The 89,430-nt window shown below is 63.6% G+C and carries 86 protein-coding genes; 35 read left to right on the top strand and 51 right to left on the bottom strand.

Features of this window, described 5'->3' with window-relative positions; all coding sequences use genetic code 11:
• The 8 genes from BM315_RS16335 to rplM all read right to left on the bottom strand — a co-directional run.
• The coding region (locus BM315_RS16335; protein ID WP_170862170.1) for a transposase domain-containing protein at positions 1 to 225 on the bottom strand (225 nt) is incomplete at its 3' end.
• 139 nt (positions 226 to 364) lie between these two features.
• The gene (locus BM315_RS16330) at positions 365 to 778 is read right to left on the bottom strand and encodes a ClpXP protease specificity-enhancing factor (RefSeq protein WP_090502876.1); all 414 of its coding nucleotides are present in this window, start codon (positions 776 to 778) and stop codon (positions 365 to 367) included.
• Between the two features lie 16 nt (positions 779 to 794).
• On the bottom strand, positions 795 to 1,412 hold the full coding sequence (locus BM315_RS16325) for a glutathione S-transferase N-terminal domain-containing protein (RefSeq protein ID WP_090502874.1): 618 nt from the start codon (positions 1,410 to 1,412) through the stop codon (positions 795 to 797).
• Between the two features lie 90 nt (positions 1,413 to 1,502).
• Complete coding sequence (locus BM315_RS16320; protein WP_090502872.1) at positions 1,503 to 2,285, bottom strand: cytochrome c1; 783 nt, start codon at positions 2,283 to 2,285, stop codon at positions 1,503 to 1,505.
• On the bottom strand, positions 2,285 to 3,496 hold the full coding sequence (locus BM315_RS16315; protein ID WP_090502870.1) for a cytochrome b: 1,212 nt from the start codon (positions 3,494 to 3,496) through the stop codon (positions 2,285 to 2,287). Before BM315_RS16315 ends, BM315_RS16320 begins: the two co-directional genes overlap by 1 nt.
• A complete protein-coding gene (gene petA / locus BM315_RS16310; RefSeq protein WP_090502868.1) occupies positions 3,496 to 4,089 on the bottom strand; it encodes a ubiquinol-cytochrome c reductase iron-sulfur subunit in 594 nt (197 codons plus the stop codon). The genes BM315_RS16315 and petA overlap by 1 nt, the downstream gene beginning before the upstream one ends.
• Before the next feature lie 253 nt (positions 4,090 to 4,342).
• Positions 4,343 to 4,735 carry a 30S ribosomal protein S9 gene (gene rpsI / locus BM315_RS16305; RefSeq protein WP_090502866.1) on the bottom strand — a complete coding sequence of 131 codons (393 nt, stop codon included), beginning with the start codon at positions 4,733 to 4,735 and terminating at the stop codon, positions 4,343 to 4,345.
• Between the two features lie 14 nt (positions 4,736 to 4,749).
• On the bottom strand, positions 4,750 to 5,178 hold the full coding sequence (rplM, locus tag BM315_RS16300) for a 50S ribosomal protein L13 (protein ID WP_090502864.1): 429 nt from the start codon (positions 5,176 to 5,178) through the stop codon (positions 4,750 to 4,752).
• Positions 5,179 to 5,427: 249 nt separating this feature from the next.
• Between rplM and BM315_RS16295 the strand changes: the two genes are divergently transcribed.
• Positions 5,428 to 6,465: an NADP(H)-dependent aldo-keto reductase gene (locus BM315_RS16295; protein ID WP_090502862.1), complete on the top strand. Its 1,038-nt coding sequence runs from the start codon at positions 5,428 to 5,430 to the stop codon at positions 6,463 to 6,465.
• A 114-nt stretch (positions 6,466 to 6,579) separates the two neighbouring features.
• Here BM315_RS16295 and BM315_RS16290 read toward each other — a convergent pair whose 3' ends face one another.
• Positions 6,580 to 7,719: an acyl-CoA dehydrogenase family protein gene (locus BM315_RS16290; RefSeq protein ID WP_090502860.1), complete on the bottom strand. Its 1,140-nt coding sequence runs from the start codon at positions 7,717 to 7,719 to the stop codon at positions 6,580 to 6,582.
• 238 nt (positions 7,720 to 7,957) lie between these two features.
• On the opposite strand from BM315_RS16290, the gene BM315_RS16285 reads away from it, so the two are divergent.
• A complete protein-coding gene (locus BM315_RS16285) occupies positions 7,958 to 8,863 on the top strand; it encodes a GlxA family transcriptional regulator (RefSeq protein ID WP_170862235.1) in 906 nt (301 codons plus the stop codon).
• Between the two features lie 110 nt (positions 8,864 to 8,973).
• Here BM315_RS16285 and zapE read toward each other — a convergent pair whose 3' ends face one another.
• From zapE to BM315_RS16270, 3 genes are all read right to left on the bottom strand, one after another.
• Positions 8,974 to 10,068 carry a cell division protein ZapE gene (gene zapE / locus BM315_RS16280; RefSeq protein WP_090502856.1) on the bottom strand — a complete coding sequence of 365 codons (1,095 nt, stop codon included), beginning with the start codon at positions 10,066 to 10,068 and terminating at the stop codon, positions 8,974 to 8,976.
• A gap of 172 nt (positions 10,069 to 10,240) precedes the next feature.
• A complete protein-coding gene (locus BM315_RS16275; protein ID WP_090502855.1) occupies positions 10,241 to 11,587 on the bottom strand; it encodes a tryptophan--tRNA ligase in 1,347 nt (448 codons plus the stop codon).
• A gap of 144 nt (positions 11,588 to 11,731) precedes the next feature.
• Positions 11,732 to 12,361, bottom strand: a complete 630-nt coding sequence (locus tag BM315_RS16270) for an alpha/beta hydrolase (RefSeq protein WP_090502853.1) — start codon at positions 12,359 to 12,361, stop codon at positions 11,732 to 11,734.
• A 133-nt stretch (positions 12,362 to 12,494) separates the two neighbouring features.
• On the opposite strand from BM315_RS16270, the gene BM315_RS16265 reads away from it, so the two are divergent.
• Positions 12,495 to 12,935 (top strand): Z-ring associated ZapG family protein, encoded by a 441-nt coding sequence (locus tag BM315_RS16265; RefSeq protein ID WP_090502851.1) that lies wholly within the window; start codon positions 12,495 to 12,497, stop codon positions 12,933 to 12,935.
• 164 nt (positions 12,936 to 13,099) lie between these two features.
• On the opposite strand, the gene cysN is transcribed toward BM315_RS16265, so the two are convergent.
• The 3 genes from cysN to BM315_RS16250 form a co-directional block, all read right to left on the bottom strand.
• Complete coding sequence (gene cysN, locus BM315_RS16260) at positions 13,100 to 15,001, bottom strand: sulfate adenylyltransferase subunit CysN (RefSeq protein ID WP_090502849.1); 1,902 nt, start codon at positions 14,999 to 15,001, stop codon at positions 13,100 to 13,102.
• 1 nt (position 15,002) lies between these two features.
• Positions 15,003 to 15,920, bottom strand: coding sequence for a sulfate adenylyltransferase subunit CysD (gene cysD / locus BM315_RS16255; RefSeq protein ID WP_090502847.1), 918 nt, complete (start codon positions 15,918 to 15,920; stop codon positions 15,003 to 15,005).
• Between the two features lie 143 nt (positions 15,921 to 16,063).
• Complete coding sequence (locus tag BM315_RS16250) at positions 16,064 to 16,822, bottom strand: Nif3-like dinuclear metal center hexameric protein (protein ID WP_090502845.1); 759 nt, start codon at positions 16,820 to 16,822, stop codon at positions 16,064 to 16,066.
• Positions 16,823 to 16,932: 110 nt separating this feature from the next.
• On the opposite strand from BM315_RS16250, the gene algW reads away from it, so the two are divergent.
• The 3 genes from algW to BM315_RS16235 all read left to right on the top strand — a co-directional run bounded on the left by algW (position 16,933) and on the right by BM315_RS16235 (position 20,970).
• The gene (algW, locus tag BM315_RS16245; RefSeq protein ID WP_090502843.1) at positions 16,933 to 18,075 is read left to right on the top strand and encodes a Do family serine endopeptidase AlgW; all 1,143 of its coding nucleotides are present in this window, start codon (positions 16,933 to 16,935) and stop codon (positions 18,073 to 18,075) included.
• A gap of 85 nt (positions 18,076 to 18,160) precedes the next feature.
• Positions 18,161 to 20,239 carry a TonB-dependent siderophore receptor gene (locus BM315_RS16240; protein WP_090502841.1) on the top strand — a complete coding sequence of 693 codons (2,079 nt, stop codon included), beginning with the start codon at positions 18,161 to 18,163 and terminating at the stop codon, positions 20,237 to 20,239.
• Between the two features lie 14 nt (positions 20,240 to 20,253).
• The gene (locus BM315_RS16235) at positions 20,254 to 20,970 is read left to right on the top strand and encodes a DUF4198 domain-containing protein (RefSeq protein ID WP_090502839.1); all 717 of its coding nucleotides are present in this window, start codon (positions 20,254 to 20,256) and stop codon (positions 20,968 to 20,970) included.
• A gap of 83 nt (positions 20,971 to 21,053) precedes the next feature.
• On the opposite strand, the gene hisC is transcribed toward BM315_RS16235, so the two are convergent.
• From hisC to BM315_RS16185, 10 genes are all read right to left on the bottom strand, one after another.
• Complete coding sequence (gene hisC, locus BM315_RS16230; protein ID WP_090502837.1) at positions 21,054 to 22,106, bottom strand: histidinol-phosphate transaminase; 1,053 nt, start codon at positions 22,104 to 22,106, stop codon at positions 21,054 to 21,056.
• Positions 22,107 to 22,181: 75 nt separating this feature from the next.
• Positions 22,182 to 23,492, bottom strand: coding sequence for a histidinol dehydrogenase (hisD, locus tag BM315_RS16225; protein WP_090502835.1), 1,311 nt, complete (start codon positions 23,490 to 23,492; stop codon positions 22,182 to 22,184).
• 125 nt (positions 23,493 to 23,617) lie between these two features.
• Positions 23,618 to 24,253, bottom strand: coding sequence for an ATP phosphoribosyltransferase (gene hisG / locus BM315_RS16220; protein WP_090502833.1), 636 nt, complete (start codon positions 24,251 to 24,253; stop codon positions 23,618 to 23,620).
• Between the two features lie 221 nt (positions 24,254 to 24,474).
• A complete protein-coding gene (gene murA / locus BM315_RS16215) occupies positions 24,475 to 25,740 on the bottom strand; it encodes a UDP-N-acetylglucosamine 1-carboxyvinyltransferase (protein ID WP_090502831.1) in 1,266 nt (421 codons plus the stop codon).
• Between the two features lie 12 nt (positions 25,741 to 25,752).
• On the bottom strand, positions 25,753 to 25,992 hold the full coding sequence (locus tag BM315_RS16210) for a BolA family protein (RefSeq protein WP_090502829.1): 240 nt from the start codon (positions 25,990 to 25,992) through the stop codon (positions 25,753 to 25,755).
• A 122-nt stretch (positions 25,993 to 26,114) separates the two neighbouring features.
• The gene (locus tag BM315_RS16205) at positions 26,115 to 26,423 is read right to left on the bottom strand and encodes an STAS domain-containing protein (RefSeq protein ID WP_090502827.1); all 309 of its coding nucleotides are present in this window, start codon (positions 26,421 to 26,423) and stop codon (positions 26,115 to 26,117) included.
• A complete protein-coding gene (locus BM315_RS16200; RefSeq protein ID WP_090502825.1) occupies positions 26,420 to 27,052 on the bottom strand; it encodes an MlaC/ttg2D family ABC transporter substrate-binding protein in 633 nt (210 codons plus the stop codon). The genes BM315_RS16205 and BM315_RS16200 overlap by 4 nt, the downstream gene beginning before the upstream one ends.
• A 14-nt stretch (positions 27,053 to 27,066) precedes the next feature.
• Positions 27,067 to 27,537 carry an outer membrane lipid asymmetry maintenance protein MlaD gene (gene mlaD, locus BM315_RS16195; RefSeq protein ID WP_090502823.1) on the bottom strand — a complete coding sequence of 157 codons (471 nt, stop codon included), beginning with the start codon at positions 27,535 to 27,537 and terminating at the stop codon, positions 27,067 to 27,069.
• On the bottom strand, positions 27,537 to 28,334 hold the full coding sequence (gene mlaE, locus BM315_RS16190) for a lipid asymmetry maintenance ABC transporter permease subunit MlaE (RefSeq protein WP_090502821.1): 798 nt from the start codon (positions 28,332 to 28,334) through the stop codon (positions 27,537 to 27,539). Before mlaE ends, mlaD begins: the two co-directional genes overlap by 1 nt.
• On the bottom strand, positions 28,334 to 29,143 hold the full coding sequence (locus tag BM315_RS16185; protein ID WP_090502819.1) for an ATP-binding cassette domain-containing protein: 810 nt from the start codon (positions 29,141 to 29,143) through the stop codon (positions 28,334 to 28,336). The genes mlaE and BM315_RS16185 overlap by 1 nt, the downstream gene beginning before the upstream one ends.
• Before the next feature lie 272 nt (positions 29,144 to 29,415).
• Here BM315_RS16185 and BM315_RS16180 point away from each other — a divergent pair, with 272 nt between their 5' ends.
• The 10 genes from BM315_RS16180 to BM315_RS16135 all read left to right on the top strand — a co-directional run bounded on the left by BM315_RS16180 (position 29,416) and on the right by BM315_RS16135 (position 36,542).
• On the top strand, positions 29,416 to 30,390 hold the full coding sequence (locus BM315_RS16180) for a KpsF/GutQ family sugar-phosphate isomerase (protein WP_090502817.1): 975 nt from the start codon (positions 29,416 to 29,418) through the stop codon (positions 30,388 to 30,390).
• Positions 30,390 to 30,929: a KdsC family phosphatase gene (locus BM315_RS16175; RefSeq protein WP_090502816.1), complete on the top strand. Its 540-nt coding sequence runs from the start codon at positions 30,390 to 30,392 to the stop codon at positions 30,927 to 30,929. The genes BM315_RS16180 and BM315_RS16175 overlap by 1 nt, the downstream gene beginning before the upstream one ends.
• A 9-nt stretch (positions 30,930 to 30,938) precedes the next feature.
• The gene (lptC, locus tag BM315_RS16170; RefSeq protein WP_090502814.1) at positions 30,939 to 31,508 is read left to right on the top strand and encodes an LPS export ABC transporter periplasmic protein LptC; all 570 of its coding nucleotides are present in this window, start codon (positions 30,939 to 30,941) and stop codon (positions 31,506 to 31,508) included.
• On the top strand, positions 31,495 to 32,037 hold the full coding sequence (gene lptA, locus BM315_RS16165) for a lipopolysaccharide transport periplasmic protein LptA (RefSeq protein ID WP_090502812.1): 543 nt from the start codon (positions 31,495 to 31,497) through the stop codon (positions 32,035 to 32,037). The genes lptC and lptA overlap by 14 nt, the downstream gene beginning before the upstream one ends.
• 2 nt (positions 32,038 to 32,039) lie before the next feature.
• Positions 32,040 to 32,765, top strand: a complete 726-nt coding sequence (gene lptB / locus BM315_RS16160; protein ID WP_090502810.1) for an LPS export ABC transporter ATP-binding protein — start codon at positions 32,040 to 32,042, stop codon at positions 32,763 to 32,765.
• Between the two features lie 133 nt (positions 32,766 to 32,898).
• Positions 32,899 to 34,407, top strand: coding sequence for an RNA polymerase factor sigma-54 (locus tag BM315_RS16155; RefSeq protein WP_090502808.1), 1,509 nt, complete (start codon positions 32,899 to 32,901; stop codon positions 34,405 to 34,407).
• A gap of 191 nt (positions 34,408 to 34,598) precedes the next feature.
• Complete coding sequence (hpf, locus tag BM315_RS16150; protein WP_090502806.1) at positions 34,599 to 34,907, top strand: ribosome hibernation-promoting factor, HPF/YfiA family; 309 nt, start codon at positions 34,599 to 34,601, stop codon at positions 34,905 to 34,907.
• Between the two features lie 15 nt (positions 34,908 to 34,922).
• On the top strand, positions 34,923 to 35,396 hold the full coding sequence (gene ptsN / locus BM315_RS16145; protein WP_090502804.1) for a PTS IIA-like nitrogen regulatory protein PtsN: 474 nt from the start codon (positions 34,923 to 34,925) through the stop codon (positions 35,394 to 35,396).
• A 2-nt stretch (positions 35,397 to 35,398) separates the two neighbouring features.
• Entirely contained in the window at positions 35,399 to 36,256 is an 858-nt protein-coding gene (rapZ, locus tag BM315_RS16140) for an RNase adapter RapZ (protein ID WP_090502800.1), read from the top strand.
• Positions 36,257 to 36,269: 13 nt separating this feature from the next.
• Positions 36,270 to 36,542, top strand: coding sequence for an HPr family phosphocarrier protein (locus BM315_RS16135; protein ID WP_090502799.1), 273 nt, complete (start codon positions 36,270 to 36,272; stop codon positions 36,540 to 36,542).
• An 84-nt stretch (positions 36,543 to 36,626) separates the two neighbouring features.
• Here BM315_RS16135 and pmbA read toward each other — a convergent pair whose 3' ends face one another.
• Positions 36,627 to 37,973: a metalloprotease PmbA gene (gene pmbA / locus BM315_RS16130; protein ID WP_090502797.1), complete on the bottom strand. Its 1,347-nt coding sequence runs from the start codon at positions 37,971 to 37,973 to the stop codon at positions 36,627 to 36,629.
• Positions 37,974 to 38,091: 118 nt separating this feature from the next.
• Between pmbA and yjgA the strand changes: the two genes are divergently transcribed.
• On the top strand, positions 38,092 to 38,610 hold the full coding sequence (gene yjgA, locus BM315_RS16125) for a ribosome biogenesis factor YjgA (RefSeq protein WP_090502795.1): 519 nt from the start codon (positions 38,092 to 38,094) through the stop codon (positions 38,608 to 38,610).
• A gap of 55 nt (positions 38,611 to 38,665) precedes the next feature.
• On the opposite strand, the gene tldD is transcribed toward yjgA, so the two are convergent.
• From tldD to mreB, 8 genes are all read right to left on the bottom strand, one after another.
• Positions 38,666 to 40,108, bottom strand: a complete 1,443-nt coding sequence (tldD, locus tag BM315_RS16120; protein ID WP_090502793.1) for a metalloprotease TldD — start codon at positions 40,106 to 40,108, stop codon at positions 38,666 to 38,668.
• A 16-nt stretch (positions 40,109 to 40,124) separates the two neighbouring features.
• Positions 40,125 to 40,979 carry a carbon-nitrogen hydrolase family protein gene (locus BM315_RS16115; protein ID WP_090502792.1) on the bottom strand — a complete coding sequence of 285 codons (855 nt, stop codon included), beginning with the start codon at positions 40,977 to 40,979 and terminating at the stop codon, positions 40,125 to 40,127.
• A gap of 92 nt (positions 40,980 to 41,071) precedes the next feature.
• Complete coding sequence (locus BM315_RS16110; RefSeq protein WP_090502789.1) at positions 41,072 to 44,899, bottom strand: YhdP family protein; 3,828 nt, start codon at positions 44,897 to 44,899, stop codon at positions 41,072 to 41,074.
• A gap of 32 nt (positions 44,900 to 44,931) precedes the next feature.
• On the bottom strand, positions 44,932 to 46,389 hold the full coding sequence (rng, locus tag BM315_RS16105) for a ribonuclease G (protein WP_090502788.1): 1,458 nt from the start codon (positions 46,387 to 46,389) through the stop codon (positions 44,932 to 44,934).
• 65 nt (positions 46,390 to 46,454) lie between these two features.
• Positions 46,455 to 47,075, bottom strand: a complete 621-nt coding sequence (locus BM315_RS16100; RefSeq protein WP_090502786.1) for a Maf family protein — start codon at positions 47,073 to 47,075, stop codon at positions 46,455 to 46,457.
• A gap of 41 nt (positions 47,076 to 47,116) precedes the next feature.
• Entirely contained in the window at positions 47,117 to 47,605 is a 489-nt protein-coding gene (gene mreD / locus BM315_RS16095; RefSeq protein WP_090502784.1) for a rod shape-determining protein MreD, read from the bottom strand.
• Positions 47,602 to 48,552 carry a rod shape-determining protein MreC gene (gene mreC, locus BM315_RS16090; protein WP_244527316.1) on the bottom strand — a complete coding sequence of 317 codons (951 nt, stop codon included), beginning with the start codon at positions 48,550 to 48,552 and terminating at the stop codon, positions 47,602 to 47,604. Before mreC ends, mreD begins: the two co-directional genes overlap by 4 nt.
• 125 nt (positions 48,553 to 48,677) lie before the next feature.
• The gene (gene mreB, locus BM315_RS16085; protein WP_079203152.1) at positions 48,678 to 49,715 is read right to left on the bottom strand and encodes a rod shape-determining protein MreB; all 1,038 of its coding nucleotides are present in this window, start codon (positions 49,713 to 49,715) and stop codon (positions 48,678 to 48,680) included.
• 340 nt (positions 49,716 to 50,055) lie between these two features.
• Between mreB and gatC the strand changes: the two genes are divergently transcribed.
• From gatC to BM315_RS16060, 5 genes are all read left to right on the top strand, one after another.
• Positions 50,056 to 50,343, top strand: coding sequence for an Asp-tRNA(Asn)/Glu-tRNA(Gln) amidotransferase subunit GatC (gene gatC / locus BM315_RS16080; protein ID WP_090502780.1), 288 nt, complete (start codon positions 50,056 to 50,058; stop codon positions 50,341 to 50,343).
• Positions 50,340 to 51,794, top strand: coding sequence for an Asp-tRNA(Asn)/Glu-tRNA(Gln) amidotransferase subunit GatA (gene gatA, locus BM315_RS16075; protein WP_170862234.1), 1,455 nt, complete (start codon positions 50,340 to 50,342; stop codon positions 51,792 to 51,794). Before gatC ends, gatA begins: the two co-directional genes overlap by 4 nt.
• 11 nt (positions 51,795 to 51,805) lie before the next feature.
• Complete coding sequence (gatB, locus tag BM315_RS16070) at positions 51,806 to 53,254, top strand: Asp-tRNA(Asn)/Glu-tRNA(Gln) amidotransferase subunit GatB (RefSeq protein WP_090502776.1); 1,449 nt, start codon at positions 51,806 to 51,808, stop codon at positions 53,252 to 53,254.
• 119 nt (positions 53,255 to 53,373) lie between these two features.
• Positions 53,374 to 53,742, top strand: a complete 369-nt coding sequence (locus BM315_RS16065; protein WP_090502774.1) for a septal ring lytic transglycosylase RlpA family protein — start codon at positions 53,374 to 53,376, stop codon at positions 53,740 to 53,742.
• Positions 53,743 to 53,832: 90 nt separating this feature from the next.
• A complete protein-coding gene (locus tag BM315_RS16060; RefSeq protein ID WP_090502771.1) occupies positions 53,833 to 54,927 on the top strand; it encodes a calcium/sodium antiporter in 1,095 nt (364 codons plus the stop codon).
• Between the two features lie 276 nt (positions 54,928 to 55,203).
• Here BM315_RS16060 and BM315_RS16055 read toward each other — a convergent pair whose 3' ends face one another.
• The 3 genes from BM315_RS16055 to BM315_RS16045 all read right to left on the bottom strand — a co-directional run bounded on the left by BM315_RS16055 (position 55,204) and on the right by BM315_RS16045 (position 58,223).
• Entirely contained in the window at positions 55,204 to 56,145 is a 942-nt protein-coding gene (locus BM315_RS16055; RefSeq protein WP_090502769.1) for an AEC family transporter, read from the bottom strand.
• A gap of 250 nt (positions 56,146 to 56,395) precedes the next feature.
• Positions 56,396 to 56,956, bottom strand: coding sequence for a response regulator transcription factor (locus tag BM315_RS16050; protein ID WP_090502767.1), 561 nt, complete (start codon positions 56,954 to 56,956; stop codon positions 56,396 to 56,398).
• A gap of 13 nt (positions 56,957 to 56,969) precedes the next feature.
• Positions 56,970 to 58,223 (bottom strand): ATP-binding protein, encoded by a 1,254-nt coding sequence (locus tag BM315_RS16045; RefSeq protein WP_090502765.1) that lies wholly within the window; start codon positions 58,221 to 58,223, stop codon positions 56,970 to 56,972.
• Between the two features lie 275 nt (positions 58,224 to 58,498).
• Between BM315_RS16045 and BM315_RS16040 the strand changes: the two genes are divergently transcribed.
• The 7 genes from BM315_RS16040 to BM315_RS16010 all read left to right on the top strand — a co-directional run bounded on the left by BM315_RS16040 (position 58,499) and on the right by BM315_RS16010 (position 67,090).
• Entirely contained in the window at positions 58,499 to 59,212 is a 714-nt protein-coding gene (locus BM315_RS16040) for an SIMPL domain-containing protein (protein ID WP_090502763.1), read from the top strand.
• A gap of 224 nt (positions 59,213 to 59,436) precedes the next feature.
• A complete protein-coding gene (locus BM315_RS16035) occupies positions 59,437 to 61,035 on the top strand; it encodes an ABC transporter substrate-binding protein (protein WP_090502761.1) in 1,599 nt (532 codons plus the stop codon).
• A 111-nt stretch (positions 61,036 to 61,146) separates the two neighbouring features.
• Positions 61,147 to 62,757 carry an ABC transporter substrate-binding protein gene (locus tag BM315_RS16030; RefSeq protein WP_090502759.1) on the top strand — a complete coding sequence of 537 codons (1,611 nt, stop codon included), beginning with the start codon at positions 61,147 to 61,149 and terminating at the stop codon, positions 62,755 to 62,757.
• 133 nt (positions 62,758 to 62,890) lie between these two features.
• A complete protein-coding gene (locus BM315_RS16025; protein ID WP_090502757.1) occupies positions 62,891 to 63,901 on the top strand; it encodes an ABC transporter permease subunit in 1,011 nt (336 codons plus the stop codon).
• A gap of 105 nt (positions 63,902 to 64,006) precedes the next feature.
• Positions 64,007 to 64,909, top strand: a complete 903-nt coding sequence (locus BM315_RS16020; protein ID WP_090502755.1) for an ABC transporter permease subunit — start codon at positions 64,007 to 64,009, stop codon at positions 64,907 to 64,909.
• 223 nt (positions 64,910 to 65,132) lie between these two features.
• Positions 65,133 to 66,101 carry an ABC transporter ATP-binding protein gene (locus BM315_RS16015; RefSeq protein WP_090502753.1) on the top strand — a complete coding sequence of 323 codons (969 nt, stop codon included), beginning with the start codon at positions 65,133 to 65,135 and terminating at the stop codon, positions 66,099 to 66,101.
• A complete protein-coding gene (locus BM315_RS16010) occupies positions 66,101 to 67,090 on the top strand; it encodes a peptide ABC transporter ATP-binding protein (RefSeq protein ID WP_090502751.1) in 990 nt (329 codons plus the stop codon). Before BM315_RS16015 ends, BM315_RS16010 begins: the two co-directional genes overlap by 1 nt.
• Before the next feature lie 292 nt (positions 67,091 to 67,382).
• Here BM315_RS16010 and BM315_RS16005 read toward each other — a convergent pair whose 3' ends face one another.
• The 7 genes from BM315_RS16005 to BM315_RS15975 form a co-directional block, all read right to left on the bottom strand.
• Complete coding sequence (locus tag BM315_RS16005; RefSeq protein WP_090502749.1) at positions 67,383 to 68,303, bottom strand: 5-oxoprolinase subunit C family protein; 921 nt, start codon at positions 68,301 to 68,303, stop codon at positions 67,383 to 67,385.
• Complete coding sequence (gene pxpB, locus BM315_RS16000; protein WP_090502884.1) at positions 68,300 to 68,977, bottom strand: 5-oxoprolinase subunit PxpB; 678 nt, start codon at positions 68,975 to 68,977, stop codon at positions 68,300 to 68,302. Before pxpB ends, BM315_RS16005 begins: the two co-directional genes overlap by 4 nt.
• Positions 68,974 to 69,720, bottom strand: coding sequence for a 5-oxoprolinase subunit PxpA (locus BM315_RS15995; RefSeq protein ID WP_090502747.1), 747 nt, complete (start codon positions 69,718 to 69,720; stop codon positions 68,974 to 68,976). Before BM315_RS15995 ends, pxpB begins: the two co-directional genes overlap by 4 nt.
• 212 nt (positions 69,721 to 69,932) lie before the next feature.
• Positions 69,933 to 72,455, bottom strand: a complete 2,523-nt coding sequence (locus BM315_RS15990; RefSeq protein WP_090502745.1) for a PepSY domain-containing protein — start codon at positions 72,453 to 72,455, stop codon at positions 69,933 to 69,935.
• A 155-nt stretch (positions 72,456 to 72,610) separates the two neighbouring features.
• Positions 72,611 to 73,294, bottom strand: coding sequence for a Fe2+-dependent dioxygenase (locus BM315_RS15985; RefSeq protein WP_090502742.1), 684 nt, complete (start codon positions 73,292 to 73,294; stop codon positions 72,611 to 72,613).
• 70 nt (positions 73,295 to 73,364) lie between these two features.
• Positions 73,365 to 75,593 (bottom strand): TonB-dependent receptor, encoded by a 2,229-nt coding sequence (locus BM315_RS15980; protein ID WP_090502882.1) that lies wholly within the window; start codon positions 75,591 to 75,593, stop codon positions 73,365 to 73,367.
• Positions 75,594 to 75,948: 355 nt separating this feature from the next.
• Positions 75,949 to 77,112 carry a type III PLP-dependent enzyme gene (locus BM315_RS15975; protein ID WP_090502740.1) on the bottom strand — a complete coding sequence of 388 codons (1,164 nt, stop codon included), beginning with the start codon at positions 77,110 to 77,112 and terminating at the stop codon, positions 75,949 to 75,951.
• Positions 77,113 to 77,697: 585 nt separating this feature from the next.
• On the opposite strand from BM315_RS15975, the gene BM315_RS15970 reads away from it, so the two are divergent.
• Complete coding sequence (locus tag BM315_RS15970) at positions 77,698 to 79,281, top strand: peptide chain release factor 3 (RefSeq protein WP_090502738.1); 1,584 nt, start codon at positions 77,698 to 77,700, stop codon at positions 79,279 to 79,281.
• A gap of 370 nt (positions 79,282 to 79,651) precedes the next feature.
• On the opposite strand, the gene hepT is transcribed toward BM315_RS15970, so the two are convergent.
• Positions 79,652 to 80,074 carry a type VII toxin-antitoxin system HepT family RNase toxin gene (gene hepT, locus BM315_RS15965; protein ID WP_090502736.1) on the bottom strand — a complete coding sequence of 141 codons (423 nt, stop codon included), beginning with the start codon at positions 80,072 to 80,074 and terminating at the stop codon, positions 79,652 to 79,654.
• Positions 80,064 to 80,459: a type VII toxin-antitoxin system MntA family adenylyltransferase antitoxin gene (mntA, locus tag BM315_RS15960; protein WP_090502734.1), complete on the bottom strand. Its 396-nt coding sequence runs from the start codon at positions 80,457 to 80,459 to the stop codon at positions 80,064 to 80,066. The genes hepT and mntA overlap by 11 nt, the downstream gene beginning before the upstream one ends.
• 291 nt (positions 80,460 to 80,750) lie before the next feature.
• On the opposite strand from mntA, the gene BM315_RS15955 reads away from it, so the two are divergent.
• Positions 80,751 to 80,996 (top strand): type II toxin-antitoxin system Phd/YefM family antitoxin, encoded by a 246-nt coding sequence (locus BM315_RS15955; RefSeq protein ID WP_090502732.1) that lies wholly within the window; start codon positions 80,751 to 80,753, stop codon positions 80,994 to 80,996.
• Positions 80,993 to 81,379, top strand: a complete 387-nt coding sequence (locus BM315_RS15950; RefSeq protein ID WP_090502730.1) for a type II toxin-antitoxin system VapC family toxin — start codon at positions 80,993 to 80,995, stop codon at positions 81,377 to 81,379. Before BM315_RS15955 ends, BM315_RS15950 begins: the two co-directional genes overlap by 4 nt.
• 320 nt (positions 81,380 to 81,699) lie before the next feature.
• Here the strand turns inward: BM315_RS15950 and BM315_RS15940 are convergent, their stop codons facing one another.
• The 5 genes from BM315_RS15940 to BM315_RS25265 form a co-directional block, all read right to left on the bottom strand.
• The gene (locus BM315_RS15940; protein WP_090502728.1) at positions 81,700 to 82,653 is read right to left on the bottom strand and encodes an ABC transporter ATP-binding protein; all 954 of its coding nucleotides are present in this window, start codon (positions 82,651 to 82,653) and stop codon (positions 81,700 to 81,702) included.
• Positions 82,650 to 83,489, bottom strand: coding sequence for a hypothetical protein (locus BM315_RS15935; RefSeq protein ID WP_090502727.1), 840 nt, complete (start codon positions 83,487 to 83,489; stop codon positions 82,650 to 82,652). The genes BM315_RS15940 and BM315_RS15935 overlap by 4 nt, the downstream gene beginning before the upstream one ends.
• Positions 83,490 to 83,491: 2 nt before the next feature.
• Positions 83,492 to 84,301 carry an ABC transporter permease gene (locus BM315_RS15930; RefSeq protein WP_244527315.1) on the bottom strand — a complete coding sequence of 270 codons (810 nt, stop codon included), beginning with the start codon at positions 84,299 to 84,301 and terminating at the stop codon, positions 83,492 to 83,494.
• A 278-nt stretch (positions 84,302 to 84,579) separates the two neighbouring features.
• A complete protein-coding gene (locus BM315_RS24370) occupies positions 84,580 to 85,035 on the bottom strand; it encodes a hypothetical protein (protein ID WP_141123964.1) in 456 nt (151 codons plus the stop codon).
• Positions 85,036 to 85,058: 23 nt separating this feature from the next.
• Complete coding sequence (locus BM315_RS25265) at positions 85,059 to 85,244, bottom strand: prepilin-type N-terminal cleavage/methylation domain-containing protein (RefSeq protein ID WP_090502725.1); 186 nt, start codon at positions 85,242 to 85,244, stop codon at positions 85,059 to 85,061.
• A 236-nt stretch (positions 85,245 to 85,480) separates the two neighbouring features.
• Here BM315_RS25265 and pilB point away from each other — a divergent pair, with 236 nt between their 5' ends.
• From pilB to BM315_RS15910, 3 genes are read left to right on the top strand one after another with little or no spacing between them, the layout of a single operon-like run.
• On the top strand, positions 85,481 to 87,184 hold the full coding sequence (gene pilB, locus BM315_RS15920; protein ID WP_090502723.1) for a type IV-A pilus assembly ATPase PilB: 1,704 nt from the start codon (positions 85,481 to 85,483) through the stop codon (positions 87,182 to 87,184).
• Positions 87,185 to 87,187: 3 nt separating this feature from the next.
• Positions 87,188 to 88,408, top strand: a complete 1,221-nt coding sequence (locus BM315_RS15915) for a type II secretion system F family protein (protein ID WP_090502721.1) — start codon at positions 87,188 to 87,190, stop codon at positions 88,406 to 88,408.
• Between the two features lie 3 nt (positions 88,409 to 88,411).
• Positions 88,412 to 89,284 (top strand): prepilin peptidase, encoded by an 873-nt coding sequence (locus tag BM315_RS15910; protein WP_141123963.1) that lies wholly within the window; start codon positions 88,412 to 88,414, stop codon positions 89,282 to 89,284.
• The last annotated feature ends 146 nt before the right edge of the window (positions 89,285 to 89,430 follow it).

The raw sequence follows: 89,430 nt of genomic DNA, 5'->3' as shown, positions 1-89,430 counted from the left end.
GCGGCTGACCACATCCCACGCCGACATGCGCCGGAAAAACGCCATGGCGATTACGCACCAGAGCATCATTTCCAGCGGCAAACGCCGCTTGCGCAGGGTCGCTACACCTGCCTGCTCGAGTGCCTGCTCGACCAAAGAAGGATCGAGTAAGGCATCCAGTCCCTCGATTGCGCTGGGAGTGGAGGCGATGTTGTGGGTGAGTTCCAGTGCCCGAGCGAGACGCATAAAAAAATCCGATGCCAATACTGGCATCGGATTTTGATTTCTTGCGGCCAAAGGTCAAGCAAGAGGGCTTAACTGATCGGCATTAGGCGTTGGCCCGGTTTTTATTTGAAGCTCATGGATTGCAACCTGAGGCTGGGTATCACTTGACCACCTTCAGACTGGGTCGCCCGCTGGGACGCGGCGGCTCGCCATCTGGCGGCCCCTGATCATCGGGACCATCGCCGTCTTCATCATCCGGCACCGGCGGTTCCAGATCGAAGACCATGCCCTGGCCATTCTCCCGCGCATAAATTGCCAGTATGGCCGCAGTCGGGACATACAGACTGTATGGCGTGCCACCGAAGCGGCCCTCGAAGCTTACCGCATCGTTATCCATGTGCAGATGACGTACCGCACTGGGCGAGACGTTAAGCACGATCTGCCCATCGCTGGCGAAGCCTGGCGGTACTTGCACACCGACGAACTCGGCATTGACCAACAAATGCGGAGTGCAGTCGTTGTCGACTATCCACTCGTAAAGCGCACGAACCAGGTAAGGACGACTGGAGTTCATCAAAGCCTCCTCAGCTTCAGCGCATATCGCGCTCAACGGGGGAAAGACTGACCTGAAAGGCCTCACGAGCGAACTGACGGTCCATGTAATCGAGCAACGGTTTGGCCGGCTTGGCCAACTCGATGCCCAGCACCGGCAAACGCCAGAGCAGCGGCAACAAGCAGCAATCCACCAGGCTCAACTCGTCGCTGAGAAAGTACGGCTTGTCGGCGAACAGCGGCGAAACGCCGGTGAGGCTCTCGCGGAGCTCCTTGCGCGCCTGCACGCGAGCCGGCTCCTTGTTGCGCGAGTCGAGGATCAGATCGACCTGAGCACACCAATCGCGCTGAATACGGTGAATCAGCAGACGGCTGTTGGCCCGCGCCACCGGATAAACCGGCAACAGCGGCGGATGCGGATAGCGCTCATCCAGGTATTCCATCACCACTGTCGACTCGTACAGTGCCAAATCACGATCGACCAGGGTCGGCAAGCTGGCGTAAGGGTTGACCTCCAGCAGTCTTGCCGGGTAACAGCCCTTTTCGATACTGATGATCTCGGCGCTGACACCCTTCTCGGCGAGCACGATGCGTACGCGGTGGGAATAGTGGTCGGCGGGGTCGGAGTAACAGGCCAACCGATTGGTCACGCCCATGGCGGTCCTCCTCGCTTATATAGGTTATTGGAAGCAGAAAAAACTGCGCGCCCAAAGGGGCGCGCAGGACAACATTGAAACGACAATCGATTAATGCACGTCCTTCCAATACTCACGCTTGAGCAGGTAGGCGAAGACGAAGAAGAATGCCAGATAGAGCAGCACGTAGGTGCCGATACGCTGACTCTCCAGCTTCACCGGGTTGGCCGAATAAGCCAGGAAGGTCACCAGGTTCTTGATCTTGGTGTCGAACTCCTCCTCGCTCAGGGCGCCAGTTTTCGGCTCGACGGCCAACTGATCGCAGGCCTCATGAGTGATAGGCGTGCCGGTCAACGGATCGAACTGCTTCTTGTCGCCCTCGACCACCTGGACCTGCTTGCACCCGATCACCTGCTTGCCTTGCAACCCAACCAGCACGTTGGGCATGCCGACGTTCGGGAATACCTTGTTGTTGGCCCCCAGCGGACGGCTCGGGTCATCGTAGAAGGTACGCAGGTAGGTATACAGCCAGTCGGTGCCGCGTACGCGGGCGACCAACGTCAGATCCGGCGGCACAGCACCGAACCATGCCTTGGCATCGTCGGGCTGCATGCCGATCTTCATGTGGTCGCCAATCTTGGCATCGTTGAAGATCAGGTTATCCAGCATCAATTCATGCGGGACACCCAGGTCATCGGCCACCCGCTCATAGCGCTGGAACTTGGCGCTATGACAGCCCATGCAATAGTTGGCGAAGGTACGCGCACCATCCTGCATGGCGGCCTTGTCGGTCAGATCGATCTCGACCTTGTCCAACGGATACTCAAGACCGCCAGCGGCAAACGCCAGGCCCGGCAGAAGCGCGATAATCAGTGCTGCAAAATGCTTTTTCATCAGCCAGTCACCCTTTCCGGAACCGGTTTGGTCTTCTCCATCCTGGTATAGAACGGCATCAGGATGAAGTACGCGAAGTACAGGAAGGTACACACCTGCGACAGCAGAGTGCGGCCCGGGGTCGGCGACAGCACGCCCAGCACGCCCAGAATCACGAAGGACACGCAGAACACCAGCAGCCAGATCTTGCTCAGCCAGCCCTTGTAACGCATCGACTTGACCGGACTACGATCCAGCCACGGCAGCACGAACAGCACGGCAATCGCGCCACCCATGGCGATGACACCCATCAGCTTGTCCGGGATTGCCCGCAAGATCGCGTAGAACGGCGTGAAGTACCACACCGGCGCGATGTGCGCAGGCGTCTTGAACGGGTTGGCGACTTCGAAGTTGGGCTTCTCGAGGAAGTAGCCGCCCATTTCCGGGAAGAAGAACACCACGAAGCAGAAGATGAACAGGAACACCACTACGCCGACGATGTCCTTCACCGTGTAGTAGGGATGGAAGGGAATACCATCGAGCGGTATGCCGTTCGCATCCTTCTTCTTCTTGATCTCGACGCCATCGGGGTTGTTCGAGCCGACTTCATGCAGCGCCAGGATGTGCAGCACCACCAGACCGAGAATCACGATCGGCAGCGCAACCACGTGCAAGGCGAAGAAGCGGTTCAGGGTGATCCCGGAAATCAGGTAGTCACCACGGATCCACTGGGTCAGGTCGGCGCCGATCACCGGGATGGCACCGAACAGCGAGATGATCACCTGGGCGCCCCAGTAGGACATCTGACCCCATGGCAGCAGGTAGCCCATGAAGGCCTCGGCCATCAGCATCAGATAGATCAGCATGCCGAAGATCCACACCAGCTCGCGCGGCTTCTGGTAGGAGCCGTAGAGCAAACCGCGGAACATGTGCAGGTAGACCACGACGAAGAACGCCGAGGCGCCGGTGGAATGCAGGTAGCGCAGGACCCAGCCGTACTCGACGTCGCGCATGATGTACTCGACCGAGGCGAACGCCTCTTCGGCCGAGGGGTTGTAGCTCATGGTCAGCCAGACGCCGGTGACGATCTGATTGACCAGCACCAGCAGTGCCAGGGAGCCGAAAAAGTAGAAGAAGTTGAAGTTCTTCGGTGCGTAATACTTGCTCAGATGGTCTTCCCACATCTTGGTGGCCGGGAAGCGTGCATCCACCCATTCCATGAACTTACTCATCATGCTTGCTCCTGATCCACACCGATGATGATCACATCATCCGACTCGTACGTGTGCGGCGGCACCGGCAGGTTCAGGGGCGCTGGCTGCGCTTTGTAAACGCGCCCGGCCAGGTCATAGCGAGACCCGTGGCACGCGCAGAAATACCCCCCCACCCATTCACCGCCCAGATCCGCCGGCGCCACTTCAGGCCGGAAAGATGGCGAGCAACCGAGGTGAGTGCACAGACCTACCAGCAACAACACCTCCGGCTTGATCGAACGGGTTTTCGTATCGACATAGCTTGGCTGATCGGAGGCCTGGGAGTCGGAGTCGGCCAATTGCGACTCGATCTTTCCCAGGTTGCTGAGAATTTCCTCGGTACGGCGCACGATAAACACTGGCTGCCCCCGCCACTCGGCAACCATTTGCTGGCCAGGCTCGATCTTGCTTACGTTCACCTTCACAGGTGCACCGGCAGCTTTAGCCTTCGCGCTCGGGAACCATGACCCCACGAACGGGACCGCGGCACCCACCGCTCCAGCAGCACCCACCACAGAGGTGGCCGCCACCAAGAAGCGACGTCGGCCTGCATTCACGCCGTCATTGCTCATTCAGTCGTCTCCCATCGGCTTTGTGGCCTGTTGTTCAGGCCTCTACTAAGTAAAAATCGAGTCGCGCAAAAAATCCGCCAAATGGTAAAGAAAAGCCCCTTTTCTGACAAGGCAATTACCTTGCAGGAAACAGCTCAGCCCTTACAGCGCACGGCGCGCAAGGCTGCGACATGATGCCGCAGCACAACCAGCCACCCAAAAAAAACGCCCAGTTCCAAAAGGAAACCGGGCGCTTTTGAACGCAAGAAGCGAATTAACGCTTGGAGTACTGCGGACGCTTACGCGCTTTGCGCAGACCAACCTTCTTACGTTCCACTTCACGCGCGTCGCGAGTCACGAAGCCAGCCTTGCGCAGGGCAGGGCGCAGCGATTCGTCGTAGTCCATCAACGCACGAGTGATACCGTGGCGGATTGCGCCAGCCTGACCACTCACGCCACCACCGAGAACGGTGACGTAGATATCGAACTTCTCGGTCATCTCAACCAGTTCCAGCGGCTGGCGAACTACCATGCGGGCAGTTTCGCGACCGAAGAAACCGTCGAGGGTACGGTTGTTGATGGAGATTTTGCCAGTACCGGCACGCAGGAAAACGCGAGCGGTTGCAGTCTTGCGACGGCCAGTGCCGTAATTTTGAGTCGCCGACATAATGAACTATTCCGTTAAATCTTCAGTTCTTGGGGCTGCTGAGCAGTGTGTGGGTGAGCAGCGCCCGCATACACTTTCAGCTTACGATACATGTCGCGACCCAGCGGGTTCTTCGGCAGCATGCCTTTGACCGCGGTCTCGATCACACGCTCTGGCGCCTTGGCGATCAGCTTATCGAAGCTGATCGACTTGATGCCGCCCGGAAAACCGGAGTGAGAGTAGTACATCTTGTCGGTGGTCTTGGCACCAGTAACACGTACCTGCTCGGCGTTGATCACGACGATGTAGTCGCCGGTGTCTACGTGCGGAGTGTACTCAGGCTTGTGCTTGCCACGCAGACGGCTGGCAATTTCGGTAGCCAGACGACCCAGTGTCTGACCCGCAGCGTCGACGACGAACCAGTCGCGCTTTACTGTTTCCGGTTTAGCAGTAAAAGTTTTCATTCTTTATAGCCTCAGGGGCCGCCCTGATAAATAAGACGGCGGATCTTACTGAATAGTGCTTACTTTGACAAGTCAAAGGCAGCCGAAAACAGGCGCTATCGGGGGCTCGGGTCAGCGCGTCCGTAATACGGCAAGATTCTTCGGCAGGCGGCGCATCACTTCCACCGCAGAAAGAGGTGCGCAATTATGCCGATTGCGGAAATAAATTCAACCTGCTTGCATGGTTGATTTGCGAATAAGGAGCAGCACATGGACTACCGACAACTAGGCCGCACGGATTTGCGCGTCAGCGCCCTCTGCCTCGGCAGCATGACCTGGGGCGAACAGAACCGCATTGGCGAGGCATTCGCCCAGATCGAGCGCAGCAAAGCGCATGGCGTCAATTTCATCGACACCGCCGAAATGTACCCAGTGCCGCCACGCGCCGAGACCTACAGCAAAACCGAACAGATCATCGGCGAGTATTTCAAGCAGCATGGCGATCGCGCCGACTGGGTACTGGCGAGCAAGATCGCCGGCCCCGGCAACGGCATCGACTACATCCGCGACGGCAACCTGAAGTTCAACCGGGAACACCTGATCGCCGCACTGGACGCCAGCCTCAAACGCCTGCAGACCGACTGGATAGACCTCTATCAACTGCACTGGCCGGAACGCCCGACCAACTTCTTCGGCCAGCTCGGCTATCGCCATCAGGACAGCGCGTTCACCGCCCTGGAAGAAACCCTGGCGGTGCTCGACGAACAGGTCAAGGCCGGCAAGATCCGCCACGTCGGTCTATCCAACGAAACGCCCTGGGGCACCATGAAATTCCTCCAACTGGCCGAGAACCGCGGATGGCCACGGGCGGCGTCGATCCAGAACCCCTACAACCTGCTCAACCGCAGCTTCGAGGTCGGTTTGGCGGAAGTCGCCATGCGCGAACAGTGCGGCCTGCTGGCGTACTCGCCGCTGGCCTTCGGCATGCTGTCCGGCAAATACGAAGGCGGCGCCCGCCCGGCCAACGCACGGATCAGCCTGTACAGCCGCTTTACCCGCTACACCAACCCGCAGTCCGAGACGGCCTGCTCGCGCTATGTCGCCCTGGCCCGCGAGCACGGCCTGGATCCGGCACAGATGGCCCTGGCCTTCGTCACCACCCAACCCTTCGTCACCAGCAACATCATCGGCGCCACCAATATGGAGCAATTGGAGGCCAACCTGGCGAGCAGCGAGCTGAAGCTGAGCGACGAAGTCCTGGCCGGCATTGAGGCGATCCACAAGGCGCAGCCCAACCCGGCGCCCTGACACCTGCCACTACCTGTAGGAGCCAGCTTGCTGGCGATGCTTGGCCATAAGAGCTGATCGCCAGCAAGAACTAGGCGCCCCCGGGCTCCTACAATCAACAACCTCGCCCTGCACTCAGATAAACGAACGCGCGATGATCTCCTTCATGATCTCGTTGGTGCCGGCATAGATGCGCTGCACCCGGGCATCGGCCCAGGCCCGCGCCACCGGGTATTCCCACATGTAACCGTAGCCGCCGTGCAGCTGCACGCACTCGTCGAGTACCTTGCACTGCAGGTCGGTGCCCCAGTACTTGAGCATCGCCGCGGTCGGCACATCCAGCTTGCCCTGCAGGTGCAACTCGAGACAGCGATCGACGAACACCCGACCGACCTGGATTTCCGTGGCCATCTCGGCCAGCTTGAAGCGGGTGTTCTGGAAATCGGCAATCGCCTTGCCGAACGCCTTGCGCTCACGGGTGTAGTCCAGGGTCCAGTGCAACGCCGCCTCGGCCGAGGCCAGGGCACCGATACCGACGGTCAGGCGTTCCTGGGGCAGTTCCTGCATCAGGTAGGCGAAGCCCATGCCAGCCTGACCCAACAGGTTCTCCCTGGGCACGCGCACATCCTGGAAGAACAGCTCGGAGGTGTCCTGGGCCTTCATGCCGACCTTTTCCAGGCGTTTGCCCTTGGTGAAGCCCGGCGTATTGGCCTCCACCAGAAACAGGCTGGTGCCCTTGGCCCCGGCCTTCGGATCGGTCTTGGCCACCACGATCACCAGATCGGCCAGAAACCCGTTGGTGATAAAGGTCTTGGAGCCGTTGATCACGTACTCGTCACCATCCAGCACCGCCGTGGTCTTCACCCCCTGCAGGTCGGAGCCGGCGCCCGGCTCGGTCATGGCGATGGCCGTGACCATCTCGCCGGACACCAGCTTCGGCAGGTATTTGTGCTTCAGCGCCTCTGAGCCGTAATGCAGGATATAAGGCGCGACTATGTCCGAATGCAGGGAGAAACCGATGCCGGTCAGCCCCAGCCGGCCGACCTCCTCGATCACCACCGCGCTGTAGAGAAAATCGGCCGCCATGCCGCCGTATTCTTCCGGGATATGCGAGCAGAGCATGCCCGCCTCGCCCGCCTTGTTCCACAGCTGGCGGTCGATATGCCCATCCTTTTCCCACTGCGCATGAAAGGGCACGGCCTCCTGCTCGAGAAACTTGCGTACGCTGTCACGGAAAAGCTCATGGTCTGAGCTGAACAGGGTTCTGGGGATCATGGTGGCACCTTGCGACGCAGCGAATTAGGGAGCCCTTGACTTTAACCAAGCAAACGCTTGGTCGCACTGGACACAACAGCCAAAAAATAAGACGATCCCGCCAGCCAATGACCACTTAGCCTTGATAAGAACACTAACCATGCTCACTCAGCAGTCATCGCCCTTGCGCCGCGTCAGCATTCTCGCCACCGAAGGAGTATTTGCCTCGACCCTGATGCAGGCCAAGGACTTCTTCCACATGGCCAGCCTGCGCTACGGCAAACAGCAGGGGCTCGGCCCGACGCCAACCTTCGAGATCAACCTGGTCAGCCCGGACGGCCAGCCGGTGCGCAGCTTCAGCAATGTCATGATCCCGGTCGACGGCGGCCTCGACGCCGCCGACGTGATCATCCTGCCCACCTTCTGGGATGACTTCGACGCCCTTCGCCAGCGCCATCCGCAAATACTCAGCTGGCTACAAGAGCGTCATGCGGCCGGTAGCGCGATCTGCGGCGAAGCCAAAGGGGTGTTCTGGATGGCCGAGGCCGGCCTGCTCGACGGCAAGGAAGCCACCACCTACTGGCGCTTCTTCCGCGAGTTCGCCGAGCGCTTCCCCAAGGTACCGCTCAATCAGGACAAGCACCTGTCGGATGCCGACAATCTGTATTGCGCCGGCGGTGTGACCTCGGCCTGCGACCTCTACATCTACCTGATCGAGCGTTACTGCGGCGCCAGCGTGGCCCAGGGCGTGGCCCGCGACATCCTCTACGAAGTGCAGCGCAACTACACCCCTGGGCGCATCGGCTTCGGCGGGCAGAAGCTGCACCACGACCTGACCATCCTGCAGATCCAGCAATGGCTGGAGGAGCACTTCGCCGACAAGTTCCGCTTCGAGGACGTGGCCCGCGAACACGGCATGAGCATCCGCAACTTCATGCGCCGCTTCCAGGGCGCCACCGGCGACAAGCCGCTGCATTACCTGCAGCGACTGCGCATCGAAACGGCCAAGAGCCTGCTCAGCGCCACGCGCAAGAGCATCAAGACCATCAGTTATGAAGTCGGTTACGACGACGCCAGCTTCTTCGCCCGCCTGTTCCGCCAGCACACCCAGCTGTCACCCAACCTCTATCGCCGCCAGTTTCAGCACCAGGACGGCCACGCCTAAGGGGATGGGGATGAGGATGGAGATGGAGATGGAGATGGAGATGGAGATGGAGATAGTGCCCGTCAGCGAGACCGGCACAACCTCATTCCTCTTCCCTCATGCCCTAGCCTTCAAGGCTTATGCGGCCGCGCCAGGAACTCGTGGGACTGCATCTCGAGCAGCCGGCTGAGGGTGCGCTGGAACTCGAAATTCAGGCGACCGCCGCTGTAGAGGTCTTTCAGCTCGACTTCGGCGGAAATGATCAGCTTGACGTTGCGGTCGTAGAACTCGTCCACCAGGTTGATGAAGCGCCGGGCCATGTCTTCCTTGGCCACGCCCATCTGCTCGACGTTGGCCAGCAGCACCGCGTGGAAGATCTTGCCCAGCTCGATGTAATCGTTCTGGCTGCGCGGGCCATCGCACAGCTCGCGGAACTCGAACCAGGCCACATCGTCGCCGACCTTGCGCGCAGTCAGGCTGCGGTTCTCGACCACCAGCGCTTCGTTTTCCTGCACCACGCAGTGCTCGGGCAACAGGCTCCTGAAGCTCCTTTCCAGGCTCGCCTCGGCCGCCGCGTCCAGCGGCCAGTGAAACAGCTCGGCCTGCTCCAGCGCACGCAGGCGGTAATCGATGCCGCTGTCGACATTGACGATCTCGGTGTGCTCTTTCAGCAGGGCGATGGCCGGCAGGAAGCGCGCACGCTGCAGGCCGTCCTTGTACAGGCCGTCCGGCACGATGTTGGAGGTCGCCACCAGGCTCACGCCGTTCTTGAACAGCTCCTCGAGCAGGGTGGCGAGAATCATCGCGTCGGTGATGTCGGAGACGAAGAACTCGTCGAAGCAGATCACCCGTGCCTCGTCGGCGAAGCGCTTGCCGATGATCACCAGCGGGTTCTTCTCGCCCTTGAGGGTTTTCATCTCCTCGTGCACGCGCTTCATGAAGCGGTGGAAGTGCGTGCGCACCTTGCGCTCGAACGGCAGCGAATCGAAGAAGGTATCGACCAGGTAGGTCTTGCCGCGACCGACGCCGCCCCAGAAGTACAGACCCTTGACCGGTCCCTGTGGCTTTCTGGCAAACAGCTTGCCGAACACGCCGGGACCACCCTTGTCGGCGGCGACCAGGTCGTCATACAGGCGCTGCAGATGACGCACTGCGGTTTCCTGGGCGGCATCATGGAAGAATTCGGGACGTTCGAGGTCAGCCTGGTAGCGCGCTAGGGGAGTCATATTCGTTAGCCGGGCAAGTAAAACGGGGGCGTCACTTTAGCGACGCCCTCCGCGCTTGGCAATCGGCTTATAGACGGCGTACCGGTCCGTGGGAGGGGCTTTAGCCGCGACCGCTTGCCGGTGCCAATGCATCGCGGCTAAAGCCCCTCCCACAAAGCCACCTTCCAGCCCGTCATTCCTGCGGGGCCAAGGCCTCGCGCAGGCGCAGGATCGCCGCCTGACAGGCGCTGCTGTCGGCAAACGAGGGACTTTGCGCCACGCATTCACCATCCAGCCATACCCCGAAGGCGTCGCCCTCTTCGCGCAGATCCAGCGGCTCGCCCGACTGCAGACGCTTGTTCACCTGCCCGGCCGACTTGCCATCGGCAAACGACCTGGACAGCAGCAGTTGCTCGCCGCTCGCATCCAGCAGGCGGAAGCGGAAGCTGCCGTCTTCGTCGCGAAAACTGACGAAGCGCGCACTCTTGCTCGCCTTCTTCTTGCCGCTCTCGGCACCGACTGGCTGGCTGCGGAACGAACGCAAGCCGACCGCCTCGCGCAGCTCGCCGAGGAACGGCGTGGCGATCCTGCGCGCCTTGGCCGCCCCGGCCAGGAGGATGTCCTCTAGATCGGCCGGCCTTTCGATCAGGGCGTGGTAGCGCTCACGCGCCTCGCCCAACTCGGCCTCGAGCAGCTGGAACAATTGCTGCTTGGCTTCGCCCCAGGCCAGTCCGGCCTCCAGCGCGGCGCGAAAATCCGCCTGCTGCGTGGGTGCGGCGAAGGCCTGATACAGGGTAAACAGATGGGAACTGTCCGGATCCTTGGCCTCGCCGGGCAGCCTGGAATCGGTGACGATGCGGGCAATGGCATCCTTGAGCTGCCTGGCGCTGCCGAACAGCGGGATGGTGTTGTCGTAGCTCTTGCTCATCTTGCGCCCGTCGAGGCCCGGCAGGGTCGCCACATCCTCTTCGATCACCGCCTCGGGCAGGGTGAACAGCTCCCTGCCCTGGCCGAACAGGTGATTGAAGCGCTGGGCGATGTCGCGGGCCATTTCCACGTGCTGGATCTGGTCGCGACCGACCGGCACCTTGTGTGCATTGAACATCAGGATATCCGCGGCCATCAGCACCGGGTAGCTGAACAGACCCATGCTGATGCCGGCATCCGGGTCTTCGCCCTGCTCGACATTCTTGTCCACCGATGCCTTGTAGGCATGCGCACGGTTGAGCAGACCCTTGCCGGCGACACAGGTGAGCAGCCAGCACAGCTCGGGGATTTCCGGGATATCCGACTGGCGATAGAAGGTCGCCTTGTTCACATCCAGACCGCAAGCCAGCCAGGTGGCGGCGATTTCCAGGCGCGAGCGCTGGATGCGCGCCGGCTCGTCGCACTTGATCAGCGCATGGTAGTCGGCGAGAAAATAGAATGAATCCGCATCGGCAGCGCGGCTGGCGACTATCGCCGGGCGAATGGCGCCGGCGTAGTTGCCGAGGTGCGGGGTGCCGGTGGTGGTGATGCCGGTAAGGATACGAGTGGTCATGTTCAGGTTCGCTTTACTTGAGCCATCTTCTGATCTCGCGAGCTAGAGCCTGGCTAGGCAAAAACAGGCGAGGAAGCGGAGTTTACTTGGGTAAATGAGCATTCCGAGCCTGTTTTTAACGACGCCAGGCCGACGCGCAGCAGATCAGAGACGCGGCAGCAGCAGATCCTTGAGATCAGTAAGCTTGCCGTGAAAAAAGTGGCCGCATTCTGCCACTTTCAGCAGCTCATGGGCACGCCCCAAGCCGGCGGACCAGGCATAAACCACCTGCGGATCTATCACCTCATCGGCCTCGGGCTGAATCAACGTCAGCGGACAGCGCTGCGCCGGCGGATTCTCGGCAGTCAGCCGGTTGACCGCCGGCGCCACCATGATCAACTGCGCCAGCTCCACCCCCTGGTTTTCCAGGCGGCCACCGAGGCTGGCGGCGACAAAGCCGCCGAAGGAGAAACCCAGCAGGGTCAGGGGCAGCTGCGGGTAGCGCTGGCGCAGCCAATGGGCCACGGCCTCTGCATCATCCACCTCACCGCTGGCCATATCATGGCTGCCGGCACTGCTACCGACCCCGCGATAATTGAAGCGCAGGGTAGCCAGACCGGCATCGCGAGCGCTGCGCTGCAGGGTCGAGACGACCTTGTTGAGCATGGTCCCGCCCTGCGCCGGATTGGGATGGCAGATCAGCGCAACGCCGTGCGCTTCGCTTAGGTCGAGGGACAGGGCTTGCAACTGGCCACAGGGGCCATCGATCAAAACGGGGGTTTCGCGGGTGAGCAACGGTGAACTCCGTGACCTCTCAGAGGGTCGACTCGTCTAGCTGACAGCCTGCGTCGCACAGCATTACATTGCGGTATACAGCGCAGGTTCCAGCCGTTAACGTAAAGCAAAGCCGTTTAGAGAGGAAGGACTCGTGGAACAGACGCTCACAGCCTGGTTGCTACCGGCCATCACCCTGGTAGCCGGCATTGCCATCGGCTTCCTGATTGCCCGCCTTGCGCCCAATGCAGCCCCCGGCCGCACACAACGCCAGTTGGACGAGATTCAGGAACGCTTCGACGCCTACCAAAGCGAAGTGGTAACCCATTTCAATACCACTGCCAATCTGGTGAAGAAGCTCACCCAGAGCCATCAGGACGTGCAGCAACACCTGTCCGAAGGGGCCAACCGCCTGGCACTCGACGAACTGACCCGCCAGCGCCTGCTGGCCAGCCTGCATGCAGAAGACGGCGGCGAACGGCGCGAGCGCCTGAAGCCTCCGGTATCCCAGGAAATGCCCAAGGACTATGCACCGAAAAGCGCCGATGTACCGGGCATGCTCGACGAAAGCTACGGCCTGAAGAACAAACGCTAAAGATTATGGCCGCCGGACACGTGCGCAGCTCAGCTGTTCGGCAAGCCTGAAAACACCCCGCATCAGCGGAAAAACCATATGCCGACTGCGCGCTGCACGTTACGGGTGCAGACCCAACAAAAAGCCCCGCTCGAGAGCGGGGCTTTTTGTTGGGCGTACGACCGTTAGATGGCGCCGCGCTCACGCAACAGCGCCAGCACCTGCCTGACGCCCTCTTCCAGCGACAGGCTCTGGGTGTCGATGACCAGATCGGCATCCAGGGGCACGTCATAGGGGAAGGACAGGCCCGGGATATTGTCGCCTGCCGCCGCATACAAGCCCTGCGGGTCACGTTCGGCACAGGCCTGTGGAGAGGCCTGCACATAGACGGTGATCAAGCGCTCGCCACCGATCAACGCCTTGGCCTGCTCGCGGCCTTCGGCGTCCGGTGCGACGAAAGCCGCCAGGGTCAGCAGGCCGGCCTCGTTGAACTGGCGCGCGACATGGGCGGCACGCCGCCAGTTCTCGGTACGTCCGGCGCGATCCTGCGGCAAGCCCTTGTTCAGGTCGTGGCGCAGGTTCTGTCCATCCAGCACGTAGACCGCACGGCCCATGTCGAACAGCTTGCGCTCCACGGCATAGGCCAGGGTGCTCTTGCCGGCGCCGGACAGGCCGCTGAACAGCACGGTGGCCGGCTGCTGGCCGAAGCGGCTGACGCGCTCCTCGGTGGAGACGTGAGCGAGCTTGCCGTGGTGGCCGTCGGCGTGCTGCGCACCGACCGGCTTGGCGATGATCATGCCGGCGCCGACGGTGCCGTTGGTCAGACGATCTATGACGATGAAGGCGCCAGTGGTGCGATTGTGGGCGTAACCGTCGAGGGCGATGGGCGCATCCAGGGCGACACGCACCTGACCGATCTCGTTCAGCTGCAAGCTGCTCGCCGGGCCATGTTCCAGGGTGTTCACATCGACCCGGTGGGTGATGCTGGCAATCGAGGCCGGCACATAGCTGGTGGCGCGCTTGATGTCGTACTTCTTGCCCGGCAGCATCGGCTCCTCGCTCATCCACACCAGCATGGCGTCGAAGCTGTCGCTGATCTGCGGGCGATTGTCGGCATGCACCAGCATGTCGCCACGGGACACGTCGATCTCGTCTTCCAGGGTCAGGGTGATCGCCTGGCCCGGGCCGGCGTGTTCCAACTCGCCTTCGTAGGTGACGATGGACTTGACCTTGCTGCCCTTGCCGGACGGCAACACCACCACCTCGTCACCCTTGCGCACGATGCCGCTGGCCAGGGTGCCGGCGAAACCGCGGAAGTTCAGGTTGGGACGATTGACGTACTGCACCGGGAAACGCAGGTCGGTGAAGTTGCGATCGCCGGCCACTTCGACGGTCTCGAGGATTTCCATCAGCGACTGGCCGTCGTACCAGGGCGAACGCTCGCTGCGGCTGACCACGTTGTCGCCCTTGAGCGCCGACATGGGCACGAAGTGCAGGGTGCTCGGCTTGAGCGCGATGCCTTCGGCGAACTTCAGGTAATCGGCCTTGATCTGCTCGAACACGCCCTGATCGAAGCCCTTGAGGTCCATCTTGTTGATGGCCACGACTATGTGCTTGATGCCCAGCAGGCTAGCGATGAAGCTGTGGCGCTTGGTCTGGGTCTGCACGCCGTAACGGGCGTCGATCAGGATGATCGCCAGGTCGCAGGTCGAAGCGCCGGTCGCCATATTGCGGGTGTACTGCTCATGGCCGGGAGTGTCGGCGATGATGAACTTGCGCTTGGCGGTGCTGAAGTAGCGGTAGGCCACATCGATGGTGATGCCCTGCTCGCGCTCGGCCTGCAGGCCGTCGACCAGCAGCGCCAGATCCACGTCCTCGCCGGTGGTGCCGGACTTCTTCGAGTCGCGGGTGATGGCTTCCATATGATCTTCGTAGATCATCTTGGAGTCGTGCAGCAGACGCCCGATCAGGGTGCTCTTGCCGTCGTCGACGTTGCCGCAGGTGAGAAAGCGCAGCAGCTCTTTGCGTTCGTGCTGGGCCAGGTAAGCGAGGATGTCCTCGCTGATCAAATCGGATTGGTGCGACATATCAAAAATACCCCTGACGTTTTTTCTCTTCCATCGAACCTGCACCATCGTGGTCGATGACCCGACCCTGGCGCTCGGAAGTACGGGTCAGGAGCATTTCCTGGATGATTTCCGGCAAGGAGGCGGCGGTGGATTCCACGGCGCCGGTCAGCGGGTAGCAGCCGAGAGTACGGAAACGCACCATCTTCTTCTGGATCCCGGCTTTTTCTTCGTCGGACAGGTGCTCGAGGATGCGCTCGTCGTCGATCATCACCAGGGTGCCGTTACGCTCGATCACTTCGCGCTCGGCGGCGAAGTACAGCGGTACGATCGGGATGCTTTCCAGGTAGATGTACTGCCAGATGTCCAGCTCGGTCCAGTTGGACAGCGGGAACACGCGGATCGACTCGCCCTTCTTGACCTTGCCGTTATAGACGTTCCACAGCTCGGGACGCTGGTTCTTCGGGTCCCAGCGGTGCTTGTTGTCGCGGAACGAGTAGACCCGCTCCTTGGCCCGGGACTTCTCCTCGTCGCGCCGGGCGCCGCCGAAGGCCGCATCGAAGCCGTACTTGTCCAGCGCCTGCTTGAGGCCCTCGGTCTTCATGATGTCGGTGTGCTTGGCGCTGCCATGGGTGAAGGGGTTGATGTTCTGCGCCACGCCGTCCGGATTGACGTGGGTAATCAGCTCCAGGCCCATTTCGGCGACCATCTTGTCGCGGAACGAATACATCTCCTGAAATTTCCAGCGCGTGTCGACGTGCATCACCGGGAACGGCAGCTTGCCCGGAAAGAACGCCTTGCGCGCCAGGTGCAGCATCACGGCGGAGTCTTTACCGATGGAATAGAGCATTACCGGGTTGTCGAATTCGGCGGCCACTTCACGAATGATGTGGATACTTTCCGCCTCCAGCTGTTTCAGGTGGGTCAATTTATCGAGCATGGTTACTCACGGTTTGCAGTGAAATTGGGCCGGCGGGCCGTGGACGATGGCGCACTCTAGCACAGCACCCGCTTCTAATCAGGAGGCTATCTAGATCGAAACGATCTAGCTTTATACCCGCAGAACCGGCCAGCCATGCGCCGTCAGATGGGATTGGGACAGTCGATAAACAGGTGTTCGATGGCGAACCGGCGCGCCAGGTAATCGCCCAGCGCCTGCACGCCATAGCGCTCGGTGGCATGATGGCCGGCGGCGATAAAGCTGATGCCATTCTCGCGGGCGCTGTGAAAGGTCTGCTCGGACGCCTCACCGGTCAGATAGAGATCGACGCCGGCCGCGATGGCCTGGTCGATATAGCCCTGACCGCCACCGGTGCACCAACCGATTCGGCGAACCATCTCCAAGCCTTCGACCAGCAAGGGCTCGCGACCGAGCACCTCCTGTACCCGTCTGGCGAAATCGCGCGGACTCATGGGCTCGGACAAGGAGCCGAGCAAACCGACGCTGCGCGGATCATCCGGATCGAGTGGCCCCTCGACGGTAATCTCGAGCTGGGCGGCCAACTGCACGTTATTGCCGACCTCCGGGTGCACGTCGAGCGGCAGGTGGTAGGCCAGCAGGCTGATGTCGTTGCTCAGCAGGGTTTTCAAGCGGCGCTGCTTCATCCCGGTGATGCACGGATTCTCACCCTTCCAGAAATAGCCGTGATGCACCAGCAGTACGTCGGCCTCGGCCGCGACCGCCGCATCGACCAGGGCCTGGCTCGCGGTTACTCCGCTGACGATACGCCGCACCTGGGGCCGTCCTTCGATTTGCAAACCATTCGGGCAGTAATCGCTGATCCGAGCGGCGTTCAAGTAGCGTTGCGCTTCTGCCACCAGGGTGGTCAAGGCAATAGCCATATGGATTCCTCACCAGCTGTTACAGGCCGCTGCCTTATTGGCAATCGCCCCTCTATAATGGCGCACCTTAAGGGGCGCATCAGCCTCCCGCAACCTTCAGGATTTCATCGATGTTCAAGGCCCTGCGTTTTCTCGGCTGGCCCCTGCTGGTCGGTGTGTTATCGGCCCTGCTGATCATTCAGTACTTTCCGCAATGGGTTGGCCTGCCCACCCAGGATGTACAACTACGCCAGGCGCCTGTCTATGGCCCGACACAGGAAGGTCCGGTGTCCTACGCCACCGCGGTGGGTACAGCCTCGCCGGCGGTAGCCAACCTGTACACCACCAAGTTCATCAGCAAACCGGCTCACCCCATGTTCGAGGATGAGCAATTTCGCAAGTTCTTTGGCGACAGCCTGCCGCGTCAACGGCGCATGGAATCCAGCCTGGGTTCGGCGGTGATCATGAGCCCGGAAGGCTATCTGCTGACCAACAACCATGTGGTCACGGGTGCCGACCAGATAGTGGTGGCCTTGCGCGATGGCCGGGAAACCCTGGCCCGAATCATCGGCAGCGATCCGGAAACAGATCTCGCCGTGCTGAAAATCGATCTGCCTGACCTTCCGGCGATCACCCTCGGGCGCTCGGACAACATCAAGATCGGCGACGTCACCCTGGCCATCGGCAACCCCTTCGGCGTCGGCCAGACCGTGACCATGGGCATCATCAGCGCCACCGGGCGCAACCAATTGGGCCTCAACACCTACGAAGACTTCATCCAGACCGATGCGGCGATCAACCCCGGCAACTCCGGCGGAGCGCTGGTCGACGCCCATGGCAACCTGGTCGGCATCAATACCGCGATCTTCTCCAAGTCCGGCGGCTCGCAAGGTATCGGCTTCGCCATTCCGGTGAAACTGGCCCTGGAGGTGATGCAGGCGATCATCGAGCAGGGCCAGGTGATTCGCGGCTGGCTGGGCATCGAGGTGCAACCGTTGACTCCGGAACTGGCGGAATCCTTCGGCCTGGAGGGGCGCCCCGGTATCGTCGTCGCCGGCATCTACCGCGATGGCCCGGCGCAGAAGGCCGGCCTGCAACCCGGCGACCTGATCCTCAATATCGACGGTGAAGCGGCTGGCGACGGCCGCCGCTCGATGAACCAGGTGGCGCGCACCAAGCCCGGCGAGAAGATCCGCATCGAGATCATGCGTAACGGCAAGCCCATGGACCTGAGCGCCGAGATCGGCGTACGGCCGCCGGCGAACGGCAGCTGACAAGTCCAATTTTCATTTGATAGCTCTTCTCAATTGAATTTAATGTTATGTTATTACATTAAACTCAATCGACTGGAGCCGCCCTTTGCGCACTACCTATGCCCTGCTTGCCAGCCTGCTGGCTCCCAGCGCTCTCGCCGCAGATTCCCCCGCCCGCCTCGCAGACAGCATCATCAGCGCCAGCCCCGAGTTGGCCGACGGCCCCGTGCAGGGCTATCGCGCCACCCGTTCGGCCAGCGCGACCAAGACCGACACGCCCCTGCAGGAGGTTCCGCAGAGCATCGCGGTGGTGCCGGCCCAGGTGCTGGAAGACCTCGATATCAGCCGCCTCGACCGCGCTCTGGACTTCGCAGGCGGCGTCGCCAAGCAGAACAATTTCGGCGGCCTGACCTTCTATTCCTACAGCATCCGCGGCTTCAGCACCGGCGAGCTGTACCGCAACGGCTTCGCCATCAACCGCGGCAGTTACCCGTCGCCGGATGCCGGCAGCCTCGAACGCATCGAAGTGCTCAAGGGCCCGGCGGCGAGCGTCTACGGGCGGAGCGACCCTGGTGGGACGGTCAATCTGGTCACCAAGAAGCCCAAGGGCGAGGAGTTCAGTCAGCTCAAGCTGAACGCCGGGCGCTGGGACCGCTACCGCAGCAGCCTGGACCTCAACGCGCCGCTGGACGACCAACACGACCTGCTCGGTCGGGTCAACCTGGCGGTGGAGGACAACGGCAGCTTTCGCGATCACGTCGACAGCCAGCGTCGCGTGCTCAGCCCCTCGCTGAGCTGGCAGCTCGCTCCCGACACCCGCCTGCTGCTGGAAACTGAATTTATCCAGCAGGAAGCGGTGTTCGACCGCGGCATTCCGGCGGTGAACGGCGAGTTGGGGGCGGTCAAGCGCTCCACCTTCCTCGGCGAAGCCAACGACGGCGACACCCGCACCGACAGTCAGCTGCTCCAGGCCAGCCTGGAGCAACTGCTGAACGACCAGTGGAGCCTGCGCCTAGCCACCCAGTACCTGCGCGGCGAGATGAGCGGCGACGCCAGCGAGTCGCGCACACTGGTAGGCGACCAGGTCAGCCGTATCTTGCGCCAGCGCGATTTCGCCTGGCACGACAGCATCACCCAACTGGAGCTGCACGGCGACCTGATTCTCGGCAACTGGCGGCACCGCCCGCTCGTCGGGCTGGAGTACGAGAACTATCGCAACAGTCTGAAGTACCCGCAGAGCGCCACCTCGCTGGTCTACGGGCAGAACATCTACGCACCGGTATACGGCAAGGACAAGCCCGCCCTGGTCGCGGCGAACGACTTCTTCGAGCACACCGAGAGTCAAGCCCTCAGCCTGCAGGACCAGATCGCCTTCAGCGAACGCCTGCACGGCCTGTTCGGCGTGCGTCTGGAGCGCTTCGAACAACGCGCCGAGAATCGCAGTACGGGCAGCGAGCACAGCCAGCTAAAGGACGTGGTCATGCCGCGTGCCGGCCTGCTCTACCAGCTAACCCCCCAGGTGGCGGTGTTCACCAACGCCTCGCAGTCGGTGCGACCGAATACCCTCGGCTCCCAGAGCCAGGTGTTCGGCCCGGAAAAAGGCATCGGCTACGAGACTGGCCTCAAACTCGACCTGCTGGACGGTCGTCTCGGCGCCAATATCGCGCTGTTCCACATCGACAAGGAAAACGTGCTGACCGCCGATCCGGCCAATCCCGGCGAACAGATCGCCGCCGGCGAAGCGCGCAGCCGCGGCGTTGACCTGCAGCTGAGCGGCCAGCTCAGCCACGCGATCCGTCTGATCGCCGCCTACGCCTACGTCGACGCCGAGGTGACCAAGGACAACACCCTGGCCGAGGGCAGCCCGCTGCTCGGCGTGGCCAAGCACAGCGGCAGCCTGCTCGGCGTCTACGAGTTCCAAGACGGCCGGCTACGCGGCTCGGATGTCGGCGCCGCACTCAACTATGTAGGTGACCGTTCCGGCCAGGCTGGTAGCGACTTCGAGTTGCCGGCCTACAGCACCGTCGACCTGCTCGCCCATTATCAGGCCAGCGACGACCTGCGCCTGGGCTTGAACCTCAACAACCTGTTCGACCGCAAGTACTACGAACGCTCGTACAACAGCGTTTGGGTCATGCCGGGCGAACCACGCAACCTCAGTATCAACTTGACACTCGACCTGTGAAACAAGGAAAACCCATGAAAAAGACCCTACCTCTCCTCGCCGCCTTCCTGTTTATCGGCCAGGTCAACGCCCATGGCCTCTGGACCGAGCAACGTCGCGGCAATATCGAAACCATTTACGGCCATGGCGCTGAGGACGATGCCTTCAAGGCCGAGAAGATCAGCGGCGCCTGGGCTTACGACAGCCGCGGCAAGATGATCCCGGTCACGCTCAAGCGTCTGGACGACCACGCCCGCCTGGAACCGCTGAGCCCGCCAGCCGTGGTCGCCGTGGCGCTGGACAACGGTCCCTGGTCCCTGACCCCGAATAAGCAGTGGATCAACCAAGGCCGCAGCAAGGTGCCCACATCGACCCAATCCTTGCATACCTTCAAATACAGCCTGGCGATCTGCGACGAAGGCGTCAGCCTACCGGCGCTCGATCAGTTGAAGATGGTCATAGTGCCGGAGGCCGACCCGCTCGAAGTTGGCGTGGGCAAGCTGCTGCCGGTGCGCGTGCTGATCGACGGCAAACCCGCCGCGGGCATTGAACTGGTCGGCGACTACCGCAGCGCCCCGCACCAGATCAGCACCAAGACCGACGCGACAGGCCGCGCCCAGGTCATGGTGCGCAACGAAGGGCTGAACATCATCGCGGCCGAAGCCTACTTGCCGGTGGCCAATGATCCAGATATCGAAACCCGCGGCCTGTTCGCCTCGCTGACCTTCCTCGGCGAGGCACACCACGAGTAGACGGGTGATGAAAAGCCGGCAGCGCTTGCGCGATGCCGGCCCTTGGGTAGCCCGGATGCAATCCGGGGTTGATGCAGGAACGGCTACAGCCCTTGCAGGGCGTCCAGCAGCGCCTGGTTCTGCTCCGGCGCGCCTATGCTGATGCGCAGGAACTGGGCGATCCGCGCCTGCGTGAAGTGGCGCACTATCACCCCCTGCTCGCGCAGGCCGGCGGCCAGGGTCGCGGCATCCTTGTGCGGATGGCGGGCGAAGACGAAGTTGGCGGCCGAAGGCAACACCTCGAAGCCCAGCGCCTGCAGACCCGCCACCACGCTTTCGCGGCTGTCGATGACCTGGCGGCAGGTCTGCTCGAAATAGGCGCGATCCTCGAAGGCCGCCGCCGCGCCGGCAATCGCCAGGCGATCGAGCGGGTAAGAGTTGAAACTGTTCTTGATCCGCTCCAGCGCCTCGATCAGCTGCGGGTGGCCGACTGCCAGACCGACGCGCAGACCGGCCAACGAACGCGACTTGGACAGGGTCTGGGTCACCAGCAGGTTCGGGTATTGATCCACCAGGGCGATGGCGCTCTGGCCGCCGAAGTCGATATAGGCCTCGTCCACCAGCACCACGCTGTCCGGATTGGCCTTGAGCAGGCGCTCGATGGCGTCCAGGGCCAGCAGGCAGCCGGTCGGCGCATTGGGATTGGGGAAGACGATGCCACCGTTGGGCCGCGCATAATCCTCGACGCGGATCTGGAACTGCTCATCCAGGGCGATCGCCTCCGAGGCGATACCGTAGAGCCCGCAGTAGACCGGGTAGAAGCTGTAACTGATATCCGGGAACAGCAGCGGCTTGTCATGCTGGAACAGGCCGTGAAAGGCATGCGCCAGCACTTCGTCGGAACCGTTGCCGACGAACACCTGGGCCGGCGTCACGCCGTAGTAATCGGCCACCGCCTGCTTGAGGCGCTCGCCGTTGGGGTCCGGGTACAGGCGCAGGTTGTCGTTCAGCTCGGCCTGCATCGCCGCAATCGCCCTGGGCGAGGGCCCATAGGGGTTCTCGTTGGTATTGAGCTTGACCAGTCTGGCCAGTTTCGGCTGCTCGCCCGGCACATAGGGCACCAGGTCCTTGACGAAGGGGCTCCAGAATTTGCTCATCTGCCCTTCTCTCCTCGAATTCGTTGCGTTTTTTGATGGGCATCGCTGCGTTCAACCTAGGCGGCACCAGCCATCCTACGGCTTGATGCGGTACTCGGCGCTACGCGCGTGGGCGGTCAGCGACTCACCACGGGCCAATACACTGGCACTCTTGCCCAGCTCCGACGCCCCGGCGGCCGAGCAGTGGATGATCGACGAGCGCTTCTGGAAGTCGTAGACGCCCAGCGGCGAGGAATAACGCGCGGTGCCGGAGGTCGGCAGTACATGATTCGGTCCGGCGCAGTAATCGCCCAGCGCCTCGGCGGTGTAGCGCCCCATAAAGATGGCACCGGCATGGCGGATCTGCGGCAGGTATTGCTCGGGGTTTTCCACCGACAGCTCCAGGTGTTCCGGGGCGATGCGATTGGCCACTTCCATGGCCTGGGCCATATCGGCGACCTGAATCAGCGCGCCGCGGGCCTCGAGGGAGGCGCGGATGATTTCGGCGCGCTCCATGGTCGGCAACAATTTGGCGATGCTGGCGGCGACGCGATCGAGGAAGGCGGCATCCGGGCTGAGCAGAATCGACTGGGCGTCTTCGTCGTGCTCGGCCTGGGAGAACAGGTCCATGGCGATCCAGTCCGGGTCGGTCTGGCCGTCGCAGACCACCAGAATCTCCGAGGGTCCGGCGATCATGTCGATGCCGACCTTGCCGAACACATGGCGCTTGGCGGTGGCCACGTAGATGTTGCCGGGACCGACGATCTTGTCCACCGGCGGCACGCTCTCGGTGCCGTAGGCCAGCGCAGCGACGGCCTGGGCGCCGCCGATGGTGAACACCCGGTCGACCCCGGCGATGCAGGCGGCGGCCAGCACCAGCTCGTTGATTTCGCCGCGCGGGGTCGGCACCACCATCACCACTTCCGGCACGCCGGCGACCTTGGCCGGAATCGCATTCATCAGCACCGAGGACGGGTAGGATGCCTTGCCGCCCGGTACATAGAGGCCGGCGCGGTCCAGCGGCGTGACCTTCTGGCCCAGCACGGTGCCGTCGGCCTCGGTGTAGGTCCAGGAATCCTGCACCTGCTTCTCGTGGTAGCTGCGTACCCGCTCGGCGGCGATTTCCAGCGCCTGGCGCTGCGCCGCGGTGATACGGGTCAGGGCCAGCTCCAGACGTTCGCGCGGCAGGATCAGGTCGTCCATCGAGGCCACGTCCAGGCCGTCGAATTGCTTGGTGAACTCGACCAGTGCCGCATCGCCGCGCTCGCGCACGGCCTTGATGATCTCCAGCACACGCTGGTTGACCGCATCGTCCGAGACACTTTCCCAGCTCAGCAGATGATCCAGATGACGGGCGAAACCCTGGTCGGCGGCGTCGAGTCGGCGGATGGCGAGAGGAGCAGTCATGGTCAAGCCTCGTGTGATAGCAAAAATTCAGGCGCCGCTAGATTAGCAAGCCCACCGCGCGGGCACCTGAGAATTTGGCTATGACACGGATAGGCGAGTGCGACTCAACGCCGCACTAAGTGGCGTCAGCCAGGATGTCGCGCCTCGACCGCTTCGCGCAGGGTGTCGATCAGCGCCTGGATACGCGCGTGCTGCATCTTCATCGAGGCCTTGTTGACGATCAGCCGCGAACTGATGGTGGCGATCAGCTCCTGGGCTTCCAGGCCGTTGGCGCGCAGGGTATTGCCGGTGTCGACCACATCGATGATCTTGTCGGCCAGCCCCACCAGCGGCGCCAGCTCCATCGAGCCGTAGAGCTTGATGATATCGACCTGACGGCCCTGCTCGGCGTAGTAACGTTTGGCCACGTTGACGAACTTGGTGGCCACCCGCAGCCGGCCCTTGGGCTCGGCTGCGCCGACGGCACCGGCGGTCATCAGCTTGCACTGGGCGATGCGCAAGTCCAGCGGCTCGTACAAACCCTGGCCACCGTACTCCATCAGCACGTCCTTGCCGGCCACGCCGAGATCGGCGGCACCATGTTCGACATAGGTCGGCACGTCGGTGGCGCGCACGATCAGCAGGCGCACGTCGTCCAGGGTGGTCGGGATGATCAGCTTGCGGCTTTTGTCCGGATTCTCGGTCGGCTCTATGCCGGCCGCGGCGAGCAGCGGCAGGGTGTCGTCGAGGATGCGGCCCTTGGATAGCGCTATGGTCAGCATGAAGCAGGTTTCCTTAGGAGCTGGAGCAAGCCAGCCCGTGCGAGCTGGTTGTTGGGCAGCGCAGCACTAGTAGGCTGTTGAAAAACTACCTGCGTTGCCGATGCGTCGTTAAAAACAGGCTCAAAATGCTCATTTACAACAGTAAACTGCGCTTTTTCGCCTGTTTTTGCCTAGCCTCGGCTGCCTCGCCTACGTTTTTCAACGGCCTACTAGACACCACCCTAACCCGGCACGCGGCGGATTTTAGCGCCGAGCATCTGCAGTTTTTCCTCGATGCACTCGTAACCACGGTCGATGTGGTAGATGCGGTCGATCAGGGTATCGCCGTCGGCGACCAGGGCGGCGATGACCAGGCTGGCCGAGGCTCGCAGGTCGGTGGCCATGACCGGCGCGCCCTTGAGCTTGTCGACACCGGTGACGATCGCGGTGTTGCCCTCGACCTGGATCTGCGCGCCCATGCGGGTCATTTCGTAGACATGCATGAAGCGGTTCTCGAACACGGTTTCGATCACCGTGCCGGTTCCTTCGGCAATCGCGTTGAGGGCGATGAACTGCGCCTGCATATCGGTCGGGAACGCCGGATAAGGCGCGGTACGCAGGTTGACGGCTTTCGGCCGCTTACCCTTCATGTCCAGCTCGATCCAGTCGGCGCCGGTGGTGATTTCCGCGCCGGCCTCCTGCAACTTGGACAGCACCGCTTCCAGGGTGGTCGGATCGGTATCTTTCAGCTTGACCCGGCCGCCAGTCGCCGCGGCCGCTACCAGGTAGGTACCGGTTTCGATACGGTCGGGCATCACATTGAAACGCGCACCATGCAGGCGCTCGACGCCATCGATGGTGATGGTGTCGGTACCGGCACCGGAGATCTTCGCGCCCATGGCGATCAGGCAGTTGGCCAGATCGACCACTTCCGGCTCGCGCGCGGCGTTTTCCAGCACGCTGCGGCCCCTGGCCAGGGTGGCGGCCATCATGATGTTCTCGGTACCGGTCACGCTCACGGTATCGAAGAAGAAGTGCGCGCCGCGCAAGCCGCCCTCGGGTGCCTTGGCCTTGATATAGCCGGCTTCGACATCGATGATCGCGCCCATGGCTTCGAGGCCGCGAATGTGCAGGTCGACCGGCCGCGAACCAATCGCGCAACCGCCGGGCAGGGCGACTTCGGCCTCACCGAAACGCGCCACCATCGGCCCGAGCACCAGGATCGAGGCACGCATGGTCTTCACCAGCTCGTAAGGCGCGATCAGGGTCTTGATCGCCCGCGCATCCACTTCGACGCTGAGTTTCTCGTCGATGATCGGCTCGATGCCCATGCGCCCGAACAGCTCGATCATGGTGGTGATGTCGTGCAGGTGCGGCAGGTTGCAGATGGTCACCGGCGCATCGCCCAGCAGGGTGGCGGCGAGAATCGGCAGGGCGGAGTTCTTCGCCCCGGAAATGCGAATCTCGCCATTCAGGCGCACACCGCCGGTAATAATCAGTTTGTCCATGACTCTCTCGATTTAGCAGCGCGCGGCCCAATCGGCACGGCTGAAGAATTTCATGCTCACCGCATGGATACTGCCATCGGCAATCCAGGGATTCAGGTGGGCGTAGACCTGCTGTTGACGTTTGACCGGACTGAGGCCGGCCAACTCATCACCAATCAGGTTCAGCTGGAAGTTACAGCCTTCGCCTTCAACTTCCACCCGGGTGTTTGGCAATTTGGCCTCCAGGAGGCTTTTTACTTCTTGGGCCTGCATGCTCAACCTCGATCAACGCATTCATAAACGACAGCAGAGCCAGGGCTCGCGGCCGCGCATCATACAAAAAAAGCCACTCGCCTGCGAACCCCCGCGCGGGCTGCCCCGACCGCGAACCGGTCTCACGCCTCCAGCGGCAGCACGTCCAGCAGCCCGGAGACACTGGCGATCTCGTGCATATCCTCGGGCAGACTGCGCACCACCAGGCTCTTGCCCGCAGCCCGGGCGTCGCGCATGAACGCCAGCAACAGCGACAGGCCCACACTGCTGGACTTGTCCACAGCCGCACAATCGATCACACAGCCAGCCGCCTGACTGGCGGCAATCAGCCGTCCACCCTGCTCGCGCAAGAGCGGGCCACTGCGATAATCGAGCACGCCAGAGAGCCGCAACAGCCCCGGCGACTGTTCGACTATAGCGCCCTGGCTCACGACTCGCCCTTGGCCTGACGGGCCTTGGCCACGGTATCGGCCCAGCTGTCGATGACCTTGTCCAGGTCATTGCGGTTGTTCTGCATGGACTGGGCGAACTGATCGCGGAACAGCTTGCCGACGTTGATACCGTTGATGATCAGGTTGCGCATCTTCCAGTTGTCATCCTGACTGACCATGGTGTAGGACAGCGGATAGACGGTGCCATTGCCGTCCTTGATTTCCATGTTCACCGCCGCGCGTTGCGGATCCTGCTTGCCACTGGGCGGCAGCACGCGAATATCCTGATTGTCGTATTCGAGCAGGGCGTTGCCATAGAACTGCATCAGGCTGCGCTTGAAGTTCTCCTGGAAACGCTGCATCTGCTCGGGCGTGGCCTGGCGCGAGTAGCGCACGGTCATCACCCCGCGGGAAATACCGTCGACATCCACCACCGGGCCGAGAATATCGTTCAGCGCGGCGTAAAAAGCCTCCGGATCATTGCGGTATTTGTCTTTATTGACCTTCAGGTCTTCCAGCAGGCTGGTGGTGGTCTGCTGCACCACCTGATGGGCGCTCGGCGCAGCGACAACCAGCAGCGGCAGGGCCGCCAGCAGCACGAACAGGCTGTTACGCAGGGTCTTGAACATGGTGGGAGCCCTCATTATTTGGCTTCGTCTTTATTGACCGAATTGAGCAGAAATTTACCGATCAGGTCTTCCAGCACCAGCGACGACTGGGTGTCGTAGATGGTACCGCCCTCGACGAGCACCTCTTCGTCACCGCCAACACTGATGCCGACGTACTTCTCGCCGAGCAAACCGGCAGTCAGGATCGATGCGGTCGAATCGATGGGCAGGTTGTCCACGCTGTCATCCAGCAACAGGGTGACGCGTCCGGTGTAGCTGTCGCGATCCAGGTCGATGGCGGTCACTTTACCTATGGTCACCCCGGCCATGGTCACCCTGGCCCGTACGGTTAGACCGGCGATATTGTCAAAGTGCGCATACACCTTGTATGTATCGCCGCTGCCGCCCACGGTCAGACCACTGACGCGCAACGCCAGCAACAGCAGGGCCAATAACCCGGCCAACAGGAACAGGCCGACACCAATCTCCAGTGTGCGGTTTTGCATCAGAAGTCTCCAAACATCAAAGCGGTCAGAATAAAGTCCAGCCCCAGCACGGCGAGCGAGGCGTAAACCACTGTTTTTGTGGTGGCACGGCTGATGCCTTCCGAAGTCGGCTCACAGTCATAACCCTGAAAAACGGCGATCCAGGTCACGACAAAGCCGAAAACGATGCTTTTGATCACACCATTGAGCACGTCCTCTCGGAACGAGACGCTATTTTGCATGTTGGACCAGAACGAGCCTTCATAAACTCCGAGCCAGTCGACGGCGACCATCGCCCCGCCCCAGATACCGACCACGCTGAAGATCACGGCGAGCAACGGCATCGAGATGAAGCCGGCCCACAGGCGCGGCGCAATGATGTACTTGAGCGGATCGACACCGATCATTTCCAGGCTGGACAATTGCTCGGTGGATTTCATGTTGCCGATTTCCGCGGTCAATGCGGAACCCGCGCGCCCGGCGAACAACAAGGCGGTGACCACCGGACCGAGCTCACGCAACAAGGTCAGGGCGACCATCTGCCCGACCGCCTGTTCCGAGCCGTAGTCGGACAGGATATTGAACCCCTGCAACGACAGGACCATACCGATAAAAATCCCCGAGACCACGATGATCGCCAGAGACATCACGCCTACCGAGTACAGCTGCCTGATCGTCAGCTGCAAGGGGTTGCCGGCAGTCCCCCGACCGAACAGCGCACGCAGCAGAAACACCGTCGAGCGCCCCAGCGTGGCCACCACATCGATACCGACACGACCGAGCAGGCGAATCCGCTCGAGCGTAGATGTCTTGCGCATCAGCGCCCCCCCAATAGATCGTCGCGGAAGTCTGCCGCCGGAAAGTGGAACGGTACCGGCCCGTCGGGAATGCCTTGCATGAACTGGCGAACCCGCGGGTCATCCGAATTCATCAGTTCGTCCGGGGTGCCCTGACCGAGCACCTTGGTGTCCCCCACCAGGTAGATGTAGTCGGCAATACTGGCAGTTTCCGCCAGGTCGTGGGACACCACGATGCTGGTGATGCCCAGGGCATCGCTGAGCAAACGGATCAAGCGCACCAGCACCCCCATGGCAATCGGGTCCTGGCCCACGAAAGGCTCGTCGTACATGAGAATCTGCGGATCCAGGGCAATCGCCCGCGCCAGCGCCACGCGGCGCTTCATGCCGCCGGACAGCTCATCCGGCATCAGCTCGAGGGCGCCCCGCAGGCCCACCGCCTGCAACTTCATCAGGACGATGTCGCGAATCATCTCGTCAGGCAGCCGGGTGTGCACGCGCAGCGGGAAAGCGACGTTCTCGAACACATCGAGATCGGTGAACAGCGCGCCGCTCTGGAACAGCACGCCCATCTGCTTGCGCATGTCGAACAGCTCGCTGCGCGAGAGGCTCGGCAGGTTCAGCCCATTGACCCACACCTCGCCCTTGCTCGGCCTGAGCTGCGCGCCGATCAGGCGCAACAGCGTGGTCTTGCCGCAGCCGGAAGGCCCCATGATGCCGGTGACCTTGCCGCGCGGGATGCGAATCTCTATGTCTTTGAAAATGTCGCGCTCGCCGCGCTGAAAACTGAGGTTTTTCAGCTCGACCGCGTACTGTTGCTCGGCACTCATCTCGACTCCTTGGGTGCAGCCTCCCTGAAAGACGCCCGCCAGCATTGCCAAGACACTGCAGTTGCCGGACCGGCCGAAAATGGCCGCGCACTATAGCACTGCCGAATTGGCCTGCCCATGATCGAACATTTGCTTACAGAACGCCGCGCACACGGCCGAACACTTGCCCGCATGCAGCCTCCAACCGTCCAGCCGCACGATTCAAAGGTGAGCGAGCGGATCTTTCCCGCTATAATCCCCGCCTTTTACTCGACATGCCTATGAAAGACGCCATGAGCCAGTCCAACGAGCTGATCAAGTCCGCACAACGCACCATCCGCCTGGAACTCGAGGCGATCGAAGAGTTGCTGCCACGCATCGACAGCAACTTCGTTCGCGCCTGCGAGCTCATCCTGGCCAGCAAGGGCCGCGTGGTGGTGGTCGGCATGGGCAAATCGGGGCATATCGGCAACAAGATCGCCGCCACCCTGGCCAGCACCGGCACCACCGCCTTCTTCGTCCACCCGGCCGAAGCCAGCCATGGCGACATGGGCATGATCACCCGCGACGACGTGGTGCTGGCCCTGTCCAACTCGGGCTCGACGGCGGAAATCGTCACCCTGCTGCCGCTGATCAAGCGCCTCGGCATCTGCCTGATCAGCATGACCGGCAACCCCGAGTCGGCACTGGCCAAGGCCGCCGAAGTCAACCTGGATGCCCGCGTTTCCCAGGAAGCCTGCCCGCTGAACCTGGCACCGACCTCCTCCACCACCGCCTCCCTGGTACTCGGCGACGCCCTGGCCATCGCCCTGCTGGAAGCCCGCGGCTTTACCGCCGAAGACTTTGCCTTCTCCCACCCCGGTGGCGCCCTGGGCCGACGCCTGCTACTGAAAGTGGAGAATGTCATGCATGCCGGTGCCAGCCTGCCCAGCGTGCAGCGCGGCACCTCGCTGCGTGACGCCCTGCTGGAGATGACCCAGAAAGGCCTGGGCATGACCGTGGTCACCGAGTCGGACGGCCGCCTGGCCGGGGTCTTCACCGATGGCGACCTGCGCCGCACCCTGGATCGCGGCATCGACGTGCGTCAGTCGAAGATCGATGACGTGATGACGGTGCACGGCAAGACCGCCCGCGCGGAGATGCTCGCCGCCGAAGCCCTGAAGATCATGGAAGACCACAAGATCAGCGGCCTGGTGGTGGTCGACAGCGACGACCGCCCGATAGGCGCCCTGAACATGCACGACCTGCTACGCGCCGGAGTAATGTGATGCCCCCTGAAATGACCAGCCTCGACCTGCAACAACGCGCCCAGGCGATCAAGCTGGCGATTTTCGATGTCGACGGCGTGCTCACCGACGGCAAACTCTACTTCCTGGTCGACGGCAGCGAGTTCAAGACCTTCAACACCCTCGACGGCCACGGCATCAAGATGCTGATCGCCTCGGGGGTGCGCACCGCGATCATCAGCGGACGCACCACCCCGGTGGTCGAACGCCGGGCGAAAAACCTGGGCATCCAGCACCTGTACCAGGGTCGCGAAGACAAGCTGGTGGTACTCGACGAACTGCTCGGCGAACTCGATCTAAGCTACGAACACGTTGCCTACCTGGGCGACGACCTGCCGGATCTGCCGGTAATCCGCCGGGTCGGCCTGGGCATGGCGGTCGCCAGCGCCGACGCTTTTGTGCGCCAGCATGCCCATGGCGTGACCCAGGCCCGCGGCGGCGAAGGCGCCGCGCGCGAATTCTGCGAGCTGATCATGCGCGCCCAAGGCAGCCTCGACGCCGCCCAAGCCGCCTATCTGTAGAGCCCATTTATGCTGCGCAAACTGCTGACACCCGTCCTTTACGCTTTCGCGGCCGCCCTGCTGGCCGCCGTCGGCTACTGGAACATCAACCCCGACAGCTTCTCCGAGCGTCCGGCACGACCCGGCAGCGAAAACGCCATCGACTTCTATGTGGTCAACGCCACCACCGTGCAATACCAGGCCGACGGCAAGCTGCATTACCAGATGACCAGCGACAAGCTGGAGCACATCAAGAGCAGCGACATCACCCTGCTGACCAGCCCCTTCCTGCACCTGTATCGCGGCACCGAACTGCCCTGGAAGGTGAGCAGCGAACGCGCCGAAGTGGCACCGGCAGGCGAGCAAGTGGAATTGATCGACAGCGTGCGCGTCGAACGCACCGATGCCAAGGGTCGCCCAACCATCCTGACCACCAGTCGCCTGACCGTAATCCCGGATAAAGAATATGCGCAGACCGAGCAAGCCGTTAGAATCGTCGCGGCCAACGGAGTGACCACGGCACAAGGAATGAAAGCGTATTTGAATGACGGCAGGATGCTCCTGCTGTCCAACGTAAGAGGCCAGCATGAGGTTCGTTAAAACCTTCCCCTTTCTGCTCAGCTTGAGTGCCGCGCTCGGCAGTGCTTGCGCCTGGGCGCTGCCCACTGACCGCGAGCAGCCGATCCGCGTACAGGCCGACAGCGCCGAACTCGATGACCGCCAAGGCGTCGCCGTCTATCGCGGCGACGTGATCATCACCCAGGGCACCCTGAAGATCACCGGCGACACCGTGACCATCACCCAGAACGCCCAGGGCGACATCGAGATTTTCACCTCGGTCGGCAAACCTGCCTATTACGAGCAGAAGCCCTCGGCAGACAAGCAGATCGTCAAGGCCTACGGCCTGACCATCCAGTATTTCGCCGCCAATGAGCGCATCGTACTGATCGACCAGGCCAAGGTGATCCAGGAGGGCAATACCTTCGAGGGCGAAAAAATCGTCTATGACACCCAACGCCAGATCGTCAACGCCGGGCGCGCCACAGGCACCAACATCACCACGCCGCGCCCACGCATCGACATGGTGATCCAACCGAAGAACCCACCAGCCGAACAGCAGGCGCAGTAGCAATGGCCACTTTGAAAGCCCAGCACCTGGCCAAGAGTTACAAAGGCCGCCAAGTCGTGCGCGACGTCAGCCTGAGCATCGACAGCGGGCAGATCGTCGGCCTGCTCGGCCCCAACGGTGCGGGCAAGACCACCTGCTTCTACATGATCGTCGGCCTGGTGCAGGCCGATCAGGGCCGCATCCTGATCGACGACCACGACGTCAGCCACCTGCCGATGCACGGCCGCGCCCGCGCCGGGATCGGCTACCTGCCGCAGGAAGCCTCGATTTTCCGCAAGCTCAGCGTGGCCGACAACATCATGGCCATCCTCGAAACGCGCAAGGAACTGGACCGGGCCAGCCGACGCAAAGAGCTGGAAAGCCTGTTGCAGGAGTTCCATATCAGCCATATCCGCGACAACCTCGGCATGAGCCTGTCCGGCGGCGAACGCCGGCGCGTGGAAATTGCCCGCGCCCTGGCCACCGCGCCAAAATTCATCCTGCTCGACGAACCTTTCGCCGGCGTCGACCCGATTTCGGTCGGCGACATCAAGCAGATCATCCACCACCTCAAGGCCAAGGGCATCGGCGTACTGATCACCGACCACAATGTCCGCGAGACCCTGGATATCTGCGAAACCGCCTATATCGTCAGCGATGGCCAACTGATCGCCGAAGGCGATGCCGACGCGATTCTGGCCAACCAGCTGGTCAAGGACGTCTACCTGGGGCACGAGTTCCGCCTGTAGCAGCGGTTTTTCTCCACCGAACAGCAGCCAGAGCTAGGCAAACCACTGTAGATCAGGCATATAATTTGCTTCCTTGTGGCGCTGCGGCGCCCTGTAGTGGATTGCGCACAGACGCCGGCAAATAAGGTCTGCAATGAAACCATCGCTAGTCCTGAAAATGGGCCAGCAGCTGACGATGACCCCGCAGCTGCAACAGGCCATTCGCCTACTCCAACTGTCCACCCTGGATCTGCAACAAGAGATCCAGGAGGCCCTGGAGTCCAACCCGATGCTCGAGCGCGAAGAAGACGGCGACGACTTCGACAACTCGAATCCCCTGGCCGACGGTGCCGAAAACCCGACGCCCGCCCCTCAGCAGGAAGAGTCCTACCAGGACAACAGCCACCAGGAAACCCCACAGACCGTGGACAACCTGGAAGAGGGCGAATGGAACGAACGCATTCCCAACGAACTGCCGGTCGACACCGCCTGGGAAGACGTCTACCAGACCAGCGCCAGCAGCCTGCCGAGCAACGACGATGACGAGTGGGACTTCACCACCCGCACCTCGACTGGCGAAAGCCTGCAGAGCCACCTGCTCTGGCAGCTCAACCTGGTGCCGATGTCCGACAAGGACCGGCTGATCGGGGTCACCCTGATCGACTGCATCAACTACCAGGGCTATCTGGAAGAAAGCCTCGAGGAAGTCGTCGCCGCCTTCGACCCGGAACTGGACATCGAACTGGACGAAGTGGAAGCCGTACTGCACCGCATCCAGCAGTTCGAGCCGGCCGGCATTGCCGCCCGCGACCTGCGCGAGTGCCTGCTCCTGCAACTGCGCCAGCTGCCCGCCAAGACTCCCTGGCTGGCCGAGGCCCAGCGCCTGGCCAACGACTACCTCGACCTGCTCGGCAGCCGCGATTACAGCCAGCTGATGCGCCGCATGAAAATCAAGGAAGACGAACTGCGCCAGGTCATCGAACTGATCCAGAGCCTCAATCCGCGCCCCGGCTCGCAGATCGAGTCGAGCGAGCCGGAATACGTGGTGCCCGATGTCATCGTGCGCAAGCACAACGAGCGCTGGCTGGTGGAGCTGAACCAGGAAGCCATGCCGCGCCTGCGGGTCAACGCGCAGTACGCCGGCTTCGTCAAACGCGCCGACTCCAGTGCCGACAACACCTTCATGCGCAACCAGTTGCAGGAAGCGCGCTGGTTCATCAAGAGCCTGCAGAGCCGCAACGAAACCCTGATGAAGGTCGCCAGCCAGATCGTCGAGCACCAGCGCGGCTTTCTCGACTACGGCGACGAGGCGATGAAGCCCCTGGTCCTGCACGACATCGCCGAAGCGGTAGGCATGCATGAATCGACCATTTCGCGGGTCACCACGCAAAAATTCATGCACACCCCGCGCGGTATTTACGAGCTGAAATATTTCTTCTCCAGCCACGTCAGCACCGCCGAAGGGGGCGAATGCTCGTCGACCGCGATCCGCGCCATCATCAAAAAACTGGTCGCAGCGGAAAATGCAAAAAAGCCGTTGAGTGACAGCAAGATCGCTGGTTTACTGGAGGCACAAGGCATACAAGTAGCCCGCCGCACGGTTGCAAAATACCGTGAATCGCTTGGTATAGCGCCCTCCAGCGAGCGCAAGCGATTAATGTAAGGGCTACAAGACGAAAGATCAGCAAACAAGGCATATACCGCACCCGGCCTCGCTCTCTCGCTAGCAGCCTCACGACCAAGACCCGAAGAGCGACGGGGCCAGATTCGGTTTGCCAACGTCTTTCACGCCAGAGTATTCCGGTGGCAGGCCCGATAGCCTGTCTCTCATACGCGGCAACAAGGAGAAACGGTATGCAAGTCAACATCAGTGGACACCAGCTGGATGTGACCGAGCCCCTGCGCGACTATATCGACGAAAAACTCGGTCGATTGGAGCGCCATTTCGACAAGATCACCAACGTGCAAATCACCATGCAAGTCGAGAAGCTCAAGCAGAAAATCGAAGCGACCCTGCATATCGCCGGCGGCGAAGTGGTCGCCAATGCCGAGCACGACGACATGTACGCAGCCATCGACCTACTGACCGACAAACTCGACCGTCAACTCATCAAGCACAAGGAAAAGCAGCTCGACCGCCAGCAGGGCGCTACGGCCCGCTGAGATCGCCTCCCTCCTATGATCCGACTCGAAAATATCCTGACCCCCGGCCGTTCCCTGGTGAACGTGCCGGGAGGCAGTAAGAAACGTGTACTCGAACAGATAGCCAACCTGGTGGCGCGCGAGCTGCCCGACCTGGACGGCCAAGACATTTTCGAAAGCCTGATCGCCCGCGAAAAACTCGGCTCGACCGGTTTCGGCAATGGCATCGCCATTCCGCACTGTCGCCTGCCGGGTTGCAACGCACCGATCAGCGCCCTGCTGCGCCTGGATGCGGCAGTGGACTTCGACGCCATCGACGGCGCCCCTGTCGACCTGCTGTTCGTCCTGCTGGTGCCGGAAGCGGCCACTGACGAACACCTGGAACTGTTGCGCCAGATCGCCAGCATGCTCGACCGCAGCGATGTGCGCGAGCGTTTGCGCCAGGCCCAGAGCAGCGATGCGCTGTATCAGGTCGTGGTGGACGTACAAAGCCAGCTCAACCGGGCCTGACCATGCGCCTGATCATCGTCAGCGGTCGCTCCGGCTCCGGCAAAAGCACCGCCCTCGACGTCCTTGAGGACAACGGCTTCTACTGCATCGACAACCTGCCGGCCGGCCTGCTCCCCGAACTGGCGGAGCGCACCCTGCAGGATACCGAACTGCTGCATCCGCAGGTCGCCGTATCGATCGATGCGCGCAACCTGCCCAGCCAGCTCAAGCGCTTCCCGGAGATACTCGACGAGGTGCGTGCGCGGCATATCAAGTGCGACGTGATCTACCTGGATGCCGATGAGGAAACCCTGCTCAAACGTTTCTCCGAGACCCGCCGCCGCCATCCGCTGACCAACGAATACCGCTCGCTGGCCGAGGCCATCGCCGATGAAAGCCAGCTGCTCGGGCCGATCACCGATCTGGCCGACCTGAAAATCGACACCACCCATCTCAACCTGTACCAGTTGCGCGACAGCCTGAAACTGCGCCTGCTCAATCAGCCGGAGCCGGGCACGGCCTTTCTGGTCGAGTCGTTCGGCTTCAAGCGCGGCATGCCGGTGGACGCCGACCTGGTGTTCGATGTGCGCTGCCTGCCCAACCCCTACTGGAAACCGGACCTGCGCGAATTCTCCGGGCTCGACCAGCCGGTGGCCGACTACCTGGCGGCCCAGGCCGATGTCGAAGAAATGTTCCAGGACATCCTCGCCTACCTGAAGAAATGGCTGCCGCGCTTCGCCGCCAGCAACCGCGCCTACGTCACAGTGGCGATCGGCTGTACGGGCGGGCATCACCGCTCGGTCTACCTGGCCAATCGCCTGGGCGAAACCCTGAAACCCATTCTGAAAAACGTCCAGGTTCGCCACCGCGACCTTAGCTAAGGATCCTGCCGCGATGCCTTCCTGCGAAATCACCATCATCAACAAACTGGGACTGCATGCACGCGCGGCGGCCAAGTTCGTCGGTGTCGCCGGGCGCTTCCCCTGTCAGGTCAGGGTCGGCCGCGCCCCGGAGAGCCTGGTGGACGGCAAAAGCATCATGGCGGTGATGATGCTCGCCGCCGGCAAGGGCACACCGATCCACCTGCACACCGAAGGCGAGCAGGACGATGATGCCCTCAACGCCCTGATCGAGCTGATCAACAACTACTTCGATGAAGGCGAATAGCCAGAATCACCCGCAGGGCGCACCGCGCGCACCACTGCTTAAAAACCTGGCGCGCACGACGCACCAGGCCTGCTGCAGATAGCCCTAGCTGCCCGCCACCGTCATCCTCTCGATCAGCACCGAGCCGGTGCGGATATTGCTGCGCAGCTCCAGGTCGTTACCCACCGCAACTATCTGCTTGAACATGTCGCGCAGGTTACCGGCGATGGTCACCTCCTGCACCGGGAACTGAATCTCGCCGTTCTCCACCCAGAAGCCGCCGGCCCCGCGCGAATAGTCGCCGGTGACCAGGTTCAGGCCCTGACCCATCAACTCGGTGACCAACAGGCCGCGGCCCATGCGCCTGAGCAGCGCCTGCTGGTCTTGTGCGCCATGGCTGACGAACAGGTTGTGCACACCGCCGGCGTTGGCCGTACTCGGCATCCCCAGCTTGCGCCCCGAGTAGGTGCCCAGCACGTAGGAGACCAGCTCGCCGCCCGCGACGAAGGGCTTGGCATAGGTGGCCAGACCATCGCCATCGAAAGAGGCACTACCGAGTGCACGGGGAATATGCGGTCGCTCATCGAGGCTCAACCAGTCGGGGAACAATTGCTGGCCCAGGGCGCCCTCGAGGAAGGATGACTTGCGGTACAGGTTGCCACCGGAAATGGCCGCGAGGAAATGCCCGAACAGCCCCGTCGCCAGCTCAGCAGAAAACAACACCGGCACTTCACAGGTCGGCACCGGGCGCGCGCCCAGGCGACTGACCGCCCGCTGCGCGGCACGCTGACCAATGCCCGCGGCATCGGCCAGCAGCTCGCCCTGGCGATTGACGTCATACCAGTAGTCGCGCTGCATCTGCCCGCCATCTTCGGCGATCATCACGCAGCTCAGGCTGTGCCGGGTGCTGGCATAGCCGGCGACAAAACCATGGCTGTTGCCATACACCCGGCAGCCCTGGTGGGTATTGAGGGTGGTGCCGTCGGCGTTCTTGATCCGCGGATCGGCGCCAAAGGCTGCCGCTTCGCAGCGCAGCGCCTGCTCGATGGCCTGCTCCGGGCTGATGGCCCAGGCGTGATACAGATCCAGTTGCGGCAGTTCGCGCGCCATCAGCGCGGCATCGGCCAAGCCCGCCGCCTCATCTTCGGAGGCGTGTTTGGCGATGGCCAGAGCCGCCGCCACGGTTTCCCGGATCGCCGCATCGCCACTCGCCGAAGTGCTGGCCGAGCCCTTGCGCTGGCCTACATACAGGGTGATGCCGAAGCCCTGGTCACGGTTGAACTCGACCGTCTCGACTTCGCCCTGACGCACCGACGTGGACAGCCCTTGCTCCACCGATACGGCTACCTCGCAGGCACTGGCGCCCTGCTTCTTCGCCTCGGCGATAATCTGTTCGACCTGGGCCTGCAACTGCGGCACGGCCTCGGGGCCGACAACGTCTACTGCACTCATAAACACTCCTAAGAATCTGTTCGGTATCTGCTGCGGCTTCGCGCGCCTAATGCGGCGGACCGAACGCTTGCAGTTGGATACTTGCTATCATGGCGGCGTTTTCCATTGGACCACCCCCATGCCTGAATATCTTGATGACTTCTCCGGCGAGAAGAGTAAAACCCAGGTCAAACGCGAGCTGCATGCCCTGCAAGACCTGGGTCAACGCCTGACCACTCTGAAGCCCGACCTGCTCAACAAACTGCCGTTGACCGACGAATTGCGCCGCGCCCTCGAAGAGGCGCCCAAACATACAGCCAATTCGGCGAAAAAACGCCATGTGCAGTTTATCGGCCGGCTGATGCGCGACCAGGACATCGAAGCGATTCTTACCCTGCTCGACCAGCTCGATGCCTCCACCCGTCAGTACAACGAGCGCTTTCATGGCCTGGAACGCTGGCGTGATCGTCTTATCAACGGCAGCGACGACACCCTGGAAGCCTTTGTTGGCGACTATCCTGCAGCAGACCGGCAGCACCTGCGTCAGCTGATCCGCCAGGCCCAGCACGAGCTGGCACAGAACAAGGCGCCAGCGGCCTCGCGCAAAATCTTCAAATACATCCGCGAACTGGACGAAACCCAGCGCGGGTTGCGTTGATCCTGGCGTGATGGTGGGTTACGCCTCCGGCTAACCCACCCTACGTCCGTGCGTTTCAGGCCCCGGTACCACCGACGGTAATCGCATCGATCTTCAGGGTCGGCTGGCCGACGCCGACCGGTACCGACTGACCGTCCTTGCCGCAGGTGCCGACGCCGCTGTCCAGGGCCAGGTCGTTGCCAACCATCGACACCCGGCCCATGGCCTCGGGGCCGTTGCCGATCAGGGTGGCGCCCTTGACCGGCGCGGTGATCTTGCCATTCTCGATCAGGTAGGCCTCGCTGGTGGAGAAGACGAACTTGCCGCTGGTGATGTCGACCTGACCGCCGCCGAGGTTGGCGCAGTAGATGCCTTTCTTCACCGAACGGATGATTTCCTCCGGGTCGCTTGCACCGGCCAGCATGTAGGTGTTGGTCATGCGCGGCATCGGCAGGTGCGCGTAGGACTCGCGGCGGCCGTTGCCGGTGCGCGCCACGCCCATCAGGCGGGCGTTCAGCTTGTCCTGCATGTAGCCCTTGAGTACGCCGTTCTCGATCAGCGTGGTGCACTGGGTCGGCGTGCCTTCGTCATCCACGCTGAGCGAACCACGCCGACCGGCCAGGGTGCCGTCGTCGACGATGGTACACAGGCTCGAGGCGACCTTCTCGCCCATGCGCCCGCTGTAGGCAGAACTGCCCTTGCGATTGAAGTCGCCCTCCAGGCCATGACCGACCGCCTCGTGCAGCAGTACCCCGGACCAGCCGGCGCCCATCACCACCGGCAGGGTGCCGGCCGGCGCTGGAATCGCCTCGAGATTGACCAGGGCCTGGCGCAGCGCCTCGCGGGCATAGCCCATGGCACGATCCTCGCTCATGAAGTAGCGGTAGTCGCTACGCCCGCCGCCACCGTGGCCGCCCCGCTCGCGGCGGCCGTTCTGCTCGACGATCACGCTGACATTGAAACGCACCAGCGGGCGAATATCGACGCTCAGACTGCCGTCCTGCGCCGCCACCAGGATGCGCTCCCAGACCCCGGCGAGGCTGACCGTGACCTGTTTGATCCGCGGATCGAGCGCACGCGTGGCCACATCGACCTGCTTGAGCAATTCGACCTTCTGCGCCCGGCCGATCACGTCCAGCGGGTTCTCCGGCGCATACAAGGCGGTGACCTGCGGGCTGCTGAAGGCCTGCACCCGCGCGTTCTGCCCGGCCCGGGCAATCGAGCGGGCGGCACGGGCGGCCTGACTCAGGGCCTCGGCGGTGATGGCGTTGCTGTAGGCAAAGCCGGTCTTCTCGCCGGACTGGGCACGCACGCCGACGCCCTGATCGAGGTTGAAACTGCCTTCCTTGACGATGCCGTCCTCCAGCACCCAGGTCTCGGACACCTGGCTCTGGAAATACAGATCGGCCGCATCGATACCGGGGCCGGACAACTCGCCCAGCACCCCGGGCAGCTGGTCGAGGGTCAAGCCGCCCGGGCCCAGCAGATGCTCACTCACCGTCAACAACATCTCGCTCATAACTGCTTTATCCCATTCATGACTGCTGCAAACCTGGCAACCGTGGTTCGGCCGCTGCAAAAAATCGTCTATGCCGGCTGACCGGCATGCGCTGGCGAATCGCCGCCTGTTCGGCGGCATCACGGCCAGCCTGCAAGACCGCCTCGCCGCGTGCCTGCTCGGCCAACACTCGGCCCCAGGGGTCGACGATGGCCGAATGGCCGAAGGTCTCGCGCCCGCCCGGATGAGTGCCGCCCTGGCCGGCGGCCAGCAGGTAGCACTGGGTCTCGATGGCGCGGGCGCGTACCAGTATCTGCCAGTGCGCCGCACCGGTCAGCGCGGTAAAAGCCGCCGGCACGCTGATCAACTCCGCCCCGGCTTCACGCAGGGCGCCATACAACTCAGGAAAACGCAGGTCGTAGCACACCGTCAAACCCAGGCGCCCAACGGGCGTATCCGCCACCACGATCCGCTCGCCATGGGCAAAGTCATCGGACTCGCGGTAACGGCCCTGACGATCGCCAACCTCGACATCGAACAGGTGCAGCTTGTCGTAACGCGCCACCTGCTCGCCATGCTCGTCGAGCAATAGGCAACAGGCCCGCGCCTTGGCCTCGGGCTCACCAGCGGGCGGCAACGGCAAGGTGCCGGCCACTATCCATAACCTGAGGTCGCGGGCGGCCTGTTTCAACCAGGGCAGGATCGGCCCCTCACCGCGCGCCTCGCTACGACCCAGCGCAGCCAGGTCGCGGCGGCCCATAGCGGCAAAGTTCTCCGGCAATACCACCAGGCGTGCCCCGCCCGCCGCGGCCTGTTCGAGCAGGCGCCGGGCCTGGAGCAGATTGGCCAGCACATCGGCCTGGCTGACCATTTGAATCACCGCGAGGTTCATGCGCGCTCCTGCTCGGCGGATGCTTGGGTCTTCAGCTTACAAGCCATGGCCATCGACTGCATCGTCTGGCGCAACGGCTATTCAATGGTCGGTCAACGTGGTTTCTCGAAGGGCTTGTCGAAACTGATCTGCGGATCCTGCCAGCGGCCCTTGACGTCGTATTGCACGCTGGCAAAACGCGCCACCCGATCGCCCAGCAGTTTGTCCACCACGAACAACGCCCCACCAATGGCTGGCGCGCCGACGATCAACGCCGCCAGCGGCAAATTGTTGCTCACCGGCAAGGTCACCAGCAGCTTGGCATCGATCAGGTCATCGGCCAGGTTCAGGGTACCGTCCAACTCCAGATTACTCGATGGACCGGTCACGGTAATGGGGGTGCGGGTAACGTACACGCCATCGCTGGCGACCAGCAGCCCCTTGACCCGATCATAGCTCCACCCCTTGCCGAACAGGTCGGAAAAGTCCAGGCGCAGGCGGCGGCTAATGGAATTGAAGTTGAGCAGGCCAAATACCCGCAGCGCCGATGCGGTGCCTTGCACTTCGGTGAACTGCCCCTTGTTCAAGGTTGCATCCATGCTCCCGGAAAAGCGCTTGAGACCGAACCAGGCCGGCGAACCGGGCCAACGGCCGTCGACATCCAGATGAAAGCTTTCACTGCTGACTGTCGGGGCAAAGTTCCAGGCCAGCAGCACATCGGCCAGTTGCTTGCCCTGCATGCGCCCCTTGTACCAACTGCTGCTGGCCTCTGCCGTGCCCTGCCAGCCGGCGCTGCCGGTCAGTTGCAGGCCTTTGAGCTCCAGGTTCAGGTCGTTGAACTGTACCCCGGAGGCGTTTGGCCGCGCTTTCAGCGACCACGCCCCCAGCGCCTCGGTACCTTGCAGCACCCGGGCAATGCGCAGATCGAGAGCGGGAATCTGCCGCGGATCGACGCCAAGCAGCGGATCCGGCTTGTCCTCGACCACGGCATCCTTGGCGGCGGCCGGCGGCAAACGCAGGTAGTCCAGATTGACCGCGATCGGCGTCGCGCCGGCATCCGGCAAGTCGACCCGCCCCTTCAGCAGTTGGCTATCCAGGTTGAGCGCCCAGGCCGCCGGCGCACGCTTGAGCCGTACCGCCAGGTCGTCGAGCGTGCTGCCAAAGCCACTGAACCGACCGATCTGCAGTTGCGCGTCCTCGAACACCTGCTGCGCATCCTCGCGCGGCATACCGGCATAAGGCTTGAGCGCCGCCTGCCAGGCCGACCAATCCAGCTCGCTGACTTGTCCGCGCAAGCGCACACCCTTCGCCGCCGGCAACAGCGCCGGGCCATCCCCCAGGCGCAGCTCGCCGCGGCCCTCGGCGAGCTGGCCGGGCGGAGCGGCGAAGGCCAGGCTCGCCAGGTCGGCATAATCCAGCCAATAGCGGCGCTCGCCGCCATTCAGGGTCATGCGCCAGTCGGCATAGCTGCGCTCGGTTGCGCGCTTGCCGAACGGGGCCGGCAGCGCGATGGTCACGCCCTGGAGACTGGAATCCACCCGCAACTGGCTGTCGGCGCCGTCCAGGCTCAGGCGCAGGCGATAGGGCAAGGTACCGCTCACAGGTAATGGCGCGGTCACGCCCAACCAGTCCGTCAGGTTGTTCAGCGGCACCTGGCCGTTGGCCTCGATACGCGTATGCGCCCGGCCGCGGGCACCTTCCGCCGTGGCCTTGCCGCGCACGGCATGGCCGAGGACTTGGGCGCGAATATCAGGGGCACTCAAGCCGCTGGCCGTGTCGTAGCGAAAGACGCCCTGCAGTTGGGAGAACTCCAGCTCGGGGTTGCTCAATTTGAGCCGCGCACCTTGGCTGGCGAAGTCGACTATCACGTCCGCCGGCTGCCCTTTGCGCAGCGGCAGATCGAGCTTGAGCCGGCCCGACAGCGGGCCATCGCCCTGCCAGCCGGCGAAGGTTTCGGCGGTGCCCATGGGCGCATCCTGGAGAATCTTCAGGGCATCGACGACACTGCTTTGCAGCTCGCTGGTGAGCAGCAGCCGCGGAGCCTGCCCCGGCGCCGCGCGGGGAATGTCGGCGGCGGCGTTGCGCACCCGGCTATCGAGGATGCGGCCCTCGACCACCCGCACCCGCACCCCGCTGTCCTCGATCAACACCTCGCCACGCGCCTCGCGCAGTGCCGGCCAGCCCGGCTGGAAGGCCAGCTCGGCATCCTCCACGGCGAAGTACAGGCTGAGGCTGCGCGCGGCGTCGGCGGCACCCTTGTTCAGCGAGCCCTGATACTGAAAATAACCCTGATTGACCTTGCCGCCGCGAATTGCAGCCTTCAGCCAGTCGGCCAGTTCCGCACTCAAGCCAGGCGCACGGGTCGGCAGGTATTTCTCGGTATAACGCGCATCGCCGTCACGCAGGCCGACGCGCAGGTCCATATAGTCCTCGGCCTCGGGATCGAACATCAGGCGAATCAGGAAGTCGCCGGCAATCGGCCCCTCTTCGCCGAGCACCTGCAGATAGGGGCTGCGCAGGGTGAAGGCCTGTTTGTCCAGTTGCCAGGTCAGCCGGGCATTGGCCTGACTGTACAACCAGGGTTCGGGGAACAGCGTGGCCAGGTGCAGGGAGAAGTTTTCGCTGGCCAGGCGCAGCTCGCCCTGCCCCAGGTCGCCGGCCACACTGCCACTGATGTTTTTTGCCGCCGGCGAAGCCAGGTAGGCGGCAAAGCCGATGCGCTCGAGATTGGCGGCGAACTGCAGGCGTTTGTCGCCCTCGACCCGGGGCCGGTAGTCCACCCGGATATTGCGCAAGACGCCCTGCGGCTGCAGGTTGTCGAGCAGGGCCAGGCCCTTGTCCGGCAAGGGCGCCAGGGCGTCGACCAGCGGCAACAGCGGCGCCAGATCGAGGTGATCGACGCCGAGCGACCACTGCTCTTGGGCCTCACTGCTGTCCTGATGATGGCTGATGGCCAGCTGCACCTCGCCCCAGCGAGTCTCGTCCAGACTCAGCGCCAGATCGTCCAGCAGCAGCTCGAAGCCCTGTTCGCTCCGCTCGAAATAGCCGTTGAGGGCGAGGTTCTGCACCCGCACCGCCTCACGCCCGGCGTAGGCGCCGGCCAATTGCGGCGCGTGCAGGCGGCTGACGGCACGTTGCAAGGCGCCATCGGCCCAGGATAGCCAGACTTCACCGCCGGCCTGCAACTGCTCGAGGCGCCACTCGCGCGTCAGGCTCGGCGGCAGCCAGCGCGCCCAATCGCTTTGCGGCAGGCTCAGGTACAGTGCGGCTTGCACCTCGCGCCAGCGCTCGGCCTGCATACGGGTGCGCAACTGCAGTGCCACCGGCTGGCCGTCGGGCAGCAGCAGGCGCGCATCCAGACGCTGACGACTCGCGCCATTGCGCAGGGTCAGGTTGACGTAAGTCAGGGTCATAGCCGGCAGCTCATGGGCTTGCAGCGTCACCTGGCTGTTCAGCAGCGACAGGCGATTCACCGCCTGCAACTGCTGCAATAGCCGAGCGACATCCAGGGCTGCAGGTGCGCTGCGTTGTGGCAGCCCCTTTACCGTCCAGGCGCCCTGCTCGTCCTGCTGCAGGCTGAACTGCAAGCCTTCCAGCTCCAGCGTGGCCAGCCGCGGCTGGCCCGTCGACAGGCTGGCGAGCACGTCCGGCACCAGCCGCACCTGATCCAGGCGCAGCGCACTGGCGCCCTCGCCCAGTTGCACGTCATGGGCGATCAGCAGTGGCGCGAAGCCCTGCCAACGTCCCTCCAGCCGACCGATGCGCAACGGCATAGCGAGCGCAGCGGAGGCCCGGTCTTCGGCCTCCAGGCGATACTCGGCGACCCAGGGCACCAGCTCGCGACCGAGGCTGACATACAGCGCGGCGAGCACCAGGCCCAGCGCGAACGAGCCCAGCCCCCAGCGCAACGCCGCGATCAGCCAACGGGCCAGACGCGTCATGTCAGTTCATACCCTGAACACGGACGGCCGCGTCACAACAGCACCACATCGTATTGCTCCTGGGAGTACATGGTCTCGACCTGAAACTTGATGGTACGACCGATAAAGGCTTCCAGGTCGGCGACATTGCCCGACTCCTCATCGAGCAGGCGGTCCACCACCTTCTGGTTGGCCAACACCCGATAGCCCTCGGCCTGGTATGCGCGGGCCTCACGCAGGATCTCGCGGAAGATCTCGTAGCAGGTGGTCTCCGGGGTCTTCATCTTGCCGCGCCCCTGGCAGCATCCGCATGGCTCGCAGAGCACCTGTTCGAGGCTTTCGCGGGTGCGCTTGCGGGTCATCTGCACCAGGCCCAGCTCGGTGATGCCGATGATGTTGGTCTTGGCGTGATCGCGCTCCAGCTGTTTCTCCAGGGTGCGCAGCACCTGGCGCTGGTGCTCTTCGTCTTCCATGTCGATGAAGTCGATGATGATGATGCCGCCGAGATTGCGCAGACGCAGCTGACGGGCGATGGCGGTGGCCGCTTCGAGGTTGGTCTTGAAGATGGTTTCTTCGAGGGTGCGGTGACCGACGAAGGCGCCGGTATTGACGTCGATGGTGCTCATCGCCTCGGCCGGATCGATGACCAGGTAACCACCGGACTTGAGCGGCACCTTGCGCTCCAGCGCCCGCTGGATCTCGTCCTCGACTCCGTACAAATCGAAAATCGGTCGCTCGCCCGGGTAATGCTCCAGGCGATCGGCGATTTCCGGCATCAACTCGTCGACGAACTGGGTAATCTTCTGGAAGGTTTCCCGCGAGTCGATGCGGATCTTCTCGGTGCGCAGGCCGACCAGATCGCGCAGGGTGCGCAGGGCCAGGCTGAGGTCTTCATAGATCACCGACGGGGCCGGCGCGCTCTGCTTCTGCGCGGCGATCTGATCCCACAGGCGGCGCAGGTAGCGGATGTCGACCAGGATTTCATCGGCGCCCACGCCATCGGCGGCGGTGCGCAGGATGAAGCCGCCGGCTTCGGCGATGCCTTCGGCCGCCACACAATCGGCCACCACCTGCTTGAGACGTTCGCGCTCGGCTTCGTCCTCGATCTTCAGGGAGATGCCGACATGACTGGTGCGCGGCATGTACACCAGGTAGCGCGAAGGGATCGACAGCTGGGTGGTCAGGCGCGCGCCCTTGCTGCCGATCGGGTCCTTGGTGACCTGCACCACCAGCGCCTGGCCTTCATGGACCAGGGCGCTGATGCTTTCCACCGCGCTGCCTTCACGGCTGGAAATTTCCGAAGCATGGATAAAGGCGGCGCGATCCAGGCCGATGTCGACGAACGCCGCCTGCATGCCCGGCAGCACACGCACCACCTTGCCCTTGTAGATGTTGCCGACGATTCCGCGGCGCTGCGTGCGCTCGACGTGTACCTCTTGCAGCACGCCGTTTTCCACCACTGCCACGCGTGATTCCATCGGCGTGATATTGATCAGGATCTCTTCACTCATGGCTCTATCTCTGCTCCGACGAAGCGACAAGCCGGGGAACGCAAGCCTTCTGCGAAAGCATCCACTCACCCGCGGCCTGTACCCTCTTGACTGTGGACTGGCAACTGCTGCCAGCACGGAATAGCAAATTCTGCGAGCAACTCGGCGGTTTCGCCCAGGGGCAAGCCCACCACGGCCGAATAACTGCCGTGCAACTGGCTGACGAACACGGCCGCCAAGCCCTGGATAGCATAACTGCCGGCCTTGTCCCTGGGCTCGCCGGTGGCCCAATAGGCCTCGATCTCTGCACGCGTCAACAGGCGAAAGCGCACCCGCGTGCCTACCACCCGCGCAGCCACCCTGGTGGTCGACGCCAGGGCCACCGCGGTCAGCACCAGATGCTCGCGACCGGACAGCGCGCTCAGGGTCGCCACGGCTTCGTCGCGGTCCAGCGGCTTGCCGAGAATGCGTCCATCGAGAATCACGGCGGTATCGGCACCGAGCACCACCGCATCACCCGGATCAGCCAGAGCGGCCAGTCCGGCCTGCGCCTTGGCGCGGGCCAGACGCTCTACATAGGCGCGGGGAGGCTCTTCTGGCAATGAATTTTCATCGATGGGGACGCTTAGCGGGCTAAAGAGCACGCCGATCTGGGTCAACAATTCGCGACGTCGCGGCGAGCCGGAAGCCAGATAAAGCGTGGTCATGCGGACTTCTCCCTGTCGAATGCGTGCAGGGCCAGCCGCACTCAATTAACGCTGAGGCGCTTGTGCACGCCGCGCAGAATGACACAGACCCACGGCCACAGCAGTGCGCTGACCAGTGCCGGCAAAACGAACGCCAGGGTCGGCGGACGGCTACCGGTCAAGGCATTGAGCCACAGCTGAACCAGTTGAGCCAGGCCGAACACCACCAGCAGCACCATGCTCTGTTGCCACATGGGGAACATGCGCAAGCGCTGGTGCAGGCTCAGCACCAGGAAAGTCACCAGGGTAAGAATCAGGGCGTTCTGCCCCAGCAGCGTACCGTTCAGCACATCGGCCAGCAGACCGACGCACCAGGCCGTGGTCATGCCCACCCGGTGCGGCAAGGCCAGCACCCAGTAGGTCAGGAACAACGCCAGCCACAACGGCCGGCCGACCTCCATGAACTTGGGCAAGGTGGCCACGCTGAGGAGCAGGGCCAGGGCCAGGCTGAGCCAGATCACCCAGACGTTGCGCGCGCGCAGAGCGATCATTGGCGAGGTTCCGCTGCAGTAGTGGGGGAAGTAACTGGCGCATCGCTCGCGGCAGCAGGGGCTGCAAGCGTTGCTGGCGACGCACCTGCGGCCTGCTCGCGGGCCTGACGATCCGCAGCCTCCTGCGCCTCGGCCGAATCGCTGGCGCGCTGCTCGGGGCTGCGCGGGTCGGTGAACACCAGAAGCATGTAGCGGCTGCGATTCAGGTTGGCCGTCGGCATGGCGCGGACAATCGCGAACGGCTGGCCGGAGTCGTGAATCACCTCGGTGACCACGGCCACCGGGTAGCCCGCGGGAAAACGCTGGCCCAGGCCGGAACTGAGCAACAGGTCGCCTTCCTTGACGTCCGCGGTATCGGCCACATGGCGCAACTCCAGGCGCTCCGGGTTACCGGTGCCACTGGCGATGGCGCGCAGGCCGTTGCGGTTGACCTGCACCGGGATGCTGTGGGTGGTGTCGGTGAGCAACAACACCCGCGAGGTGTAGGGCATCACCTCGACCACCTGGCCCATCAGGCCGCGCGCATCGAGCACCGGCTGACCGAGCAGCACGCCATCCTTGCTGCCCTTGTCGATCAGGATGCGGTGGGTGAAGGGGTTGGGGTCGATGCCGATCAGCTCGGTGGCCAGCACATCGTCGTCGACCAGCGCCGACGAATTGAGCAACTCGCGCAAGCGCACGTTCTGCTCGGTCAACGCCGCGAGCTTCTGCAGGCGCCGCTGCAGCATCAGACTCTCGGCCTTGAGCTTCTCATTCTCGGCCGCCAGTTCGCTGCGCGAGCTGAGCTCCTGGGTGGCGCCGTCCCACAGGGTCACCGGCAAACGGCCGAGCCAGTAGACCGGCTCGACAATCAGCCCCAACTGGCTGCGCAGCGGCTGCAACACGCTGAGCCGCGCATCCACCACCATCAGCGCAGCCGATAGCACGGCGAACACCAACAGGCGCACACCGAGCGAAGGACCTTTGGCAAATAGCGGTTTGATGGCGAGTTCCCCTCAAGCGTCAAGCAGCAAACAAAAAGCTGCAAGCGAGTGACAACCCGGCTTGCAGCTCGAGACTTGGCGCAGACGGCTCACTCCGTGGACAGCAGATCCATGGTGTGGCGATCCATCATGTCCAGGGCCTTGCCGCCGCCACGGGCGACGCAGGTCAGCGGATCTTCGGCAACGATCACCGGCAGACCGGTTTCCTGGGCCAGCAACTTGTCCAGATCACGCAACAAGGCACCACCACCGGTCAACACCAGGCCACGCTCGGCGATATCCGACGCCAGCTCCGGCGGCGACTGCTCCAGCGCGCTCTTGACCGCCTGGACGATGGTGGCCAGGGATTCCTGCAGGGCTTCCAGCACTTCATTGGAGTTGAGGGTGAAGGCGCGCGGCACGCCTTCGGCCAGGTTGCGGCCACGCACGTCGACTTCGCGAACTTCGCCGCCCGGGTAGGCGGTGCCGATTTCCTGCTTGATCCGCTCGGCGGTGGACTCGCCGATCAGCGAACCGTAGTTGCGCCGCACGTAGGTGATGATGGCCTCGTCGAAACGGTCGCCACCGACCCGCACGGACTCGGCGTAGACCACGCCGTTCAGCGAGATCAGCGCGATTTCCGTGGTACCGCCGCCGATATCGACGACCATCGAGCCACGGGCCTCTTCCACCGGCAGGCCGGCACCGATAGCGGCGGCCATCGGCTCTTCGATCAGGAACACTTCGCGGGCACCGGCACCCAGGGCCGATTCGCGGATGGCACGGCGCTCCACCTGGGTGGACTTGCACGGCACGCAGATCAGCACGCGCGGCGAAGGCTGCAGAAAGCTGTTCTCGTGCACCTTATTGATGAAGTACTGCAACATCTTCTCGCACACGCTGAAATCGGCGATCACGCCATCCTTCATCGGCCGGATGGCCGCGATATTGCCGGGGGTGCGACCGAGCATGCGCTTGGCTTCGGTACCGACAGCAACGACGCTCTTCTGGTTGCCGTGGGTACGGATGGCTACGACCGAGGGCTCGTTCAGGACGATACCGCGCTCGCGCACATAGATCAGGGTATTGGCAGTGCCCAGGTCGATCGACAGATCGCTGGAAAACATGCCACGCAGTTTTTTGAACATGGGATAGGGACCCTAGGCAACGCGTGGGTAAAAAGCAGCGCGCGGGTAACGCGCAGGTAAAGTGTGCACAACGCACGCGCGGCTAACGCGCAGATAACCAACCGCGTGGCGACGCGCGAATAGTCAACCGCGCAGCGACGCGCGAATAAAAAGTGCGGCAAACTCTAACAACGACAGGGATTTTGAGCAAGGCGGCAATATGTTAGATTGCCTGTTTTTCGGGGCTTTACGGCCCATCATCGCGGCCTTTGACACCCGCTCATGGAATCCGTTCCCTGCACAGCTCAGACATGGCGACCCGCGCACATTTCTATTGGCTGCCCTCTACTGGAGAACCTCAATGGCGCTTGAACGCTCCGAGGTGGAAAAAATCGCCCATCTGGCCCGATTGGGCCTTAATGAAAGCGAAATTCCACGCACGACCGAGACCCTCAACAACATTCTTGGCCTGATCGATCAAATGCAGGCGGTCGACACCACGGCTATCGAGCCACTGGCTCACCCCCTGGAAGCGACCCAGCGCCTGCGCGCCGACGTGGTGACAGAAGAAAACCACCGCGACGCCTACCAGGCGATCGCCCCGGCCGTGGAGAACGGCCTGTACCTGGTTCCCAAGGTGATTGAGTGATGCATCGACTGACCCTGGCTGAAATCGCCCGCGCCCTGGCTGCCAAACAGTTCTCCGCCGAGGAACTGACCCGCGAGTTGCTGACACGCATCGAACGACTCGACCCGCAACTCAACAGCTTCATCAGCGTCACCGCAGAGCTGGCCCTCGGCCAGGCCAAGGCCGCCGATGCGCGCCGCGCCGCGGGTGAAACCGGCGCCCTGCTCGGTGCACCGATCGGCCACAAGGACCTGTTCTGCACCAAAGACGTGCTGACCAGCTGCGGCTCGAAGATCCTCACCGGTTTCAAGGCGCCCTACGACGCCACCGTGGTGGAGAAACTCGCCAGCGCCGGTGCCGTGACCCTGGGCAAACTGAACATGGACGAGTTCGCCATGGGCTCGGCCAACGAGTCCAGTCACTACGGCCCGGTGCACAATCCCTGGGACCTGACCCGCGTACCGGGCGGCTCCTCCGGCGGCTCGGCCGCGGCGATCGCCGCACGTCTGCTGCCGGCCGCCACCGGCACCGACACCGGCGGCTCGATCCGCCAGCCGGCGGCGCTGACCAACCTCACCGGAATCAAACCGACCTACGGCCGGGTATCCCGCTGGGGCATGATCGCCTACGCCTCCAGCCTCGATCAGGGCGGCCCCCTGGCGCGCTCCGCCGAAGACTGCGCACTGATGCTGCAAGCCATGGCCGGTTTCGACCCCAAGGACTCCACCAGCGTCGAGCAGCCGGTGGACGACTACCTGACCGCCCTGAACCAGCCGCTGAACGGCCTGCGTATCGGCCTGCCCAGGGAATACTTCGGCAGCGGCCTCGATGCCCGCATCGGCGAGAAGGTGCTAGCCGTGGTCGAGGAGCTGAAGAAACTCGGCGCCACCATCAAGGACATCAGTCTGCCCAATATGCAGCACGCGATTCCGGCCTATTACGTGATCGCCCCGGCCGAGGCCAGCTCCAACCTGTCGCGCTTCGACGGCGTGCGCTTTGGCTACCGCTGCGAAAACCCGGTCAACCTCGAAGACCTGTACAAGCGCTCGCGTGGCGAAGGCTTCGGCGCGGAAGTCAAACGCCGAATCATGGTCGGCACCTACGCGCTGTCCGCCGGTTACTACGACGCCTACTACCTGAAGGCGCAGAAAATCCGCCGCCTGATCAAGAACGACTTCGTGTCCGCCTTCGACGAGGTCGACGTGATCCTCGGCCCGACCACGCCGAACCTGGCCTGGAAGCTCGGCGAGAAGAACCACGACCCGGTCGCCGCCTATCTGGAAGACATCTACACCATCACCGCCAACCTGGCCGGCATCCCCGGCCTGTCGATGCCGGCCGGCTTCGTCGACGGTCTGCCGGTGGGTGTGCAACTGCTCGCCCCTTACTTCCAGGAAGGCCGCTTGCTCAACGTCGCCCACCAGTACCAACAGGTCACTGACTGGCACACACAAGCTCCGGCTGGATTCTGAGGACGACACGCATGCAATGGGAAACCGTAATCGGGCTGGAAATTCACGCCCAGCTCAGCACCCAATCGAAGATCTTTTCCGCCAGCGCCATCGCCTTCGGTGCCGAGCCCAACACCCAGGCCAGCCTGATCGACCTCGGCATGCCCGGCACATTGCCGGTGCTGAATGCCGAAGCGGTACGCATGGCCTGCAAGTTCGGCCTGGCCATCGACGCGCATATCGCGCCGCAGAACGTCTTCGCCCGTAAGAACTACTTCTACCCGGACCTGCCCAAGGGCTACCAGACCAGCCAGATGGATCACCCCATCGTCGGCAAGGGCTTCCTCGACATCACCCTGGAAGACGGCAGCAACAAGCGCATCGGCATCACCCGCGCGCACCTGGAAGAAGACGCCGGCAAGAGCCTGCACGAAGACTTCCACGGCATGAGCGGCATCGACCTCAACCGCGCCGGCACGCCGCTGCTGGAGATCGTTTCCGAGCCGGACATCCGTTCGGCCAAGGAAGCCGTGGCCTACGTCAAGGCGATCCACGCCCTGGTGCGCTACCTCGGCATCTGCGACGGCAACATGGCCGAAGGCTCGCTGCGCTGTGACTGCAACGTCTCGGTACGGCCCAAGGGCCAGGCCGAGTTTGGCACCCGCGCCGAGATCAAGAACGTCAACTCCTTCCGCTTTATCGAAAAAGCCATCAACCACGAAGTGCAACGGCAGATCGAGCTGATCGAGGACGGCGGCAAGGTGGTCCAGGAAACCCGCCTGTACGACCCGAACAAGGATCAGACGCGCTCCATGCGCAGCAAGGAAGAAGCCAACGACTACCGTTACTTCCCCTGCCCCGACCTGCTGCCGGTGGTGATCGAGCAGAGCTTCCTCGACCAGATCCGCGCCAGCCTGCCGGAGCTGCCGGTTGAGAAGCGCGCGCGTTTCCAGGAGCAGTTCGGCCTGTCCGCCTACGACGCCAACGTATTGGCCGCCAGTCGCGAACTGGCCGACTACTTCGAGGCGGTCAACGGCGTGTGCGGCGATGCCAAGCTGGCGGCCAACTGGGTGATGGGCGAACTGTCCAGCCTGCTCAACAAGGACAACCTGGAAATCGAACAGTCGCCAGTGTCCGCCGAGCAGCTGGGCGGGATGATCCTGCGGATCAAGGACAACACCATCAGCGGCAAGATCGCCAAGATGGTGTTCGAGGCCCTGGCTGCAGGCGAAGGTACGACGGCCGATGACGTCATCGAGAAAAAAGGCCTCAAGCAGGTCACCGACTCCGGCGCCATCGAGTCGATGCTCGACGAGGTGCTGGCGGCCAACGCCGAGCAGGTCGAACAGTACCGCGCCAGCGACGAAGCCAAGCGCGGCAAGATGTTCGGCTTCTTCGTCGGCCAGGCGATGAAGGCCTCCAAGGGCAAGGCCAACCCCGGCCAGGTGAACCAACTGCTGAAGAACAAACTCGAAGGGTAAACCTTGCTGTAGCGAACTACGCCGGGGGCTGCCCGGCGTTGTTCTATTCGTAGGATGGGTTGAGCGCAGCGATACCCATCGAAGCGAGGCCCCCAATACATCTACATGCCCGGAACCCTATGCGCTTACTGATCCTGTTCGCCACTGCCCTCTTGCTCAGCGCGTGCGCCAGCCAGGGCATCGACCGTCAGGGCTACCGCGCCGAAGGCAAGGCTTCGTATTACGGCGCCCGCCACCATGGCAGGAAAACCGCCAGCGGCGAGCGTTTCGACCAGCACGCCCTCACCGCCGCCCACCGCAGCCTGCCCTTCGGCAGCCGCGTATTGGTGACCAACCTGCGCAACGACAAAAGCGTGGTGGTACGCATCAACGACCGTGGTCCCTTCGTCAGAGGCCGCATCATCGACTTGTCGCACAAGGCCGCAGCGCAAATCGACATGCTCCGCGCCGGCGTGGTGCCGGTGCGCGTCGAGCAACTGGCTGACTGAGCCCGATCCCAGAAACATACAGACACGCGCAACACTGGCGCAGCGCCCGCGGATGATTAAACTAGCCGCACTTTTCCGGAGCCCCTCGCAATGACCCTGATGACCTTCGTCTACCTGATCGCCGGCCTGGTATTGCTGGTTGCCGGCGCCGAGGTGCTGGTGCGCGGCGCCGCCAAACTGGCGGCGCAATTCGGCATTCCGCCCCTGGTGATCGGCCTGACCGTGGTGGCCTTCGGTACCAGCGCGCCGGAAACCGCCGTCAGCGTACAGGCCGCCCTGAACGGCAGCGGCGACCTGGCCATCGGCAACGTGATCGGCAGCAATATCGCCAACGTCCTGCTGATCCTCGGCATGACCGCCCTGATTGCCCCCTTGATCGTCTCGCGGCAACTGATCCGCCTCGATGTACCGATCATGATCGGCGCCAGCCTGGTGGTTTACGCCCTGGCCTGGGATGGCAACTTGAGTACGCTCGACGGCGCCCTGCTGTTCGCCGGCGTGCTGGCCTACACCGGCTTCCTGATCATCAGCAGCCTGAGGGACAAGAGCACCGATGAAGACGATGAGTTCGCCAAGGAGTTCGGCCTGCACGAAGCGCCCAAGCCCTATGCCTGGCTGATCAACCTGGCCCTGATCGGCGCCGGCCTGGTGCTGCTGGTGGGCGGCTCCAACCTCCTGGTCGAAGGCGCCGTCAGCCTGGCCCGCGCCCTGGGCCTGTCCGAGCTGATCATCGGCCTGACCGTGGTCGCCATCGGCACTTCGCTGCCGGAGCTGGCGACCTCGATCATGGCCGCCTTGCGCGGCGAGCGGGATATCGCCGTGGGCAATATCGTCGGCAGCAACATCTTCAACCTGCTCTGTGTGCTGGGCCTGGCCTCGCTGGTGTCGCCGCTGCCGATCTCGGTGTCGCCGAACGCCCTGGCCTTCGACTTCCCGGTGATGATTGCCGTGGCCGTGGCCTGCCTGCCGATCTTCTTTGCCGGCTACCGCATCAATCGCTGGGAAGGCCTGCTGTTTCTCGCCTACTACCTGGCCTACACCCTCTACCTGGTGCTGTTCGCCACCGGCCGGCCATTTGCCCAGACCTTCGGCGACGCCATGCTCGGTTATGTGCTGCCGCTGACGGCAGTGACCCTGGTGGTGATCGCCGGACGCGCCTGGCATAAACAGCGCGAGAGCTTTTAGACCGCTGATCCGATGAATATCGCCGCGCTCACCCGCCACATCCTACGGATGTAGCGGCCAGGCTTTTGTAGGATATGGTTGAGCGCAGCGATACCCATCGATCGGTTGTGCAGGCGCCGGGTTTTATTGGTTTGTCGCAGATCGTTGTGATGGGTATCGCTTCGCTCAACGCCATCCTACAAAACCACCCGTGGATGGTGCGAACCCCTTTAGACCGGCGAAGCGATACTCATAACAGCGATCCGCGATCAACGCCTGAGCCTTGCCCAGCAGCCCCTAGATCCAGCCCACCCACTGCAACAGCAGCAAACCGATATTGATGGTCAGCACCGCCGCCAGGGTGGTGATCACGATGATCGCCGCCGCCAACTGATGGTTGCCATTCACCGCCCGCGCCATGACGAAGCTGGCGGCAGCCGTGGGGCTGGCGAAATAGAGGAACAGGATCGCCAGTTCCGCGTCGCGAAAGCCCCACAGCCAGGCGCCCAGGGTCGCCAGCAAGGGCAGCCAGACCATCTTCATCAAGCTCGAACTGATGGCAATGCCGCTGCTCTTGCGCAACGAGGCCAGGCTCAGGGTGCCGCCGATACAGATCAACGCCAGCGGCAGGGTCATCTGCGCGAAGTACTGGGTCGAGATCATCAGCCAGTCCGGCAGCGGCAGGCGCCAGTAGGCGATCGGCATCGCCGCCAGCACGCCGATGATCAGCGGATTGCTCAGGATGCTCTTGCCGATGGCCCAGGGACCGGACTTGACGTGCGGACTGTAGATCGCCAGGACGATGGCCGAGAGGCTGTTGTAGCAGAGGATCACCACCCCACCCAACACCGCACCGAGCGACAGGCCGTAATCGCCATACAGGCTGGTGGCCAGCGCCAGACCGACAATGCCGTTATTGCCGCGAAACGCGCCCTGGGTGTAGATACCGCGATCCACCTGCGGACAGCGCCAGATGGCCCAGCCCCAGGCGATCAGGAAACACGCCAGGGTCGCCAGCACGAAATAGCCGAGCAACGCCGGCTGCAAGGCCGTGCTCAGGTCCGCCTTGACGATGCCGAGAAACAGCAGAGCCGGCATGGTGCCGCGAAACACCAGCGAGGATGCGGTATTGATAAAGGCATCGTCGATCCAGCCCAGGCGCTTGAGCGCCACGCCGAGAAACAACATCGAGAACACCGGCGCGGTGATGGCGAGGGTTTGCTGGACGACGGCGAACATGACGAGCCCTGGGCGGCGGATTTAGTTAGGGGGCTAATCATAACAGCAGAAGAGGTGCGACAAACTGACAGTATCCGCACGTAGGCGGATCTTCGTCCGAACTACGATTTTCGCCTGCTCCGACGCCGCACTGTCGCGCAGCAAACTGGGTGCGCGCGGAGCCCGCCGTCTAGGAGTGGCCCATGGCCGCGATAGAGCCTGTCGCCAAAAGCATCGCGGGCATGGCCCGCTCCTACGTCCGGCGCCGGTCTCAGCGCTTGACCGGGCGCTTCTGCAATTTGCGCTGCAGGGTGCGTCTATGCATACCGAGGGCGCGAGCGGTGGCGGAGATGTTGCCTTCGTGCTCGGCCAGCACGCGCTGGATATGTTCCCACTGCAGGCGGTCCACCGACATCGGGTTTTCCGGCACCAGGCTGTCCAGGTCGGCGTGCTGGGTCAGCAGCGCGGCCAGCACGTCGTCGGCATCGGCCGGCTTGCACAGGTAGTTGCAGGCGCCGCGCTTGATCGCCTCCACCGCGGTGGCGATGCTCGAATAGCCGGTGAGAATCACCACGCGCATCTCCGCATCCAGCTCCAGCAGCTTGGGCAGCAGCACCAGGCCGGAGTCGCCTTCCATCTTCAAATCGAGCACCGCGTAATCCGGCAGATCCCGCTCGGCCAGGGCCAGGCCTTCCTCGGCCGAGCCGGCGGTGGACACGCGCAGGCCGCGCCGACTCATGGCCCTTGCCAGCACCCGGGTGAAGGTCGGGTCGTCATCGACCAGCAGCAGATGGGGTTGTTCTTCGCCTTCGAACAGGACTTCGTCACTCATACTCAATACTTCCTCAGGCTCTGGCATAGGCGCGCGGCAACTTCAGCTCGGTGAGCGTGCCGCCTTCTTCGTGGTTATACAACTTTACCGTGCCGCCGGCACGGGTGACGCTGGCCTGACTGAGAAACAGCCCCAAGCCGAAGCCCTTGCCCTTGGTGGTGAAAAACGGCCGGCCGAGCTGTTCGGCGATGGCCAGCGGCACGCCGGCGCCGAAGTCGCGGATGCTCAGGCGCAGCCACTGGTGATCCCAGTCGAGGCGAATGTCCAGCTTGTCCGGGCAGGCGTCGGCAGCGTTGTTCAGCAGGTTGAGCAGCGCCTGGGTCAGGTCGGCCGGCGGCATTATGCGCGGCGGCGTGCCCAGCCCCAGGCACTGGTAACGATAGCTGGCCTCGGGGCGCATCAGGTGCCAGCGATTGAGGGTGGTTTCCAGCCACTCGACACAGGACTGCTCGATCACCGCCTGGCGCCGGTCCGCCTCGGCGGCGCGCACCAGCTGCTGCAGGGTTTCCTTGCACAGCTTGACCTGCTCCTGCAGCACCGCCAGGTCTTCCTGCAACAGCGGGTCCCGATGTTCGCGGCGCAGCTCCTTGATCAGCACGCTCATGGTCGCCAGTGGCGTACCCAGCTCATGGGCGGCGCCGGCAGCCTGGGTGGCGACCGCCAGCAACTGCTGGTCGCGCAGGCCTTCCTCGCGGCGTTCGGCGCGCAACTCTTCCTGATCGCGCAGTTCCTCGGCCATCTTGGCGACGAAGAAGGTGATCAGCCCCGCGGCCAGGGCGAAACTCAGCCACATGCCGTAGATCAACAGGCTCTCGCGCGGGCCGGACGGCAAGCCCAGCGGGTGCGACCACACCAGCAGCAGGGTGTAGCCGGCCAGTGCCAGCCCCGACAGGGTCATGGTGTAGAGCCAGGGCAAGGTCGCCGCGGCGATGGTCAGCGGCACCAGGTAATAGGAGACGAAGGGGTTGGTCGAGCCACCCGAGTAATACAGCAGCACGCTGTGGATGATCAGGTCGCAGCCCAGCTGTACCGAGTACTCCAGCTCGGTGACCGGCCAGGGGCCGCGCAGCCGCAAGGCGGTCAGCAGGCACAGCCCCAGCGAGACGCCGAGGGTGATGCTCAGTTCCTGCCAGGGCAAGGGCAGCAACCCGGAATTGTAGGCCAGCCCCACCGAGCCGGCCTGGGCGGCCAGCACCAGGATACGGATCAGGGTCAGGCGCCAGAGATTTTGCCGGCTGGCCGACAGCAACTGCACGGGTGCGAGCATGGGCTCTCCAAAAAGGGCTCGGGGGCCGAGCCCGGCGAGTATAACCAAGGCTCCGCCCGGCCCGCTGCGACAACTGGCCGCAGTGCAGAGCCGGCGAACGTAGCGTGCGCCGCGCCACAACGCCGGATACCGGTGCGCACGGCGCACCCTACGCTGGTTGCACGAGACATACAGACCGGCAATGAACCGGATTTAACCCGAACAGTCGAAGCGCTACGTCTACCCTTGGCATCACGCCTAACTCTCTGTATCCACATCGCTCACAAGGAATCGTCATGCAGCCATTGTCCCGCCTCGCCAGCGCCCTGCTCTTCAGCGCCGCCGGTCTGTTCAGTCTCGCGGTACATGCCGAACAGGCCCGCTACAACCAGATCGCCCTGCGCGCCGAGGTCAATCAGGAAATCGCCCACGACCTGATGCACGTCACCCTCTACAGCGAGGCGCAAGACAGCGACCCGGCCGCCCTCGCCGCGCAGATCAGCAAGACCCTCAATGCCAGCCTGGCCCAGGCACGTCAGGTCAAAGGCGTCAGCGTGGCCATGGGCAGCCGGCACAGCTACCCGGTCTACGACGAGAAGGGCCAGCGGATCAGCGCCTGGCGCGAGCGTGCCGAACTGCGCCTGGAAAGCGCCGACTTCAGCGCCCTGTCCAAGCTCACCGGCGAGATGCTGCAACAGCTGAAAATGGGCTCGATGAGCTTCAGCATTGCCGACGCCACGCGCAAGACCCACGAGGACGCCCTGCTCAAGGAGGCCGTGGCGGCGTTCAAGGCCCGCGCGCAACTGGCCACCGACGCCCTGGGCGGCAGCGGCTACAAGCTGGTCAACCTGAACCTGAACAGCGGCGGCTTCCAGCCGCCAATGCCGATGCGCATGGAGGCCATGAAAGGCGCGGCGATGATGGATGCGGCGGTGACGCCGGACATCGAAGCCGGTACCAGCCAGGTGACGATCAATGCCGATGGCGTGATCGAAGTGCAGATACCCTGAGTCAGGCTCTGAAAGCAGGCAGCGCCGTTGTCGCCAGATAGCGGCGCATTGCCAGCTTTATCCGCGAAAATTACTTGAATGCGACAGTCACGTACAACTCGCCCGCAGTTGCTACGCTGAATGCGTCATGCCCCTTGCCTGCGGCACATGCCGTGCATAGTTTCATCCGAGGTCTCCACAAGAGTCCCCTCACGCGAATAACCACAATAATCAATGAGGTCACTATGCGTAAAAACGCCTTCATCCAGGCTTTTGTCGTTGCCGGGCTGATTGCCAGCACCCCGCTGGCTATGGCCGCCAGCAACCTGGTGTTCTGTTCCGAAGGCAGCCCGGCCGGGTTCGACCCGGGGCTGTACACCACCGGCACCGACTTCGATGCCTCCGCGGAAACCGTGTTCAACCGTCTGACCCAGTTCGAGCGCGGCGGCACCGCGGTCATCCCCGGCCTCGCGGAAAAATGGGACATCGCCGCAGATGGCCTGAGCTACACCTTCCATCTGCGCCCCGGCGTCAAGTTCCACTCGACCTCCTACTTCACGCCAAGCCGCACCTTCAACGCCGACGACGTGCTGTTCACCTTCCAGCGCATGCTCGACAAGGACCACCCGTTCCGCAAGGCCTACCCCAGCGAATTCCCCTATTTTACCGACATGGGCATGGACGCCAATATCGCCAAGCTGGAGAAGCTCGACGAGCTGACCGTCAGGTTCACCCTCAACCAGGTGGACGCCGCCTTTATCCAGAACCTGGCGATGAGCTTCGCCTCGATCCACTCGGCCGAATACGCCGGGCAGTTGCTCGCGGCCGGCAAGGCCGCCGAGATCAACCAGAAGCCGATCGGCACCGGCCCCTTCGTGTTCAAGCGCTACCAGAAAGACTCGCAGATCCGCTTCAAGGGCAACCCCGATTACTGGAACCCGGACGAGGTCAAGCTCGACAACCTGATCTTCGCCATCAACACCGATGCCTCGGTGCGCATGCAGAAGCTCAGGGCCGGCGAATGCCATGTCACCCTGTTCCCACGGCCGGCCGACCTCGAGGCGCTGAACAACGACCCGAACATCCAGATGCCGTCGCAGCCCGGCTTCAACGATGGCTATATCGCCTACAACGTCAGGCACAAGCCGCTCGACCAGCTCGCCGTGCGCCAGGCTCTGGACATGGCGGTGAACAAGCAGGCGATCATCGATGCGGTCTACCAGAGCGCCGGCCAGCTGGCGGTCAACGGCATGCCGCCGACCCAGTGGTCGTATAACGACAGCATCAAGGACGCCGCCTACGACCCGGAGAAAGCCAGGCAGCTGCTCAAGGCCGCCGGCATCAAAGAAGGCACCGAGATCACCCTGTGGGCCATGCCGGTGCAGCGCCCGTACAACCCCAACGCCAAGCTGATGGCCGAGATGCTGCAAGCCGACTGGGGCAAGATCGGCCTCAAGGTGAAGATCGTCAGCTACGAATGGGGCGAGTACCTCAAGCGCACCAAGGCCGGCGAACACGACGCCATGCTGATCGGCTGGAGCGGCGACAACGGCGACCCGGACAACTGGCTGGGCACCCTCTACGGCTGCGATGCGGTGGACGGCAACAACTTCTCCAAGTGGTGCGATGCCGAGTACGACAAGCTGATCAAGGCGGCCAAGCGCACCACCGACGTGGCCGAGCGCACCAAGCTGTACCAGCAGGCCCAGGTGATTCTCAAGCGCGAAGTGCCGATCACCCCGATCGCCCACTCCACCGTGTACCAACCGATGCGCACCAGCGTAAAGGACTTCAAGATCAGTCCCTTCGCGCTCAACGCCTTCTACGGGGTAAGCGTCGAGTAGTCCGCCCCGAGTGAACACCCGGGCCGGTTATCCGCCGGACCGGGTTCCGTGCCAGCCGTGGCCTATCCGGCCACGCCTGCTTCGCACCGCCGTAGTTTGGGAACAGCAACGATGTCCAATGCCCTGCGTCCGTTTCTCCGCCTGCTGCTCTGTGGCGCCCTTGCCGCGGCCAGCCAGGTTTATGCCGCTGGCGCCCGCCTGGTGGTATGCAGCGAGGCCAGCCCGGAAGGCTTCGACATCGTCCAGTACACCGCGGCGACCACCGCCGATGCCACGGCGGAAACCGTCTTCGAGCGCCTGGTCGGCTTCGCCCCCGGCAGCACCGCGCTGATCCCCGCGCTGGCCGAGCGCTGGCAGGTCAGCGCCGATGGCCTCAGCTACACCTTTCACCTGCGTCAGGGGGTCAAGTTCCACCGCACCGCCTGGTTCACCCCGAGCCGCGAGCTGAATGCCGATGACGTGCTCTGGAGCTTCCAGCGCCAGCTCGACCCGCAGCACCCCTGGCACCAGCTGTCCGTGCGCGGCTTCCCCTATGCCGAAGCCATGGCCATAGCGCAGTTGATCGAACGCATCGACAAGCTCGGCGAGCACCGCGTGCGCTTCGTCCTCAAGCACCCCGAAGCGCCCTTCCTGGCCAATCTGGCCATGGGCTTCGCCTCGATCTATTCCGCCGAGTACGCCGGGCAACTGCTCGCCCAGGGCAAGAGCGAACAGCTCAACCGCCTGCCGGTCGGCACCGGGCCCTTGGTCTTCGAGCGCTACGCCAAGGACGCCCAGGTGCGTTTTCGCGGCAACCCGGAGCACTGGGCCGGCGCGCCGGCGCTCGAACGGCTGATTTTCGCCATCACCCCCGAGCCCAATGTGCGCCAGCAGCGGCTCAAGGCCGGCGACTGCCAGATCGCCCTGTACCCGCGCCCGGTGGACATCCCCACGCTCAAGGCCGACCCAGCGCTGCGGGTGCTGGAGCTGGACTCGCTGCTGGTCGCCTATATCGGCATCAACACCCGCCACCCACCGCTGGACGATGTGCGCGTGCGTCAGGCGCTCAACCTGGCCTTCGATAAAAGCGCCTACATTCGCGCGCAATATGGCCCAGGCGGCGCCAGCCCGGCCGTGGCGCCCTACCCGCCGACGCTCTGGGGCCACGACCCCGCGCTGTCCGGCTGGCCTCATGATCTCGCGCGGGCCAGGCAGCTGCTGGCCGAGGCCGGGCATGCCGACGGCTTCGAACTGGCGATCTGGACCCGCCCCGGCGGCGGCCCGACCAACCCCAACCCGGGAATCGGCGCGCAGATGCTCCAGGCCGACCTGGCCGCCATCGGCATCCGCGCCGAGATCCGCGTGTTCGAGTGGGGCGAGCTGATCAAGCGGGCGAAGAACGGCGAACACGATCTGGTGTTCATGGGCTGGGCCGGCGACAACGGCGACCCGGACAACTTCCTCACGCCCAACCTGTCCTGCGCCGCCGCCCAGTCCGGCGAGAACCAGGCCGGCTGGTGCCACGCCGAATTCGACGCCCTGATCGCCCGGGCCCGCCAGCTGCCGGACCAGGCGCAACGCGCCGCACTCTATCGCCGGGCGCTGGCGATCTTCCACGAACAGGCGCCCTGGATCCCCCTGGCCCACCCCAAACAGTTCAGCGCCCTGCGCCGGGACGTGCAGGGGTTCGTCCTCAGCCCCATGGGCTCGAACAATTTCTCCAGGGTGAGACGAGAACCGTAGGAGCGGGCCATGCCCGCGATAGCCGTTCGCGGGCATGGAACTAGGCGCCCCCCCGCCCCTACAACAGAAAAAACCAATCGATGGCCCATGCAGCCGCCGAGCAGATGAACCTGATGTGGAGTACTGAATCACTATGTTGTCTTTTATCGCCAGACGTCTGGGGCTGCTGATCCCCACCTTTTTCGGCGTCACCCTGCTGACCTTCGCCCTGATCCGCATGATCCCCGGCGACCCGGTGGAGGTGATGATGGGCGAACGCCGGGTCGACCCGATCATGCACGCCGAGGCCATGGAGCGCCTGGGCCTGAACAAGCCGCTGTACGCCCAGTACCTCGACTACATCGGCCAACTGGCCCGGGGCGATCTGGGCGAATCGCTGCGCACCCGCGAAAGCGTGTGGAGCGAATTCCTCACCCTGTTCCCGGCGACCGTCGAACTGGCCCTGGCCGCCCTGCTGTTCGCCGGCAGCCTCGGTCTGATCGCCGGGGTGGTGGCCGCGCTCAAGCGTGGCTCGCTGTTCGACCACGGGGTGATGGGCATTTCCCTGGCCGGCTATTCCATGCCGATCTTCTGGTGGGGCCTGCTGCTGATCATGTTCTTCTCGGTGGGCCTCGGCTGGACGCCGGTGTCCGGACGCATCGACCTGCTCTACGACATCGAGCCGGTGACCGGCTTCATGCTGATCGACAGCCTGCTCAGCGGTGAAGAGGGCGCCTTCCTCGACGCCCTGCGCCACCTGATCCTGCCGGCCATCGTGCTCGGCACCATTCCGCTGGCGGTGATCGCCCGCATGACCCGCTCGGCGATGCTCGAGGTGCTGCGTGAGGACTATGTGCGCACCGCCCGCGCCAAGGGCCTGTCGCCGGCGCGGGTGGTGTTCGTGCATGGTCTGCGCAACGCGCTGATCCCGGTGCTCACGGTGTTCGGCCTGCAGGTCGGCGCCCTGCTCGCCGGCGCGGTGCTGACCGAGACCATCTTCTCCTGGCCGGGCATCGGCAAATGGCTGATCGAGTCGATCGGCGCGCGTGATTACCCGGTGGTGCAGAACGGCATCCTGCTGATCGCCTGCCTGGTGATCCTGGTCAACTTCGTGGTGGACATCCTCTACGGCCTGGCCAACCCACGCATTCGCCATCAGAAGTAAGGAAGGCGCCATGAATCGACAACTTGTAGGGTGCGCTGTGCGCACCAATGCCAACGGTAAACACCTGGTGCGCACGGCGCACCCTACCGTGAAGAAGGTGCGCCCATGACCGCTGCCACCGCCCTCGACCAGGCCCTGCTCTATCCCTCGCCGCTGCAGGAGTTCTGGCAAGCCTTCGCCCACAACAAGGGCGCGCTCGCCGGCCTGCTTTTCATGATCGTGCTGGTGCTCTGCGCGCTGTTCGCCCCCTGGCTGGCGCCGTTCGATCCCAGCGAGCAATTCCGCGAGTTCATGCTGACCCCGCCGGCCTGGCTGGCGGGCGGCCAGTGGCAGTTCCTCCTCGGCACCGACGAGCTGGGCCGCGACCTGCTCTCGCGGCTGATTCACGGTGCGCGCCTGTCGCTGCTGATCGGCCTGGCCTCGGTCGTGCTGTCGCTGCTCCCCGGCATCCTGCTGGGCCTCATCGCCGGTTTCTTCCCGCGCCTGCTCGGCCCCGGCATCATGCGCCTGATGGACATCATGCTGGCCCTGCCGTCCTTGCTCCTGGCGGTGGCCATAGTCGCGATCCTCGGCCCCGGCCTGATCAACACCATCTTCGCCATCGCCATCGTTTCGCTGCCGGCCTATGTACGCCTGACCCGCGCCGCGGTGATGGGCGAACTGAACCGCGACTACGTCACCGCCGCGCGCCTGGCCGGCGCCAGCCTGCCGCGTCTGATGCTGGTCACGGTGCTGCCCAACTGCATGGCGCCGCTGATCGTGCAGGCCACCCTGAGCTTTTCCGCGGCGATCCTCGACGCCGCCGCCCTGGGCTTCCTCGGCCTCGGCGTGCAACCGCCGACTCCCGAGTGGGGCACCATGCTGGCCTCGGCGCGCGACTACATCGAGCGCGCCTGGTGGGTGGTCACCCTGCCCGGCCTGACCATCCTGCTCAGCGTGCTGGCGATCAACCTGATGGGCGACGGCCTGCGCGACGCGCTCGACCCGAAGCTGAAGAATGCCGTGTGAGGAGGCCCCGCATGCACAACCATCCGTTGGTGCGCACGGCGCACCCTACGCCCGTCGCGACCCCACTATCCCGTAGGGTGCGCCGTGCGCACCAGTGCTCCGTAGGGTGGATGACACCCTTTTCATCCACCATGAGCGCACCACGGTGGACGGGTGAAGCGTCGTCCACCCTACGCAAAAGAACGGCCAATCAGGCACCAAGCTACCTGCTGGAGACCGCCCGATGAGCCTGCTGGATATCCGTAATCTCTCCGTGCGCTTCGGCGACGCCAACGCCGTGCCGGTGGTCGATGGCCTCGATCTCAGCGTCGACAAGGGCGAGGTGCTGGCCATCGTCGGCGAGTCCGGCTCGGGCAAATCGGTGACCATGCTGGCGCTGATGGGCCTGATCGACCCACCCGGCGTGGTCAGCGCCGACAGCCTGCAGTTCGACGGCACCGACATGCTGCGCCTCAAGGGCCGCCAGCGCCGGCGCATCGTCGGCAAGGACCTGGCGATGATCTTCCAGGACCCGATGACCGCCCTCAATCCCAGCTACACCGTGGGTTTCCAGATCGAGGAAGTCCTCCGTCAGCACCTCGGCCTCAAGGGCAAGGCCGCGCGCCGGCGTGCCCTGCAACTGCTCGAACGGGTCGAGATCCCCGCCGCCGAGAGTCGCCTCGACGCCTACCCGCACCAGCTCTCCGGCGGCATGAGCCAGCGCGTGGCGATCGCCATGGCGATCGCCGCCGAGCCCAAACTGCTGATCGCCGACGAACCGACCACCGCGCTGGACGTGACCATCCAGGCGCAGATCATGGAGCTGCTGCTCGACCTGCAACGCGAGCAGGACATGGGCCTGGTGCTGATCACCCACGACCTCGCCGTGGTCGCCGAGACCGCCCAGCGGGTCTGCGTGATGTACGCCGGCCAGGCGGTCGAAGTCGGCGTGGTGCCCGGCCTGTTCGAGGCACCGGCGCACCCCTACACCGAGGCGCTGCTCAAGGCGATTCCCGAACACAGCCTGGGCGCCCGGCGCCTGGCCACCCTGCCCGGCATCGTGCCCGGACGCTTCGACCGCCCGCACGGCTGCCTGCTCGCGCCGCGCTGCCCCTACGCGCAAAGCAACTGCCAGGCGCAGCGGCCGACGCTGGAGCCGCAGGTCCGCGGCGCGGTGCGCTGCTTCTATCCATTGAATCAGGAGGTCACATGATGGCTGCCAGTGCGAGCGCCACCAGCGTGCTCAGCGCCCGCGAGCTGACCCGCCACTACGCCGTGTCCCGCGGCCTGTTCAAGCCCCACGCCATGGTGCAGGCCCTCAACGGCGTGTCCTTCGAGCTGCAGGCCGGCAAGACCCTGGCCGTGGTCGGCGAATCCGGCTGCGGCAAATCCACCCTGGCGCGCGCCCTGACCCTGATCGAGCAACCCTCCTCCGGCTCGCTGCAGATCGCCGGCCAGGAAGTCACAGGCGCCAACAAGGCCCAGCGCAAACAACTGCGCCGCGACGTGCAGATGGTCTTTCAGAACCCCTACGCCTCGCTCAACCCGCGGCAGAAGATCGGCGACCAGTTGGCCGAACCGCTGCTGATCAACACGCCGCTGTCCAGCCTCGAACGGCGCGAGCGGGTGCAGGCGATGATGCAGCAGGTCGGTCTGCGCCCCGAGCACTACCAGCGCTACCCGCACATGTTCTCCGGCGGCCAGCGCCAGCGCGTGGCCCTGGCCCGGGCGATGATGCTCAACCCCAAGGTGCTGGTGGCGGACGAACCGACCTCGGCCCTGGACGTGTCGATCCAGGCCCAGGTGCTCAACCTGTTCATGGACCTGCAGGAGCAGTTCAACACCGCCTACGTGTTCATCTCGCACAACCTCTCGGTGGTGCGCCATGTCGCCGACGAGGTGCTGGTGATGTACCTCGGCCGTCCAGTCGAGATGGGCGCGAAAGACCTGATCTACCGCCGCCCGATGCACCCCTATACCCAGGCGCTGCTCTCCGCCACGCCGACCCTCCACCCCGATCCGAGCAAGCCGAAGATCAAGATCGTCGGCGAATTGCCCAACCCGCTGGCGCCGCCCAGCGGCTGCGCCTTCCACCAGCGCTGCCCCTTTGCGACCGAGCGCTGCAGCGTGGAACTGCCGCAACTGCGCCTGCTCGATGCGCGCCAGGTGGCTTGTCACCATGCGGAGCGGATCAACGGCTAAGGACGATTTCACGGCCAATAACTAGGCGTCCCCGCCGCTCCCACAGAGAGCGACAGTCGTTGGGTTAGCGGCGGCTGCATTTCCGAGCACGTCACAGATTCGAGGCGCGGCGTAACCCAACAGGGCGTCAGCAGGTACGCCGCAATGATGGGTTACGCCGCGCCGAAAATGCAGTCTTGCCGGACATTGCCTGGGCGGCTAACCCATCCTACGGTTACTGGCACCCCCCCCGTAGGAGCGGGGGCGACGCCCAGTCCCATGCCCGCGAAAAACGGTCGCGGCAGGGTCAGGATCAACGCCCGAAGAACCGATAGAACTTGCGCAGCTCGGCCTGGGCCTCGCCGATGTCGACCGGGCTGAAATGCAGCTCGTGGTGCGGCGGGCACTGGGCCAGACGGGCAAGGTCGAGCGGGTGCAGCCAGCCGAGGATGGGGTAGCCGCCCATGGTCTGGTGATCGGCCTGGAGGATGATCGGCTGACCGTCGGGCGGCAGCTGGATCGCCCCGCGGCCGACGCCTTGCGACCACTGCCGCGTGGGTGCAAGCAGCGGCTCGCCGAGCAGGCGCGCGCCCATGCGGTCGGACTGCGGGCTGAGCTGCCAGGTCTGGGCGAAAAAGGCCTGCAACTGCTCGGGCGCGCAGCTTGCCGCATCGCCGCCGCCGATCACCCGCAAACGGGCCGCAGCCCGGTAGTCCGGCTGGTAGGGCCAGGGCACGCTCTGCGCCCGGGGCAACTGCGCCGCCAGGCAGGACAGCAGATCGCCGGCACGCAACGGCTCGCCGGTGCCCCGCAAGCCGCCCAGGCCTTCGCGCAGCTGGCTGCTGACGCTGCCCAGCTGCGGCGGCACGCGAAAGCCGCCGGCCACCGCCAGGTAGGCGCGCTGGCCGCTGCGGGCGTAACCCAGCTTGAGACGCTGGCCGGCGCGCAAGGGAAAACGCGACCAGGGTGGCAGCGGCGCACCATCGAGCGTCGCCGCGACCTGGGCGCCGGTCAGCGCCAGCCAGGTGTCCAGTTCGCCCTGCAGCTCGAGATAACCCAGGGCGATCTCCAGCAACGGCGTGCCCCAGGGGTTGTCCAGCAGGCGATTGGCCCAGGCCGCGGCGTGCAGGTCCAGCGGCCCGGACGGCGACACGCCGAGGTGCTGCCAGCCATGCCGACCGCCATCCTGCAACAGGCTCTGCGGTCCTGGCTTGAGCACCCGCAGCCCGCTCATAACGGCCCGCCTTCGGCGCGGAAGGTCTGCTCGTCGACCGCCACGAAACGCACCCGATCGCCCAGCAGCAACGGGCATGGCGGCTCGCGGCGGACATCGAACAGGCGCCAGGGGCACAGGCCAAGCAGGTGCCAGCCACCGGGCGAGGCCTGCGGATAGACCGCGGTCTGCCGCTCGGCGATGGCCAGGCTGCCGGCCGGCACCCGCGTGCGTGGCGTGCTGCGTCGCGCCAGGGCCAGGCGCTCGGGCAGCTCGCCCAAATAGGCGAACCCCGGGGCGAAACCGATGGCGCCGACCCGGTACTCGCTGGCGCTGTGCAGCTCGATCACCTGTTCGATGCTGAGTCGGCACAGGCGCGCCACCTCGGCCAGGTCGGCGCCGGCATACCAGATCGGGATCTGGTGCCGGCGTCCGCTCTCGGCCGGCAAGGGCTCGGCCAGCCAACGCGGCAGCAAGGGGCTCAGACGCTCGATTAGTTTCCGGTGATCGATGCGGGTCAGGTCGTAGTGCAGCAGCAGGCTGGTCCAACCCGGCACCAGATCACGCAGCAGCGGCCCCAGTTCGGCACGCATGCGCTCGGCCAGCAGGGCGATGCGCAACGGCAACTGCGCGTCGGGCTGCTCGGCCAGCACCAGCAAGAGCGCTTCGGCGCCGGCCGGTTCGAAACGCATCAGCTGGCATCCAGCAGCGCCCGCAAGCGCCGCAGCACGGCCAGCGACTCGGCGTTGTCGCCATGCACGCAGAGGCTGTCGGCACAGAGTTGCAGCGGCTTGCCGTCGATATCGGCAAAGGCCTCGCCCTGAGCGATGGCCAGGCCCTGGTCGAGGATCCGCTGCGGATCGCGGTGCAGCGCATCGGCCAGGCGCCGCGGCGCCAGTTGGCCGTCGGCCAGGTAGGCGCGGTCGGCGAAGGCCTCGAAGATCAGCGGCACGTCGGCGGCATCGGCAAACTCCAGCTCGCGGCGGTTGTCCAGCAGGGCCAGGACCATCAGCGGCAAGCCCTTGCGGTAGCTGGCACAGGCATCCAGCACTGCCGCGAGCAGGGCATCGTCGCGCACCAGGTCGTTGTACAAGGCGCCATGCGGCTTGACGTAGGCCACCTGGGTACCGGCGGCGCGGCAGAAGGCATCCAGGGCACCGAGCTGATAGAGCACCTGGGCGGTGACCTCCTCCGGCGAGCAGGCCAGATGGCGGCGGCCGAAGCCGACCAGGTCGGGGTAGGCGGGATGCGCACCGATGCTCACCCCATGCTGCACCGCCAGGGCGACGGTGCGTTGCATGGTCAGCGGGTCGGCGGCGTGAAAGCCGCAGGCCAGGTTGGCCTGATCGACCAGGGGCATGGCCAGGGCATCGTCGCCCATGCTCCAGGCTCCGAAGCTCTCGCCCATATCGCAATTCAGCAGGATTCGTCTGTTCATGGGCACAAGCTTAGAGCCGCATCGCCGTGGCGTGAAGCCCGGGCCATGTATGCGTGCTCCATAGGCCTGTTGGAGACGCGCCAGCTCCGGGCTATTCAGGCTGTTGCCCTGCGTGCGCTGTGTGCACCAGTTACAACGGGCGCTGCAGCGGACAGCCGGTGCGCACGGCGCACCCTACCGACAAACGGCGCGAGCCTCGACTGCGTAGCGTCTCAATACACATCGCGGCGGTAACGTCCCTGCTCGACCAACTCGGCCACGGCCGCTTCGCCCAGCACTTCATGCAGCACCCGGTCGACGCCGCCGGCCATGCCCTCCAGACTGCCGCACACGTAGATCGCCGCGCCCTCGGCCAGCCACCCGCGCAGCTGCTCGGCGGCTTCGCCCAGGCGGTCCTGCACGTAAACTTTGCCCGTCTGGTCGCGGGAGAAGGCCAGGTCCAGGCGCGCCAGCTCGCCACTGGCCAGCCAGCCCTGCAGTTCATCCCGACAATAGAAGTCATGGGCGGCATTCCGCTCGCCGAACAGCAGCCAGTTGCGCCTGTGGCCGGCGGCGATGCGCGCCTTGAGCAGGCTGCGCAGGCCGGCCAGACCGGTGCCGTTGCCGATCAGGATCAGCGGTCGCTCGTCCTCGGGGGCATGGAAGGCACTGTTGCGCCGCACCCGCGCCAGCAGCTGGCCGCACGGCGACGCGTGCTCGGTCAGCCAGCCGGAGCCGAGACCGAGCGCGCCATCGCTGCGCCGCTCCTGGCGCACGATCAACTGCAGCAGGCCGTCGCTGGGCAGGGAGGCGATGGAGTAGTCGCGCGGCGCCAAGGGGGCCAGGGCCTCGAGCAGGGCCTGGGCGTGCAAGCCGAGCAAATGGGTGAAGCTCTCCGGCAGTTGCCGGCTCGCCAGCGCCTGAGCCAAGGATTGGCCTATGCCGTCGAGGTGCACCGGCTGCTCGCCGTCCAGGCCGAAGCGCTGCAACCAGGCCCGCACCACCGCGTCGGCCTGGCGCGGCAGCACCTGCAGAATATCGCCGGCCAGCCAGTTGTCGGCCGGCTCGCCGCGCAGGCCGAGCAGGTAGGTGGGCGCGCCCTGGCTGCCGGGGTTGAGCAGCTCGCGCTGGTGCAGGGTCCACAGGCCATAGGCGTTGCCCGTAACCGTCGTCGCCTGGACGCCGGTCAGTTGGCTGAGCTGACGCTGCCAGTCCGCCAGGGCCAGCGCATCGCCGGCATCCACTTGCACCGGCGCGAACAGGCTGCGCGCGCCCTGCCGGCCCAGCCAGCCGTGCAGGCGCTCGGCGAAGCCGCAGAACTGCGCGTACTGGCGGTCGCCGAGGGCGAGCATGGCATAGCGCAGGTGCGCCAGGCCCAGGGCCTGGCCGAGCAGTTGGCGCTCGAAACCGCGGGCGCTGTCCGGCGCCTCGCCGTCGCCGAAGGTGCTGACCACGAACAGTGCATGCTGCGCCTCGCTCAGGGTCTGCCGGTCGACCCGGCCGAGCGGCTCGACCCTGACGCCATGGCCCGCCGCCTGCATCTGCCCGGCGGCCTGCCAGGCCAGCTGTTCGGCGAAACCACTCTGGCTGGCGAAGCCGATCAGCCAGTCGCGTGCCCCCGCCCCTGCGGGCAACAAGGCCTTGCGCGCGGCCAGCACCGCGCGCTTGTTGCGCCGGCGGTCGAGGTACAGCAACCAGCCGGTGATGGCGAACAGCGGCACGCTCAGGCTGGCCAGGAACATCAGGATGCGCCCGGCCAGGCCGAAGTAGCTGCCGACATGCAGGGCGTAGACGCTGGCCAGCAGCCGATCGCCGAACGCCTGTTGGTCATAGCGCTTATGCCAGCCCGGCGCGCCGCTCAACGGATCGAGCGCCAGCTGGTTGAACGCGCGCTCGTGCGCTGCGTCGTCACGCATATAAAACACCGTGGCCGGCTGACCGGCCGCAGCCGGCAGGCGCAGACTGTAGCCAGTCAGCTGTGGGCCGGCGGCCTGCTGCAAGCCGGCCCAGAGCGCCGCATGGTTCACCACCGGTACCGCCTCGGCGGAAGGCCGAGCGGCGCGATTGCGCTGCTGGCCGGCCGGTTCGCTGCTGAGCAGCGCGGTCAGGCCTTCGCGGTACCAGTCGTAGGACCAATACAGCCCGGTCAATGCCGCACACAGGTAGAACGCCAGGCACCAGGTACCGGCCACTGCGTGCAGATCCCAGTTGAACGCACGGCCGCGCTTGGCCCAGTCCAGGCTTAGCCAGACGCGCCAGCTCAAAGCCTTGCGCGGCCAACGCAGGTACAGGCCGGAGAGGCAGAAGAAAATCAGCGCCAGGGTGCTGGCGGCGGTGATCTGCTTGCCGGTTTCGCCCAGGGCGAGAAAACGGTGCAGCTCCAGCATCAGGTCGAAAAAGCCCTGCCCGCGCGGCTCGCCGAGCAGCTCGCCGCTGTAGGGGTCGAAGTAGCGCACCTCGCCGCGGCGCTCGCCCGGCGGCGGCGCGAACATCACCCGCCCGGGCACATCGGCGGCGGCTTCCACGCTCAGGCGTACGACCCGCTGCTGGCTGGCCGCCTCGATCTTCGGCAGCAGCACATCCGCCGCCAATACCCCGCCGTCACCCACCTCGACCCGCAGCACCTCGGGATTCAGCGCACGCAACAGCTCGCCCTGGAACGAATAGGCCGCGCCGGTCAGGCCCATCAGGGCCAGAACCAGGCCGGCGCTAATGCCGAACAACCAATGCAGCTGGAACAGGATTTTCTTGAACACGAAGGGGTACCTGACAGAAGCGACGACCACCGCGGCTGTCACTGCGGGGCGATTCTATTTGAGAACTACTTGCATCGGAGCCAGGATCGCCGGCTTTTACCTTTTATTTACATCACAGGTGCACGTGCCGATCGCGGGCATGGCCCGCTCCTACGCTAGACATCGGCCCAGCGCCGCAACAGGTTGTGGTAGACCCCGGTCAGCTGCACGCTGCTGGCGTGGCCGGCGCCCAGCTCGCGGTTAAGCTGCTGGATGCTGCTGTCGAGGTCGAACAGCAGGGTGCGCTGACCGTCGTCGCGGACCATGCTCTGCAGCCAGAAGAACGAGCAGACCCGCGCACCGCGGGTGACCGGATTGACCCGGTGCAGGCTGGTCGACGGGTAGAGGATCAGGTCGCCGGCCGGCAGCTTGACGCTGTGCGCGCCATAGGTGTCCTCGACCATCAGCTCGCCGCCGTCGTATTCGTCGGGGTTGGTGAAGAACAGCGTGGCCGACAGGTCGGTGCGGACCTTCTCGCCGGTCACGCGCACCTCGCGCACCGCGTTGTCCACGTGCAGGCCGAACGACTGGCCGCCCTGGTAGCAGTTGAACAGCGGCGGGAACACCTTGTTCGGCAGGGCCGCGGAAATGAACAGCGGATTGCGGCTCAACGCGGCGAGGATCAGCTCGCCCATGGCCTGGGCTTCGGGGCAGTCCTGGGGCAGCTGCAGGTTGTCCTTGGCCATGGCCGACTGGAAACCGGCGGTGGCCTTGCCGTCGACCCACTGCGCCTGCTGGAGTAACTGGCGGCACTCGGCGACCTGCTCGGGGCTGAGGACCTGGGGAATATGTAGCATCATCTTGACGAATCTCCGGATACGCCAAAGCCCCGCGCGATGGGCGGGGCCTTGGTGGTTGCGCGGGTTGACCTTAGAAGGAGAAGTTGGCCGACAGGATCGCCGTGCGCCCCTCGCCCGGCACCAGCGCGGAGGAACGCACCGCCGTGCCGGTGTTGGAACGGACGCGGTCGTAGTATTCCTCGTTGAACAGGTTGCGCACGTTCAACTGCAGATCCACGTCCTCGTTGACCTGATAGCCCAGCAGCGCGCTGTGCACCCAGTAATCCGGCACCTTGGTGGTGCTGGCAATGGTCACGTTGCGCTGGCTGACGTACTGCGCACCGTAGCCGACCTGGAAACCGGCCGGCAGGTCATAGGTGGTCCACAGGCTGAACGAACGCGGCGGCGTGTTGGCCAGGGCCTGGCCTTCCTCGGCCGGGGTATCGGACTTGATGATCTCGCTGTCGAGGTAGGTGTAGTTGGCGAACACCTGCCACTGCTCGGTGAGCTTGCCGGAGGCGCCCAACTCGACGCCGTCGACGCGCTGCTTGCCGTCGAGCACGACCGGATCGCCCAGCGGGTCGTTGTTGTCGATGCGGCCATTGGTCTTGGTCACCCGGAATACCGCGGCGTTCAGCGACAGACGCTGGTCGAGCAGGTCCCACTTGGTGCCCAGTTCCCAGGTTTCGTTCTCCTCCGGATCGAGGTCCTGGGTGTCGGCGGACAGACCCGAGCCGGTCGAGGCGAGGTTCTCCGCCGAGGGGTTGAAGGAGTTGCCCCAAGCGACGTAGATGCTGCCATTCTGCGCCGGCTTGTAGACCAGGCCGACACGCCCGCTGAGCATGTCGTCGCTGGAGTCGAGCCGGGTGGTCACGCCGGTGGCCGTGGCCAGGGTCTTGCCCGTGCCTTCGAAGCGCTCGTAGCGCAGGCCGGCGTTGACCTGCCACTGCTCGTTCAGCTCGACGGTGTCGAAGACATACAGGGCCCGGGTATCCAGCTCGGTATCGACCTCCTGGGTGACCGTCTTGAGGGTCGGCCCGCCCCAGTAGCCAGGCGGGTTGTACAGGTCGAACAGCGGCCAGGCGTTGCCGCTGGGCAAACCGCTGTTGAAGGTGTCGCGGTTGTACTCCTCGTGGGAAAACTCCGCACCGGTGACCAGGCTGTGGGCCAGGGCGCCGGTGTTGAAGCGCCAGTTGAGGTTGGTCTGGTTGATCAGTATCTCGGTGTCATAGTCACGGCCATGGCCCTGCGGGCCGGCTGGGCGGTAGGTACCGGCCGGCAGACCGTCGGTGTTGACGTGGGCCGCGGAGATGATGGTCAGGCGCTCGGTCTTGGCATAGCGCGCGATGTTGCTCAGGCGGAGCTGCTCATTGAATTCATGGTCAAACTTGACGGTGAAGCTCTCGGCGTCGGTTTCCTCGGTGTCGATGTCCTTGAAGCCGTAGTAATTGTCGCGATCGACGCCAGCCAGCACCTTGCCGTCGCGGGCCGGCAGGCCGTAATCCGGCAGGTCCTTGTCGGACTGGCGGAAATAGCTGAGGTTGAGCTGGGTCGGCGAGCCCATGCCCAGGGTCAGCGAGGGCGCGATGCCCCAGCGCTCCTGATCGATCTGGTCGCGCTCGGCGACATCGTTCTGATGGCCCATCAGGTTCAGACGGAACACCGCACCGGCCCCTTCCAGGGCATCCAGCGGCTGATTGATATCGGCGGTCAGGCGCTTGTAGTTGTCGGTACCGAGGCCGACGCTGGCGCGATTGAAGGCCTGGGCCTGCGGCGTCTTGCTGACGATATTGATCGAGCCGCCGGTGGTGCCTGCCCCGGAGTACACCGAACTCGGGCCTTTCACCACTTCCACCGCTTCCAGGTTGAAGGTGTCGGAACGGCTGCTCTGCGCGGTGTCGCGCAGGCCGTCGATCAGGATGTTGGAGTTGGCGCTGAAACCGCGGATGTTGATGCTGTCGCCCAGGCCACCACCGCCCTCGCCAGCCGCGAAGGTGATGCCGGAGACGTTGGACAGCACTTGGCGCAGGCTCAGGGCGTTCTGCTCCCGGATGACTTCCTGCGGGATCACGGTAATGGTCTGCGGGGTGTCGAGCAGCGGCGCGGTGTATTTTGGCGAGGAGGCATTGTCGACCTTGTAGCCCTCAACCTGCTGGCCCTTGACCGTGACGCTGCCGAGTTCCACGGCATCGCCCTGGACCTCGGCGGACTCTGCAGCCAGGCCGGCAACGGCCCAGGACGCCACGGCCAGGCCGATGGCCGAGGCCAACAGACGACGTTGCGGCAAATTGGCGGACTTTTTATTGTTGCGCTTGCTCATGATAATCATCCCCAGTTAGATGGGGCGCGATTCTATTCAATAATTGATCGCAATCAAGAATAATTTTCACTGAGAATTGAACTTTTTCGCAGGCACCCCGCTTTGCCGGTCCCGGAAAAGCAAAGGCTATGTACCAATTAGGTGTTGCATGGGGCGTTCGGAGAAGAGGGGCCCTGCTTGCAAGGTAGGGTGCGCCGTGCGCACCAAGACTCTGCAGCCAACGCCGGTGCGCACAGCGCACCCTACGAGGTCAGTTCCCTCACACTTAAACGCCGAAGCCTGAACGCAACACACTACTGGTACATAGCCAAAGCAAAGACCCGCCAGAAGGCGGGTCTTTGTCGTGGCGCTGCGCTTACAGGTAGTAAGCCTTCAGCGGCGGGAAGCCGTTGAACTCCACCGCACTGTAGCTGGTGGTATAGGCGCCGGTGGACAGCCAGTACAGGCGGTCGCCGATCGCCAGGTTGAGCGGCAGACCGTACTTGTAGTTCTCGTACATGATGTCGGCGCTGTCGCAGGTCGGACCGGCGATCACCACCTCTTCCATCTCGCCCTTCTTCTCGGTCCAGATCGGGAACTTGATCGCCTCGTCCATGGTTTCGATCAGGCCGCTGAACTTGCCCACATCGACGTACACCCAGCGTTCCACGGCGGTACGCGACTTGCGCGCCACCAGTACCACTTCGCTGACCAGGATGCCGGAGTTGGAGATCAGCGAGCGGCCCGGCTCGAGGATGATTTCCGGCAGGTCGTCACCGAAGTCGTCCTTGAGGAAGCGGATGATTTCCTCGGCGTAGGTTTCCAGGCTGTTGGTGCGGGTGATGTAGTTGGCCGGGAAGCCGCCGCCCATGTTGATCATCTGCAGGACGATGCCGTCTTCTTCCTTGAGGCGCTCGAAGATCACCTTGACCTTGGCGATGGCCGCGTCCCACACGCCGATGTCGCGCTGCTGCGAGCCGACATGGAAGGACACGCCGTAGGGCACCAGGCCCAGCTGGCGGGCGAGGATCAGCAGGTCCATGGCCATGTCGGTCTGGCAGCCGAACTTGCGCGACAACGGCCAATCGGCGGTGGTCGAACCTTCGGTGAGGATGCGCACATAGACTTTCGAGCCCGGTGCGGCCTTGGCGATGTTGCGCAGGTCGGCTTCCGAGTCGGTGGCGTACATGCGCACACCCTTCTCGAAAAAGTAGCGGATGTCCTTGGCTTTCTTGATGGTGTTGCCGTAGCTGATGCGCTCCGGGCCAACACCGCAGCCCATCACCCGATCCAGCTCGTAGATCGAGGCGATGTCGAAGTTCGAGCCCTTGTCCTTGAGCAGCTCGATGATCTCGACCGCCGGGTTGGCCTTGACCGCGTAATAGACCTTGGCGAACTCGAAACCGGCGCGCAGGTCATCGTAGGCCTTGCCGATGGTCGCGGTATCGATCACCACGAACGGGGTTTCGTGCTGATCGGCGAATGCCTTCATGCGCTGGAAGGTGGCGGGGGCGTAATAGTCTTCGAGCTTGATCGGCATGCGTGGGACTCCAAATGGCAAAACACACAAAGGTGGTTAGGGGGTGCCTTACTAAGTAATAGCAAAGCCGTGAACGCCTGATCAGTTTCCCCACTTTGGTTCGCCTACTTCCCAAGGCTGTGTCGCCGAGAACCACGCCCAGACCAAGTGAAAACTACTGCGCTCGACCATGCTGCGTTAAAACCCGGCTCGAAATGCTCATTTACAGCAGTAAACTGCGCTTTCTCGCCGGCTTTTGCCTTGCCTGCTCTTCGCTCGCTACGTTTTCACACGGCCTGGTAACACGCGGTCTCTCGTCGTCAGTACTTGAGCCGGATGGATCGTTGCCAGCATGGACGTTCGGGCGCGAACTTTAGGACCATGGGAAGCTTAGATCAATCAAAAATTGCCGTATTTACCCTGCGTTTTATCGGCTGTTCGATGGGTCGTTGCGGATTCAAAACAAGGCGTCACTAAATGCTGCACAAAGCCCGGCGAATTGCGCTTTTGCCGCCCTGACTACAGGTCGCCGCGCTGCGGGCCGTTTGCCGCTATAATCGCTCCCTTTTTTGACAGACCGACTATCAGTCGACGGGTTCCCCCAGCATGAGCAAGCAGGCCGCCGAAGTCGCCAAAAGGCGCACATTCGCCATCATTTCCCACCCCGATGCCGGTAAGACCACCATCACCGAGAAACTCCTGCTGATGGGCAAGGCGATTGCCATCGCCGGCACGGTGAAGTCGCGCAAGTCCGACCGCCATGCCACCAGCGACTGGATGGAGATGGAAAAGCAGCGCGGCATCTCCATCACCACCTCGGTGATGCAGTTCCCCTACCGCGAGCACATGATCAACCTGCTCGACACCCCCGGCCACGAGGACTTCTCGGAAGACACCTACCGCACCCTGACCGCGGTGGACAGCGCGCTGATGGTGCTCGACGGCGGCAAGGGCGTCGAGCCGCGCACCATCGCCCTGATGGACGTGTGCCGGCTGCGCGACACGCCGATCGTCAGCTTCGTCAACAAGCTCGACCGCGACATCCGCGACCCCATCGAGCTGCTCGACGAGATCGAGGCGGTACTGAAGATCAAGGCCGCCCCCATCACCTGGCCGATCGGCTGCTACCGCGACTTCAAGGGCGTCTACCACCTGGCCGACGACTACCTCATCGTCTACACCGCCGGCCACGGCCACGAGCGCACCGAAACCAAGATCATCCAGCACCTCGACTCCGACGAGGCCCGCGCCCACCTGGGCGACGAGTACGAGCGCTTTATCGAACAGCTGGAACTGGTGCAGGGCGCCTGCCATGAGTTCGACCAGCAGGAATTCCTCGACGGCAAACTGACCCCGGTGTTCTTCGGCACCGCCCTGGGCAACTTCGGCGTCGATCACGTACTCGATGCCGTGGTCGACTGGGCGCCCCAGCCGCTGGCGCGGGTGGCCCACGAGCGCACCGTGCAGCCGGTGGAAGAGAAGTTCAGCGGCTTCGTGTTCAAGATCCAGGCGAACATGGACCCCAAGCACCGTGACCGCATCGCCTTCATGCGCATCTGCTCGGGCAAGTACGAGAAAGGCATGAAGATGCGCCACGTACGCACCGGCAAGGACGTGCGCATCGGCGACGCCCTGACCTTCTTCTCCAGCGAACGCGAGATGCTCGAAGAAGCCTACGCCGGCGACATCATCGGCCTGCACAACCACGGCACCATCCAGATCGGCGACACCTTCAGCGAAGGCGAGAACCTGGGCTTCACCGGCATCCCGCACTTCGCCCCGGAACTGTTCCGCCGCGTGCGCCTGAAAGACCCGCTGAAATCCAAACAACTGCGCCAGGGCCTGCAACAGCTGGCCGAGGAAGGCGCGACCCAGGTGTTCTTCCCCGAGCGCAGCAACGACATCATCCTCGGCGCGGTCGGCGTACTGCAGTTCGACGTGGTCGCCAGCCGCCTGAAAGAGGAATACAAGGTCGAGTGCGCCTACGAGCCGATCACCGTCTGGTCGGCCCGCTGGATCGACTGCAGCGACAAGAAGAAGCTCGAGGAGTTTGCCAACAAGGCGGTGGAAAACCTCGCCATCGACGGCGGCGGCCACCTCACCTACCTGGCGCCGACCCGGGTCAACCTGGCGCTGATGGAAGAGCGCTGGCCGGACGTGAAGTTCAGGGCGACGCGCGAGCACCATTGATTGGCGATCGCTGGTGAAAGCCAACCCTCACCCCAGCCCTCGGCTTTAGCGTCCTGCGTCGCAGCTGGCCTGTGTAGGGTGCGCGGGGCCACCTAGGCCGTGCGCACCACTGACAAGCGGGGCCTGGTGCGCACGGCGCACCCTACAAAAGCCCTGCAGTTACCACCGTGTAGGAAGGTCGGGCCGCGTAGGTCGGGCCGCGTAGGATGAGCGCAGCGATACCCATCACAGCGATCTGCGGCAAACCAATAAAACCCGGCGGCGGCGCAATCGGCCAATGGGTATCGCTGCGCTCAACCATACGACAAAGAGCTGCGGAGAAACCGGGGTCCCCTATTACCCCGCGAATGTTCAATCCGCCATACCGCGCTTACCCGCGGCGGGCATCACCGAGCAGAATGGCTTTGGAATAGTCGAGAAACTCGTCCAGATGGCGGGTAATTACCGCAATGGTGATGGGTAGTTGCAGCGCCTGGTATTCATGCACTGCAATATTGCGATAGCCCACCATGCGCTTGAGCGCATCGGCCAGGGCATTGTCGATCCAGCCTCCGGCCGCCAGCAACGCAAACACATCACGCGCACTTTGCGGAATGCCCAGGCGCTCGCGCCTGATCAAATGCTGGCCCATATCCAGCGCAGCCTCGCACGCCCGCTGAATGTTCAGAATCGCCGCATCCTGGCGGGTGAAGTTCTCGGCGAAACTGGCAGGGTCGGACTCATATTCCTCACGCGCCCGCCTCACGCAACGCTCGATGCTCGCCGCCTTGTTCAACAACACATCATCGGCCATACACCCGCCCGTCTCGCTCGATATCCCGCAACAGGGGCGCCCGCGCCCGATCCAGCTCCAGCTTCTCGCTGAGCATGGCGCACTCGAACAACCCCACCTCCTGGCCTGTAGCCCACCAACGCTCGCCCTTCATCAGCACCTGCTGCTGCATCACCGTAGAAGCCCTGCGCAGATCCAGCAGGTCGACCGGGCAACCAGCGATATCGGCGGCTTCACCGGCAAGCACCCAGAGCACCAACGGATCGGCATAGCCTTGCACCAACACTGCCAGATCGAGGTCACTGCGCTCACCCGCCGTACCCTGCACACGGCTACCGAAGGCATAAACAGCCAGCAGCCCGTGCAGACGCGAGCGCAGCAACTCGATCAGCGCCACTCTATTCATAGCAAGCCTCCATATACACCCTTGGAAGTGTATCCCAGGAACGTAAGGGGATCACGGCGCGCAGCCTGGCCGCGCGCCCCGCTCCATCATACGAATCCGCCATACCAGGATCCGTGTCGTACCGGTGAACCATGGTGGATTGCCCCCAGATCGAGCGATTCCCTCAGTCCTTAGGGCGGCCTCAGGAGAAACCAGGAGCGAGAAACCGGGGCCTGTCCCCGAGTTTTCTCCTATTCTTTGATGGCCAGATAAAGACTAAGCTAATCGAACTAAGTCACCAGGAGAGCCTGCATGCACACCGTAAACATCCACGAAGCCAAGACCCACCTGTCACGGCTAATCGAGCAAGCCGTCACCGGAGAGCCATTCATCATCGCCAAGGCCGGAAAACCTTTGGTCAAGGTGGTCCGACTGGATGCACCCGATACGCCTCAGCCCAGGCGCCTGGGCTTCATGGCTGGCCAGATAGCCATCCCGGATGACTTCGACCGCATGGGCAGCGAAGAAATCGAGCAGCTTTTCGGAGGCGAGTCGTGAAGTACCTGCTCGACACCCAACTGCTGCTGTGGGCTGCAAGCTGTCCCGAGCGGCTATCGAATACCGCCCGCCCCCTGCTTGAGGACCAGGACAACGAACTGTTCTTCAGCGCCGCCAGCCTCTGGGAAATTGCCATAAAACGCGGCCTCGGCAGAGACGATTTCAAGGTGGATGAGCGCGTGCTGCGCCGTGGCCTGCTGGATAACGGCTACAGTGAACTACCGATTGCCAGCGAACACGCGGTCGCCATCGACAACCTGCCACCAATCCACAAAGACCCGTTCGACCGCATCCTGGTTGCCCAGGCCATGGTCGAAGGGATCACCCTGCTCACAGCCGATGGACTGGTAGCCCAGTATCCCGGTCCGGTTCGGCAAGTGTGAGAGGAAAACGCCAGGGAAACAAAGGAGCTAATCGGGGTCTGTCCCTGAGGTTTCCCCAGCTTTTCGCTAAGCATGGCGCACTCGAACAACCCCGCCTCCAGGCCTGTAGCCCACCAACGCTCGCCCTTCATCAGCACCTGCTGCTGCATCACCGTAGAAGCCCTGCGCCCCCGTAGGATGTGGTTGAGCGCAGCGATACCCATCACGATGATCTGCGGCAAATCAATAAACCCTGGTGCTTGCGCAATCGGTTGATGGGTATCGCTGCGCTCAACGCCATCCTACGCCGCCCCACATCCTGAAAACCCGCGGCCGCGGGGTCAGGCCGGGATTTTGTTGGGCGGGGTTGGTTCGCGGGTTAGCGTGGGTTGAGGTTTGCGGGCGGCGTCGTCGAGGATCTTGAAGAACACGCTCTCCAGCGACACCGCCGGTTTTACCGTGAGCAGGTGGCCGCCGCTCTGGTTGAGCTGGGCGATAAAGGCCGGCAGCGCGGCCTGGGTCAGTTCGCATTCGAACTCGCCGTCGCGCAACTGGCGGGCGCCGGGTGCGATGGGGTGTTTGGCGTTGAAGCGCACCAGCATGCAGTCGGCGCGTTCGGCGGCCAGTTCGCGCGGCGAGCGCACGGTCAGCAGTTCGCCCTGGTTGATGAAGCCGAAACGGTCGGCGATGCGTTCGACGTCGTGCAGCACGTGGGAGGTGAAGAAGATCGCCCCGCCCTGCTGCTTGTACTCGTTGAGGATATCCACCACATCCTTGCGCCCGACCGGGTCGAGGCCGGACAGCGGCTCGTCGAGCACCAGCAGTTTGGGCTGCACGACCATGGCATGGGCCAGCGCCACGCGCTGCACCGTGCCCTTGGACAGCTCGCGGATACGCCGGTTGGCTGAGGCGCCAATGGAGAAGCGCTCCAGCCAGTTCAGGCACCAGGCCTTCTCGTCCGCGCGGCGGATGCCGTACATGGACAAGGCCATACGCAGGATTTCCAGCGGGGTGAACTGCTCGTACAGCGCCGGGGCTTCCGGCACATAGGCGACGCCCTCGCGGGATCTGGGATCGCGCGAGGAGGTGCCGTAAAGCGTCACTTCGCCGGAATAGTCGTTGATCAGGTCGAGCATGACCTTGATGGTGGTCGACTTGCCGGCGCCGTTGGGCCCGACGAAGCCGAACACCTCGCCCTCGGCCAGGCTGAAGCTGACATCGCGCAGCGCCTGCACCGCCTTGCCCTTGACGCGAAAGGTCTGGCTGATGCCATGAAATTCCAGTGCAGCACTCACGACTGATCCTCCATGCCGGCGATCTTCATTTTCTTCAGGATGATTTGCCCCTTGCGCAATTCGTAGCCGAGCCTGAGCGGGTCTTCCGGCAAGGCCGGCAACAGCCCGGCTTCGACCAGTTGCTCGAGCCTGGCCAACGCGCCGTTTTCCGCCTCGAAGCGGCGCTGCGCCTCGCGCAGGGCAACCAGACCTTGCAGGCGGACGACGCGTTTGTCGAGCATGCCGTGCAGCTTGGGGTCGCTGGCGGCGTCGCGTTGTTGAATCAGGTAGTCCAGGGCCAACTTCTCGTCGGCGAAGGTTTCCGCCTGCAGCATCACGGCCATCTTGCGAAAGCCGGCGGCATTGCCGGTCGCCCGCTGCGCCGCCAGTTCCAGCGCACGGCTGGCCTCGGCAATATCCTTGTTGAAGAACCACTGGTTGAAGCCATAGAAAAACGCCGGCAGCTCATCCCAGAAGCGACACTGCATGGCCCGGCGCAGCACCTCGGTGCCCTCACTGTCCGCACCGCCCCAGGTGAGCAGGCCGTTGGCCAGGTAATAGTTGTCTTCATGGCAGGGGTTGAGTTCGGCCACCACCTGCTGGGCACGAATCAGATAGCCGGTATCGGCCTGCCCCCAGTCCACCCCGGTGGCGGCCAGGCGCATGGTTTCCAGGCTGGCCGCGAGGAAGCGGTCGCCACCGAACAGCACCAGCAACACCGGCGCGGCGATCACCACGCGGCCTTCAATGACCGGCACCTCAGGCGCAGGCGTGTGGGCGCGCCACTGCGAGGCGGAGGAGAATACGCCAAAACCGAGCAGCGCCAGCAACAAGGGCCAGTAACGATGGCGTGGCATGCTCAGGCGAACCGCTTGCGCTGCAGCGCCCAGACCGCTAGCGCCATCAGGGCGAAGGCGTAGGCCAGACTGCTCAGGAGCAACCAGGGCCAGTCGGCGGGGAGAAACTCTGGCTTGCCGTAGAGCGCGAGCATGCGCAGATCCAGCGCGCCGAGATCCGGCAACAGATAACCCAGCACGCCGAGGCTGGCACGATAACCCTCGGCATTGACCACCACCCCGGCATTACTACTGAGCAACTCGACTATGGCGCCATAGGAACGCGCCACCAGCATAAAGCCGAAGGTGCCGATCAGGACAAAGCTCGGCGTCGAGGCGACGACTGCCAGCAGTGTGGCCAGCGCGGCCAGTACCAGCAGGTCGAGGGCCATAAAGGCCATCACGATCAGATAGGGCTGGCCCATAGCCACCGGGGTGGCCTGGGGATAGATGCCGCCGATAAATTGCACCAAGCCGATCTGCAGCAAGCCCAACGCCAGCAACAGGCCCAGCAGCATGGCCAGCAGCGCGGCGAAGCGGCCGAGCAACAGGCTGCGCCGCCCACGCGGGTAGGTCAGCGAGTTGAGGTAATAGCGCTTGTCGAATTCGCGGGACAACAGTTCCTGCACCAGCAGCACGATCAGCAGCGGCACCAGCAGGCGCATGGTCGAAACCCCCACATCCAGCGCCACGGTCGCCGGCTGGCGACCGCCGAAATAGGCAGACAAACCCGTGGCGAGTGCCACCACCAGCAACACGCCAGCCGCCATCCAGGCGAATTTCGCCTTGAGCGCCAGACGCAGTGCAGTCAGGAAATCACGAAAGATAGGCATAATTGACAGGGCAGAATTGGGATGAATTAAAAATCGACGTGAACCGAAGGGGTTATTCATCGAACAGATTATAAGAAAAAAACAGCCTTATTTATGTTTATGCAAGTGGATAACATCGCGACTAGAGTCAGATCGCGGTAAACGACGGAAGCGCCTCCGGCGATTCCATCCTGCGCTCCGACATACCGCAATTAAATAAATTCTATTTTCAATAAAACAGGGTGGCGCCGACATTAACCGCCCCCACCCTATCACTGCAGCCACTCAACACACTTAAATTATTGCGCAATCATCACGGTAGAATTGGCCTCAGCACCTGCCGCGCTGCAAGTGGCACCACCCGGATACTGAGTACTTACAGTACCCATAGCAGTAGTGGCTGTTGCCATGGCCGGGCCTGTAACTGGCGTGTTCGCGCAGCCAGGCACCGCGGGATCAGCAGTCAAACTACAGGTCTCATAGTGCTCGGGAACACCTGTAGTGTCGTCCGCAGCAACTAGCACCACCGGTACAGTGCGCTGGGTTACCTTACCGCCCGTATGGCAAGCCGAAAGCCCAACCACTGTGGCACTGCAAGAAACACCAGCCTGTACATTGCTGCTCAAATTAAGTCTTACATCTTCATTGATAGGAGGACAAGCCGCCATAGTCACGGGACCCGACACGGTGAGTTGGACGGCAGAAGCCATACCAGAAACCATCAAGCCCGCGAGCAACAGAGTAATTTTTTTCATTTGCATATCTCCTGAAAAACCGATCAGCGCAGCGAAGAAATAATGGCGGTGATGCCGTTCTTAACATCAGCAACCGACGAAGTGTCATTTGCGCGCTGGCGATACTCATTAAACTGCGGAATGGCGATGGCGGCGAGAATCCCGATGATCGCAATTACGATCATCAGCTCGATCAGGGTAAAACCTTTTTGCTTCTTGAGAGACTTCATGGGCAAGCTCCTAGTGTGGTTAAGGTCAGCGACCTGGCAGGGATAAAGCAGATGGCGTGCCAACTCGGCAGAACCCGCCAGACAAGAGATTTCCCGCCACTCAGCAAAAACCAGCCCGTTCCCAACACGGCAGCAACTGACGTTTTTTGTCAGCCACAACTGCCGCACTTGGGCTTGGCCTGCGATTTAGGCTATAAGTCAGCAGCATCCGCCTCCCTTCGATTAGCAGAAGCGCAATGAACGAAGCTCCCACCCTGACCGGCCTGGCCCGCCAGCTGGTCAACGCCAACCTGCTGGATGAGCGCACCGCGGCCCAGGCCCAGGCCCAGGCGCTGCGCAACAAGATCCCGCTGGTGTCTTACCTGGTGCAGCACAAGCTGGCCAGCAGCCGCGCGGTGGCGGAAATCGCCGCCGAGCAGTTCGGCGTGCCGCTGTGCGACCTTAAGGCCATCGATAAGGACAGCCAGCCGCGTGATCTGGTCAGCGAGAAGCTGTGCCGCCAGCACCGCGTGCTGCCGCTGTACCGCCGCGGCAACAAGCTGTTCGTCGCCCTGTCCGACCCGACCAACCACCAGGCGGTCACCGACGTGCAGTTCAGCACCGGCCTGAGCACCGAAGCGCTGCTGGTGGAGGACGACAAGCTCGGCGATGCCATCGACCGGTTCTTCGAGGCGGCCAACAGCGGCATGGAAGACCTGGCCGACGTCGACCTCGACGGCCTGGACGTGCAGGCGGTGGACGAGAACAAGGAAGACGGCGTCGCCGGCGAAAGCGCCGACGACGCGCCTGTGGTGCGCTTCGTCAACAAGATGCTGCTGGATGCGATCAAGGGCGGCTCCTCCGACCTGCACTTTGAGCCTTACGAGAAGGTCTACCGGGTGCGTTTTCGTACCGACGGCATCCTGCAGGAGATCGCCCGCCCACCGATCCAGTTGGCACCGCGTATCTCGGCGCGCCTGAAGGTGATGGCCGCGCTGGATATTTCCGAGCGGCGCAAGCCGCAGGACGGGCGGATCAAGATGCGCATCTCGAAGAGCAAGTCGATCGACTTTCGCGTCAGCACCTGCCCGACCCTGTGGGGCGAGAAGATCGTGATGCGGATTCTCGACCCCTCCAGCGCGCAGATGGGCATCGATGCGCTGGGCTACGAGCCGGGGCAGAAAGACCTGTACATGGCCGCGCTCAAGCAACCGCAGGGCATGATCCTGGTGACCGGGCCGACCGGCTCGGGCAAGACGGTGTCCTTGTACACCGGCCTGAACATCCTCAATACCGTGGACGTGAATATCTCCACCGCCGAAGACCCGGTGGAGATCAACCTGGAAGGCATCAACCAGGTCAACGTCAACCCCAAGCAAGGCATGGATTTTACCGCCGCGCTGCGCGCCTTCCTGCGCCAGGACCCGGACATCATCATGGTCGGCGAGATCCGCGACCTGGACACCGCCTCGATCGCGATCAAGGCGGCGCAGACCGGGCACATGGTGATGTCGACCCTGCACACCAACAGCGCCGCGGAAACCCTGACGCGCCTGCGCAACATGGGCGTGCCCTCGTTCAACATCGCCACCTCGGTCAGCCTGATCATCGCCCAGCGCCTGGCGCGCAAGCTGTGCGTCCATTGCAAGAAGGATGCGCAGATCCCGCGCGAGGCGCTGCTCGAGGAAGGCTTCCCGCAGGACCAGATCGGCAGCTTCAAGCTTTACGGCCCGGTGGGCTGCGAAAATTGCAACGGCGGCTACAAGGGCCGTATCGGAATTTATGAAGTGGTTAAAAACACGCCCGCATTGCAACGGATTATCATGGAAGAAGGCAATTCCATTGATATCTCCGCGCAAATGCGCAAAGACGGCTTCAATGACCTGCGCACCTCGGCCTTGCTCAAGGCCATGCAGGGCATCACCAGCCTCGAAGAAGTGAACCGCGTGACAAAGGACTAACCGATGGCGGCCAAAGCTCCAGCAAGCAGCGCTTTCCTCTGGGAAGGCACCGACAAGAAAGGCGGCAAGATGAAGGGCGAGCTGATCGGGCAGTCGCCTGCCCTGGTCAAGGCCCAGTTGCGCAAGCAGGGTATCAACCCGCTCAAGGTGCGCAAGAAGCCCAAGTCGCTGTTCGGCACCGGCAAGAAGATCAAGCCCCTGGACATCGCCCTGTTCACCCGGCAGATGGCCACCATGATGAAGGCTGGGGTGCCGCTGCTGCAGTCCTTCGACATCATCGGCGAGGGCTTCGACAACCCGAACATGCGCAAGCTGATCGACGAGGTCAAGCAGGAGGTCGCCGCGGGCAACAGCTTCGCCGCCTCGCTGCGCAAGAAGCCGCTGTACTTCGACGACCTGTATTGCAACCTGGTCGACTCGGGCGAACAAGCCGGCGCGCTGGAAACCCTGCTCGACCGCATCGCCACCTACAAGGAAAAGACCGAGGCGCTGAAGGCCAAGATCAAGAAGGCCATGACCTACCCGATCGCGGTGATAGTAGTGGCGATCATCGTCACGGCGATTCTGCTGATCAAGGTGGTGCCGCAGTTCGAGAGCGTGTTCCAGGGCTTCGGCGCCGAACTGCCGGCGTTTACCCAGGTGGTGGTGAACATGTCGCGCGGGTTGCAGGAGTGGTGGTTCATCTTCGTCTTCGCCATCTTCGCCAGCGCCTTCACCTTCAAGGCGGTGTACAAGCGCTCGGAGAAGTTTCGCGACTTCCTCGACCGTACCCTGCTCAAGGCGCCGATCATCGGCGACATCCTGTACAAGGCGGTGGTCGCGCGTTACGCCCGTACCCTGGCCACCACCTTCGCCGCCGGCGTGCCGCTGGTCGAGGCGCTCGACTCGGTGGCCGGGGCGACCGGCAACGTGGTGTTCCGCAATGCGGTGCACAAGATCCGCACTGACGTGTCTTCCGGCACCCAGTTGAACTTCTCGATGCGCAGCACCGGGATCTTCCCGAGCATGGCCATCCAGATGACCGCCATCGGCGAGGAATCCGGCTCGCTGGACGAGATGCTGGACAAGGTCGCCGGCTATTACGAGGACGAGGTGGACAACGCGGTCGACAACCTGACCACCCTGATGGAGCCGATGATCATGTCGGTTATCGGCGTGTTGGTAGGCGGCCTGATCGTGGCCATGTACCTGCCGATCTTCCAGCTGGGTGCGGTGGTTGGCTAACTTATGCTGCTAGAGTTTCTGGCCGGCGACTTGCCGGCCTTTACCTTTGTCTGCCTGGTGCTGGGGCTGCTGATCGGCAGCTTTCTCAATGTGCTGGTGTATCGCCTGCCGCTGATGATGCAGCGCGACTGGCAGGCCCAGGCCCGGGAAATCCTCGAGCTGCCGGCACTGGCGGATGCGCCGCTGTTCAATTTGATATTGCCCAATTCGCGCTGCCCGCACTGCGGCCACGAGATTCGCCCCTGGGAGAATATCCCGCTCATCAGCTACCTGTTGCTGCGCGGCAAATGCTCCAGCTGCAAGGCGCCGATCAGCCTGCGCTACCCGCTGGTGGAACTGGCCTGCGGCCTGCTGTCGGCCTGTGTGGCCTGGCACTTCGGCTTCGGCTGGCAGACCGCCGGCATGCTGCTGTTGACCTGGGGTCTGCTGGCGATGAGTTTGATCGACGCCGACCATCAACTGCTGCCCGACGCCCTGGTGCTGCCGTTGCTGTGGCTGGGGCTGATCGTCAACTACTTCGGCCTGTTCACCAGCCTGGAAGCCGCACTCTGGGGCGCGATCGGCGGCTACCTGAGCCTGTGGTCGGTGTACTGGCTGTTCAAGCTGGTGACCGGCAAGGAAGGCATGGGCTACGGCGACTTCAAGCTGCTGGCCATGCTCGGCGCCTGGGGCGGCTGGCAGGTGCTGCCGCTGACCATCCTGCTGTCGTCGCTGGTCGGCGCCGTGCTCGGGTTGATCATGCTGCGCCTGCGCAACGCCGAAACCAGCACGCCGATCCCGTTCGGCCCCTACCTGGCCATCGCCGGCTGGATCGCCCTGTTCTGGGGCGACCAGATCAGCGGAAGCTACCTGCAGTTTGCCGGGTTTGGGGCGTAGGACGTAGCGAAGCGATACCCATGCTGTGGTGTTGAGCGCAGCGATACCCATCACGACGATCTGCGGCAGATCAACAAAATACGGCGGCTGTGCAACCGATTGATGGGTATCGCTTCGCTCAACCACGCTACGCTCATCCTACAAAA

The sequence above is a fragment of the Pseudomonas borbori genome, assembly GCF_900115555.1.
Taxonomy (GTDB): domain Bacteria; phylum Pseudomonadota; class Gammaproteobacteria; order Pseudomonadales; family Pseudomonadaceae; genus Aquipseudomonas; species Aquipseudomonas borbori.
The sequence above is the reverse complement of the archived record's forward strand: the minus strand, read 5'-3'. Positions and strand labels throughout refer to the sequence as shown.

Excerpts from the sequence above, each read along its gene's own strand:
- mreB (WP_079203152.1), bottom strand. The coding sequence starts at position 49,715 with ATGTTCAAAAAACTGCGTGGCATGTTTTCCAGCGATCTGTCGATCGAC.
- BM315_RS16320 (WP_090502872.1), bottom strand. The coding sequence starts at position 2,285 with ATGAAAAAGCATTTTGCAGCACTGATTATCGCGCTTCTGCCGGGCCTG.
- BM315_RS16290 (WP_090502860.1), bottom strand. The coding sequence starts at position 7,719 with ATGATCCCCAGAACCCTGTTCAGCTCAGACCATGAGCTTTTCCGTGAC.
- BM315_RS16115 (WP_090502792.1), bottom strand. The coding sequence starts at position 40,979 with ATGAACCTCGCGGTGATTCAAATGGTCAGCCAGGCCGATGTGCTGGCC.
- BM315_RS15930 (WP_244527315.1), bottom strand. The coding sequence starts at position 84,301 with ATGCCTATCTTTCGTGATTTCCTGACTGCACTGCGTCTGGCGCTCAAG.
- BM315_RS16025 (WP_090502757.1), top strand. The coding sequence starts at position 62,891 with ATGTTGTCTTTTATCGCCAGACGTCTGGGGCTGCTGATCCCCACCTTT.
- gatB (WP_090502776.1), top strand. The coding sequence starts at position 51,806 with ATGCAATGGGAAACCGTAATCGGGCTGGAAATTCACGCCCAGCTCAGC.
- murA (WP_090502831.1), bottom strand. The coding sequence starts at position 25,740 with ATGGACAAACTGATTATTACCGGCGGTGTGCGCCTGAATGGCGAGATT.
- mlaD (WP_090502823.1), bottom strand. The coding sequence starts at position 27,537 with ATGCAAAACCGCACACTGGAGATTGGTGTCGGCCTGTTCCTGTTGGCC.
- BM315_RS16110 (WP_090502789.1), bottom strand. The coding sequence starts at position 44,899 with ATGACGCGTCTGGCCCGTTGGCTGATCGCGGCGTTGCGCTGGGGGCTG.
- BM315_RS16010 (WP_090502751.1), top strand. The coding sequence starts at position 66,101 with ATGGCTGCCAGTGCGAGCGCCACCAGCGTGCTCAGCGCCCGCGAGCTG.
- BM315_RS16175 (WP_090502816.1), top strand. The coding sequence starts at position 30,390 with ATGCCCCCTGAAATGACCAGCCTCGACCTGCAACAACGCGCCCAGGCG.
- BM315_RS16285 (WP_170862235.1), top strand. The coding sequence starts at position 7,958 with ATGGCCAGCCTGCGCTACGGCAAACAGCAGGGGCTCGGCCCGACGCCA.
- BM315_RS15915 (WP_090502721.1), top strand. The coding sequence starts at position 87,188 with ATGGCGGCCAAAGCTCCAGCAAGCAGCGCTTTCCTCTGGGAAGGCACC.
- gatC (WP_090502780.1), top strand. The coding sequence starts at position 50,056 with ATGGCGCTTGAACGCTCCGAGGTGGAAAAAATCGCCCATCTGGCCCGA.
- mlaE (WP_090502821.1), bottom strand. The coding sequence starts at position 28,334 with ATGCGCAAGACATCTACGCTCGAGCGGATTCGCCTGCTCGGTCGTGTC.
- BM315_RS16040 (WP_090502763.1), top strand. The coding sequence starts at position 58,499 with ATGCAGCCATTGTCCCGCCTCGCCAGCGCCCTGCTCTTCAGCGCCGCC.
- BM315_RS25265 (WP_090502725.1), bottom strand. The coding sequence starts at position 85,244 with ATGAAGTCTCTCAAGAAGCAAAAAGGTTTTACCCTGATCGAGCTGATG.
- BM315_RS16330 (WP_090502876.1), bottom strand. The coding sequence starts at position 778 with ATGAACTCCAGTCGTCCTTACCTGGTTCGTGCGCTTTACGAGTGGATA.
- BM315_RS16020 (WP_090502755.1), top strand. The coding sequence starts at position 64,007 with ATGACCGCTGCCACCGCCCTCGACCAGGCCCTGCTCTATCCCTCGCCG.
- BM315_RS16035 (WP_090502761.1), top strand. The coding sequence starts at position 59,437 with ATGCGTAAAAACGCCTTCATCCAGGCTTTTGTCGTTGCCGGGCTGATT.
- BM315_RS16200 (WP_090502825.1), bottom strand. The coding sequence starts at position 27,052 with ATGTTCAAGACCCTGCGTAACAGCCTGTTCGTGCTGCTGGCGGCCCTG.
- BM315_RS15935 (WP_090502727.1), bottom strand. The coding sequence starts at position 83,489 with ATGCCACGCCATCGTTACTGGCCCTTGTTGCTGGCGCTGCTCGGTTTT.
- BM315_RS15980 (WP_090502882.1), bottom strand. The coding sequence starts at position 75,593 with ATGAGCAAGCGCAACAATAAAAAGTCCGCCAATTTGCCGCAACGTCGT.
- BM315_RS16315 (WP_090502870.1), bottom strand. The coding sequence starts at position 3,496 with ATGAGTAAGTTCATGGAATGGGTGGATGCACGCTTCCCGGCCACCAAG.
- BM315_RS16005 (WP_090502749.1), bottom strand. The coding sequence starts at position 68,303 with ATGAGCGGGCTGCGGGTGCTCAAGCCAGGACCGCAGAGCCTGTTGCAG.
- BM315_RS16045 (WP_090502765.1), bottom strand. The coding sequence starts at position 58,223 with ATGCTCGCACCCGTGCAGTTGCTGTCGGCCAGCCGGCAAAATCTCTGG.
- BM315_RS16015 (WP_090502753.1), top strand. The coding sequence starts at position 65,133 with ATGAGCCTGCTGGATATCCGTAATCTCTCCGTGCGCTTCGGCGACGCC.
- hisG (WP_090502833.1), bottom strand. The coding sequence starts at position 24,253 with ATGCTGACCATAGCGCTATCCAAGGGCCGCATCCTCGACGACACCCTG.
- BM315_RS16155 (WP_090502808.1), top strand. The coding sequence starts at position 32,899 with ATGAAACCATCGCTAGTCCTGAAAATGGGCCAGCAGCTGACGATGACC.
- hisD (WP_090502835.1), bottom strand. The coding sequence starts at position 23,492 with ATGACTGCTCCTCTCGCCATCCGCCGACTCGACGCCGCCGACCAGGGT.
- zapE (WP_090502856.1), bottom strand. The coding sequence starts at position 10,068 with ATGACTCCCCTAGCGCGCTACCAGGCTGACCTCGAACGTCCCGAATTC.
- BM315_RS16235 (WP_090502839.1), top strand. The coding sequence starts at position 20,254 with ATGAAAAAGACCCTACCTCTCCTCGCCGCCTTCCTGTTTATCGGCCAG.
- hpf (WP_090502806.1), top strand. The coding sequence starts at position 34,599 with ATGCAAGTCAACATCAGTGGACACCAGCTGGATGTGACCGAGCCCCTG.
- tldD (WP_090502793.1), bottom strand. The coding sequence starts at position 40,108 with ATGAGCGAGATGTTGTTGACGGTGAGTGAGCATCTGCTGGGCCCGGGC.
- BM315_RS16210 (WP_090502829.1), bottom strand. The coding sequence starts at position 25,992 with ATGCAGGCCCAAGAAGTAAAAAGCCTCCTGGAGGCCAAATTGCCAAAC.
- ptsN (WP_090502804.1), top strand. The coding sequence starts at position 34,923 with ATGATCCGACTCGAAAATATCCTGACCCCCGGCCGTTCCCTGGTGAAC.
- mreD (WP_090502784.1), bottom strand. The coding sequence starts at position 47,605 with ATGATCGCTCTGCGCGCGCGCAACGTCTGGGTGATCTGGCTCAGCCTG.
- BM315_RS16050 (WP_090502767.1), bottom strand. The coding sequence starts at position 56,956 with ATGAGTGACGAAGTCCTGTTCGAAGGCGAAGAACAACCCCATCTGCTG.
- BM315_RS16180 (WP_090502817.1), top strand. The coding sequence starts at position 29,416 with ATGAGCCAGTCCAACGAGCTGATCAAGTCCGCACAACGCACCATCCGC.
- BM315_RS16060 (WP_090502771.1), top strand. The coding sequence starts at position 53,833 with ATGACCCTGATGACCTTCGTCTACCTGATCGCCGGCCTGGTATTGCTG.
- BM315_RS15995 (WP_090502747.1), bottom strand. The coding sequence starts at position 69,720 with ATGAACAGACGAATCCTGCTGAATTGCGATATGGGCGAGAGCTTCGGA.
- mntA (WP_090502734.1), bottom strand. The coding sequence starts at position 80,459 with ATGAATAGAGTGGCGCTGATCGAGTTGCTGCGCTCGCGTCTGCACGGG.
- BM315_RS16030 (WP_090502759.1), top strand. The coding sequence starts at position 61,147 with ATGTCCAATGCCCTGCGTCCGTTTCTCCGCCTGCTGCTCTGTGGCGCC.
- BM315_RS16275 (WP_090502855.1), bottom strand. The coding sequence starts at position 11,587 with ATGACCACTCGTATCCTTACCGGCATCACCACCACCGGCACCCCGCAC.
- algW (WP_090502843.1), top strand. The coding sequence starts at position 16,933 with ATGTTCAAGGCCCTGCGTTTTCTCGGCTGGCCCCTGCTGGTCGGTGTG.
- BM315_RS15955 (WP_090502732.1), top strand. The coding sequence starts at position 80,751 with ATGCACACCGTAAACATCCACGAAGCCAAGACCCACCTGTCACGGCTA.
- rpsI (WP_090502866.1), bottom strand. The coding sequence starts at position 4,735 with ATGTCGGCGACTCAAAATTACGGCACTGGCCGTCGCAAGACTGCAACC.
- rng (WP_090502788.1), bottom strand. The coding sequence starts at position 46,389 with ATGAGTGAAGAGATCCTGATCAATATCACGCCGATGGAATCACGCGTG.
- hisC (WP_090502837.1), bottom strand. The coding sequence starts at position 22,106 with ATGAGCAAATTCTGGAGCCCCTTCGTCAAGGACCTGGTGCCCTATGTG.
- rplM (WP_090502864.1), bottom strand. The coding sequence starts at position 5,178 with ATGAAAACTTTTACTGCTAAACCGGAAACAGTAAAGCGCGACTGGTTC.
- BM315_RS16185 (WP_090502819.1), bottom strand. The coding sequence starts at position 29,143 with ATGAGTGCCGAGCAACAGTACGCGGTCGAGCTGAAAAACCTCAGTTTT.
- BM315_RS16055 (WP_090502769.1), bottom strand. The coding sequence starts at position 56,145 with ATGTTCGCCGTCGTCCAGCAAACCCTCGCCATCACCGCGCCGGTGTTC.
- lptC (WP_090502814.1), top strand. The coding sequence starts at position 30,939 with ATGCTGCGCAAACTGCTGACACCCGTCCTTTACGCTTTCGCGGCCGCC.
- cysD (WP_090502847.1), bottom strand. The coding sequence starts at position 15,920 with ATGCTCGATAAATTGACCCACCTGAAACAGCTGGAGGCGGAAAGTATC.
- BM315_RS16250 (WP_090502845.1), bottom strand. The coding sequence starts at position 16,822 with ATGGCTATTGCCTTGACCACCCTGGTGGCAGAAGCGCAACGCTACTTG.
- BM315_RS15985 (WP_090502742.1), bottom strand. The coding sequence starts at position 73,294 with ATGATGCTACATATTCCCCAGGTCCTCAGCCCCGAGCAGGTCGCCGAG.
- BM315_RS15910 (WP_141123963.1), top strand. The coding sequence starts at position 88,412 with ATGCTGCTAGAGTTTCTGGCCGGCGACTTGCCGGCCTTTACCTTTGTC.
- BM315_RS16295 (WP_090502862.1), top strand. The coding sequence starts at position 5,428 with ATGGACTACCGACAACTAGGCCGCACGGATTTGCGCGTCAGCGCCCTC.
- BM315_RS16100 (WP_090502786.1), bottom strand. The coding sequence starts at position 47,075 with ATGACCACGCTTTATCTGGCTTCCGGCTCGCCGCGACGTCGCGAATTG.
- hepT (WP_090502736.1), bottom strand. The coding sequence starts at position 80,074 with ATGGCCGATGATGTGTTGTTGAACAAGGCGGCGAGCATCGAGCGTTGC.
- BM315_RS16065 (WP_090502774.1), top strand. The coding sequence starts at position 53,374 with ATGCGCTTACTGATCCTGTTCGCCACTGCCCTCTTGCTCAGCGCGTGC.
- pmbA (WP_090502797.1), bottom strand. The coding sequence starts at position 37,973 with ATGAGTGCAGTAGACGTTGTCGGCCCCGAGGCCGTGCCGCAGTTGCAG.
- yjgA (WP_090502795.1), top strand. The coding sequence starts at position 38,092 with ATGCCTGAATATCTTGATGACTTCTCCGGCGAGAAGAGTAAAACCCAG.
- lptB (WP_090502810.1), top strand. The coding sequence starts at position 32,040 with ATGGCCACTTTGAAAGCCCAGCACCTGGCCAAGAGTTACAAAGGCCGC.
- lptA (WP_090502812.1), top strand. The coding sequence starts at position 31,495 with ATGAGGTTCGTTAAAACCTTCCCCTTTCTGCTCAGCTTGAGTGCCGCG.
- petA (WP_090502868.1), bottom strand. The coding sequence starts at position 4,089 with ATGAGCAATGACGGCGTGAATGCAGGCCGACGTCGCTTCTTGGTGGCG.
- BM315_RS16135 (WP_090502799.1), top strand. The coding sequence starts at position 36,270 with ATGCCTTCCTGCGAAATCACCATCATCAACAAACTGGGACTGCATGCA.
- BM315_RS24370 (WP_141123964.1), bottom strand. The coding sequence starts at position 85,035 with ATGAAAAAAATTACTCTGTTGCTCGCGGGCTTGATGGTTTCTGGTATG.
- BM315_RS15970 (WP_090502738.1), top strand. The coding sequence starts at position 77,698 with ATGAGCAAGCAGGCCGCCGAAGTCGCCAAAAGGCGCACATTCGCCATC.
- rapZ (WP_090502800.1), top strand. The coding sequence starts at position 35,399 with ATGCGCCTGATCATCGTCAGCGGTCGCTCCGGCTCCGGCAAAAGCACC.
- pilB (WP_090502723.1), top strand. The coding sequence starts at position 85,481 with ATGAACGAAGCTCCCACCCTGACCGGCCTGGCCCGCCAGCTGGTCAAC.
- BM315_RS15975 (WP_090502740.1), bottom strand. The coding sequence starts at position 77,112 with ATGCCGATCAAGCTCGAAGACTATTACGCCCCCGCCACCTTCCAGCGC.
- cysN (WP_090502849.1), bottom strand. The coding sequence starts at position 15,001 with ATGTCGCACCAATCCGATTTGATCAGCGAGGACATCCTCGCTTACCTG.
- BM315_RS16325 (WP_090502874.1), bottom strand. The coding sequence starts at position 1,412 with ATGGGCGTGACCAATCGGTTGGCCTGTTACTCCGACCCCGCCGACCAC.